Here is a 114,322-nt window from a genome sequence, read left to right on the forward strand (position 1 = left end):
TTGACGCCCTTCAGGTAGTCCTTGCCGAAGTCGTCATTCTGATAGAGCACACCGATCTTCGCGCCGGCCTTTTCCTTCAAGAGGTACTTGGCATAGATGCGGCCTTCGCTCTGGTAGCTGGGCAGCCAGCCCATGGTCCAGGGGAAGTTCTTCGGATCGGCCCATTTGGTGGCGCCAGTGGCCAGAAACAGTTGCGGCACCTTCTTGGCGTTGAGATATTTCTGGATCGCCGTATTGGACGGCGTGCCGAGCGCCGAGAACATCAAGAGCACTTCGTCGGACTCGACGAGCTTGCGGGTCTGCTCGACAGCCTTCGGTGGCGAATAGGCGTCATCGTAGGAGATGTAGTTGATCATGCGGCCGTTGATGCCGCCCTTGTCGTTGATCATCTTGAAATAGCCGGCCTGTGCCTTGCCGACGGCGCCATAGGCCGAGGCCGGTCCGCTATAGGGCACGATATTGCCGAGCTTGATTTCGGTGTCGCTGGCGCCGGTGTCGTATTTCTTTTGGGCGAGGACGTGGGTCGAGGAAATGGCGAGTAACATGGTCGCGGCCGAGAGCGACAATAGCCGCGCGGACGTGGCAGACATTTGAGTTCCTTCCCTTGCTTGCAAGGCGAGATTTTCTTGTTCTGCAGGCTCTTTTGCGCCTGCGAGATAGTCATACCGCGATTGCACAATGGCTCAAATGGAAAGCGACCAAAAACGCAATAAGGCCCGCGCTGTTTTTGACGCGGGCCTCACGTATTTTCCGTTATGTGGAATGAGGGCGATCAGCCGCCTACATCAGCGCTAATGACCTCGCCGAACAGCTCCCATTTATCGCCTTTGAAACGCATCAGCTGAAGCTGGCTGATCGGCGCAAAGTCGGTCGCAGATGTGTTGATCTTGATGCCGGGCAGCAGCACCTCGGTTCGGAAGTCCTTCAGGCTGGCCGCCTGCTTCATGACGTTTTCGCGGGTCAGGTTGTCACCGCACTTCTTGAGAACCTCAACCAGCGTCTGGGCGACCCCGTAACCGGTGACGATCAATCCATCGAGCTTGTTGCCTTCCGGAAAATCCTTGTCGAGGAAGGCGAGAAACTCCTTCATGCCGGGGTCGTTATTCCACTGGGTGTCCGCCACGTCCTTCAGATACGCAGCGGAAATAATGTCCTGCGAGTTTTCGAAGCCGGCCGGCTTCATCACGCTGCCGATCGAGTTGGACACGTTGTTGAGGAAGTGCATCGGTTTCCAGCCGATCTCGGCGGCCTTTTTGATAGCCTGCGCCGCAAATTTCGGCGTCGTGATGTTGACGAACACGTCGGCGTTCAACGACTTCAGCTTGACGATGTGATTGTCGATGGTCGGCTCGGAGGTCTCGTAGCTCTCCTCCACCACGATCATCGAAGCGGCCTTTGCGCCAAGGCCGTCCTTCAGACCTTTGAGGTAATCCTTGCCGTAGTCATCGTTCTGGTAAAGGACGGCAATCTTCGCGCCGGGCTTTTCCTTCAAAAGATATTTCGCATAGATCTGCGTCTCGCTCTGGTAGTTGGGCTGCCAGCCCATGGTCCAGGGGAAGTCCTTCGGGTCGTTCCACTTGGTGGCGCCGGTGGCCACGAACAATTGCGGCACCTTCTTGCTGTTCATGTATTTCTGGATTGCCGAGTTCGGCGGTGTGCCCAGCGAGTTGAACACCAGCAGAACTTCGTCCGATTCCACCAGCTTGCGCGCCTGCTCGACGGTCTTTGGCGGCGAATAGGCGTCGTCATAACTGATGAAGTTGATCTTGCGGCCGTTGATGCCGCCAGCAGCATTGATCTTCTTGAAGTAGGCTTCCTCGGTTTTTCCGATCACGCCATAGGCGGAGGCGGGTCCGCTATAGGGCATGATGTTGCCGATCTTGATTTCGGTATCCGAGGCGCCGGTGTCGTATTTTTTCTGGGCGAGCGCGCCGGTGGCGGACGCGGCGAGCAAAGCCAAGCCAGCCAAATAGGCGGCTGGAAACGTGGCCAAACGCAAGTGCATTGCGGGCATTTCTGATCTCCCTGATCAATTGTGATGTGTCATGTTTCTTGACGTGGAGCTCTGCGGCTCCTGACGACATTCAACACCCGCGCGGGATCGCCAGCAAGAAAAAGCCCCCGCGACGTGGTCGCGAGAGCGGTATAATTCGTGTTCGCTGATGCAGCAGAGCTGCAGGCGCTGCAGAGTTATTGCGTGACGGCGTCGGCGCTGAAGATCTCGCCGAAGCGCTCCCATTTGTCGCCCTTGAAGCGCTGCATCTGCAATTGCGAGATCGGCGCGAAATCGGTGGGCGAGGTATTGATGGTGATGCCCGGCAGCAGCGTGTCGGGGGTAAAGTCCTTCAGGTTGGCGGTCTGCTTCATGACATTCGCCCGGGTCAGGTCGTCGCCGCACATCTGCAGCACCTTGACCAGCGTCTGCGCAGCACCATAGCCATAGACCGTGCTCGAATCCGCTTTGTTGGCGTCCGGCATGTATTTGTCGAGGAACGCGTTCCACTTCTTCATGCCGGGATCGCCCTTCCATTGTGAATCGGTGCCGTCCTTGGTGTAGGAGGCCGACAGTACGCCCTGCGCATTGTCGAAGCCGGCGGGCTGCATCACCGCTCCCACGGAGACGCTGACATTGGCGAGGATCTGCAACGGCTTCCAGCCAAGCTCGGCGGTCTTCTTGATAGTCTGTGCCGCGAATTTTGGCGTCGTGAAGATCATCAGTACGTCGGGGTTCGCAGCTTTCAGCTTCACCACATGGGTGTCGATGGTCGGTTCGGCGATCTCGTAGCTATCCTCGATGGTGATCATCGATGCTGCCTTGTCGCCGAGGCCGTCCTTGAAGCCCTTCAGATAGTCCTTGCCGAAATCGTCGTTCTGGTAAAGCACGCCGATTTTCGCGTTCGGCTTCTCCTTCAGAAGATACTTCGCATAGATCTGTGCTTCGCTCTGATAGGAGGGTTGCCAGCCGATCGTCCAGGGGAAGTTCTTTGGATCGTTCCATTTGGTGGCGCCGGTGGCGACGAAGAGCTGCGGCACTTTCTTGCCGTTCAGATATTTCTGGATCGCGGTATTGGACGGCGTGCCGAGTGGATTGAACACCACCAGCACCTCGTCGGATTCGACCAGCCTTCGCACCTGCTCCACGGCTTTCGGCGGCGAATAGGCGTCGTCGTAACTGATGAAGTTGATCTTGCGTCCGTTGATGCCACCTTGTGCGTTGATCATGTTGAAATAGGCGGTCTCGGTCTTGCCGATCGTTCCATAGGCAGACGCGGGGCCGCTATAAGGGATGATGTTGCCGATCTTGATTTCAGTATCGGTGGCGCCGGTGTCGTATTTCTTCTGCGCGAGCGCGCCGGACACACTGGCGGCCAGAAGCGCCATAGCAGCAGGCAGTGCTGCAAGGCGCATGGATCGTGCGAGCATCATGGATCTCCGTGATCATTTCTTCCCAGGTCTTTGGTGGAGTTCTGCGACTCCTGTCCGCATTGAATACCCCTGATGCGCCAGTCACAAGAATAAGCCCCTGCGACCAAATCGCAGGGGCTCCGTTGTTCTAGTGGTGCAGTGCAAAGTGCTGCGGGTACTAGTCCGCCGCAGTCGTGTCGGCATTGATCACGTCGCCGAACAGCTCCCACTTGTCGCCCTTGAAGCGCATCATCCGCAACTGCGCGATCGGTGCATAGTCGGTGGCCGAGGTGGATATGGTGATGCCCGGCAGCAGCGTGTCTGGCGCGAAGTCTTTCAGGCTTGCCGCCTGCTTCATGACATTCTCGCGGGACAGGTTGTCGCCGCACATCTCCAGCACCTTCACCAGCGTCTGCGCGGCGCCATAACCGTAGACGAGGCTGTTGTCGGTGCGGTCGGCACCCGGCATGTATTTGTCGATGAAGGCGGACCATTTCTTCATGCCCGGGTCGTCCTTCCACTGGGAGTCCGCGCCGTCCTTGCGGTAGTCAGCCGACAGCACGCCCTGCGCATTGTCGAAGCCGGCGGGCTGCATCACTGCTCCGACGGAGACGCTGACATTGGTGACGAGCTGCAGCGGCTTCCAGCCGAGTTCACCGATCTTCTTGATGCCCTGGGCTGCGAATTTCGGCGTCACGAAATGGACGACGACATCGGGATTGAGCGACTTCACCTTCACGATGTGGGAATCGATGGTCGGCTCGGAGATCTCATAGCTCTCTTCCGTGACCAGCATCGTGGTAGCCTTGGCACCCAGCGCTTCTTTGAACGCCTTCTGGTAGTCCTTGCCGAAATCGTCGTTCTGATAGATCACCGCGACCTTGGCGTCCGGCTTCTCCTTCATCAGATATTTTGCGTAGATTTGTGCTTCGACCGCGTAACTCGGCTGCCAGCCCATCGTCCACGGGAAGTGCTTCGGATCGTTCCACTTGCTGGCGCCGGTGGCGACGAAAAGTTGTGGTACCTTCTTGGCATTCATGTATTTCTGGAACGCCGTATTCGACGGTGTACCAAGCGAATTGAAGATGAACAGTGCCTCGTCGCTTTCGACCAGCTTACGGGCCTGTTCGACCGCCTTCGGCGGCGAATAGGCGTCGTCATAGCTGATGAAGTTAACCTTGCGGCCGTTGATGCCGCCCTGGTCGTTGATCATCTTGAAATAGGCTGTTTCGGTCTTGCCGATCAGTCCGTAGGACGAGGCAGGGCCGCTATACGGCATAATGTTGCCGATCTTGATTTCGGTGTCAGTGGCGCCGGTGTCGTATTTCTTCTGGGCCAACGCGCTGCTGCTGGCTGCGACGCTGAGGGCCGCGGCAACCGACAAAGTCAGTGCGCGCGATCGGATCCAAGGCATTTCAGAACTCCCTAATTTTTATTCGTCTTGTTTTGCGGGCCTTTGCGGCTCCGGCCGGATTGAACACCGTTCGCGTGTATGCGGCAACAAAAAGCCCCTCGCGATGACACCGCGAAGGGCTGCTTTATTGGGCAATGGATATGCCGTTCCCCGGTATAATTCAGCGGCTGATCTCGCCCGAGATCACAGGGCCAAATAGCTCCCATTTGTCGCCCTTGAAGCGCATCATCTGCAACTGTTCGATCGGGTAGAAATCAGTCGCGGACGTGTTGAGCTTGACGCCCGGCAGCATCGTGTCCGGCGCGAAGTCCTTCAGGCTGGCGGCTTGCTTCATCACATTGGCACGGGTGAGATCGTCGCCGGCCTGCCTCAGCACTTGAACCATGGTCTGCGCCGCGCCATAGCCGTAGACTGCCGAGATGTCGTTGCGGCGGGCGTCCGGAGCGTATTTGGCCAGGAACGCATAGAAGCGCTGCATGCCGGGGTCGTTGTCCCATTGCGGATCCGAGCCGTCCTTGGCGTAATAGGCCGACAGGATGCCCTGCGAGATCTCCTGTCCGGCCGGCTTCAGCACGGAGCTGATCGATGCGCTGGCATAGCCCTGGATGTAGAGCGGCTTCCAGCCGAGTTCGGAGACCTTGCGGATACTCTGGACTGCCGACTTCGGTGTCGTGACGCTGATGAACGTATCGGCGCCGGAGGCTTTCAAATTGATGATGTGGCTATCGATGGTCGGCTCGGTGACCTCATAGCTTTCGGCGGCGATCAGCATGCCCCCAGCTTTGTCGCCGAGACCATCCTTCAGGCCCTTCAGCACGTCCTTGCCGAGGTCGTCGTTCTGATAGAGCACCGCGATCTTCGCGTCGGGCTTTTCGGTCAGCAGATATTTCGCATAGATGCGGCCCTCGCTCTCATAGGGCGGCTGCCATGCCATGGTCCACGGGAAAGCCTTGTAATTGCCAAAATAGGTCGCGCCGGCGGCGACGAACAGTTGCGGCACTTTCTTGATGTTGAGATATTTCTGGATCGCTGCATTGGACGGTGTGCCGAGCGGATTGAACACCACGAGCACCTCGTCGGATTCGACCAGCTTGCGTGCCTGCTCGACGGCCTTGGACGGATTATAGGCATCGTCATAGCTGATGAAATTGATCTTGCGGCCGTTGATGCCGCCCTGATCGTTGATCATACGGAAATAGGCGGCCTCGATGATGCCCGCGATGCCATAGGCCGAAGCCGGCCCGCTATAGGGCATGATGTTGCCGATCTTGATCTCGGTGTCGGATGCGCCGGGATCGTATTGTTTCTGCGCGAGAGCATGACCTGCGCAGGCGATGCTCAGTGCGGCGGCAAGCGAGATTGTTCGTGGTCGAAAGGCAGGCATCCCCGGTTGGTCCTCGTACAGCAGTCGCGAGGCGTTAATGGCATGTGCATCAACAAAAATCCCCGGCGATGTAAGCGCGAGGGGCACTTTCTGTGTGGCGGAAAGATGGTGGCGGTTCCTTCGCCCCGATTGTGGAAGAAGTCGGCGCGCTGCTGATGCAGTCATACCAACTCATACAAAAAAAAGCGGCCACCGAAGTGACCGCTTGTCTTGCCTCAATTGTCGGATCGAACTAACCGCCCGATCCGCCGATCACTGCGCGGACGGTATCGTCCGGGCCGAAGTCTTCTGCGCCATCCACATAGAGCAAGGCGCTGAGCTTCGAGCGCGCGCGATTGACGCGGCTCTTGATGGTGCCGACGGCGCAGCCGCAGATCGTGGCCGCGTCCTCATAGGAGAAGCCCGATGCGCCGACGAGAATAAGCGCTTCGCGCTGATCCTGCGGAAGCTTCTCAAGCGCCGCGCGAAACTCCTCAAATTCCAGATGGGCGTTTTGTGCCGGCTGGGTCTTCAGAGTCTTGGCATAGCTGCCATCCGCATCCTCCACCTCACGCCGCCGCTTGCGATAGTCCGACCGGAACAGGTTACGCAGAATGGTGAACAACCACGCAGGCAGATTCGAGCCAACCTGGAAGGAGTCGATATTGGCGAGCGCGCGCAACAGCGTTTCCTGTACGAGGTCATCGGCCCGGTCGCCGTTGCCGGAGAGCGAGATCGCGAAGGCGCGCAGGCTAGGCACCGACGCCAGAATGTCGTCGCGGAGTGAGTCTGTGAGAGGCATTATTCCCCTCCTTCATTTTTGCCAGGATCGCCAGCGATCTGGGCTTGAGCCTCAGCCCCGTCCAGCTTGCGGATCAGCTCCGCAAATCGGTCCGGCACGCCCTGTCGCACGACATCGTCGTACATCGCGCGCAACTGATGCCCGATCCGTGACTGGATTTCGGCGTTTAATCCGCCCTTCGGCTTCACATCTTTCATGACCCGTTCCACATTCCCCAGAAGATACGCCCCCTGGAATTGAGAAATTTTCTTGATTTTTGAAGCCTTTGCGGCGTCTGTTCGCGATCTTAATGCGGAGCGCGGCGGAAAGTTCCGACCTCGTGGAACTTTTGTCCGACTGGGACGTAGACACGCACATCGAAGGAACCGGTCGTATTCCGATACCCCTTTGATTTTGATTTAGAACAGGATGGAGTGGGGATGTCCCGATCACAGCTCGTAGCTGAACACTTGCCGCTATTGCGGCGCTATGCCCGAGCCCTCACGGGCAACCAGGCCTCAGGCGATGCCTATGTAGGCGCCATGCTGGAAGCGTTGCTGCAAGACCAGTCGCTGCTCGACGAACAACACGGCGCCCGCGCCGGCTTGTTTCGTCTGTTCACCCAGATTTGGAACTCTGTCGCCTTGAATGACAATCCGGATGTCGCGCCGCTGCAGGCTGCGTCCGAGAAGCGCATTTCCAACATTACCCCGCTGCCACGACAGGCCTTCCTGTTGCTGTCGCTCGAAGGCTTCTCGGAAGAGGAGGTCGCCTTCGTACTCGACGCTGATGTGGCGGAAGTGCGTTCGCTGGCCGACACGGCCGGCCGCGAAATGGCCGCCGAGATCGCCACCGACGTTCTGATCATCGAGGACGAGACCTTCATCGCGATGGATCTCGAAAGCCTCGTGAAGAATCTCGGTCATAACGTCATCGGCGTTGCCCGCACCCATGCGGATGCGGTGGCGCTCGCGAAGAACAAGAAGCCCGGCCTGATCCTCGCCGATATCCAGCTCGCCGATGGCAGCTCGGGTCTCGACGCGGTGAACGAGTTGCTGCGCATCTTCGAAGTGCCGGTGGTCTTCATCACCGCCTATCCGGAGCGTTTTCTAACCGGCGAACGTCCGGAGCCGGCCTTCCTGATCTCGAAGCCGTTCCAGCCCGCGATGGTCTCGGCCGTCGCCAGCCAGGCGCTGTTCTTTCAGCGCAACTCGAAGAATAAGACCGCTAGGGCGTCCTGATCTCATTTTATCGATGCGATTGCAGCGGCCGGGCCACGCCCGGCCGTTTTTGTTTGGGCGATGCGGCGCGGTAGATAATAACTGCCCAATAAGTCCGCTGTCCTTGCGCAAACTATCAGCGAGCGGCGGGAAGGGGTCGGCACTATTGTGTTGAAGCAGCGATCAATGCCGATATCATCCCCCGATAGGCGGCATATTGCCACGTCCCGCAGGGGTGTGGCCGGCTGCGTGACCCTTCTGGTCGAACCGGTGCGCATGAACTCAACTGCCGACGCTGAACCTCACATTTATCAAGCCAACGTGACACGTACCATCGCGGTCGACGTCAGCAAGGTATCGCTCACCTTCGATACGGCCGACGGCAAGGTCGAAGCGCTATCCAATGTTGATCTGCGAGTCAGTGGTGGGGAGTTTGTCTCCTTCATTGGTCCCTCCGGCTGCGGCAAGACCACGCTGCTGCGTGTGATCGCGGACCTGCAGCAACCAAGCTCTGGCAGCGTCACTGTCAATGGCATGAGCGCCGAGCAGGCGCGGCTCGGGCGCAATTACGGTTATGTATTTCAGGCGCCCGCATTGTTTCCCTGGCGCAGCATCGAGGCCAACCTCAAGCTGCCGCTGGAATTGATGGGCTTCTCGCCGACCGAACAGAAACAGCGCGCAGCGCGTTATCTGGAGCTGGTCAATCTCACCGGCTTCGAGCGGAAATTTCCCTGGCAGCTCTCGGGCGGCATGCAGCAGCGCGTCTCGATCGCGCGCGCGCTGTCGTTCGATCCGGAATTGCTCTTGATGGACGAGCCGTTCGGCGCACTGGACGAGATCGTCAGGGATCATCTCAACGAACAGTTGCTGCAATTGTGGGCCAAGACCCGCAAGACCGTGCTGTTCGTGACGCATTCGATTCCCGAAGCGGTGTTTCTTTCCACCAAGATCGTGGTGATGTCGCCGCGGCCGGGCCGTATCACTGATATTATCGACTGCAATTTCCGGCGCGAGCGCACGCTGGAAATCCGCGAGACACCGGAATTCATGGCCATCGCGCAGCGCGTGCGCACGGGGCTGCGGGCCGGGCACTCCTATGACGAGTAGTACGGTGGATACCATGCCGGTCACGCGTGAGGCATGGCGCACGCATCCGCTGGTAAAGCGTAGCACGCCGCTGGTGGCCATTGTCGCAGTGCTGATCGTCGTCTGGTACATCGGCGCCGTGCTGATGAACCTGTCGCTTGTGCGCGGCGGATTCGAGCGCGAGGAAGCGCCTTACACGACGATGGAATTGCTGGAAGGCACCATGAGCGCGGAGCGGCCGTTGCTGCCGGCGCCGCATCAGGTGGTCGGTGCTTTCATCGACGGCGTGTTCGGCTATGCGCCGACGGCGCCGCGTAGCCTCGTCTATCATTCCATGGTGACGCTGTCGGCGACGCTGCTCGGCTTCGCGCTCGGGGCACTGCTCGGCATCGTGCTGGCGCTCGCCATCGTGCACAGCCGCGTGCTGGAGCGCAGCCTGATGCCGTGGATCATCTGCTCGCAGATGGTGCCCATATTGGCGCTGGCGCCGATCTTCATTGTGGTGCTCGGTGCTATCGGCCTACAGGGCCTGCTGCCGAAATCGATCATTTCGGCCTATTTGAGTTTCTTCCCGATCACGATAGGCATGGTGAAGGGCTTTACCTCACCCGATCCGATGCAGATGGATCTGATGCGGACATGGTCGGCGACATCTAGGCAGGTGCTGTCGAAACTGCGCTGGCCTTCGGCGGTGCCCTATCTCTTTGCCAGCCTCAAGGTTGCCATGACCATTTCGCTCATCGGCGCCATCGTCGCGGAATTGCCGACCGGCGCGGAAGCCGGCATCGGCGCGCGCCTGCTAGCCGGCTCCTATTATGGCCAAACCATCCAGATCTGGTCTGCGCTGGTTGCCGCTGCTGTTTTGGCTTCTGGTTTGATCGCCATCGTCGGCTATGCCGAACGCAAGGTGGCGCAGCGGATGGGGGCGCGGTCATGAACCGTCGCCAGATCCGCCTAGGCTTCATCATGTCGGCGGTGTGCGTGCTGATCACGCTGATGTTGCCGCTGCCGCTGGCCGGCACGCCCGTCGCAGCACTGATGGCGCGGCCGCTGACCTTCCTGCTCACCGGCGTGATCGTGCTGGTCTTCGCTTTCGCTGCCGGCTTTCGCGGCCTTCCGGCCATCGTGATCGGCTTGGTCGGCGCAGGCATCACGGCGGACATGACGTTGACGCTGTTGCGCGATCCCTTGATTGCTGGCGATGCCGCGTCAGGCTTCTGGATGGTGGTGATCGGCGTCTGGCTGGCGTCATGGATCTCCGTCGTTGCGCTGGCCGGACTGAGGCCGCGCAGCAGTATATTCCGTAAGGCTATCGATCTTGCCATCCCGCTGCTGTTTGGTGCGGCCGTGTTCTATCTCTGGGAAGTTGTGGTGCGCGGGGCGGGCGTGCCGCCGGTGCTGCTGCCGTCGCCGAGCGCTGCCGCTACGAAATTCATGGCGTCGCTGCCGATATTGGGCGCGGATTTCGTGCAGACCTTCATCCGTGGTGTGCTGATCGGCTATGCCATCGGCTGCGGCGCCGGGCTTCTGGTGGCGATCCTCGCGCATCGCTTTGAATTTCTCGGCCGCGGGCTGCTACCCTTGGGTAACTTCTTCTCGGCACTGCCGCTGGTTGGCGTCGCGCCGATCATGGTCATGTGGTTCGGCTTTGACTGGCCATCGAAGGCTGCCGTGGTGGCGCTGGTAACGTTCTTCCCGATGCTGGTGAATGCGTTGGCCGGTCTGCAAGCTGCCGGCGATATCGAGCGTGACCTGATGCGCTCCTATGGCGCGAGCTATGCCCAGACTCTCATCAAGTTGTATCTTCCCGCTGCTCTACCTTTCATCTTCAATGCACTGAAGATCAATGCCACACTGGCCCTGATCGGTGCCATCGTCGCGGAATTCTTCGGCACGCCGACGCAAGGCATCGGCTTTCGAATTTCCACCGAAGCCGGGCGCATGGCGCTCGATATGGTGTGGGCGGAGATCGCGCTCGCCGCGATCGCGGGAATGACATTTTATGGACTTGTTGCGCTCGCCGAGCGCGTGACGACGTTTTGGCATCCATCGATGCGGACCTAGTTCGGCAGGTTCGCCAATTCTGGAGTTGAGCATGAAGAAGATCATGGCATTCGGCGCAGCGATGGCTCTCTCGCTCGGCTCCGCGCAAGCGGCGGACAAGGTCACCATCCAGCTCAAATGGGTCGCGCAGGCCCAGTTCGCCGGCTACTTCGTGGCCAAGGAGAAGGGCTTCTACAAGGACGCCGGGCTCGACGTGACGATCAAGCCGGGTGGCCCTGACGTGGCTCCGCCGCAGGTGATCGCTGGCGGCGGTGCCGATGTGGTGGTGGACTGGATGCCCTCGGCGCTGGCTTCGCGCGAGAAGGGCGTGCCGCTGGTCAATATCTCGCAGACCTTCAAGAAGTCCGGGCTCGAACTTACCTGCCGCGCCGAGACCGGCGTCAAGAAGCCGACCGATCTGAAGGGCAAGGTCACCGGCGTCTGGTATGGCGGCAACGAATATCCGTTCCTCTCCTGGATGTCGAAGCTGGGCTACAAGACCGATGGTTCGCCGGCCGGCGTCAAGATCATCAAGCAGGGCTTCAATGTCGATCCGCTGCTGCAGAAGCAGGCCGATTGCGTCTCCACCATGGCCTATAACGAATACTGGCAGGTGATCGACGGCGGCTACAAGCCGAGCCAGCTCACCGTGTTCAAATATGAGGATGAGGGCGTCGCCACGCTGGAGGATGGTCTCTGGGTGCTCGACAAGAACCTCAAGGATCCCGCCTTCGTCGCCAAGATGGCGAAGTTCGTGAAGGCGTCGATGAAGGGCTGGGACTATGCCAAGGCCAATCCCGACGAAGCCGTGAAGATCATCTTGGCTGGCGACTCCACGGGCGCCAAGACTGCCAAGGATCAGAAGCGCATGATGACCGAGGTCAGCAAGTTGCTCGGCGATGCCAACGGCAAGCTCGACGTCAAGGACTACGATCGCACGGTTGCGACGCTGATGTCTGGCGGTTCGGATCCCGTGATTACCAAGAAGCCGGAAGGTGCCTACAGCTTCGCGGTCTATGAGGCGATGAAGTAATTGCGCATCAGCGGCGCGCGAATAAAGGCTGCGCGCCGATTGACTTGGCGAGGTGATCGCCAAAGGCGTCGCTGATCGGCGGCAGCGTGCGGCCGGCTTTCTTGATGATGGTGATGGCCCGCGAGAAATCCGCGACATCGATCTGACGCGAGCGCAAATCCGGCTCCGCGCCGATCTCGCGGGCTGAGCCCGGCAGGATGGTGATGCCCAGGCCGGCGCGGACCATGGCGATGGCGGTCATCATATAGGTTGCCTCGCATGTCGGCTGCGCGACGTGTCCCGCCTTCAGGAAAGCGCTGTCGACGACCGCGCGGACGCTGGTCGCGGGGTCCATCAGCACCAGCGGATATTTCATCAGATCGTCGATGGTGACCTTGCGGATTCCGCCGATCGGATGCTTCGCCGGAAACACCACATGCATGCGGTCGCGCACTTCGAGCAACACGTCCACATCGTGGCCGGTGACGGTGCCGCCCATGATGCCGAGATCGACCTCTTCTGAACGGACGAGGTCAAGGACGCGGTTGGCGATCACGTCCTTCAGGACGAAAGATGCGCCGGGCTGCAACTCGCGAAACGACTTGATGGCCTCGGGCAGAGCACCCGCGGCGACCGAGGGAAGCGCCGCGATCCGGACCACGCCCCGGCGCTTGGCCGCGATATCGCGAGTATCCACGACGACGGCATCGAGATCCCTAATCATGCGCTGAAACACCGGCAGCAGTTCGCGGCCGACCCGCGTCAGTTCGACGGAGCGGGTGTTGCGATCGAACAGTTTCACCTCGAGGGTTTCTTCGAGGCGCTTGATCTGAACCGTTAGCGTCGGCTGCGCTAGATGCAGCAACTCCGCGGCGCGGGTGAAGCTCCCGGTTTGGGCGACGACGACGAAAGACCGGATCTGCCGGAGATTCACATCCATAGAGAATTTCTATCAATGGGATAGAATTAATTCAATTGAATAGAGGGAAGCTTCTGGCTTCAATGCCCGAAAGCGACATGCGCGTGATCGCCTGCTCAGGCCGTGGCGTGTCCGTCAAAAAGCGATCGGGAGATGGGCATGCGGCGATCGCGTTATTCGCAATGTGACTGCAGGCAAGTTTGATCCAGGGAGAACTGCTCGTGCGCACCATCAGGATCGGATCCGGTGCCGGCTATTCGGGGGACCGGATCGAACCGGCGATCGAACTCGCCGAAAGCGGCAACCTCGATTATCTCGTCTTCGAGTGCCTTGCCGAACGCACCATTGCGCTTGCCCAGCAGGAACGCCTGAAAGATCCGCAAGGCGGTTTCGACCCGTTGCTTGCCGACCGCATGAAGGCGGTGCTGTCCATCTGCAGGAAGAATGGCGTCAAGATCGTCACCAATATGGGGGCGGCGAATCCCGTCGCCGCGGCCCAGGCAACGCGTGAAATCGCGAGGGCGCTTGGTCTGACTGGCCTCAAGGTCGCAGCCGTGACCGGTGACGATGTGCTGGAGCAGGCTCGCGCGTCCGACGTCGCGCTGGACGAAGGCGGTTCCGTCAAAGCTCTCGGTAACCGCGTGATCTCAGCCAATGCCTATACGGGCGCAGCCCCCATCGCCGAAGCACTTGCCGGCGGCGCCGATGTCGTCATCACCGGCCGCGCGGCTGACCCGGCGCTGTTTCTCGGGCCGCTGGTGCATGAATTCGGCTGGGCGATGGATGACTGGGATTTGCTTGGCAAGGGCACCATGGTCGGCCATCTCCTGGAATGTGCCGGCCAGATCACCGGCGGCTATTTCGCCGATCCCGGCGTGAAGGACGTGCAGGGCCTCGCGCGGCTTGGCTTTCCCATCGGCGAGGTGCGTGAGGACGGCGATCTCGTCGTCACCAAGGTCGCGGGCTCGGGCGGCCAGATCACGCGCGCGACGGTGACGGAGCAGTTGCTCTACGAGATCCACGATCCGACCCGCTATTACCAGCCGGACGTGGTTGCCGATTTCTCGCAGGTGCGTGTCGAGGAGGTTGGTCCGGACCGCATCCACGTCACAGGTGGAAGCGGAGCGCCGAAGACGGGCTTGCTGAAGACGTCCGTCGGCTATCTCGACAGCTATATCGGCGAGGGCGAGATCTCCTATGCTGGTGCCAATGCCGTGGCGCGCGGGCGTCTGGCGCTTGAGATCGTGCGCGAACGCCTCGCGCTCACCGGCGTGAAGATGACGGAAAGCCGCTTCGACCTGATCGGCGTCAATGCGCTGCATGGTGACGCCTTGGCTGAGGGCCGTGATCCCTATGAAGTCCGCAGCCGCGTCGTCGGGCGTACCGACTCGCTCGCAGAGGCCGTGAAGATCGGCAATGAGGTCGAGACGCTCTACACCAACGGACCTGCCGGCGGCGGCGGGGCCTGGAAATCAGCCCGCGAAATCGTCGGCGTCGCTTCGGCCTTGCTGCCCGAAACTGTCGTGACGTCATCAGTCACATTCATGAAGGCGTGACCATGAAACTCCATGAGATCGCGCATTCACGCAGCGGCGATAAGGGCGACACGTCCAACATTTCCGTCATCGCTTTCGATATGGGTGACTTCGCGTTTCTGGCCGAGCATGTGACTGCCGATTGCGTCGCGGAGCATTTCGGCGACACCGTGACCGGCACCGTCACGCGCTATGAACTGCCGGCGCTTGGCGCGCTAAACTTCGTGCTGACGGGCGCGCTCGGTGGCGGTGTCGTGCGATCGCTCGCGCTGGATACGCACGGGAAATCATTCAGCTCTGCGCTGCTTGAATTCGATCTGCCGGACAAAGGAGCGTCATCCGGCTCACCATAATCTTCGTCACAACAGGACGACGATACTTTCATACCAAAAAACCAAAAACGGGAGGACTATTGATGAAGCGACGTACATTCCTGGCTGGCCTCGGTGCAACTGGCGTCAGCGCTGCAGTTTTTTCTCCGGCGATCGTTCGGGCCGCTGCGGATACTCCACTGAAGTTTGGTGTGCTGTCCGACATGACGGGTCTGTTCGCTGACAATGGCGGGCAGGGCTCGGTAGCGGCAGCGCAGCTCGCGATCGAGGAATGCGGCGGCAAGGTGCTCGGCAAGGCGATAGAGCTGATCCAGGCCGACCATCTCAACAAGCCCGATGTCGGCGGCAATATTGCGCGCCAGTGGTATGATCAGGAAGGTGTCGACGTCGTTCTCGACGTGCCGGTGTCGTCTGTTTGCATCGCCGTGCAGACCTTCGCCAAGGACCGCAACAAGATGTTTATCACGTCAGCCGGCGGTTCGGCGGATCTCAGCGGCAAGTTCTGTTCGCCGAACTTCATTCAGTGGACCTACAATACTTACGCGCTGGCCAATGTTGCCGGGAAGGCGATGCTTCAGCGCGGTGGCGACACATGGTTCTTCGTTGTTGCGGATTATGCCTTTGGTCAGGCGCTCGAGCGTGACGTGACGGAAGTTGCCGTGAAGGGCGGCGGCAAGGCGCTTGGCCGTGCGCCGCATCCGATCAACACGGCAGATTTCTCCTCGCAGCTTCTGACCGCCAAGTCGTCGGGCGCCAAGGTCATCGCCATCGCCAATGCCGGCAGCGACACGCAGAACGCCATCAAGCAGGCAGAAGAGTTCGGTTTGATGGGCGGTGATCAGAAGATGATTGCGCTCTTGATCGACGTGAATGACATCCGCAGCGTCGGATTGAAGAGCGCGCAAGGCCTGCTGGTGACGTCCGGCTTCTACTGGAACATGGACGACCGCACGCGTGCATTCTCCAAGCGCTACGCTGCCAAGATGGGCAAGCCGCCGAGCATGATGCAGGCCGGTGTCTATTCCTCGACGCTGAACTACATCAAGTCGGTGGAGGCCGCGAATACCAAGGATCCTGCCGCCGTGGTCAAGGATCTGCAGGGGCGTACCTTTGACGATGCCTTCCTGCGCAACGGTAAGCTGCGTCCGGACAATCTGATGGTCCACGACATGTACCTTGCCGAGGTCAAGAAGCCTGCCGAGGTCACCGATAGCTATGACGTATTCAGGATCCTCGCCACGGTGAAGGGCGAAGATGCGTTCTCGCCGCTCTCGGCGAGTGCATGCCCAATGGTGATGAGCAAGAAGTAGGCCGAGCAGATAACTCTATGAACCGAGCGTCGCGGGCAGGGAAATACCTTTGCCCGCGATTCTCTTGAAGGGTGAGAGAGCCTTACCTATCCCTCAAAAGAATGCGGGGTGCAGCTGGCATCACCACAGCTCCACCCCGCGTCGCCGGTCAATTGGGGCAGGGGACGACCGGCTTCCGGGAAGACGCGCGAGGGTGAAAAGCGTTCCCGCGGGCGTCAAATTATTTAACACACGGTTAAGTGATCGCCGTTCTTGAACCTAGAGCCTTGACGCACGTTTCTATCATGAGCGCCACGCAACGACGCGGCGCAGGGCAGGCGAGGCTCACATGTCAAAGGTATCCAGCTTGGTCTTGGGAATGGTCGCCGGAGCGACCATGTTCGGTGCCATCCAGTATGCTTCCGGCAACGATCTGCGGGGCACGTTGACCGATTCAGACAAGTCTGCGTCCAGCGGCGTCAACCGGGCTGCCAAGGGCGACCGGGCATCACTAATTACCACACAGAACGAGCAGAGCCAGACTCTCTCGTTCCGCATTCAGGGTCTGTCGGATACGTCCGTCCTTCTGCGGATGGGCGTCGCGCCCATTGTGGCTCCAACCAAGAATGAAGCCGTCAATATCCGGTCTCTCCCCATGAATGCCAAACCGCAGCGTGCGGCGGTGGGCTGCGAACCGCCTGTGAGTGTGCTCAGCGAGATGGCAAAGATGCTGCAGCCGGGTCGCTGCGTGACCTGATCTTCACGCTGACAATTTAAATCAATCGTCGGCGACCTCATCGGGGTCGCCGGTTTCATTCGTATCATCCTCTGCCGTTGCGCTGCTGCGATTGGCCATATAGCCGAGTGCGACGCCGGCCAGGGCTAGTAGCGGAATAACCTTCTTGAGGCCGAGCGTGCGCGCGATCTGGATGCCGGTCGCCACCAGCATCGGATCGATCAGCGGCGCATTCGCAGCAGCTCTGGCCGCTGCGCGCGCCGCAGCTGCTGCGCGTTCGCGAGCCTGCTTCTGCTTGGTCGCATAGACCTGTGCGAAGATCGCCGCGATGACCAAAAAGATGCCGGCGATGGTGAGGCAGGCCTCAATGACGCCGTAGCGCTGCATCACCGCGATAAAGGCCGCAACACACAGGAAGCACAGCGCCACGAAACCAGCAAACCCCGCCAGTGCCATGAGCGATGTCATGCGCAGGCTGTTGCCTGTGCTGTTCTTCAGATCGTCGATGATACCCTTCAGCATGGAAGCCCCCCGAACCCGAACTCTAAATACAAAGAAAACTGACGGCACCCTCGGGCACCGCCAGTCGTCACATCTCAATTCTGCGCATGTGCTCAGCGGCGCCAGGCCATCCCGATCAGTACGCCGAGGCCGAGCGCCAGTCCGACGGCGGCCAATGGGCGCTGGGTGATGCTGTCCTCCAGCGTTTCCTCCAGTGAATAGGCCGCGTCATGCGCAGCATCATAGGCCGCGCTGCCGCGCTCCCGCATGTCGGACATCATGTCTTCGGCGTCGGCACGGGCTTGCTTGACGCCGCGGCGGGCTTGTTTAGTAGCCTGGCCGGTAAAGGCATTAAGCGCGTCGGTGATCTGTTCGGTCAGGGCTGCAACATCGTTTTTCACGGCGGTGAGATCCTTCTGAAGGCGGCTATAGGTTGCTTTGTCGGTCAGTTTCTTGAGTTCATCCAGGCCATCGATATCCGCCATGCGAAGCTCCCCTGATACTGAAAATCCAATGCAGAAACGCCCGGTTGGACCGTAGGTTCCATCAGTAGAGCTGGATTAATCCGGCGGCAACTGCGGCGAATTGATCGGCATCAAATGCTCTTTCAAGATCAGCCCGACGATCAGGATCGGCGCCGCCAGGAAGCCGCCCATCGGGCCCCAGAGCCAGGTCCAGAACGCCAGCCCGATGAACACCGCCAGCGCGTTGAGTTGCAATTTGCGTCCAATGATCGTGGGCGTGATGAAGTGGCCTTCCATGAAGGTGAGGCCGACGAACAGCAGCGGCGCGATCATGCCTGCGGCGATCGTCTCGGACGAAATGATGCCGACCGCGACCAGGATGACGAACATGGCGACAGGGCCGATGATCGGGAAGAAGTTGAGCGTGGCTGCCAGCGCGCCGAGGCCGGCCGGGTTGGGCATACCGGTGGCCGCGCAGATCACGCCGGTGGCAATGCCGACTCCGAAATTGATCATAGTGACCATCAGCAGATATTCGCCAAGGCTGGTCTCTATGGCATTGAGAATGCGCAGCGTCCGCAGCCGCCATTCGTGATCGGCGAAGTTCATGACCAGCGCGCGGCGCAGATCTTTCCAGCTTGCGATGAACAGCACCAGCGTGGCGAAGAACAGCAGGAATTCGGTGAGGGTTGGCGACAGGAATTCGACGGTTGGCTGCACCCAGTCGATCTTGGGCAATTCGAACTTTGTTGTCGCAAGCGTTTCGGCACTGCCGAACATGCTCTGTATCTGGTGCCAGAGCGCCAGCGGTCGGTCAAAGACATGCAGCTTGTTCTTGAGCAGCGAACCTAATTCGGGGAGCCGCGTCGTCCATTCCATCAGCGGGGATGAAATAAGCCCTACGATGAAGGCAAGCCCGGCGCACACCAATATAACGATCAGGACTGCCGAGACGGATCGCGGAATGCGGCGCTTTTCGAGAAAGCTCGCTGCGGGCGACAGCATGGTGCCAATGATGAAGGCTGTCACGATTGGCAGGAAGAATGCCTTGGCGACATAGAGCACCGTAATCACGGTGATCACCAGCAGCGATACCAGTGTGAAAGCAACCACCTCGGCACGGCGGAACGCCGGCGGCTGCTCGATCTTGCTCTCGGGCACCGGCGTGCCTGCAGGCTTTTCGGGGAGCGCGCGTACTTCACTCATGAGCTGTCCCGACATGCCGCCACTTGTTCGCGCAGACAGCATCCGCGCGTCAGACCGCCGACATGCGATCGGGCTCTACAACACGACCATACCGCAAAAGTTCCATCGCGATTTCGTGATGGTTCCTTGGTTGACAAATCATTCGGTGAACAGCGGCTGGGAGGGAACCGCGAGGCTTCGGCGCAGTTGGTTGCGGTCATCACGACGATGACGCGTCGCCAAACGGGGCAGTCACATGTCACAGGCATCATCTGGAAACCGCACGCTTTCGCTGCGTCTCACAAGGGCGCTCGTTGCTACAGCCGCTCTGATCGTAGCTTCGCCATTCATCTCGAGCGCATCGGCGCAGGTAATGAACTATGGACCGGCTGCGCTAAGCGCGTTTCCACCGGACGACGACGTGATGGCTGCGCCGCGGGTGCGGGAGAACATGGATGTTGCTCTTCCCGAGCGTCTGCGCCGCGCTGAAGTCAGCTATATGACCCGCGAAGCGCCGGGCACGGTGATCATCGATACGGGCAATACCCAGCTCTATTATGTGCTCGGCAACAACCGCGCCATCCGCTATGGCGTCGGTGTTGGCCGCGAAGGATTCACCTGGTCCGGCACACAGACCGTCACACGCAAGGCGGAATGGCCGGATTGGCATCCGCCGCAGGAAATGATTGCGCGCCAGCCCTATCTGCCGCGCTTCATGGCTGGTGGCCCCGGCAACCCGCTCGGTGCCCGTGCGATGTATCTTGGCTCCAGCGCCTATCGCATCCATGGCACCAATGATCCGTCAACCATCGGCAAGTTCGTGTCGTCGGGTTGTATCCGCCTGACCAATGAAGATGTGCAGGACCTTTTCAGCCGCGTCAGCGTTGGGACCAAGGTTGTGGTGCTACCGAAGTCGGTTGCCCCACGCTATGAGGCGCGCGTGGCTCCAGCGCCGCGCAGCGTCACATCGATCTCGGTTCGCCCTGCCGACGCTCAGCAGGCTCCGGGCCGTCAGGCAATGAACCTTTCGGCGTCGTCGCTCTACTGAGAGTCGATCATTCCGCTTTGATACCGCGTTGGAGGCCCCATGGCCCGATTTCCAGGACAACGGATGGCTCTCGGCGCGGTTGCGGCGATTGTCATGCTCGGTGCCGCCCCAGCGCAGGCACAGGATTTCTTCTCGGCATTGTTCGGCGGGATAGCGCGTGGTCGCGGCCCGGATGTCTCGCTGCCTTTTGGCAATGAAGGTCCACCGGTGCAGGAGCAGCGCGCTCGTGCAGCAAGCGGCGGGCGTCAGGCTTTTTGCGTGCGCACGTGCGATGGGCGTTACTTCCCGATATCAGCGACCGACGGTCAGAGCCGCGCGGCGTCGTGCAATAATTTCTGTCCGGCGAGCGATACCAAGGTTGTTTACGGCAGCAGTATCGACACAGCTGCGACTGAGAGCGGTAAACCCTATTCCGAGCTGCCGAATGCATTCAAGTACCGGACCGAACTGGTGGCCGGTTGCACCTGCAACGGTAAGGACCAGATCGGTTTGGCACCGGTGAAGCTCGAGAACGATCCGACCTTGCGCAAGGGCGACATCGTCGCCGGTGCCGACGGATTGATGGTCACGGGCCGCGGCGCTGACAGACGCGGCGCATCGCTGAACATGTCGCCGGTGTCGCCGTCGCTGCAGGCGAAGTATGAGCGCATGCCGGTCGTGGCGCGGGAATAATCCGCGCCACGTGATCGATTGCGCTTAGGCCGCTCGGATCTTGCCGAGGAAGTCCGTCACCTGAGTGCCTAGCTGGCGTGTCTGCGTCGCCAGCGTCTCTGATGCCACCTTCACATCCTGAGCGGCTGCACCGGCCGCGTCCGCATCAGCGCTGACGCCGCTGATATTGTCGGACACGTTGCGGGTGCCATCGGCCGCCTGCTGGGTGCTGCGGGTGATTTCCTGCGTCGCCGCGCCCTGTTCTTCGACCGCAGCCGCAATCGCGGTGGCGACTTCATTCACTTCGCCGATAATGCCGCCGATCGACTTGATGGCTTCGATGGCCTCATTGGCGACCTTCTGGATATCCGCAATCTGTTCGGAAATATCCTCGGTCGCCTTCGCCGTCTGGCTGGCCAGCGACTTCACTTCGGAGGCAACGACCGCAAAGCCCCGGCCGGCTTCGCCCGCGCGCGCTGCTTCGATGGTGGCATTGAGTGCCAGCAGATTGGTTTGCGAGGCTATGTCGTTGATAAGGCCGACGACTTCGCCGATCCGGTTCGCTGTCTGGGCGAGACCCTGAACGGTATTGTCGGTCTGCTGTGCCTGGCTGACGGCGCGGCTGGCGATGCCGGCCGCATGCGATGCCTGGCGGCTGATGTCGTTGATCGAGGCACTCAGCTCCTCGGCCGCGGCGGCAACGTTCTGCACATTCACTGAGGCTTCGCCGGAAGCGCGCGCAGCATCCTGCACGCGGGCATTGGTCTGGCTGGACACAGCGGCCATGCCGTCGGATGTCGTGTTCATCTGGTCCGACGCACTGCCAAGGGCGCCCAGCGTGTCGCGCATCTGGATCTCGAACATACCGATATACTGTTCGACGGCCTGCTGGCGCTGGCTGGCATTGGCATTCCGATGGCGTTCCTGCGCCTCGATCTCGGCTTTTTCCATCGCCTGCTTCTTGAAGGTCTCCAGCGCACCGGCCAGCCCGCCGATTTCATCCCGGCGATCGCTATAGCCAGCATCGACGGTGAGATCGCCGCCGGCCACTTTCAGCATCGCGTCGCGGATCGTGAGCAGTGGCGTGGTCACACGGCGCGTGATGGTGATTATGGCGCCCACGGCCAACAGGATTGCGGTACCCAGCAGCACCAGTTGCAAAATCAGCGAGCGTTGCGCGACGGACCATTGCGCGATGCTGTGGTTCTTGGCCTCGTCCAGCGCGCGTTCGGCGACGACCACAGCCGTGCTCATCTTGTCCACGGTCAACGGTGTCCAGGCCGTCGCCGGCATTTCGGGTTTCTCGCCGGTTGCGACGGCCTGAATCAGACGGTCGCGCAGCGCCAGATATTGTGGGTCGAAATAGGACGCCTTCGCTGCAGCGAGGGCCGAGACAAGACCCTGTGGCAATTCAGTACCCGACGATGCGATGTCCAGGGCATTCCATCCAGTTTCGATACCGCCCGTCAGCTTCACATAGCTTCGCTGCAGTTCCGGCGAGATCTTGTTGACCGCGAGTGCGTTGGACACAATGACGGAGGCGTCGCCCGATGTGTTGCGCATCAGCCAGGCCATCTGCTTGATCGACAGCAACTGATCGATCACCGGATCGTTGTGGGTTACGGCGGCGGTGAGAGCGGAGGAGACTTTTTCGAGCATGGCCAGAACGGAATCGACATTGTCCTGGAATTCCTTGGCGAGGCCCGCGCGGCGCGAGGCCTTCGGCTTGCTCATCTGGTCCCAGGATTCGGTCTGCAACGCGATCAATGCCTGCATCAGCCGGTTAAACTCGGGCACCAGCGTCGCCTTGCCGGGGAAGTCGGCGGTGACCAGCAATTCTCCTGCCGCTTTCATTGCCGGCATTTCGGCGCCGCGGATACGGCGCAGATAAGCCTCAGTATCGGGCTGGATCACGACATCGGCGTTCAACGTGCGGAACGTCGTGGACCGGTCAGTGCGCAGATTGTGCATTGCCTTGAACACATGGCCGGATGCCTCGGCGATCGTCGACATGCGGCCGGCGACGTTGAGGCGCCCATATGATTCCCACGCGCTGAGAACGAGGAATGTGACGACACAGACCGCCATGATGGCGATCACGGACTTGAGCAATGCGGAAACGGTCAATCGATGAAGCACAATGAATCCCCCAAAAAATATTTCGGTATTTAAGGCTGCAATTGGTAAATATTCACGTTCATGCTCGTCTTGATGAATGCATATATGATAAATCTACTTGAGGTAGAAGATTGTCGTGCCCGGCGACGCTTCAACGAAAAAAGCCCCGACGATGCTGGGGCTTTTGATACTTGTCAGCGCTTGATGACGTGACTGATGAGGCCCTGCCTAGGCAGCCCGGATCTTGCCGAGGAAATCCGTCACCTGAGTGCCGAGCTGGCGCGTCTGCGTGGCTAGCATTTCGGAGGCTACCTTCACATCCTGCGCGGCAGCGCCAGCTGCGTCCGCATCGGCGCTAACGCCAGCGATGTTGTCCGACACATTGCGGGTGCCGTCGGCGGCCTGCTGCGTACTTCGGGTGATCTCTTGTGTCGCGGCGCCCTGTTCTTCGACGGCCGCGGCGATGGCAGTTGCTACTTCATTGACTTCGCCGATGATGCCGCCGATCGACTTGATGGCCTCGATGGCCTCATTGGCGACCTTCTGGATATCTGCGATCTGCTCCGAAATATCGTCGGTTGCCTTGGCGGTCTGGCTGGCCAGTGACTTCACTTCCGATGCGACGACCGCAAAGCCGCGTCCGGCCTCGCCAGCGCGCGCGGCTTCGATAGTGGCGTTGAGCGCCAGCAGGTTGGTCTGCGAGGCGATATCGTTGATCAATCCGACCACCTCGCCGATCCGGTTGGCGGTCTTGGCGAGGCCTTGGACGGTGCCGTCGGTTTCCTGCGCCTGATTGACGGCGCGACTGGCGATTCCCGCGGCGTGCGCGGCCTGCCGGCTGATATCGTTGATCGACGAGCTCAGCTGTTCGGCGGCGGAGGCGACATTCTGCACGTTCAGGGAGGCTTCGCCCGAGGCTTTTGCTGCGACCTGCACGCGGGCGTTGGTCTGGCTGGACACGACCGCCATGCCATCCGATGTGGTGTTCATCTGATCGGACGCGTTACCGAGCGCGTTGAGCGCATCGCGCATCTGGACCTCGAAGGTCCCGATGTGCTGTTCGATGGCCTGCTGCCGCTGGGTCGCGTCGGCGTTGCGGTTACGCTCCTGTTGTTCGATCTGTGCTTTCTCCTTGGCCTGTTGCTTGAAGGTCTCCAGAGCGCCGGCGAGCGCGCCGATTTCGTCCTTCCGTTCGGAATAGCCGGCATCGACGACGAGATCGCCTGCGGCGACTTTCAGCATCGCATCGCGGATGGTGTGCAGTGGGGTGATGACGCGGCGGGTGACGGCAACCATGCTGCCGAATGCTACGCCGAGCGCGGCAGCGAGCAGCGCCAGTTGCAGGATCAACGCGTGCTGCGCGGCAGTCCACTGCGTCAAGGTGTGGCTTTTTGCTTCATTCAGCGCTCGTTCAGCGACTGTAACCGCACTGGCCATGCGATCAACGGTGATTGGAGTCCATTCGCTCGCGGTGATTTCGGGCTTTTCACCGCTCACTAGCGCATTCATGACGCGGTCACGAAGGGCCATATATTGCGGGTCGAAATAAGCCACCTTCGCAGCAGCCATGGTTGCAGCCAGGTTGGGCGGCAGCTGCATTCCAGACGCGGACAATTCCAGGGCATTCCAGGCGGCGTCGATGCCGCCAACAAACTTGGTGTAGGCGAGCTTATTCTCAGGTGTGGCGCGCCCGACAGCAAGGCCGTTCGCGACGAGGAGGGATCCTTCGCCGGCGGTGTTGCGCAACAGCCAAGCCGCCTGTTTGATCGACAGTAATTGATCGATCATGGGATCGTTGTGGTTCACCGCGGCGGCGAGCTGGGCCGACACTTTCTCCAGTGTTTCAAGCAGCGCCTGCGTGGTCTCCATATACTCCTTGCCGAGGGCTGCACGGCGCGACGCCTTCGGCTTGCTCATCGCGTCCCAGGATTCGGTTTGCAGAGCGGTCAGCTTGTCGATCAGCTGGACCAGCGTCGGGTGCAGCGTCTTTTGATCGGCGAATTCGATGGTGGCAATGAGGTCAGCCGCTGCTCGCATCGCCGGCATCTCGGAATCGCGAATGGAGCGGAGATATTTTTCTCCGTCCGGCTGAATGACTGTCTCGTTGTTCAGGTTCCGGTTCGTCGATGCGCGGTCGGTGCGCAGATTATGCATCGCCTTGAAGGCATTCGCGGAGGCGTCCGCAATTACCGAGATGCGGCTGGCTGAACGTAGCCGCCCGTAGGAGTCCCAGGCTGTCGTTGCCAGAACGGCGACCACGCAGAGCGCCATGACCACGATGACAGATTGAAGCAATGCGGAAACGGTCAATCGATTGAACATCATGAATCCCCCAAATATTTGATTTAGTAAGGCTTCAAATGGTAAATATTTCCGATTGCACCCGTATTGTGAGCCAAGCTTGAAGTGCGACTACTTTAGGTGGTTGGTGCGTAGGCGTTCTTACCGCATGGCAAAGGACGAGGCCTGGCGATGGCCACGGCTGCTATTTATTTCCATTGAGTCTGGGGGATGCACATATGTTCGTCGGCGTCTTGGTCACTTTTCTCGTCGTTATTCTCATTCTGTACTTGATCAATCTGTTGCCGATCGAGGGCCGCGCCAAGCAGATCTGCCGCGTCGTTGTGATCGTTCTCGGCGTGATCTCGCTGCTGAAATACACCGCGGTGTTCTAGCGAGACGAACTAACAAAAAAGCCCCGGCGGTCTGCCGGGGCTTTTGATATTTGTCAGCTCTCGTTGGTGAATCGCGCGAGGCTTGTTCAAGCCGCGCGGATCTTGCCGAGGAAGTCCGTCACTTGCGCCCCCAGCTTGCGCGTTTGCTCAGACAGCGTTTCCGACGCGGTCTTGACGTCCTGTGCCGCCGCGCCCGTCGCATCCGCATCGGTCCTGACGCCGCTGATATTCTCCGACACGTTCTTGGTGCCAGTCGCCGCTTGCTGGGTGCTGCGCGTGATTTCCAGCGTGGCAGCGCCCTGTTCTTCAACGGCGGCCGCGATCGCGGTGGCGACCTCGTTGACCTCGGCGATCACGCCGCCGATACCTTGAATGGCCTGGATCGCCTCGTTGGCGACCTTCTGGATGTCTGCGATCTGTTCGGAGATGTCGTCGGTGGCCTTGGCCGTCTGGCTGGCCAGCGACTTCACTTCGGAGGCGACGACGGCAAAACCGCGGCCTGCTTCGCCGGCGCGGGCGGCTTCGATAGTTGCGTTGAGCGCCAGCAGATTGGTCTGCGAGGCGATGTCGCTGATGAGGCCTACCACTTCGCCGATCCGGTTCGCCGTCGTGGCGAGGCCTTGGACGGTGGTGTCGGTCTGCCGGGCCTGGCTGACGGCGCGGTTGGCGATGCCGGCGGCGTGGGTGGCCTGCCGGCTGATGTCGTTTATCGAGGCGCTCAGTTCTTCCGAGGCGGAGGCAACGTTCTGAACGTTCATCGACGCTTCGCCGGATGCCTGTGCTGCGACCTGAATGCGGGCATTGGTGCGGCTGGAGACGGTCTGCATGCCGTCGGAGGTCGTGTTCATTTGCTCCGAGGCGCTGGCGAGGGCGGTGAGGGCGTCCTGCATTTGGAATTCAAACGTCGCGATATGTCGCTCGACGGCCTGCTGGCGGTTGGCCGCGTCGGCATTGCGGGTGTGCTCCTGCCGTTCGATTGCAGCCTTCTCCATGGCCTGACGTTTGAAGGTTTCGAGTGCGCCGGCCAGTGCACCGATTTCGTCCTGCCGGTCGGAATAGACGGCTTCGACCGCAAGATCGCCGCCGGCCACCTGCAACATAGCATCGCGAATGGTATGCAGAGGCGTAATCACGCGACGGCTGACCAGCAGCATACCGCCGATGGCCAGCACGACTGCCATCGTCAACAGGATCAGCTGCACGATCAAGGAACGCTCCGCGACCGAGATCTGGATCAGGGTCTGGGTCTTGGCTTCATCCAGCGCGCGTTCGGCGACGGTGACGGCAGTGCCCATGCGGTCGACCGAGAACGGGCTCCAGTTAGTCGATGTCATGGCTGGCTTCTCGCCGGCAGCAAGGGCGGCCACAAGGGCATCGCGCATCGTCAGATAGTCAGGATCGAACAGCGCCTTCTTCGACGCGTCTAGCGTGGCTGTCAGCTCCGGCGAAAGTTTCGTGCCAGATGTTGCCGCCTCCAGCCCGTTCCATGCCGACTCGATGCGGCCGACATATTTTGCATAGTTCTTCGCTGCCTCTGGAGCGATCTTTCCGACCGCAAGCGCACTGGACACCATCGTCGATGCATCGCCGGACGCCACGCGTAACTGCCAAGCCATCTGCTTGATCATCAGTAACTGATCGACCGCGGCGTCGCTGTGATTGACGGCGGCCGCGAGTGCGGTGGAGATACCTTCGAGCTTCGGTAGCAGCGCCTCGTTGTTGGTGTCGTATTCCTTAGCGAGACCCGCGCGCCGCTCGGCCTTCGGCTTTGCCATGGCATCCCAAGACTCGGCCTGCAGCGAGATCAGCGACTGCATCAGCCGGTTGAATTCGGGAAGTAGCGTGTCCTTGCCGTCGAAGTCTGCCCGGACGAGGAGGTCGGCGGCCGTGCGCATGGCCGGGACTTCGGCGTCGCGCAGGCTGCGAATGTATTTCGCATAGTCCGGGGCAACTGCGGCATCGGCACTCAGTGAGCGAAAAGCGGCCGCCCGCTCGGCACGCAGATTGTGCATTGCCTTGAAGACATGGCCAGAGGCATCCGCAATCAGCGAGATGCGGTTGGCGGCACGCAAGCGCCCCCACGAGTCCCATGCGTCAGCCGCAAGAACGATGACGACACATCCCGCCATTACCAGAATGACAGACTGCAAAAGCTTAGAAACGCTCAGGTGATTCAGCATGGGTCTCTCCGACGCAGGTGGACAATTTGTCGCAGGAAGAGGTAAATGTTTACTTCTAGCGGCGCGCGATGGAAGTTTGGCTGAGTGCATCCCATGGTAGCAATCAGTTGCCCGTCTTCTGTTCCCGGCATGGAACTCATCGGCCGTGGGCACGTTGGGTCTGCATTGGCGGCGCGCAACCAAAGACGATTGCCGAGGCCGCTATCACTTCATCGCATTGGGGGACATGCCTATGCTCGTCGGCGTCTTGATCACTTTTCTGGTCGTCATTCTCATTCTGTACTTGATCAATCTGTTGCCGATCGACGGCCGCGCGAAGCAGATTTGCCGCGTCGTCGTGATCATTCTCGGTGTGATCTCGCTGCTGAAATACATCGCGGTTTTCTAGCGAGATGAACTAACAAAAAAGCCCCGGCGGTTTGCCGGGGCTTTTTTTCTTGCAGCCGATGCGATCGACATTCTCTCATTCGTCATGCCGGGCTTCTCCCGGCCATGACGACAGAGACAAAGAGTGTATCAAGCCAGCGCCTTCGCCTCGCGGCGGCGCGCCGTGAGGATGTATTCAGTATAGCCGTTCGGCTGCGTGCGTCCCTCGAAGATCAGGTCGCAGGCAGCCTTGAAGGCGACGCCGTCGAACGAGGGCGCCATGTTCTGATACAGCGCGTCGCCCTTGTTTTGCTCGTCCACCACCACAGCCATGCGCTTCAGCGATTCCATCACCTGATCCTTGGTGATGACGCCCTGATGCAGCCAGTTGGCGAGGTGCTGCGCGGAGATGCGCAAGGTCGCGCGGTCTTCCATCAGGCCGACGCCGTGGATGTCCGGCACCTTTGAGCAGCCGACGCCCTGGTCGATCCAGCGTACGACATAGCCGAGGATGCCCTGGCAGTTGTTGTCGATCTCCTGCTTAACGTCATCGGGCGCCCAGTTCGATTGCGACACCGGAATAGTAAGGATGTCGGTGAGCTTGCCGCGGGGGCCGCCCTTGGCGAGATCCTTCTGGCGCGTCGCGACATCGATCTGATGATAGTGCAACGCGTGCAGCGTCGCGGCCGTCGGCGAGGGCACCCATGCGGTGGTGGCGCCAGCTTGGGGATGGCCGAGCTTCTGCACCAGCATGTCCGCCATCTTGTCGGGCGCGGCCCACATGCCCTTGCCGATCTGGGCATGGCCCGGCAGGCCATCGATCAGACCGACATCCACGTTCCATTCTTCATAAGCCTTGATCCACGGCGTCGCCTTCATGTCGTTCTTGCGGATCATCGGACCCGCTTCCATCGACGTGTGGATCTCGTCGCCGGTGCGGTCGAGGAAGCCGGTGTTGATGAACATGATGCGCTTGGATGCATTCTGGATGCAGGCCTTGAGGTTCACCGTGGTGCGGCGTTCCTCATCCATGATGCCGACCTTCATGGTGTTCTCGGGCAGCGACAGCAGCTTCTCGACGCGTGCGAAGATTTCGCAGGTCAGCGCCACTTCATCGGGGCCGTGCATCTTCGGCTTGACGATATAGATCGAGCCGGTGCGGCTGTTGCGGATTGGACCCTTGCTCTTGAGGTCGTGGATTGCGATCAGGCCGGCAACGGCGGCATCAAGCAGGCCTTCCGGAATTTCTTCGCCGGCGCTGTCGAGCACCGCATCCGTAAACATGTGATGACCGACATTGCGCATCAGCATCAGGCTGCGGCCATGCAGGGTCAGGTTCTTGCCGTCGATCGTCTTGTAGGCACGGTCTTCATTGAGTGCGCGCTTCAGCGTCTTGCCGCCCTTTTCGAAATCGGCCGAGAGCGTGCCGTTCATCAGGCCCAGCGTGTTGCGATAGACCAGCACCTTGTCGTCGGCGTCCACGGTGGCGACACTGTCTTCCATGTCGAGAATGGTCGAGACGGCCGACTCCATGATCATGTCGGCAACACCGGCGGAGTCGTCCTTGCCAATGGTGTTGGTTCGATCGATCTTCACTTCGATATGCAGGCCGTTATTGACCAGCAGGATCGAGGTCGGGGTGGCGAGCTCGCCGAGATAGCCAGCGAGCTGGGATTCGTTCTTCAGCGCGGTGAGGTTGCCGCTCTTGAGCTTGGCCGAGAGCTGCCCCGCAACGATGCTGTAGGCCGTGACATCGGTGTGGCTGCCGGTAGCGAGCGGCGCGGCCTGATCGAGGAATGCTTTTGCCTTGGCGATGACTTTGTCGCCGCGTGCCTTGTTGTAGCCTTTGCCACCTTCAGACGGATCATGCGGGATTGCATCGGTGCCGTAGAAGGCATCGTAGAGACTGCCCCAGCGCGCATTTGCGGCATTCAGCGCGTAGCGCGCATTGGTGAGCGGCACCACGAGCTGCGGGCCGCAGATCTGGCCGATCTCGATATCGACATTGGCAGTCTCGACCGGCTTGGTCGCAGGCTCCGGGAGGAGGTAGCCGATTTCCTTGAGGAACGCCGTATAGGCGTTCATGTCGAAGGCGCCCTTGTTGGCCAGATGCCAGGCATCAATCTTGGCCTGCAACGTATCGCGCACCTTGAGCAGTTCGCGGTTCTTTGGGCCCAGGTCCTTGATGAGAGCGGCGACGCCGGCCCAGAACGCATCCGGCTGGATGCCGGTCCCGGGGGCGGCTTCCTTGGCGATGAAGTCGAACAGGACGGGGGCGATCTGCAGTCCGTGGGCGTCGATGCGTTTCATGGTGTCTTTCTCGCGAGAAGCGGCAATTCTGCTCTAATTTCAGGGAGTATATGCATAAACGGCGCCAAACCGCGGCGCCCATGGGACCTTTTAGCGCCAAACGCTACCCGGTGAGAAGTCCCCTAAAGGGATCAGTGACCCGGTGGCCGGGCCGCGGCCTGCGCATGATCAGGCGAGAGGCGCTCCAGCACCACCTTGATCACGATGGTGAGCAGCGCCACCGCAGTCAGCACCGTCGCCGCGGCGAAGGCGCCTGCGACATTGTAGTCCTGATACAGAAGTTCAATTTGCAGCGGCAGCGTTGTGGTCTGGCCGCGGATGTTGCCGGAGACGACGGAGACGGCGCCAAATTCGCCCATCACGCGTGCATTGCACAGGATCGCGCCATAGAGCACCGCCCAGCGAACGTTGGGCAGCGTTACGCGTAGGAAGGTCGCAAAGCCGGAAGCGCCGAGTGTGACGGCGGCCTCTTCCTCATCCGTGCCCTGCACCTGCATGAGCGGGATCAACTCACGCGCCACGAAGGGCGCGGTGACGAACATGCTGGCGAGCACGATCGCCGGCAGTGCGAACATCACCTTGATGCCCATGGCTTCGATCAGCGGGCCGAACAGGCCTTGCGAGCCGTAGACGAAGATATAGGCGACGCCGGCGACGATCGGCGAGATGGAATAGGGCAGTTCGATCAGCGAAATGAGGAGCGTGCGGCCTGGGAAGACGAACTTGGTCACCGTCCACGCCGCGGCGAGACCGAATACGATATTGATCGGCACGGCGATCAGCGCGGTGACGACAGTCAGGAAGATCGCATGCTGCGTGCCGGGCTCGGTGAGGCTGTTGAAAAACGTGCCGATGCCTTGCGACAGCGCTGAACTGAAGATCAAAGCCAGCGGTGCGATCAGGAACAGCAATGTGAGGATCGCGACGATGCCAAGTACCACGCGACGCGTCACCGGGCCGGCACCGACGGGCGTCACCATCCATTCGGTATGGGCGCGTTCACTCGTCGGATGCGACATCACACATCTCCCCGGCCGAGATAGCGCAGGTTCCAGGCCTGCACCGCGTTGGTGACAATCAGCATCGCGAAAGCCATCGCCAGCATCACCACGGCAATCGCGGCGGCAGCCTGGTAGTTGTATTCCTCGAGCCGAATATAGGTCAGCAGGGCAACGATCTCGGTCTTCATCGGCTGGTTGCCGGCGATGAAAATCACCGCGCCGAATTCGCCGAGGCTGCGCGCGAAGGACAGCGAGCAGCCGGCGAGGAACGCCGGAAAGATCGCGGGGAAGATCACGCGCCAGAGAATTTGCAGATCGTTGGCGCCGAGCGAGCGGCCCGCTTCCTCGACATCGGAGCCGAGATCCTCGATCACCGGCTGCACCGTGCGCACCACAAAGGGAATGCTGGTAAAAGCCATCGCGATGGCGATGCCGAGCGGTGCGTAGGCGACCTGGATGCCAAGTGCATCGAGCGGTGCGCCGAACCAGCCTTTCTTGGAAAACAGCGCCGTCAGCGCGAGGCCGGCCACGGCGGTCGGCAGCGCGAAGGGCACGTCGACCAGCGCGTCGAGAATGCGCTTGCCGGGAAATTGATAGCGCGCCAGCACCCAGGCGAGCAGCAGGCCGTAGATGGCGTTGAATGCGGTGGCCGCCAGCGCCATCGTCACGGTGACGCGGATGGCCGACAGCGTGCGCGGTGACGACAGTATGTCCCATAATTGTGCAAGCCCGACGTCCGAGGCTTTCAGGATCAGCGCGCAGAGCGGCAACAGCACGATTGCTCCGAGATAAAAGAGCGTAATGCCGAGCGAGAGCCCGAAACCTGGAATGACGCTACGTCTCAAGGGAAGGTCCGTGTGTGAAGCCGCTGGGCCTCTCTTAGACGATTTGCGCGGAAAGGGAATGCGGGGAGGTCGTCTAATGCAGGCGCCCGTCCTCTCCCATGTCATGGCCGGGCTTGTCCCGGCCATCCACGTCTTTAGTCCATTTGCAGCCAAGACGTGGATGCCCGGGTCAAGCCCGGGCATGACGGAGTTTGTGGTTCACTTCCCGCCGAACAGCGTGTCCAGCTTTGCGCCGGGATTGAGGTGTTCGGCATTCAGCTTGTCCCAGCCGCCGAATTCGTCCTCGACGCGGTACAGCTTCACTTCCGGGAATTTGTCTTTGTATTTTGTCATCACGGTCTTGTCGGTGACGCGGTTATAGCCCTTGGCTTCGATGTCCTGGCCTTCCGGCGAATACAGGAATTCGAGATAGGCGGTCGCGAGTGCCTTGGTGCCGTGCTTGTCGGCATATTTGTCGACGACGGTCACCGGGAATTCGGCGAGCACGCTGGTCGGTGGCACCACCACTTCATACTTGTCCTTGCCGGCGAGGTCGCGGATCGACGAGGTCTCAGCCTCGAAGGTGATCAGCACATCGCCGGTCCCGCGCTCGACGAAGGTTGTGGTGGCGGCGCGGCCACCGGTGTCAAACACCGGGACATTGGCAAACAGCTTCTTGATGAAGTCATCAGCCTTGTCGGCACCATACTTGTTCTTCGCGAATGCATAGGCAGCCAGATAGGTGTAGCGCGCATTGCCTGAAGTCTTCGGATTCGGGAAAATCACCTGCACGCCCGGCTTCACCAGATCGTCCCAATCCTTGATGCCTTTTGGATTGCCGGCGCGCACCAGGAAGGCCGGTAGTGAGTAGTAAGGCGAGGAATTATTCGGCAGTCGCTTGGCCCAATCGGCCGGAATGAGCTTGCCGCGATCATACAGCACCTGCACGTCAGTGACCTGGTTGAAGGTCACCACATCGGCCTCGAGGCCTTCGAGGATCGAGCGCGCCTGGCGCGACGAGCCGTTATGCGATTGGTTGATGGTGACGTCTTGGCCGGTCTTCGCCTTCCACTGCTTGGCAAAAGCAACGTTGATCTCGGCATAGAGCTCGCGCGAGATGTCGTAGGAGACATTGAGCAGAGTGTTCGGCGTTTGTGCCTGCGCGGGTGCAGTCGCGAGAATGCCGAGCCCGGCGGCGAGAGCGATAATGAAACGGTTCACGTGAAGTCCCCTGTGAGTGAGTGCGATCGGATGGCCGGGAGCGGCGGCTGCGGCGTTTTGCCCGGTAAACGGTCCGGAATTTGCTGCGCAACGGGGGCGGGCACGGGTGCGATTTTGCGCAACTCCTGCATCGGCCGACCGTTATTGAGAAGAAGCATCTACGACGCTTGGTGTTTGAGGACAAAAATTCTATAGTTAGAACGCCTCGAAGAAGATAAAATCTTCTCTTTGCGCCTCGTTATCGAGAGATATATAGAATATAATTCCAGTCAACCCCCGAATTTCGGGGCAGCGGAGTATGTATGCGGTTTCTGCCTGTCTTCCTCGATTTGCAGACCGGGCCGATCATTCTTGTCGGCCAGGGCGAACTCGTGCGCGCCAAGCTGAGGCTGCTGCTGGCGGCCGGTGCGCGGATTCGCTGGTACGCAACGGACGGCAATCGTGACACGTCCGGGCTCGATGCCGATGGCGTGGCGCGCATTGAACATGTCGAGGGCGATCCGGTGACCGCCGATCTTTCGGGGACCATCGCTGTGCTCTGCGCCGGCGCCGGCGAACTCGGCCATGCGGTGGCTGCGCGCGCCAAAGCGAGCGGCGTGCCCGTCAATGTGATGGATGAGCTCGCGCACTCCACTTTCATCTTTCCGGCCATCGTCGATCGCGGCGATGTGGTCGTCGCCGTCGGAACCGGCGGTGCGTCGCCGGTGGTGGCGCGGCGTGTGCGCGAAAAGATCGAGGCGATGCTGCCGGCGCGGATCGGCGATCTCGCGGGCTTCATCGGGCGCTGGCGCAGACCGATTAACGACAAGATCGCCGAGGCGCCGTTACGTCGCAGGTTCTGGGAGCGCATCGTCGACGGTCCGATCGGCGCGCTGGTGCTGGCGGGGCGAGGTACCGAGGCCGAGAAGGCGCTGACGGAAATCGCCGATCTCTCGATCTATGCAGGTGCAGCGCAGGCCGGCGTTGTCGAAGGTCACGTCACGCTGGTGGGAGCTGGGCCGGGCGATCCGGATCTCCTGACCATCAAGGCGTTGCGCGCGCTGCAGGACGCCGACGTTGTATTTTACGACGAACTGGTGTCACCCGAAGTGCTCGACCGCATCCGCCGGGATGCATCGCGTATTCCGGTGGGTCGCCGGGTCGGCAAGCCTGGCATCGGTCAGGATGCGATCCACAAATTGCTGATCGAAGCCGCGAAAGTTGGGCAACGCGCCGTGCGCTTGAAGGGCGGTGATCCCTTCATTTTCGGGCGCGGTGGCGAGGAGATCGAAGCGCTGCGCGAAGCGGGTGTTGCTTACTCCGTTATTCCCGGCATCACCGCAGGTCTTGGCGCTGCGGCTATGTTCGAGGCGCCGCTGACCTATCGCCGCGAAGCGCTGCGCATCACCTTCCTGACGGCGCACAAGGAAAAGGACGCCGACAAGGTCGACTGGTCGACGCTCACCGACGAGAAGATGACAGTCGTTGTTTATATGGGTATGACCGCTGCCCCCACGATCCGCGCTGGATTGCTCGCTGCCGGGCGCTCGCCACAAACGCCGGTTGGCGTGTTTGCGCGCGTGACGCGTCCGGACGCCCAAGCGGCGGTGGGTATGCTCGACGATCTCCCGGCGCTGGTCGACCAGATCGATGGCGGTCCGGCGGTTCTCATCATCGGCGATGTCGTGGCGCATTCCGCGCCGTGGCGCGCCGCTCAGATCAACAAGCTCGTTTCAGATTTATTGGTGGCTGCCGAATGACCTCTCCGCTGCAACAGAAAATCAAGATCACCGGCCCGTCGGTGGTGACCGCCAATCGCACATGGGACGGCGTGGTGATTTATCGCGATGCCCATAAAGGCTGGACCACCGACCTCGCGCAGGCTGCCATCGTGCGCACTGCCGATGATGCGCGTGCGCTGCTTGCTGAATCCACAGCCGATGATGTTGGCGCCATCGGTCCCTATATCGCGCCGGTCGCCGTGAACGACAACGGCACCGTCGAGCCGGGCAACCTCCGTGAACAGATTCGCCGCAAGGGCGTCACCATTGACCTTCCGGCTTCGGCTTAAGGCACCTGAATTATGTATGCTTATGATGAAATCGATCGCACGCTGATCAACGAGCGTGTCTCGGAATTCCGCGATCAGGTGAAGCGCCGTCTCGCAGGTGAACTCACCGAAGATGAGTTCAAGATGCTGCGGTTGATGAACGGCGTCTATCTTCAGCTTCACGCCTATATGTTCCGCGTCGCCATTCCCTATGGCACGCTGTCATCGCCGCAACTGCGCAAGATGGCGCATGTGGCGCGACGCTATGACCGCGGCTATGGCCACTTCACCACACGGCAGAACATCCAGTTCAATTGGATCAAGCTCGCCGATCTGCCGGATGCGCTGGAAGATCTCGCTTCGGTCGGCATCCACGCGATGCAGACATCGGGCAATTGCACACGCAATGTCACCACCGATCAATGGGCAGGTGTCGCGCCGGGCGAGGTCGAGGATCCGCGCATCTGGGCGGAATTGCTGCGGCAGTATTCGACCATGCATCCGGAATTCTCGTTCCTGCCACGCAAGTTCAAGATTGCAATCACTGCGTCGGCCCATGATCGCGCGGCGATCAAGGTGCATGACATCGGTTTGCGAATTCACAAGAACGAGGCCGGCGAGACTGGCTTCGAAGTGTTGGTCGGCGGTGGCCTCGGTCGCACGCCATTCATCGGCAAGGTGATCAAGCCGTTCGTGCACGGCCGCGACATTCTGAGCTACGTCGAGTCCATCCTGCGCGTCTACAACCAGTATGGCCGCCGCGACAATATCTACAAGGCGCGCATCAAGATTCTGGTTCATGAGCTGGGCATCGAGAAATTCGCCGCCGAAGTTGAGGATGAGTGGCTGGCGACGCGCGAGAGTGCGCTGACGCTGGACAACGAGGTTGTCGAGGATATCCGCTCGCGCTTTAGCTATCCGCACTATCAGAAGCTCTCCGACACGCCGGACGAGTTAACGGCCGCGTCGGCCGATCCGCATTTTGCGCGCTGGCTCAAGAACTCGGTCGCGCCGCATCAGCAGACCGGCTACGCCATCGTGACATTGTCGTTGAAGCCGGTGGGTGGCCCGCCCGGCGATGCCACGGCCGACCAGATGGATGCGGTCGCCGATCTTGCCGACAAATACTCGTTCGGCGAAATCCGCGTGGGCCATGAGCAGAACCTCGCGCTGCCGAATGTCGCCAAACGCGACCTGCCGGCGCTGTGGCGGCAACTCGACAAGCTCGGTCTTGCGACGCCGAACGTCAATCTGGTCACCGACATCATCGCATGCCCTGGCCTGGACTACTGCTCGCTGGCCAATACGCGATCGATCCCGATCGCGCAGGAACTGACGCGGCGTTTCGCCAATCACGATCTCGCGGAGCTGATCGGTCGGCTGCATATCAACATCTCCGGCTGCATCAATGCCTGCGGCCATCACCATGTCGGCCATATCGGTATTCTCGGCGTCGAGAAGAACGGCGAGGAATTCTTCCAGATCACAATCGGTGGCCGTGCCGACGAGCATGCCGTGGTCGGCACCCTGATCGGACCGGCGGTGCCTTTTGCCGAGGTCGCCGACGTCATTGAGGATATCGTCGAAGCCTATTTGGCACTGCGTGCCCGGCCGGACGAATTGTTTGTCCAGACTGTCGAACGCCTCGGCGTCGAGCCGTTCAAGGAGCGCGTTTATGCCACTCGTTAAGCAAGGCAAGATCGTTGCCGACGGTTATATTCAAGTGGCCGACGATGCGGAGATTCCGGTCGACGGGGCGGCGTTGATTCCGGCCGCGCGTTTTCTTGCCGATCTAGAGGCGCTGCTGAAGCGCAACGGCCCGACCGGCGTGATCTGGCCGAACAACCGCGATCCGGAAGAGCTGGTGCCTTATCTCGACAAACTCGCGGTGGTCGCGCTGGTCTTCCCGACGTTCCGTGACGGCCGTGCCTACAGCCAGGCGCGCCTGTTGCGTGAACGTTACAAGTTCAAGGGTGAATTGCGGGCAACCGGCCAGGTGTTGCGCGACCAGTTCGTCATCATGCTGCGCGCCGGTTTCGATTCATTCGAGGTGAAGAAGGATGCCGATGCGGAAGCCTTCGCCGCCACGGTGAAGCGCTACACGGTGTTCTATCAGCCCACCGGCGATGGCCGCATCACGGCGCTGCATCAGCGCATGCAGTTACGCCATGCCGAGAACGCGCGCTAATTCGCCGCATGCTGACGGCTTTCGCGACGCTGGTTGATGACAAATGACCAGCGCGCGATACGGTATCCGTGCGAAGGCATATTCATAGCACATTGCTGCCGTCATGCCGCCAACATTGGAATCTGGTTTCGTTGACTTGGCGGTGCTTCTTCAAGATTTTGCCCCCACCTCATGACGATCGTGTCGTGAGGTTGGATGGAGATCAAAATGGTCCGTCGTATTCTTCCCGTCATCGTAGGTCTCTTAATTGCAACATCGGCGCATGCGGCAGACATTTCGCTGCTCAACGTGTCATATGACCCGACGCGCGAGCTGTATGTCGATTTCAACAAATCGTTCGCTGCTGCGTATCAGAAAGAAACCGGAAAAAGCGTCGAGATCAAGCAGTCGCATGGTGGATCGGGGGCGCAGGCGCGCTCTGTGATCGATGGTCTGCAAGCCGATGTGGTCACCCTCGCGCTCGCTTACGATATCGACGCAATCGCCAATAAGGGCCTGCTGGCCAAGGACTGGCAGAAGCGCCTGGCGCAGAATTCGTCGCCCTATACGTCGACCATCGTGTTCCTGGTGCGCAAGGGTAACCCCAAGGCCATCAAGGACTGGGATGATCTGATCAAGAGCGGCGTCAGCGTCATTACACCGAATCCGAAGACTTCTGGCGGTGCGCGCTGGAACTACCTCGGTGCCTGGGGTTATGCTCTGAAGAAATATGGATCGAAGGACAAGGCAAGGGAATTCGTCGGTAACATCTTCAAGAACGTTCCGGTTCTCGACACCGGCGCGCGTGGCTCGACCATCACCTTCGTTCAGCGTGGCGTCGGCGATGTCTTGCTGGCCTGGGAAAACGAGGCGTATCTGGCAATCCAGGAATTCGGCAAGGACAAGTTCGAGATCGTAGCGCCGTCGCTTTCAATTCTAGCCGAACCGCCGGTTGCCGTCGTTGATACCGTCACTGATAAAAAGGGTACCAAAGCTGCTGCCGAGGCCTATCTGAAATACTGGTACACCAAGGAAGGTCAGGAGATCGCCGCGCGCAATTTCTACCGTCCGCGTGACGCCGATATTGCCAAGAAGTACGAGGCTTCCTTTGCCAAGGTGGATCTGTTTACGATCGACGATGTGTTCGGAGGCTGGACCAAGGCGCAGAGCGAGCACTTTACCGACGGCGGCGTGTTCGACAAGATCTACAAGAACTGATCGTTCGCAACGAAACACCCAGACCGGTACGCCAGTCTGGGGCTTTTACCAAAGCAAGGGGACATTGTGAGCGCGGCACCTAAACGAAGTGCGTTGCCGGGGTTCGGTCTGAGCATGGGCCTGACCCTGACATGGCTGTCGCTTTTGATTCTGATCCCGTTGGCCGGGTTGTTCGTCAAGACAGCGGATCTCAGTCTCTCGCAGTTCATCGATACCGTTACCAGCAACCGCACACTGCATGCGCTCAGGATTTCGTTCGGATTGGCCTTCGCGGCTGCCCTGGTCAATCTGGTCGCTGGCCTGATTATCGTTTGGGCGCTGGTGCGCTACCGGTTCCCCGGTCGCCGGCTGTTCGATGCCATTGTCGATATTCCGTTCGCCCTGCCCACTGCAGTGGCAGGCATCGCGCTGACGACGTTGTTCGCGCAGAACGGATGGCTGGGCGCGCCGCTGGCGTCGCTCGGCATCAAGGTAGCGTTTACGCCGCTCGGAATTTTCCTGGCGATGGTCTTCATTGGCATTCCGTTCGTGGTGCGGACCGTGCAACCGGTGCTGATCGATCTCGATGTCGAGATCGAAGAGGCCGCAGCCTGTCTCGGTGCCTCCCGTTGGCAAACCATCACCCGCGTCATCATTCCCAGCCTCACGCCGGCCATTCTCACCGGCTTCGCGCTGGCGTTCGCCCGCGCCGTTGGCGAATATGGCTCCGTGATCTTCATCGCCGGCAACCTTCCAAATGTGTCGGAGATTGCGCCGCTCTTGATCGTCATCCGGCTGTCGGAATTCCGCTATGCCGATGCGACGGCGATCGCGGTGGTCATGTTGGTCTTTTCATTCCTGATCATCTTCGTGCTCAATCGGCTGCAGCGCTGGGCGCAGACGCGCGCGCTGGCCGTGAGTTGACCTGACATGACCATTACAATTATCAATTCGCCAGTCACCGTGGAGCGCGCCCAGTCCGTGGCACGACAGGACCTGCATACCGAGCCATGGCTCGTGCGCGGCATCATTATCGGTGTCGCAGTGATGTTCCTGACAGTGTTCGTGGTCCTGCCGTTGATTTTGGTATTCTCGGAGGCATTGTCCAAGGGCGTTGGGTTCTATCTGTCGGCCTTGGCAGATTCCGAGGCGCTCTCGGCCATCTGGCTGACGCTGATCACAGCAGTGATCTCGGTCAGCCTCAATCTGGTATTCGGCGTTGCCGCCGCTTGGGCGGTGGCCAAATTCGAATTCAGGGGCAAGACCTTGCTGGTCACCCTGATCGATCTGCCGTTCTCGGTCAGCCCCGTTATCTCCGGTCTGGTATTCGTGCTGCTGTTTGGTGCGCAGGGTTTCTTTGGGCCATGGCTGATGTCGCATGGCATCAACATTCTGTTTGCCGTGCCGGCGATCGTGCTGGCGACCACCTTCGTCACCTTCCCGTTCGTCGCCCGGGAATTGATCCCGCTGATGCAGGAGCAGGGGTCGCAGGAGGAAGAGGCGGCGATCTCGCTGGGGGCGAGTGGTTGGCGTACCTTCATTGTGGTGACGCTCCCCAACATCAAATGGGGCCTGCTCTACGGCGTACTGTTGTGTAATGCGCGCGCCATGGGTGAGTTTGGCGCAGTTTCGGTGGTGTCGGGCCACATTCGTGGCGAGACCAACACCATGCCGCTGCTGGTGGAAATCCTGTATAATGAATATCAACTGGTGGCTTCGTTCGCGATCGCGTCACTGCTGGCTCTGCTGGCGCTCTTGACGCTGATCGCAAAGACCATCCTCGAAGGCCAGATCGAAGAAGGACAGCTGCCCCGTGACGATTGAAGTTCGGAATATCGTAAAGCAGTACGGTGCCTTCAAGGCGCTGGATAATGTCGACCTCAGGGTTGCTGATGGTGAGTTGCTCGCGCTGCTCGGGCCGTCCGGCTCCGGCAAGACTTCACTACTGCGAATCATCGCAGGGCTCGACTGGCCGGATTCCGGAGAAGTCTCGTTCGATGGCGAGAACGCATTGGCACGGGGCGCAGGCGAGCGCCACGTCGGTTTCGTGTTCCAGCACTATGCGTTGTTCCGCCATATGAGCGTGTTCGAGAATGTGGCCTTCGGCCTGCGCGTGCAGCCGCGCGCCGTGCGCAAGAGCGAAGCGCAGATCCGCGCGCGGGTGAAGGAACTTCTCGATCTCGTGCAGCTCGACTGGCTCGCCAATCGCTATCCCAGCCAGCTCTCCGGCGGCCAGCGGCAGCGTATCGCGCTGGCGCGCGCGCTCGCCATCGAGCCGCGCATTCTGCTGCTCGACGAGCCGTTCGGTGCGCTCGATGCCAAGGTCCGCAAGGAGTTGCGGCAGTGGCTGCGCACGTTGCACGAGGAAATCCACGTCACCTCGATCTTCGTCACGCATGACCAGGAGGAGGCGCTCGAAGTCGCCAACCGCGTCGTGGTGATGGACAAGGGCAAGATCGAACAGATCGGCACGCCTGGCGACGTTTACGATAACCCGGCGACGGCTTTCGTGCACTCATTCATAGGCGAGTCGATCGTGCTCCCGGTCGATGTAAGCGACGGCCAGGTGAAGCTCGGCCATCGCCCGCTCAACATCGATGCGGGCAGTGCAAGCGGCCCGTCGAAATTGTTTATTCGTCGTCACGACATGCAGATCGGTCCGCTCGGCGAGGGAGCCCTCGAAGGCACCGTGCGCCGCGTCCGCACCTTCGGCCCGATCCAGCGCGCCGACATCGCGTTGTCCGGCGATGATACGCTGGTGGAGATCGATGCCCCGCGCGACCGTCCGCTCACCACGGGCGATGCGATCAGCCTGCAGCCGCGGCGCTACCGGATCTTTGCCGGGCAGGAGTGACTGGCGCTTTCTAAAATCCCGTCCGTTCACCTTTCAGCCACGGTTGGTGTGCAACAACGGCCCCTTGATTTGGGGGGATTGCCGATGAAGCGGGTGGCTCTGGCCAGTCTGGGATTTCTGTTGCTGGCAGGGTGCGCGGGGACCGTCGATACGGTGCCGGACCAGCCCACCATGTATCTCAGCATGGCCAATGGCGGCGCCAAGCTCGATCCGGTGGCCGCAGCCTCGATGATCTCGCTGTATCGGCAGAACAATGGCCTCGGTCCGGTAGTGGTCGATCCCGCATTGATGGCGCTAGCGGAAGACCAGTCCACCGCCATGGCGAAACGAAACAAGCTCGATCACGACGTCAAGGCGCCGCTGGCTAAGCGTCTGAATGCCGGCGGTTATCCGGCGACCCTGGCGGTCGAGAACGTCTCGGCCGGCTATCACACCATGGCTGAAGCTTTCTCTGGCTGGCGGGACTCGCCGCCGCACCGAGCCAATATGCTGAAGTCCGGTGTCACAAAACTGGGCATCGCGGCGATCTATGCTCCCAACACCAAATACAAGGTGTTCTGGACCATGATCCTGGCGTCGACGGATTCCAAATAAGCCTTCCCAGATAGCCGAAGCGTGATGGTGCTCTGCACCATCCATGATTGACGCCGCCGCAAGGGGGCGCCACGGTATGGTTCCCGTCGCCGACAGGATCGAGTGGTCTCATGGATATGTCCGATCAGCCTCAATCCAGCGCTGCCAGCAAACCCGCCGAAGCCAAGCGCGTCCTGGTGCTGCAAGGGGGCGGCGCGCTTGGCTCCTATCAGGCCGGCGCCTATGAGGCGCTATGTCATCATGATTTCGAGCCGGAATGGGTGGCTGGCATCTCCATCGGTGCCATCAACGCGGCGATCATCGCCGGCAATGAGCGCGACAAGCGGATCGGCAAGCTCAAGGAATTCTGGGAGATGGCGGCATCGCCGGTCCCTTGGAGCCCGATGCTGACAGATGACCGCGCACGCTCTTATTTCTACGAGGCAGGCGCCGCTGTCATTGCTACATTCGGCGTGCCAGGTTTTTTCGTGCCGCGGATTCCGCCCGCACCGCTGTGGCCGCCCGGCAGTCCGCAGTCGCAGAGCTATTACGACACCGCGCCGCTGAAGGCGACGTTGGAGCGGCTGGTCGACTTTGACCGTCTCAACGATTGCAAGACCCGGCTAAGCGTTGGCGCCGTGAGCGTGACCACCGGCAATTTCACTTATTTCGACAACATGCTCTTCAAGAAAGATCGCAAAAGGATCGAGCCCGAGCACATCATGGCCTCCGGCGCGTTGCCGCCGGGGTTTCCCTCGATCGTCATCGATGGCGAGCATTTCTGGGATGGCGGCATCGCCTCAAACACACCGCTAGATTTCGTGCTGGATGACGTCACCAGCGATCTGCTGATCTTCCAGGTAGATCTGTTCAGCGCGCGCGGGCCATTGCCGCAATCGATCCTGGAAGCGCAGGAACGCGAAAAGGACATTCGCTATTCCAGCCGTACCCGCATGAATACGGACAAGAACAAGAAGATCCACAACATCCGCAAGGCGCTGCGTGATCTGATTGGTAAATTGCCGGCAGAACTGAAGCAGGATCCCGGAGTGGCCCTGCTGTCGGAAGCCGCGAAGGAAAATACCGTCACGGTGGTGCATCTGATCTATACGAGCAAGAATTACGAGTCGTCGTCGAAGGACTACAATTTCTCGCGCATCGGGATGGTGGAGCACTGGGGCGCCGGCGAGCGCGATGTGTTCCTCTCGATGCGCCACAAGGACTGGTTCGAGCGGCCGCAATCCGACGAATCGATGGTGACGCATGCGCTCACCGCCGACGACTACAATGACCTCCCGCAGCATTTGACGTCCAACAGGAGCAAGTAATGGCTAATCTCACAGGCAAGACCGCCGTCGTCACCGGATCGACCAGCGGCATCGGCCTCGCTTATGCGCGCGCTTTCGCAAGCGCTGGCGCCAATATCGTCATCAACGGCATGGGCGCCCCTGCTGACATCGAGAAGGAACGCGCGGCGATCGAGAGCGATTTCAAGGTGAAGGCGATCCATTCCCCAGCCGACATGACCAAGCCGGCTGAAATTGCCGAAATGATCGCGCTCGGCGAGAAGACCTATGGATCGGTCGATATTCTCGTCAACAATGCGGGCATCCAGTTTGTGTCTCCGATCGAGGAATTCCCGATTGAGAAGTGGGATGCAATCATCGCTATCAATCTCTCGTCGGCCTTTCATGGCATCCGCGCCGCCGTGCCCGGCATGAAAAAGCGCGGCTGGGGCCGCATCATCAACACCGCCTCGGCGCATTCACTGGTCGCCTCGCCGTTCAAGTCGGCCTATGTCTCTGCCAAGCACGGCATTGCCGGCCTGACCAAGACCGTTGCGCTGGAAGTCGCGACCCACAAGATCACCTGCAACTGTATCTCACCCGGCTATGTCTGGACGCCGCTGGTTGAGAAACAGATCCCCGACACCATGAAGGCGCGCGGACTGACCAAAGAGCAGGTCATCAACGACGTCCTGCTCGAAGCCCAGCCGACCAAGGAATTTGTGACCTCCGAACAGGTTGCGGCATTGGCCCTGTTCCTGTGCGGTGATGATGCCGCGCAGATCACTGGAACAAACCTGTCGATCGATGGTGGCTGGACGGCAGAGTAAATTTGCTTCCTGACCTCCTCCTGCCTTGCAGGGGGAGGTTGTCAGGCGGCGCGCTTCCCGAAGGCGAGCACGTGCAGCCCGAGGCGCTGCCGCACAATCCAGAACAACAAGATCGTCTCGAATGTCAGCGCGATCGAGGTTGCTGCTGCCGCACCGTGGCCACCGAATTTCGGCACGAGCACGAGGCACAGCACCAGATTCATGACGAAGGCCGACGCGTAGGCGACGGCGCAAATGTGCTGGTGGCCGAGCATGTTGAGCAGCCGCTCGACCGGACCGATTGCGGCCCGCACCACGAGGCCGATGGCTGCGATGAACATGATGTCGTAACCGCCCATGAATTGCGGACCGAACAGCCAGAGCAGCGGCTTGCCCAAAGCGAGCAGGATCAGCGTCGCCGCGAGCGACGGCCAGAACGTCCACTTGATCGCGTGGGTGACGTAAGCGGCGAGTCGATCCTTGTCGCCGGCCGCGTGATATTCGGTGAAGCGATGCGCTGTTGTCGCCGACATCGCGTAATGAATGAACGACACAAGCGCCAGGGTCTTCACAACAGCGAAATACACGCCGACCTCGTCGGATGAGACGAACTGCTGCAGCACCAGCACATCGGTGTAGGACAGCAGCAGATAGAAGCTCTCAACCAGCAGGATCGGCAACGACACTGCGAGCCAGTCGCGATAGTCATAGGCTTTCGGGCCGGGTTCGATATGCGCTGCGAGCCGGCGATTGAGCACGATCATCTGGCCGATCATCGCGACCCAGACGGCCGCGACGCTGGCTAGCATCGCGATGGTCGCACCAAGCTTAAAGCCCAGTGCGAAGGCGCCGGCGGTGAAGCCGATGATGAGCGCCTGGCGGATGATAAATTGCGGCATCAGGCCGAGGCGCATCCAGTCATGGGAGCGCGCGATGCCATCCTGCGTGTTGGCGACGACGAAGGCCGGCAGTGTCAGGCAGCCGAGATAGAGCGGCACGACGGTCTCGGCGTCGATCCAGGGCGAGATGAGTTTGACGAGGCCGGCTAGCAGCAGCGAGACGATCACCGAGACGATGCCGGTCATCCAGCGGCTGCCGGAGAGAAAGCCGCGCAACCGCGCGTGGTCGCCGCTGGCGCGATATTCCGGGATGATCTTCTGGGCTGAAGCGGCGATGCCGAAATCCATCATCGAGCCGAGCAGCAGGACCCAGGTCCAGACATAGACATAGATGCCGTAATCCGACGTGCCCATCCAGCGCGCCAGCAGGATCTGCGAGAAATAAGCGAGGCCGGCGGAAATCACACGAATGAGGAAGATGGTGCCAGCTAGGCGGCGTGTCAGCGAGGCTTCGCCTGAGCCGGTGAACAGCGCGCGCAGCCTGGCCTTGAGGCCGGTGGGCGCGGTTGCGGGTGCGGAGTTTGCGTCCATCACGGCCACGACAAGGTCCTCAGCCGCAGGCGCGCGGCGGTGGTCTGGCGTAGCAAGCAGTCGTTAACATCCGGTTGGACGGAGATGTGCGGTTGCGCGCAACAGGTTAAACGCGAGTGGTATCAGGGCAGGTTGACGTTGAACTCATACGCCCGGTCGCTGCCGACCAGCGTCAGTTTCAGCGCGGCGCCGTCGGTCGTGGCACCGGGCGGCACGCCATCGAGTTCGAAGCTGAAGCGCTTCACGCCCGGCGGGCTCTTGGCCTCGAGTTTGGGGATGGGCAGCGCCCATTCCGGCGTCGGGCCCTCGACGAACAGGTTGGGTTCGCTGCCCTCTGGCGCAACGACGTCGACGAACACATTCTTGCCCTCGCGCTTGAGGTCGCGCACCGTCAGCGGACCGGCGTCGCCCATGGTCGCCGGCTTCGGCACGGTATCGAGCGCCGCGGTCAGCGCGCCGTCTTCAGTGCTGGCCACGCTGGTAAAAGCGAGTTCGGCATTGGCGTCGACCGGAATGCATAGCTTGTCGCAGACCGCGTAATTGATTGCCGCACGGAGAATCACTGGCTTGCCGGGGTCCTTGGCGATCACCCGCATCGGCAGCACCACCTGTTTCACATAGCCCAGCGACAGGCCGCCGGCGCCATCCTCGAATTTTTTCGGCGCGGGCCACAGGATGGTGACGGTATCCAGGTTCTCCGATTTGGAGAAATCGAAGCGGGGCGGGACCCCGGAATCACCGGGGTTCCGCCAATAGGTATGCCAGCCGGGCTGAAGCTGGATCGCGATACCCCCCAGCATCACCGGCCCGCTACGCGAGCCTGCCACAAGCCTGATCTGCGAATGACTGTCTATCTGCCAAGGTGAGGTGTCCTCCGCCTGCGCGCTGCAGGTGAGGAGCAGGCCCGCGGCGCAGACAGCGACAATGTGATGCGGAACAGATGCGGTCATCGGGCGTCCTTACAGGGTGGGCCTGTCATAAAGCCAAACCTGTCTTAAGCTATTGAACTGCTTGTGATCCGGTTTTCGTATGCGTTGCGGAAGGCTGATTGACAGAACCCAGACCCAATATCAGGATAGGCAACGAAATGAGAGCGGTTTGCTGATGGAACCCACTCGCAAGCGCCCGCGGAAAAGCCGCACGAAATCCAGTGTCGGCGACACCGGCAACTACCTCGATGGGCAGTTGCTGATTGCGATGCCTGTGATGGAAGACGAGCGCTTCGCCCGTTCGGTGATTTACGTCTGCGCGCATTCGTCGGAAGGTGCCATGGGCATCATCGTCAATCGGCCTGCAGGGAGCATCGATTTTCCGGAATTGCTGGTTCAACTGGACATTATTGAAAAGTCCGACAGCATCAAGCTCCCGGAAAGCGCCGAAAGCATGAAAGTGCTGAAGGGTGGCCCGGTCGAGACGGGCCGCGGTTTCGTGCTGCATTCCAGCGATTTCTTCATCAAGGATGCGACGCTGCCGATCGACGATGGCGTCTGCCTCACGGCGACCGTGGATATCCTGCGCGCCATCGCCAATGGCGGTGGACCCAAGCACGCGATTCTCGCGCTGGGCTATGCCGGCTGGGCGCCGGGCCAGTTGGAAGACGAAATCCAGGGCAATGGTTGGCTGCATTGCGCGGCTGATGAGGATCTCATCTTCGGCGGCGATGTCGAGGAGAAGTATCTTCGCGCGCTGCAGAAGATCGGGATCGCCCCGGGGATGTTGTCGGCCGAGGCCGGGCACGCCTGACGTCAGGAGCCGGTGGAGCGCAACGGACACGCCACGTTGGTGGAGCCCAGTTGGGCACCTTCGATCTCCACGCAGGGCTGCGTCGCATCGATCATCAGGTCATAGGCAGACAGTGCTTCTGCGCGGAACGGCCGACCTTTGATGTGCATCTCCCACACGCCGCCGGGCAATGGCTCCTTCAAACCCGCTCGGATGCGATTGTCGTATTTGCCGGCAGGCAGGATCGGCAAAGCGAGATCGGCAATCGTGTAGAAGCGGGATCCAGCAGGCAGGAGTGGTGCGACGAAAGCCAGCGGCTTGTCGAGTAACAGATAGGTCGCGGGTTGCGAAAGCCGCGAGGAAATCATTGGCGCGTAGGGATTTGACCATGGTCGTCGCCACCAGTCGGTTGGCTGCGACCATGCAGCGGTGATCGCTGCAATGATGAAGATCGAGCGGCTTGCGTGTTGGCTGACAGGATGCGTGGGGATGGTCGAGCGAAATGCCGTGACAATGCGTACCAGCAACAACACGATTAGTGGCCCGGTCAGCAATTCCAGTGCGACGGCATAGCGCTGGATCGAGAACAAGATCAGCCAGACCGCATAAGACGTGACAAAGAAGATCAGGAGTTGCAAGTCACGCCGCGAAAAAATAGCGCGCGCATACTTTATTTGAGCAATGAAGGCGATCGGAAGCAACACGCATAGCATCGCAAAGCGTGCGTCGCGAAACGGTAGCTCTGAGCTGCGGAAATTTCCGACGAGCCAATGAAATGGATAGGCTAGGCCATCCAGAATTCCCTTCGGAATGAATTGGCGATCAAGCAGCGTAATTTCTCGCATCTCCGGCGAGGGAAACAGACTATTCAACAGCGGAAAGAACGGATTGCCGAATTCACGCCACAGCATCAGGCTCCAGACGCCGCCCGTCATGATCGTGCCGATCGCGCCGCCGATGGTGAGGCAGGTTACGGCCATCAGAGGGCGTGCCGCGGCAAGTGCGGCGCCTGCCAGACCAATTGCGAAGACGATGTTGGTGAGTTTGAAGCCGAGCGCGAGGCCGACCAGAAGTCCTGCGACGATGTAACGTATCGGTCGTGGTTCATCGGCAGCCAGCATCAGCGCTAGCCCGGCGATAATCGGGATCGCAGTGAGAATGTCGGAAAAACTGGTGCCGACTTCTGACAGCGTCATCGGCCCCAGCGCAGCCAGCAACAATGCAGCGACAACCGTCATCGTATTGGCTGCGTGCCCGAGCACGATCCGTGACAGCCAGTAGACCAGCGCGAGATTGAGCCCATGCACCGCGCCCATGGTCATCCCGGCAATAACCGGCGGCAGCGCGTGACGGAGATAGTACCAGGGGAAGTAGATGATCGGGTTGAAGTGGGTCTGGAAGCCCGGTGGGATTACATCGTGATCGTAACGGCCATTGAGCAATGCCCAGACGTTGTATTCGTGATAATTCTGCCAATCCCAATTGGCGTCCTCGCCGGCCCATCCGGCATAGACCGCGCCGATCGCCATCGCGCCCGCCACGACCAAAAACAGCCGAAGCCGGTCATGGGGACGTGGGGCCGCAACCGCGGCGTCCGCCAGAAATGGCAGTTCATGGGTGGAAATTGACGTCACGATGAGCGATGCAACCACAAATGAATATGGTGTTTGCCTACCAAGTGAATCTTGCCGAATTGCTAAATGCGAATCGCGCAATCTCTCCTTGCAGAGGGCAAGAGGTCGCAGCTGCGCAGGTATGGTTTACGAGTGGTATCCGGCTCGAGTCAGCTCGCCGCTTCCAATCGCTCTTCCGTCAGCATGCGCATCGCGGCATCCGCATCCATCGGCTCGCCGAAAGCGAAGCCTTGGGCATATTCGCAGCCGAGCTGATACATCTCCACCGCATCCGAATCTGTCTCGACGCCTTCGGCGACGACGTCCATGCCGAGATCGTGGGCCATCGCGATGATGGATTTGAGGATCACCGGGCGGGTGCCGCGCGAGGTGGTGCGGACGAAGGACTGGTCGATCTTCAGCGTGTCGAACGGGAAGCGCTGCAGATAGGATAGCGACGAGTGGCCGGTGCCGAAATCGTCGAGCGAAAGACCGGTGCCGAGTTCGCGGATCCGGTGCAGCATCTGCGCTGCATGTTCCGGATTTTCCATCACCAGTGATTCCGTGAGTTCGAGCTTCAGCGTGCCGCGCGCGACGGACGAGCGTGACAGCACGGTGCGGATGTCATGCAGGAGGTCGTGGCGCAGCAGCTGCCGCGAGGAGACGTTGACGCTGGCGAAGATCGGCTCGCGCGAGCGCATCGCGCGCTGCCAGATCGCGAGCTGGCGTGCGGTCTGATCCATCACGAACATGCCGAGATCGATGATCAGGCCGATCTCTTCGGCGATGGCGATGAATTCCGACGGCGACATGCGGCCGAGCTTCGGGTGATCCCAACGCGCCAGCGCTTCGAAGCCGGCGATGGAGCGATCTTCCAGCCGAACGATGGGCTGGTACAGGATGGTGATTTCCTGGCGCTCAATGGCGCGCCGCAGTTCGGATTCGAGCGTCAGGCGATCTGTTTTGCGGGCGCGCATGGCCGGTTTGTAGACGTCGATGCGGTCGCCGCCGATGCGCTTGGAGTGATACATCGCAAGCTCGGCGTCCTTGATGAGCTCGTCGGTGAGGGGCACCGCGGGGTCAGAAAGCGCCAAGCCGATCGATGCGGTCAGGAAGATCTCGCGGTCGTTGAAGGCAATCGGTGCGCGGATGGTCTTGCGGATGGTTTCGGCGAAGGCGGTGATCTTGGCGGCGTCCTGCTCGGACATCAGGATCAGGCCGAACTGGTCGCCGGCGAGGCGGGCCAGCGTGTCTTGCGGCTTCAGGATGCGGGTGAGGCGACGGGCCAGCGTCAGAAGGATCGAGTCGCCGACGGCGATGCCGACGGAATCGTTGACCTGTTTGAAGCGATCGAGGTCGATCACCATGATGGTCGGCCGCATGGTGGGCACGGTCTTGGAGAAATTCGCCACGGCGTTGAGGCGGTCGATGAACAGCTTGCGGTTCGGCAGGCCGGTGAGATTGTCGTGCACCGAGTCGTGCAGCATGCGTTCTTCGGCGTTCTTGATCTCGGTGACGTCGGTGAGGGTGCCGACCACGCGTGACACTTCGCCGTCGGAGCCAACTACCGGGCGTGCTTTCAGCGCGAACCACATGAAGTGACCGTCGGGCGTGCGCAGGCGGAAGTCCTGCACGAGGCGGCCGCGACGCTGGTCGAGCACGCTGTCCAGCGCCGCCCGGAAGCGGTCCTGATCGAGCGGGTGGAGCACTTCGAGCCAGCTTGCGGCAGGGCCTTCCAGCGTGCCGCGTTTGAGGCCGAGGAGCGCTTCGGTCTCAGGGCTGGTGAACACCTTGTCGGCCGAGACGTCCCAGTCCCAGATCAGATCGCCGGAGCCGGTCAGCGCCAGCGCGCGGCGCTCGACGTCCGACACGATGCCATTGGTGGCGCCGCCACCTGCGAAAGCATGCTGCATGACCGTGAAGCCGATCAGCATCACGATCAGCACGAGCCCGCCGAGCAGCGCGGGCCCGACGATGTCATTAGTGACGCTGCCGGCGACGGTCATGCCAGCGGCAACGACCCAGACCACAAGCAGGAACCAGGTCGGAATCAGCAACACCGCGCGGTCGAAGCCATGGGTGGAGAGATAGACGATCAGCGCAAAGCCGGCGAAGGCGATGAGCACCAGCGAGATGCGCGCGATGCCCGAGGCGACCGCAGGATCGAACAGCGCCAGACCTACGAGAGAGCCAAGGAAAGTCAGCCAGCCCAGCGTGATGTGCGAGTAGCGGACATGCCATCGACTGAGATTGAGATAAGCAAACAGGAACACCAGCAGCGTCGCCGCCAGGATCGCTTCCCCCGAGGCGCGCCAGACGCGCTCGGCGCCTTGGGACATGTCGAGCACCTTGCCCCAGAAGCCGAAGTCGACACCGATATAGACCAGCACAGCCCAGGCCAGCGCCGCGGCGGCCGGGAACATGATGCTGCCCTTCACGACGAACAGGATCGTCAGCACCAGCGCCAGCAGGCCGGAGATGCCGATGACGATGCCTTGGTACAGTGTGAAGGAGTTGACCTTGTCCTTGTAGGCTTCCGGCTCCCACAGATAGAGCTGCGGCAGCTTGTTGGTGCGCAGTTCGGCGACGAAGGTGATGACGGCGCCGGGGTCGAGGGTGACGCGGAAGATATCGGCGGTGGCCGAGTCCTGACGTTCCGGACGGTCGCCGGTCGACGGTGTGATGGTCGCAATGCGCGACAGGCCAAGATCGGGCCACAAGAGGCCCGACGACACGATGCGATAATGCGGTGCGACGATCAGACGATCGAGCTGGTCGTCGGTGTTGTTGGCGAGCGCGAACACCACCCAGTTCTGACCGGCTTCGCGGCCACGCACCTCGATGCGGCGAACGATGCCGTCGGTGCCGGGTGCGGTGGAGACCTGGATGCGATCGGTGTCGCTATGTTGATATTCGAGGATGCCGGTGAGATCGATCGCGGGCGCGTCACCGCGGACGCTGACAGCGTCAACAGCCTGTGCCGGTGCTGCGGCAACAACAGTCATCAGGCCGAGCGCGAGCGGCGCGAGCCACCTGATCAAACGCAATGTCATTCTCCGCGATCAACAAAACATCGACCCTGCGTCACGCAGAAGCAGGGCCATTTCCCGACGCGCGATAAATGACATGAAAGCGAGATAAATCAAAGGGTTTCCGGCTGTTCTCCAGCCCTAAACGACCAACACAATTTTGCCAATATGTGCGCTGGTTTCCATGCGTTTGTGCGCGTCTGCAGCCTTTTCCAGCGGGAAAGTGCTGTCCATCAGGGGCTTAACCTTGCCGGCCTTGAGCAGCGGCAGGACATTGGCCTCGATCGCCCTGACCATGGCGGCCTTGTCGGCATTGGTGCGGGGCCGCAGAGTCGAGCCGGTATAGTGCAGCCGCTTCACCATGATCTTGGCAGCGTTGATGGTGGCTTTCGGGCCGTTCAGCACCGCAATCTGCACGATGCGCCCATCGACGGCGGCGGCATCGAAGTTTTTCTCCACATAATCCGCGCCCACCATATCGAGGATCAGCTCGACGCCGGTCTTGGTGATTTCCTTGACGCGTTCGACGAAGTCCTCGGTCTTGTAGTTGATGGCGTGATCGGCGCCGAGCTTGAGGCAGGCATCGACCTTGTCCTGCGAGCCGACGGTGACGATCACCTTGGAACCTAGCGCCTTGGCGAGCTGGATCGCCATGGTGCCGATGCCCGAGGAGCCGCCATGGATCAGCACGGTCTCGCCGGGCTGCAAGCCGCCACGTTCGAACACGTTGTGCCAGACGGTCATCAGGGTTTCGGCGGTGGCGCCGGCCTCGGTCATCGAGAAGCCTTCGGGGACCGTCATCGCCTGCGCATCCTGGGCGATGCAATATTGCGCGTAGCCGCCGCCGGCGACCAGCGACATCACCTTGTCACCGAGCTTGTGTTTGGTGGCGCCTTCGCCGAGGGCGACGACTTCACCGGAGATTTCGAGGCCGGGCAGATCGCTGGCGCCGGGCGGCGGCGGATAGGCGCCAGAGCGCTGTGCGACGTCCGGACGATTGACGCCGGCGGCTGCGACCTTCACCAGGATTTCGCCGGGACCCGGCTTCGGAACGGGGCGCGTTTCGGGAATCAGCACCTCGGGGCCGCCCGGTTTGCTGATACCAACGACGGTCATTTGCGTGGGCAGCTTTTCCATGATTTGTCCTTGCGGCGTGCGGGATGTCGGCTGGCCATCTGATTAAACAGCCGGATCAATGCTGGCAACATCCGGTGCATATTCGAATTTGAGACGGGGAGGTCCCCAAATGGCGATCGACGACGACGACAAACCGAAAAAGAAGCTCAGCCACGAGATCGGGCAGGACCTCTCGCTGCTATCAGTGGAAGAACTCGCCGATCGGATCGCGCTGCTCAATGGTGAGATCACGCGGCTGCAATCGAGCATGACCTTGAAGCGCGCGACGCGCGATGCGGCGGATCGCTTTTTCAAGTCGTGACGGGCTATTGAACGGCGCTTTCCGGCTTCTGCCGTCATTGAGAGGTCAAGGAAAGCTGCCCTGCAGCTTTCCTCTTAGCGAACCGACGTGGCAATCCGGAAGCCATACGCGAAGAAAGACCGGATTGTTTCGCTCCGCTCGCAATGACGGACGAGAGGCCTGCAAAATACCGCCGACGCTTCCTTCAATCACGATCCCGACATTGTCTCATTCCGAGACATATTGCGACGCTTAGCATGGCAAACGGATCGTGAAGAAAGCCCGCGCATTTACGCGCAATTAAGCTTTCTCGCATATTACTTAAATTGTCCTTGTTTGGACACCGAGTGGCTCCTGTCCACTCTGTTTGACGCCTCCCTGTTATCAACTTTAAAGCCGCCGGAAACGGCGGCTCTTTTTTTGGTACTCATGTCTTCTTTTGGGGCGTCCGCGATCGTTCAATCGCGTTGGAAACCATAAATACTTCTTTAATTTTACGCCGCTGGACTCTCACGCACGCACGCGTAATGATTTGTTCATCATAAGCCCGCCGTTCAGAGCTGGCTGCGAAACCATTTGCGTGAGGCGTTAACTATGTCGGATCGTTTGCACAGCGAACCCGCTCTCGTTCAGTTCAGCGAGCGGCTGACCAATTCTGCTGCCTTCGGCGCCTTGTTTCGCGAGGGGATGGATCTGGTCGAAGAGACCGCAGCCTATCTCGACGGCGTCGGCCGTAGCGAGGCCAAGGCACTGGATCGCTCCGTCAGCCTGACTTACGCCACCGAAAGCATGCGCCTCACCACCCGCCTCATGCAGCTTGCCTCATGGCTGCTGCTGCACCGTGCGGTGAAGGAAGGCGAGATGACGCTGACCCAGGCCAATCGTGAAAAGACCAAGGTCAAGCTCAGCGCCGCCGATCCGAGTCCGGAAGAAATGCTGCTCAAGCTGCCGGAGCAGCTGCAGATACTGATCGCGCGTTCGATGGTGCTGCAGACCAAGGTTCGTCGGCTCGACGTTTCGATCCACGCCGCGACCACCACGCACGCCCCGATCGGCAATCCGCTGGTGCCGCAGCTCAATCGCCTGAAGGCCGCATTCGAGCGCTGATCGCGCGTCCCTCGCATTCCCTGAACGCTGTTCCTCGCTCGCGGCTCATGCGCTAAACATGAGGCGGTTGAAGCGGGGGCATTGGCGATGGCAGACGATATCAGGGCATTGACCGGCGTGCGCGGCGTCGCCGCCGCTGTCATCGTCGTGTATCATTTCGGTGACGTGCAGCTCGCAACCGGCGGCACCGGCTCGTTCTTCCGCATTCCCTACGGCTATCTGCTGGTCGACCTGTTCTTCATGCTGTCAGGCTACGTGATGGCGCTGACCTATCGCGACGCGTTCCTGCATCTGACCGGAAAGGCGTTCGCAACCTTCATGCTGAAACGGGTCGCGCGGCTGTACCCAGCCTATTTCATCATCGGGCTGTTCTATGTCGCCAAGATCGCAGCCGGTCTGTCCGGCGAGAAGCTGGAGATGTATTCGGCCTGGGACTGGACCGGCAACCTGCTGATGATGACCGGCTGGGGTCTCTACATTTTCCCGATCATCGGCGTGGCCTGGGCGGCGAGCGCCGAAATGGGCTCCTATCTGCTGCTGCCGATCCTGATGCCCTTCACTCAGCGCGGCAGCAAGTGGATCGCGGGTCTCGCGGTGATCGTGGCGTTGCTCGGCATCTATGCCGTCAGCATCAGCGGCCGCGGTTCGGGTGGGCCGCTCGATGTCGTCAACGGCAATTCGCTCTATCCGCTGCTGCGCGCGGTGGGAGGCTTCACGCTGGGCCTCACGATCTTTCGCTTTGGGGATGTGGTCGATCGACTGTCGGCGGGCGTGCAGGACATTTTGGTGGTCGCGCTGCCGCTCGTCATCATCGCGGTCGGTCTCGCCGATGCCAGCGATCGCTTGATGTATCTGCTGTACATCCCGCTGGTCGCGGTGCTCTCGCGTGATGGCCGGATGGCGCAACTGCTGTTCGGCAACGCGCTGGTCTACCGGCTTGGCATCATCTCGTATTCGATCTATCTGATCCATCCGCTGTTCGTCAGTTTCGCTATCAGGACCTGGCGGCATTTAGGCCAGACCGAGGCTGTCTATATCGCCGCGTCGCTGGTCTGTTTCGCCATCATCTGGGCGCTCGCGGAAGTCAGCTATCGCTTCATTGAGATGCCCGGGCGCAACTGGATCACGCAGCGGTTCATCCCGCGGAGAAGCGACGTCCCAGCGAAGGCATAAGCCCGCCGGAGATGCTGCGAACGGTGCGGCGCGATGCCGCAGACGGCGACGATCCGTTCGTTCAGATATCACTGTCATGCTGCTCCGAAATGTGAGCGATGCCACTGCCCAAAGGGCTTCATCTTCCGCAAAGTACTGCTGCCATAGGGTTTCCCGACAGGAAGCCAGAGCGTTGGCCCGAGAGCAATGCGAGTTTTGAAGACAGGTCGCGCCGGCTATCTTCGCATTGCTGCGGTGACTCCATGTCGCACGAGGCAATCGCAGCGGTGTGGCATTGAAGCGCGGCCACACGAAAATCCGCGCCGATCCAAGTAGGAATCTGATGTCTTTGTCTCCTCGTCTGTTCGGTATCATCGGTGTATTGGCGTTTCCGGCGGCTGCGGCCGCGGCTGATCCGGGGGTGATGCTGCCATCGGTGCCCTTCGTGCCGTCGGCCTCCGGTGGCTGGACCGTGACCGTCGGGATCGGCGGCGAGATGCAGCCATCCTATGAAGGCGCGGGAAGCTCCGAACTTGCGCCAAAGCCGATCATCTCGATCCGACGGGCGGGGACGCCGGCGCGCTTCAAGAGCATGCGCGACAATGCGAGCTTCGCTCTGATCGATGTCGGTGGCTTTCGCGCCGGTCCGGTCGGCAACTATAAAGCAGCGCGCAAGGCCGCCGATCACAGTGAGCTGCGCGGTCTGAGGGACGTTGATTTCGCGGTCGAACTCGGTGGTTTCGCCGAATATTACGCCTTCGACTGGCTGCGCCTACGCTCCGAACTGCGCCGCGGTCTCGGTGGCCACGAAGGCATCGTCGCGGATTTCTCGGCCGACGTGATTGTGCCGCTCAACGAGCGGATGACCTTTGCTGCTGGCCCGCGCTACCGGGTGACGGATGCGAAATATGCGGAGACTTACTTCAGCGTCAACAATATCGAGGCGCTTGCGTCAGGTTTGCCAGTCTACGACGCCAAGGGCGGCTCGAGTTCGGTCGGCGCGGGCGCGCAATTGCGCTACAAGCTCGATCCGCAATGGGAAGTGCGCGGCTATGTCGAATATGACAAGCTGCTCGGCAGCATCGCCGACAGTCCGTTGGTGAAATTCCGCGGGTCGACCAATCAGGTCACCTATGGCCTTGGCGTCGCTTATTCGTTCGATGTCGGCGTGCGGTAGCTCGTACGATAGCACAGCGTGCCAATACGGCGCACGCTAGCTCGTGTTTCTAGCGCTCGCCGATCAGATAGTATGACAGCATCGTATCCAGCTCCTGTTCCAGCTCCCCATTGGCGAAGGCGTCTGGACGGAATGCGATCGCCGCATCGAGCGCCGAGCCGACCATTCTCGGAATGAAGAAACTTCCGGCTTCGCGATTGAAGCCAGGGCGTAATTCATCGGCATGGCTGTCGAACATGCCGCGCAAAAGCCCTTGCCGCTGCGGGAAGCGGTCGAATGGCCATTGAACAGGGGGGCGGCCGGAGGCGGTTTCCATCAAGACCTTCAGCAGCGGCAGCACGCGGGCATGCTGGCCGATCGCGGTGTTCAGACCGGAACGGACGAACCCACGCAGATCCAGCCCTTCGAATCCTGAAATGGTCTGCCAGATATTTTCGGACATTTGGGCTTCCGTCCGGCCATGGAGGGCCCCGAACAGCGCGTCCCGGTTTGGAAAATACTGATAGAGCGATCCGATGCTGACCCCGGCGCGCTCCGCAATCCGGTTCGTGGTGGCCCGGTCGTATCCTTCATCCACAAGCACGAGGGCAGCGGCGTCCAGAATGATTCCCACGGTCGCAACGGAGCGCGCCTGGCGCGGCTTCTTGCGGTGGTGCCCGGTCTTGGTCGGCATGGTCTCGTTGCGCCCCCGCGCAAGGTGATGTGGCGCACCTTATTGGGAGGGCAACGGAGGCGGTTTTAAGGTACCGCCGTGGCAATGTCGGCCAGCAACGAAAAACGCCCCTGCTGGCTGCAGAGGCGTTTTGAAAGGCAATCGGATGAGCCTGAAAGGCCGATCTTCCTTGTGAAGATCAATCTTCCTTCTTGAGGAAGCCCGAGAACTTCTTCTGGAAGCGCGACACGCGGCCGCCGCGGTCGAGCAGCTGGGTGGTGCCGCCGGTCCAGGCCGGATGCGAACGCGGATCGATATCCAGGTTCAGCTTGTCGCCTTCCTTGCCCCAGGTCGAGCGGGTCTGATACTCGGTACCATCGGTCATAACGACCGTAATGTTATGATAATCCGGGTGAATTTCGGCTTTCATGACGGTTCCTTCGGCGCGCTGGCGCCTGAATCTCTGTGATTGCGATGGCGGATTTGGGCGCTCTATATCGCAGGAACAGGCGGGAGACAAGGACTCCCGTGACGGATCACGGCCCTTCCGGTCATTGCCCCCGGGCAATTTGCCCCGTTGGGAATTGACCTAGGTCATTTGCCTCCCGGCTCGCGTCGGCCTATCTCAGGGCAACGACAAGAACGGTTATAAATCATGAGTGCAGTCGAACGGCTTGAGATCCCCCGCGCGGCCAAGCCGCCGCTTCCGGAGCCGGATCCCGTGCTGACGGAGCCGTCGCTGGCGGACGCCGTCGTGGATCCCCCGGTGCAACCCAGCCGCGCCAAATTGCGCCCGCTATTGGCGCTGGCGCCCTATGTGGCGCGGTACCGCGGACGCGCGCTTCTGGCGCTGGTGTCACTGACCGTTGCGGCCGTGACCACGCTCGTCGTGCCGATTGCGGCACGGCGGATGATCGACTTCGGTTTCAGCCCCGAAGGCATCGCGATGATCAACAACTATTTCAGCGTGATGATCGCTGTGGTGGTTGTGCTCGCGCTGGCCAGCGCCGCCCGTTACTACCTCGTCATGACCATCGGCGAGCGCATCGTCGCCGATCTGCGCCGCGATGTGTTCCAGCATCTCACCGCGCTGTCGCCGTCGTTCTTCGATACGTCGCGCTCCGGCGAACTGGTGTCGCGGCTCACGGCCGATACTACGCAGATCAAGTCAGCGGTCGGCGCGTCCGTATCCATCGCGTTGCGCAACCTCGTGCTGTTTCTCGGCGCCGCCGCCATGATGGTCGTTTCTAGCCCGAAGCTCTCCGGCTTCGTGCTCGCGGCGATCCCGCTGATCGTGATCCCGCTGGTAGCCTTCGGGCGCTGGGTGCGGCGTCTGTCGCGCAACGCGCAGGATACGCTGGCGGAAGCCTCGGCCTATGCCGGCGAACTCGTGGGTTCGATCCGTACCGTGCAGGCCTATACCAACGAGCAGTTGGCGAATGCGCGCTTCGGCAAGGAGGTCGAGCAGGCCTATGACGCCGCACGTGGCTCGACCCGTGCGCGCGCTGTGCTGACCGCGGTTATCATCTTTATCGTGTTCTCCAGTGTCGTGGGCATTCTCTGGGTCGGCTCGCATGATGTGTTGACGGGCGCACTGACACCGGGACGGCTCGGCCAGTTCGTGCTCTATGCGGCCTTTGCCGCGTCCAGCCTCGGCCAGCTCAGCGAAGTCTGGGGCGAAATCTCGGCGGCGTCGGGCGCGGCCGAGCGCCTGTTCGAAATTCTGAACGTCAAATCCGCCGTGGTGGCCCCGGCATCGCCGCGGGCATTGCCGCAGCCCGCACGCGGCGACGTCGTGTTCGATAATGTCTCCTTTGCCTATCCGACCCGGCCGGACATCCTGTCGGCCGCTGGCGTGTCGCTATCGGTGAAGGCTGGCGAAAAGGTCGCCATCGTTGGCCCGTCCGGCGCCGGCAAGAGCACGCTCTTTCATCTGCTGCTGCGCTTTTACGATCCCAAGGGCGGCGCCATTTCGGTCGATGGCGTGCCGATCCGCGACGCCGATCCGCGCGAACTGCGCAAGCGCATCGCATTGGTGCCGCAAGACTCCGTCGTTTTTGCAACAACCGCCCGCGAGAACATCCGCTTCGGTCGTCCCGATGCGACGGACGCTGAAGTCGAACACGCCGCATCGCTGGCGCATGCCACCGAATTCATCCGCCGCCTGCCTGATGGATTCGAGGCGCAACTCGGCGAACGGGGCGTCACGCTCTCGGGCGGCCAGCGTCAGCGCATTGCGATTGCACGCGCCATCCTGCGTGACGCACCTTTGCTGCTGCTCGATGAAGCGACATCTGCGCTGGACGCCGAATCCGAGACGCTGGTGCAGACCGCACTGGAAGAGCTGATGAAACACCGCACCACACTGGTGATTGCCCATCGCCTCGCCACCGTGCTGTCCTGCGATCGCATTCTCGTCATGGATCATGGCCGCATCGTCGAGCAGGGCACGCACGCCTCGCTTGTCGCCGCCAACGGCCTCTATGCGCGGCTGGCGCGGCTGCAGTTCGGGGTGTGAGTGTCGACGATGGGAGGCTTGCTACGGCTTCCATTCCATCAGGTCGACGGCACGGCCTGACGTGTTCACCTCGTCGCCGGTTTTGACAAAGCCGTTACGCATATAGAATTTGATTGCGCGGATATTGTCGGCATTGACCTTCAGCGTCACGCCGGTGGGTGATAGTCGTTTGGTTTCGTCGACCAGCGCGCGGCTGACATCGGATCCCCATTGAGCGGGGCTGACCACCAACTGATCAAGATAACCCGTGCCGTCGATGGTGACGAAGCCGACCAGTGCGCCGTCCTGCTCCGCAACCACGATCTGCGCTACGGGTACCAGTTCGGTGCGCCATCGGTTGCGCCACCAGTCTACGCGGGCGTCGAAATTGATCGAGGGATAGGCCTGTCGCCATGTCTCCAGCCACAGGGCGATAGATGAGTCTTCATCGCTCTCGCGATAGGGACGCAACTTGAATGGCTCAGACATGCCCTCAGCGCTCGGTGAGCTTGAGTTCGATGCGGCGGTTGCGCTTGTAGGCTTCCTCGGTCTGCGCCGTATCCAGCGGCTGGTTTTCGGCGAAGCCGGCGGCGACGAGGCGCTGTGCGGGGACGCCGAGTGAGATCAGATATTGCACCACCGAAATCGCACGCGCCGACGACAGTTCCCAGTTCGACTTGAACAGGGGGCTGTTGAGGATCGGCCGCGAGTCGGTATGGCCGTCAACGCGCATCACCCAGGCGATTTCCGACGGGATCTGCTTGTCGAGTTCGATCAACGCGCTGGCGACCTTGTCGAGTTCGGCGCGGCCTTCCGGCAACAATAATGCCTGACCAGCGTCGAAGAACACTTCTGACTGAAACACGAAACGGTCGCCCACCACCCGAATGTCCGGCCGGTTGCCGAGAATGGCGCGCAGGCGTCCGAAGAATTCGGAGCGATAGCGCGACAGCTCCTGAACGCGCTGCGCGAGCGCGACGTTGAGGCGCTGGCCAAGATCGACGATGCGGCCCTGCGATTCCTTGTCTCGTTTTTCGGACGCTTCCAGTGCTTCTTCGAGTGCCGCAAGCTGGCGGCGCAGCGCCGAGATCTGCTGGTTCAGCACCTCGACCTGCGCCAGCGCGCGGGCCGAAAGCTGCTTCTCGGAATCCAGCGCCTTGTTGAGCTCGGTGTTACGGCCTGCGGCATCGGAACCGGCACCGGCGAGACCGTCATACAGTCCCTTGATCCGGTCGCGCTCCGATTCCGCGGCGGACAGCCCGGCGCGCATCTGAGATAGCTGCTCGTCGAGATTGAGCTTGCCGAGCTTCTCCAGCGACAGCAGATCGTTCAGCTGAGCCAGCTTAGCGGTGAGTTGCTCCAGCGCCTTGTCCTTGCCGGTGACTTCCTGGGACAGATAGAATTGCACGACGAGGAAGATCGACAGCAGGAAGACGATCGCGAGTACCAGCGTCGACAGCGCATCGACGAAGCCCGGCCAGTAGTTGAATTCGGAAGAGCCGCGGCGATTGCGTGCCAATGCCATGGATCAGTTCTTCTCAGGTTGGCGAGCGATGTGTTCCAGCAGCTTCTTGATCTCGCGGCTCTGCTCGCCCTGACCGTCGGCCCATTCGCGGATCATCTCCTGCTCCGTGCGCATATGCGCGACGAGGCTCTGGATTGCATCGGCGAGATTGGCCATGGCGGTCGTGGTGCCACGGTTGTTGCTGCCGTCCTCGATGGAGCGGCGCAGACGCTCGATGGCATCCTGCAGTTCTGGCGAGGTTCCCGAGGTTGCAATGGGTGCCGTCTCGCCGGAATATTCCTTCACGGTGGAAGCGAGCCAGTCCTCCAGGTCCGTATAGAACCGGTTCTGCGCTTGGCTGGATTGCAGGTCGAGGAAGCCGAGGATCAACGATCCTGCGAGGCCGAACAGCGATGACGAAAACGAGATGCCCATGCCGGCGAGCGGCGCGGCGAGGCCCTCCTTCAGCGTGTCGAACAATGAACCGGCATCACCGCCGACCTTGAGGCCCTCGATCACCTTGCCGACCGACCCCACCGTTTCGATCAGGCCCCAGAAGGTGCCGAGCAGCCCGAGAAAGACGAGGAGGCCGGTCATATAGCGCGAGATGTCGCGGGATTCGTCGAGGCGCGTCGCTATCGAATCGAGCAGATGCCGCATGGTCTGCTGCGAGATGGTCATACGGCCGGTACGCTCGCCGCCGAGGATCGCAGCCATCGGCGCCAGCAGGGTCGGGCGTCGGTCCAGCGCTAGGCCAGGATCGGAAATCCGAAAGCTGTTGACCCACGAGACTTCCGGATAGAGCCGGATCACCTGCCGGAACGACAGGATAATGCCGATCGCCAATACCGCGCCGATCAGCGCGTTGAGCCCGGGATTGGCAAAGAAAGCGAGAACGATCTGCTTGTAGAGCACAGTCATGATCAGACCGCAGAGCACCAGAAACACCAGCATTCGGACCAGGAAGATCCGGGGCGATGAGAGCTTGGTCAGTTCGATTTCCATCGCGGAGCGGGAGGAGGAGCCAGGCGCCATGTGCTGATCATCTGCATGCGAGGAAAGGTTCGACGCGCAATATGGCACAGCCCCGCGACAAAAAAAGATCGGATACCGCCGGAATCAGCGATGTCACCGGGAACTTCCAGTTGAAACCCGGCTCGATCTGCCGCGTATTTGGAAAAGATCTTTTTGTTGAGCCGTTTAAGGGACCCTGCATGACGTCTCTATACTTGCAAGCGCTGGTGTTGATTGCGGTATCGCTTTCGGTTCTGATGTCACTTGCCTGGGTGGTGCAGCAGCGGACCGGCAACTCCGGCTGGGTCGACACGATCTGGACATTCTCGCTCGGCATCGTTGGCGCCGGCAGCGCGCTGTGGCCGGTGGCTGGCGCATTGCCAAACGCCAGGCAGTGGCTGGTGGCGGCGCTCGTGGCGATCTGGTCAGTGCGACTCGGCTCGCATATAGCGGTGCGCACCGCAGGCATATCGGACGATCCGCGCTATGCCGCCTTCGCCAAGGAATGGGGCGTGAGCTCGCCGCGGAAGATGTTCGTCTTCTTGCAAAACCAGGGCTTCGGATCGATCCCGCTGGTGTTTGCTATTTTTGTGGCGTCACGTTTCCCGTCCGACGCTCTTCGATTGCAGGACTATCTCGGTGTGATGATCTTGTTTGCTGGCATTGCCGGTGAGGCGCTGGCCGACAAGCAGCTCAAGACCTTCCGCACCGATCTCGCCAACACGGGCAAGGTCTGCGATATCGGGTTGTGGCGCTGGTCGCGGCATCCGAATTACTTCTTCGAATGGTTAGGCTGGATCGCTTACCCGGTAATAGCGCTTTCGCTTGATTATCCTCCAAATTATCCTTGGGGCTTTGCGACGCTGCTGGCGCCGATCTTCATGTACTGGATCTTGCGCCATGTCACCGGCGTGCCGCCGCTGGAGGACCAGATGCTAAAGTCGCGCGGCGATCGCTATCGCGACTATCAGGCGCGGACCAGCGTGTTCTTTCCATTGCCGCCACGAGAACTTCCGAACGCTGGGGGAGCGACGTCATGAGCTTTGTGTCCAGGGTCATTGGCGCGGCGGAGCGCGTACCGCTGCCTGACATAGTTATCAAGACAGGCATTCAGCGGCTCTGCGCGCGCACCGCGACGAAGCTTGCTGAGAGCGACGCGCAGACGGATGCGGCCTTCGCGCGCGAAATGGCCGCGCGCGCCGTTGCCGAACATACCGATGCAGCCAATGCCCAGCATTATGAAGTGCCTGCGGCATTCTTTGCGCTCGTGCTCGGGCCCAATCGCAAATACTCGTCATGCTTCTATAAGGAACCGGAATCGACATTGCAGGAAGCGGAGGAAGAGGCACTAAGGCAGACCGCCGAGCATGCGGAGCTTGTTGATGGACAGTCGATCCTCGAACTGGGGTGCGGCTGGGGCTCGCTGTCGCTGTGGATGGCGCTGCAGTTTCCCAACGCGCGGATCACGGCGGTGTCGAACTCCACCTCACAGCGCGCCTATATCGAGAGTGAGGCGGCGTCGCGCGGCCTCGCCAATCTACGCGTTATCACACAGGACATGAATGACTTTCAGCCGGAACAGGCATTCGACCGCATCGTCTCGGTGGAGATGTTCGAGCATATGATGAACTGGCGTGAGCTGATGACACGCGTACGGTTATGGCTGGCACCTCAGGGCCGCTTCTTCATGCATATATTCACGCATCGCTCCGGCACCTATCTGTTCGACCGTGCGGACAAAGAGGACTGGATCGCGCAGCACTTCTTCACCGGCGGCGTAATGCCGAGCCATCAGCTCATCCGGCAATATGCAGATATTTTCGCGGTCGAGAAGGAATGGGCGTGGAGCGGTATGCATTACGCGCGCACGGCAAACGACTGGCTCGACAATTTCGATTCTCACCGCGACGACATCGAACGCATCCTGCGCCCGGTCTATGGATGTGACACTGTGCTGTGGATGCGACGCTGGCGCTGGTTCTTCCTCGCGACGGCAGGCTTGTTTGGCTATGCAGATGGAAGCGAATGGGGCGTCAGTCACTACCGGATGGCCTCCGTTAACTAAACATGTGCCGGTTCCATCCGATTCACGTTCGCGTGAGCCTCGAAAGGCCCCATGACTTCAATACGATAGGCCGTGTGGCAATGCGCCGCCTCGATATGCATTGCGCCGCAGCACCGCGGTTTTTATTCTAGGCTATCAAAGAAGTTCGATAAATCCGGCTACGCGCATGAAGACCACAGAGGTCCAGCGTATCCGTTGATGCATGTTCGAATTCGCAACTTGGGATATCAAAGTAAATGACGATGTTGAACGCACGCTCTGCAGGCTTCGCGCTTCTGCTGGCGGGACTCGCGCCCGTGCTCGCAGGATGCAACGAACCCAAGGACGCGGTGGCGTCAGCGCCGCCGCAGGTGAGCGAGCCTGAAGTCAGCATTATTTCAGTCACGCAACAGCGACGTGCGCTGGTTCGCGAATTGCCCGGACGTATCGCGCCGACGCGCGTTGCCGATGTGCGCTCGCGTGTGTCGGGCATTATCATCGAGCGCGCGTTTCATCAGGGCACCGAGGTGAAGGCGGGTGACACGCTGTATCGCATCGATCCGAAGCCGTTCGAGGTGGAACTGCAGTCCGCAAAGGCGTCGCTTCACAAGGCGGAAGCTGCCTATGACCTCGCGTCGATGCAGGCCAAGCGCGTGTCGGGTCTTGCACTGCAGAAAGCAGTCTCCGAAGCGGAAGCCGAGAAGGCAGTCGGTGCGCAGCGTCAGGCTGAAGCCGAGATTGCATCCAAGAAAGCCGACGTCGCGCGTGCGCGCCTCAATCTGGACTATGCAACCATCCGCGCGCCGATCGACGGCATTGTCGGAGCCGCTCTCGTGACCGAAGGTGCGCTGCTTGCGCAGAACGACAATACGAATCTCGCCACCATTCAGCAGCTCGATCCGATCTATGCCGATTTCACGCAGTCAGTGTCCGAACTGAATAACTTGCGGCGCTCCTTCGAGACCGGCGATCTCGAGCGGATCGCACCCGGCGCTGCCAAGGTGCGGCTCATGCTTGACGATGGTACGCTCTACTCGCTGCCCGGCAAGCTGTTGTTTTCCGAAGCCAAGGTAGACACTTTTACAGGTCAGGTGACGCTGCGCGGTGAATTCCCGAACCCGAAGCGAGAGCTGTTACCGGGCATGTATGTCCGTGTGCAGATCGAGCAGGGTATCGACACCGATGCCATCGCGGTTCCGCAGCAGGCTGTCCAGCGCAATGGCGGTGGCGGCGCCGAAGTTTTCGTCGTCAAGGATGACGGTCATGTTGCGGTCCAGATGGTACGAACGGGTGCCGTGCAGGACGGTCAGTGGTTCGTGACCGAGGGCCTGAAGGGTGGCGAGCGCGTCGTGGTCGAGGGCTTCCAGAAATTTGCTGCAGGCGACAAGGTCAAGGCGACCCCCTGGACCGATGCGAATGCCACTGCGGGCCTTCCGCCCGAGGGGCAGAAAACCACTCAAGCGCGTCCCTGAGTAAATCGACATGGCTAGTTTTTTCATCGACAGGCCGATTTTCGCCTGGGTCGTCGCGCTTTTCATTTGTCTTTTCGGCGCCATCGCGATTCCGCAGCTGCCGATTGCGCAGTATCCGATCATCGCGCCGCCATCGATTTCGATCTCGACCAGCTATCCGGGCGCGTCGCCGGAGAATCTCTACAACAGCGTGACGCGGCTGATTGAAGAGGAGCTCAACGGCGCCGCGGGTATCCTGAACTTCGAATCGACGAGCGACTCGCTGGGTGCCGTCGAAATCATCGCGAACTTCCAGCCCGGCACCGATACCAGCCAGGCGTCGGTCGAAGTGCAGAACCGCCTGAAGCGTGTGGAAGCGCGTCTGCCGCGTGCCGTGATCCAGCAGGGCATCCTGGTCGAGGAAGCCTCTGCCGCGGTGCTGAATATCATCACGCTGCGCTCCACCGATAACAGCCTGGATGAAGTCGGCCTCGGCGACTTCATGATCCGCAACATCCTTGGCGAAATTCGTCGTATCCCCGGTGTCGGCCGTGCCTCGCTGTATTCCACCGAGCGCTCGCTGCGCGTCTGGGTCGATCCCGCCAAACTGGTTGGCTACAATCTGACCTCCGACGACGTGAACAAGGCCATCACCGCACAGAACGCCCAGGTCGCCTCCGGCAGCGTCGGTGCCGAGCCGTCGACAGCGACCACCAAGACGTCATCGCTGGTGCTCGTCAAAGGCCAGCTCTCAACGCCGGAAGAATTTGGCGCCATCGTGCTACGCGCCAATTCCGACGGCTCGACCGTGCGGCTGCGCGATGTCGCCCGTATCGAGATCGGCGGCCTCAGTTACCAGTTCACCACGCGCCTGAACGGCCAGCCGACGGCCGGCCTGTCGGTGCTGATGTCCCCGAAGGGCAACGCACTGGCGACGGCCTCCGCCATCGAAGCCAAGATGAAGGAGCTGTCGAACTTCTTCCCTGCCAACATCGCTTACGATATTCCGTACAATGTCACGCCGGTGGTCAAAGCATCGATCATGAAGGTGGTGATGACGCTGATCGAGGCGGTTGTCCTCGTCTTCATCGTGATGTTCATCTTCCTGCAGAATTTCCGCTACACGCTGATCCCGACCATCGTCGTGCCCATCGCGCTGCTCGGCACCTGCACGATGCTGTTGTTGGCCGGCTATTCGATCAACATGCTGACCATGTTCGGCATGGTGCTGGCCGTCGGCATCCTCGTCGACGATGCCATCGTCGTGGTCGAGAACGTCGAGCGCATCATGAGCGAGGAAGGGCTTCCGCCGAAGGAAGCCACCAAGAAGGCGATGGGCCAGATCTCCGGCGCCATCGTCGGTGTCACGCTGGTGATGATCGGCGTGTTCGTGCCGATGGCGTTCTTCCCCGGCTCGGTGGGCATCATCTATCGCCAGTTCTCGGTCACCATGGTTGCCTCGATCGCGTTCTCCGCGCTGCTGGCGCTGTCGCTGACGCCGGCGCTTTGCGCAACCTTCCTGAAGCCGATCAATGAAGGACACGGCCATGCCAAAAAGGGCGTGTTCGGCTGGTTCAATCGCAAGCTCGACGCCACCCGCGGTGGCTATTCAAGGACAGTGGGCTGGTCGATCCAGCGCACCGGACGTTTGCTGATCGTCTATGTCGCGTTGCTGGTGGGACTGACCTGGGGCTTCATGCGGATGCCCGGCGGCTTTCTGCCGATCGACGATCAGGGCTTCATCACCACTGACGTGCAGACGCCGTCGGACTCGTCGTTCGCCCGCACTGAAAGTGCCATCGAAAAGGTCGAGGAATATCTGAAGAAGCGTTCCGGCATCGAGAGCGTCGTGTTCCTCACCGGCTTCAGCTTCCTCGGGCAGGGCATGAACACCGCGCAGGCCTTTATCACCCTGAAGGACTGGGCTGAACGCCCACCCGGCGATTCCGCCGCGGCGCTTGTCAACGATATCAATCGGGAATTGTCGTCGATCCGCGACGCCAAGATCTCTGCTTTGCAGCCGCCGCCGATCGATAACCTCGGCAACTCATCAGGCTTCAGCTTCCGCCTGCAGGATCGTGGCCAGAAGGGTTTTGTTGCCCTCAATGCCGCGTCCGACAAGTTGATTGCGGACGCCAATGCCAGCCCGGTGTTGCAGAAGGTGTTCGTCGAAGGCCTGCCGCCGGCACCATTGGTCAATCTGATGATCGACCGCGAAAAGGCCGGCGCCTTCGGCGTCACCTTCGAGGACATCAACAGCACGATTTCGACCAATCTCGGCTCGAACTACATCAACGACTTCCCGAACCGCGGCCGTATGCAGCGCGTCGTGGTCCAGTCCGAAGCCGCCAATCGGATGAACGCCGCCGACATCCTGAACTACAATGTCAAGAACAGCCGCGGGCAGCTGGTGCCGTTCTCGTCCTTTGCCACTGTGGAATGGGCGAAGGGTCCGACCCAGATCGCCGGCTTCAACTTCTATCCGGCGGTGCGAATCTCGGGCGAAGCACGGCCCGGTTTCACCTCTGGCGACGCCATCAAGGAGATGGAGCGTCTGGCTGGCTTGTTGCCGCGCGGTTTCGGCTTCGAGTGGACCGGTCAGTCGCTGCAGGAGAAGCTATCGGGCTCGCAGGCGCCGTTCCTGCTCGCGCTGTCGGCGCTGGTGGTGTTCCTGGTGCTCGCAGCGCTTTATGAGAGCTGGACGATCCCGGTGGCCGTGCTGATGACGGTGCCGCTCGGCATCGTCGGCGCTGTGCTGGCAGCGAATTTGCGCGGCCTGCCGAACGACGTGTACTTCACGGTCGGTCTGATTACGATCATCGGTCTCGCGGCCAAGAATGCGATTCTGATTATCGAATTCGCCAAGGACCTGCGCGCGCAGGGCAAGTCGCTGGTGGATGCCACGATGGAAGCCTGCTTCCTGCGCTTCCGGCCGATTGTGATGACCGGTCTCGCCTTTATCTGCGGTGTGTTGCCGATGGTCGTTGCATCGGGCGCCGGCGGTGCCAGCCAGCAGGCGCTTGGTACGTCGGTGACCGGCGGCATGATCGCGGTGGTGATCCTGGCGCTGCTGATGGTGCCGGTGTTCTTTGTGTCGGTGCAGCGGCTGTTCTCGCCGGACAAGGCGCCGAAGACGGAAGACGCAAAGCAGGACGAGCCGACCGCATCGCCATCCGTGTCGCACACGTGATGGTCAGCCCGCACTCGTCATTCCGGGGCGCACGTAGGGCGGCGTAGCCGTCCGGAGTGTGAACCCGGAATCCCAAGATGGTTTCAAGCTCTGCGACTCCGATGTCGAGATTCCGGGTTCGCGTCCGGCAAGAGCCGGCCGCGAACCCGGAATGACAGTCTGGGGTTACTTCGTCAGCGGCCGCAGGATCTTCGTCAGAGCGCCGTGGACGAACTCGTTGCCGGCAACGACGTTGCCGGTCGTCAGCACATCACCGCCATTGATATCGCCAACAGTACCGCCGGCTTCCTTGATCAGGATCAGGCCGGCAGCGATATCCCAAGGCTGCAAGTTGCGCTCCCAATAGCCATCGAGGCGACCGGCTGCGACGAAGGCCAGATCGAGCGAGGCCGCGCCGAAGCGGCGCAGGCCGGCGACCTTCGGCTGCAACGCGGCCATTTCGTTGCGTGACAATTCGAAGTCGCCGCGGCCGATATGCGGCAGGCCGCAGGCGATGACGCATTCGTTGAGCTGCTTGCGGCCGGCGACGCGCAGGCGGGTGTCGTTGAGGAACGCGCCCGAGCCCTTCTCGGCCATATAGAGCTCGTCATTGGCTGGATTGTAGATCAGGCCGGCAATCACCTGACCTTCGCGCGCCAGACCGATCGAGACTGCGAATTGCGGGATGCCGTGCAGGAAGTTGGTGGTGCCATCGAGCGGATCGACAATCCAGGTATGACTCTTGTCAGTACCCTCGCGGTTGCCGCCTTCTTCGCCGAGGAAGCCATAGCCCGGGCGGGCCTTGTTGAGGTCCGTATAGAGCATCTCCTCGGCCCGCTTGTCGGCGAGGCTGACGAAATTGGCGGGTCCCTTCATCGAGACTTGCAGGTTCTCGATCTCGCCGAGGTCGCGCTTCAGGCTGCGGCCGGCGCGGCGCGCGGCTTTCACCATCACGTTCATAAGGGCTGAATTGATCATGCGTTCGTCTCACGACGACCTGACGGCAGGTCTAATTGGGGGTTGCTGGGGCGATGGGTGCCCTGCGGGCGGCATCCCGTCAAGGCAAGATCGCTTCAGGGGTCATTTCTGGGTCGTGCCCAGCCACTTCTTGGCGGCTTCCTGGGCCTTGGTTTTTTCCTCGGGGGTGGCCTGGGCCAGAAGCTCGTCGAGCATCAGGTCGCCCTTTCCGGCGGTTTTGGCGACGATGTGCCATTTCAGACCTTCCAGCCGGTCGTCTGTATTGGTGCGGAGCGCCAGCACCCGGGCGAGGCGGTTCTGGGCGATCGGGCTGTTCTGTTTGGAGGCCTTACGAAGCAGGGCGAGGGCCGCAGCCTCGTTCTTGGGGGTTCCCGTGCCGTTATAGAGCGCAATGGCATATTCGACCTCGGCGTCGACATTGTCGGCTAGCGACGCCGCCTGGAGCAGACGAACCGCCTTGTCGATGCTTTTCTCGACCCCGGTGCCTTCCTTGTAGAACGTCGCCAGCGCGTATTGCGCTTCGGGGTTACCGGCATCGGCGGCGACGCGGAGCAATTCGGCCGAGCGCTTGACGTCCTGCGGCAGCGTCTGCCCGTCGAGATAGAGCAGCGCCAGATTGTAGGCGGCCTTCGGATTACCGAGCTTGGCGGAGGATGCCAGCAGTTTCACGGCCTCATCGCGTTTGCCGACATTGCCGCGATCCGACAGTCGCAGCATCGCCAGCGCGAACATGGCCTCGCGGTCGCCGCGTTCCGACGCGCGCTGATACCATTCTGCAGCTTTCGCATAGTCGCGTTTGACGCCCAGTGCATTGGCATAGAGTTCACCAAGCATGGTCATCGCCTTCGGGTCGTTGTTCTCCTGTGCGCGCTTGTTCGCGAGGTCGAAGGCGGTCTTGTACTGGCCGCGCTGATAGGCGCCATAGACCAGGTCGGCATTGGGGTCGGTTGGTGCAGCTTCTGCAGGCTGCGCGGGCTTTTCAGCAGGCGGCGCAGGAGCTTTCTTCGCTGCTGTCGGCGCTTTCGCTGGTGCCGGCGCCTTTTTTGGCGCTGCCTTGCTTGCAGCCGGTGGCGGCGTCTGCACCCCCGGCGGTGTCAGCGAAATCTGCGCGGTCGCGCTGGCTGCCCAGGTCAGGCAGCCGGCAAGTACAGTGAGGGAACGCAGAATTTTCATTCCGGCGTTATTCCTGTTCGACCTTGGACTGCCCCGAGACGAGCGTCGCGTATCCCTGCTGGATTGCCTTCTCTGCGTCCATCAAGGCTGCAGCAGCACCGCGCGCGTCGTTCCAGATGATGTCACCGACCAGCACGAAGTCAGCGCCGGCAGCTGCGAATTCCCTGGCCTCATCGAGCGTAGCGGCGAAGCCCACGCAAGGCGGTTCGAACAATTCGGCCCACCACTGCAGGCGTTCAGTGATCGCTTCGGTCGATGGGCGCTGGCCCTTGGTGTCGGGTTCGCCGAACAACACGTAGTCGGCACCGGCTTCGCCTGCAGCCATCGCATTATGGCGTGTCGATAGTCCGCCGCAGCCTGCAATGCGATCGGGCTTCAGCGAGGGCAGTGCATCCTGCAAGGGAGCAAGACCGGGCAGATGCGCGCCATCGGCGCCGCCGCGTGCGACGAGCTCGACATTGCCTTCGACCAGCATCGCGGCGCCGCTGGTCTGGATGACAGGCGCCAGCGCCTTGATGCGCGTGATCATGGTGCGCTGGTCGGTCGTCGCCAGTCGCACCAGCACTGCAGCGATATCTGCTCTCTCAAGAAGCGCAGGCAGGTTCGCCGCCAGCACTGACGGATCCTCGACGACGGGCGTCGCGAGATAGAGGCGCGGCATCGGTGGTGGCGGGACGGGTTTGGAAGCCAAGATTATAGCGCCTTCTGTTCTTGATCAGTCGTCCACTCGCCCTTGCTGGCGAGTGAATTCATGTGTGCACGATGGGTGAAGGCCTGCTGACCGGCGGGCACATTGTTGGCTTTGCCGGACCATGCCTTTTGCGGCGCTGCCTGAAGCGCGCGGCCATAGGAGAATGTCAGTGGCCAGGGCAGGCCACCGATTCTGTTCATGGCGTCGAGATGCGCAGTTGCATCTTCGTCGGATTGGCCGCCGGAGAGGAATGCGATGCCGGGCACGGATGCGGGCACGCAGTTCTTCAGCATGCGCACGGTCTTCTCGGCCACTTCAGCCACACCAGCCTGCGTCTTCGACTTCTTGCCCGAGACGGCCATGTTCGGCTTCAGGATCATGCCTTCCAGCGCGACGCGTTGGACCCGCAATTCCTGGAACGTCTTGTTGAGTACGCGCTGCGTCACCTCGACGCAGCGGTCGATGTCGTGATCGCCATCCATCAGCACTTCGGGCTCGACGATCGGGACGATCTGTGCGGCCTGGCATAGCGCGGCATAGCGGGCGAGCGCATGCGCGTTGACGGAGATTGCGGTCATCGAGGGAATGCCGGCACCGATATCGATCACCGCGCGCCACTTCGCGAAGCGCGCGCCGCGTGCGTAATATTTGGCAAGACGCTCGGCGAGCTTGTCGAGGCCTGCTGTGACCAGCTCACCGGGACAGTTCGGCAGTGCCTGCGTGCCCTCATCGACCTTGATGCCGGGAATGGCGCCGGCTTCCTCGATCAGCCGCACCAGCGGCGTGCCATCCTTGGCGTTTTGCCAGATGGTCTCGTCGTAGAGGATCACGCCGGAAATGTAGCTGCTCATCGCCTCGCGCGAGCGAAACAGCATTTCACGATAGTCGCGGCGGCTGTCCTCGGTCGACTCGACGCTGATCGCATCGAAGCGCTTCTTGATCGTGCCTGACGATTCATCTGCGGCAAGCAAGCCCTTGCCCGGCGCGGTCATGGCGCGGGCGATTTTGTTGAGTTCGGCGAGATTCATGGGCATGTCCTGAGCGGGCTAGTCCTGCAGGTCAATCTAGACCGTTCTCGGGCAAAATCCGAGCATCTGGCCGGCCAATGGGCTCGTCCGCATCCGATTCCGGCAAAAATTCAGCCTGCCATAGGCTGTATGGCAGGCTGAATGGCAGTCAATTGGCCGTTTGGGCTCAGGCGATCTTCGCGTTCAGCTCGCCCGATGCGTAACGCTTGGCCATTTCGGCCGTGGCTAGCACCTTTTTGATCTTGCTGGCCTGGCCGGCGGTATTGAATTCCTGCAGGCGCTGCTTGCAGAGCTTCACCATCGCTTCCATCGCCGGCTTCAGATATTTGCGCGGATCGAATTCGCTGGGGTTCTCACTCAGCACCTTACGAATCTGGCCGGTCATGGCCATGCGGTTGTCGGTGTCGATGTTGATCTTGCGCACGCCGTGCTTGATGCCGCGCTGGATCTCGGCCACCGGCACGCCCCAGGTCGGCTTCATCTGGCCGCCGAACTTGTTGATGATGTCCTGCAGGTCCTGCGGGACCGAGGACGAGCCGTGCATCACTAGATGGGTGTTCGGCAGCTTGCGGTGGATTTCCTCGATCACGTTCATGGCGAGGATATCGCCGTCCGGCTTGCGGGTGAACTTGTAGGCGCCGTGCGAGGTGCCCATGGCGATCGCCAGCGCGTCGACCTGGGTTTCCTTGACGAACTTCACGGCCTCGTCGGGATTGGTCAGCAACTGGTCATGGCTGAGCTGGCCCTCGGCGCCGTGGCCGTCTTCGGCTTCGCCCATGCCGCTCTCCAGCGAGCCGAGCACGCCGAGCTCGCCTTCCACCGAGATGCCGCCGAGATGCGCCATGTCGGTCACAGTCTTGGTCACGCCGACATTGTAGTCCCAGTCCGCCGCCGTCTTGCCGTCTGCCTTCAGCGAACCATCCATCATCACCGAGGTGAAACCGGCCTGGATTGCGGTCATGCAGGTTGCAGCTTCGTTGCCGTGATCGAGATGCACGCAGACGGGAATGTGCGGATAGATTTCGGTGACCGCGTCCATCATGTGCTTGAGCATGATGTCATTGGCGTAGGAGCGGGCGCCGCGGGAGGCCTGGATGATCACCGGCGCATCGACGGAGTTGGCCGCGTCCATGATCGCCAGCGCCTGTTCCATATTGTTGATATTGAAGGCCGGCACTCCGTAATCGTGTTCTGCCGCGTGATCGAGCAGTTGACGCAACGTAATACGGGCCATGCAGGAAGCTCCTTGTAAATTGGGACAGGCGCAAACGCCGCGCCGAGGGATATATGGCTCTTAGCGCGAGGAGACGGCGAATCCAAGACGCCATCAGTCGCGCATACAGCCGACGTTAATCGCCACGATGGCCCAGCGTTCCAGCTAATGGAATTCCTGAAACGTTAGTGCTCCCGCGCGTCGAGCAACGCAATTTGTTGCTCGACGGCTGCGAGCCGCTCCTCAAAATCACCGGCCGCCGAACGCATCATGACCAGTATCGCAGCGCCACCGCGGCGTTGCTTGCGAACCAAGGTCTCAATGCGTTCAAAGTGAGTTTCGGTCTCCAGCTTAAAGTGACCGATGTCGGTCCTAACCAAAGTGATATCGCCCTGAATTTTCTTCAGGATCTCGAACATTGCTGTTTGCACATTCTCGCTCATGGAAAGAACATACCATAAACATTGCGGTGCCTACAATTCCTGCGAGCAAAAATGTGTCGCTGCTACTTCTTCAACACTTCCACACCCGGCAGCGGCTTGCCTTCCATCCATTCGAGGAAAGCGCCGCCAGCCGTCGAGATGTAGGAGAAGTCATCGGCGACGCCGGCGTGATTGAGCGCAGCCACCGTGTCGCCGCCGCCGGCTACTGAAATCAGTTTCTTAGCCTTGGTGCGCGCCGCTGCGTGTTTGGCGCCGGCAACCGTGCCGCGGTCGAACGGAGTCATTTCAAACGCTCCGACCGGGCCATTCCAGACTAGCGTGGCGGCATCGTCGATCGCTGCGTTGATGCGTTCGATCGACTGCGGACCGACGTCGAGGATCATGCCCTCATCTGGGATCGCATCGAGGCCGTAGGCGTGAGACGGTGTGTTGGCGGCGAAGTGGAATGCGACGATGGCGTCCACCGGCAGGATGATGGCGCAACCGGAAGCTTCGGCCTTGTCGATGATCCGCAGCGCAGTGGCCGCCAGATCCTTTTCGCACAGCGACTTGCCGACCTTGACGCCCTGCGCATGCAGGAAGGTGTTGGCCATGCCGCCGCCGATGACAAGCGCATCGACCTTGGTGACGAGATTTTCGAGGAGATCGATCTTCGACGAGACCTTGGCGCCGCCGACGATGGCGATCACCGGCTTGGTCGGCGCGTCCAGCGCCTTGCCGAGGGCGTCCAACTCGGCCTGCATGGTGCGGCCGGCATAGGCGGGTAACTTGTGGCCGAGGCCTTCGGTGGAGGCGTGGGCGCGATGTGCAGCCGAGAATGCATCGTTGACCCAGATATCGCCAAGCTTGGCGAGTTCGGCGACGAAAGCCGGATCGTTCTTCTCCTCAGCGGAATGGAAGCGCGTGTTCTCAAGGCAGAGAATGTCGCCGTCCTTCATGGCGCCAACGGCCTTGGCGGCGACGTCGCCGACGCTGTCATCGGCAAAGGCGACCGGCTTCTTGATCACATCGGCAAGTGCCGCAGCAACGGGCTTTAGTGAGTTCTTGTCGTCGCGGCCCTTGGGGCGGCCAAAATGCGCGAGCAGGATGACCTTGCCGCCCTTGTTGGAAATTTCGGTGATGGTCGTCGCGATACGTTCGAGACGCGTTGCGTCGGTAACCTTGCCACCATCCATGGGCACGTTGAGATCGACGCGCACGAGAACGCGTTTGCCCTTCACATCGACGTCGTCGAGGGTGCGGAAAGAATTGGTCATGATGTTGTGTCCCCAAACGCAGGTCAGCGCACAGCGGCGCGCCGCGAAGCGGGGACCGCTATAGTCGTTGGCTCCCGGACGCGGCGTCTTTAGCTGCGCCCGGGATAACAGTCGTGTCTTAGAGCAGCTTGCCCATCGCGACGGCGGTGTCGGCCATGCGGTTGGAGAAGCCCCACTCGTTGTCGTACCAGGAGAGTACCCGCACCAGCGTGCCGTTCTGCACCTTGGTCTGGTCGAAGGCGAAGGTCGACGAATGCGGATCGTGATTGAAGTCGATCGACACGTTCGGATGGCTGGTGGTGCCAAGCACGCCCTTCAGCTCGCCGGCAGCAGCCTTCTTGATGGCTTCGTTGATCTCTTCCTTGGTGGTGCTCCTCTTGGCGATGATCTTGAGATCGACCACGGAGACGTTCGGGGTCGGCACGCGGATCGAAACGCCGTCGAGCTTGCCGGCCAGTTCGGGCATCACGAGGCCGATGGCCTTCGCAGCGCCGGTCGAGGTCGGGATCATCGACATCGCAGCGGCGCGGCCGCGATAGAGATCGCTATGCAGCGTGTCCAGCGTCGGCTGGTCGCCGGTGTAAGCGTGGATCGTGGTCATGAAGCCGGTTTCGATACCGACGGTCTCGTTCAGCACCTTGGCGACAGGCGCCAGGCAGTTCGTGGTGCACGAACCGTTGGAAACGACCAGATGCTCCTTGGTCAGGGTCTTGTGGTTGACGCCGTAGACGATCGTGGCATCAGCACCATCGGACGGAGCCGAAACCAGCACGCGCTTGGCGCCTGCGGTCAGATGCGACGTCGCCTTCGCCTTGGCGCTGAAGATGCCGGTGCATTCGAGCGCGATATCGATGCCGAGATCCTTCCACGGCAGCGTGTTCGGATCGCGCACCGCAGTGACCTTGATCTTGTTGCCGTTGCCGAGCTGGATGCTGTCGCCATCGACGGTGACGTCGCCGGGGAAGCGGCCATGCACGCTGTCGAAGCGCAACAGGTGGGCGTTGGTTTCAACCGGACCCAGATCGTTGATGGCGACGACTTCGATGTCGGTGCGCTTGGACTCGTAGATCGCCCGCAGGACGTTGCGGCCGATGCGGCCAAAACCGTTGATCGAAACCCGGACTGCCATTCAACTTCTCCCTTTTATTAGGCTCAAACCTCGCGTGAGGGCCTTCATATAGTGACGTGTGACGGGCGTTTCATGCCCTGAATGGAACGCTGGTGCAATGTGTCAAATTTACCAGCGTTCCGATAGAGTTAAGCCGCGTTGTGCTTGCTGGTTGCAGCCTCGACCACGGCCTCGGCCGTGATGCCGAACAGCTTATAAAGCTCCTTGGCCGGCGCGCTCGAGCCGAAACCCTTCATGCCGATGAAGGTGCCATCGTGTCCGATCACGGCATCCCAGCCGAACCGGACCGCGGCTTCGACGGCGATCTTGATCGGCGCGTCGCCGATGATGGCCTTCTGGCGCTCTTCAGGCTGCTCCAGCAGTAGTTCGAGCGAGGGGACGGATACGACCCGCGTCGCGATGCCCTTGTCGGCCAGTTGCTTCTGCGCAGCGACTGCGATCTCGACTTCCGAACCCGAGGCGAAGATCGACACCGCGGCTTTGCCCTTGGCCGCGATCAGCTCATAGCCGCCAGCGGCGCAGAGATTGTCGTCGTGATGGGTGGTGCGCACCGGCGTCAGGTTCTGGCGCGACAGGGCCAGCATGGTTGGGCCGTTGGTCTTCTCCATGGCGAGCTGCCAGCATTCGGCGGTCTCGACGGTGTCCGCGGGGCGGAACACGCGCATGTTCGGCATCGCGCGCATCGCCGCCAGATGCTCTACCGGCTGATGGGTCGGGCCGTCTTCGCCGAGGCCGATCGAGTCGTGGGTCATGATGTAGATGACCGGAATCTGCGCCAGCGCCGAGATGCGCATCGACGGCCGGGCATAGTCGGTGAAGCACATGAAGGTCGCGCCGGCCGGGATGAAGCCGCCATGCAGCGCGATGCCGTTCATGGCTGCGGCCATACCCATTTCGCGGATGCCGTAGTGAATGTAGCGGCCCTTGAATTCGCCGGGCTTCACCTCAACGGCGTGCTTGGTGCGGGTGTTGTTCGACGGCGTGAGATCCGCGGAGCCGATCACCATTTCCGGCACGACCTGGACCAGCGCTTCGAGCGCGAGTTCGCTCGCCTTACGGGTCGCGACGGTCTGCGGCTCGGCGATCAGCTTCTTCTTCAGCGTGAGGATCGCGTCCGCCATAGCGGCCGGCCGAACGTGATCGTTGCGGCGGGTGAATTCGCTGCGCTTGTCGTCCGGAAGGGCATCGAAACGTTTCTGCCAGTCCGCGTGCGCCGATGCGCCCTGCTTGCCGACATTGCGCCAAGCCTGCAGGATATCATCGGGCACTTCGAACGGGCCGTAGTTCCAGTCCAGGGCCTTCTTGGCGCCTGCGAGTTCTTCCGCGCCGAGCGGTTCGCCGTGGGCCTTCGAGGTACCGGCGCGGGTTGGTGCGCCGAAGCCGATAGTGGTCTTGCAGGCGATCATCGATGGACGGTCGGAGGCTTGGGCACGCTTGATGGCTGCAGCGATGGCACTCTGATCGTGGCCATCGACATGCTCGGAATTCCAGCCATGGGCCTTGAAGCGCGCAACCTGGTCGACACTATCGGCGAGCGTCAGCGGACCGTCGATCGAAATGCCGTTGTCGTCATAGAGGAAGATCAGCTTCGACAGCTTGAGATGACCGGCCATGGCCAGCGCTTCGTGGCTGACACCTTCCATCAGGTCGCCATCGGAGCACAGCACGTAAGTGTAGTGATCGACGATGTCGCCGTATTCGGCGGCCAGCATGCGCTCGGCGAGCGCGAAGCCAACGGAGGTGGCGATGCCCTGGCCGAGCGGGCCGGTCGTGGTCTCGACGCCTGAGGTATGGAAATTCTCGGGATGGCCGGGGGTCTTCGAATGCAGCTGGCGGAAGTTCTTCAGCTGATCGAGGGTCATCTCCTTGTTGCCCGTCAGATAGAGCAGGGCATAGAGCAGCATCGAGCCGTGGCCGGCCGAGAGGATGAAGCGATCGCGATCCGGCCACTTCGGATCGGCTGCATCAAATTTGAGGAACTGCGTAAACAGCACGGTGGCGACGTCGGCGGCGCCCATCGGCAGCCCAGGGTGACCGGATTTGGCCTTTTCCACGCCGTCCATGGCGAGGGCACGAATCGCGTTGGCCATTTTCGAGTGATCAACCTGCGCCATGTCGGTTTCCGTCTAACTTGAAGGGAATGGAATATTTTGCGTCCGCGAGAGGGGCGGTCTGCAGCGAGATGTTGGGATCGCTTAGGAGAAACTGGTGGATAGCATCTGGGTTCCTGGGAGTCCAAGGTCTCCCGGACAGTTCTGGTCTGTGGATATCTACCGGCGGTTTTTGTCGGCTTTGCGGTGCATAGCTTTTAAGCTTTGTTGCGTCCGGCTCGCTTGCAACCTAAGTTTCAGGGCCTAAAGGCTTGCGGAGCCGTGGTTTTTGAGCTCCGGTCGCATCACACCCAAGGTCCCGCGTAACCCAGTATGATCGAACGCCCCGCCCATCTCACAGCCTCCGATCCCGCCAATGGTGGTGCGGCCGAGATCGACGCTGCCACGCGGCGGTTGATGGCGGCGCTGGATGCTCTGGAAAGTGCGGTCGAGCGCCGCCGTGAGGCGGATCGCGACGAGGATGAGCTGGCCACCCGTATTCAGGCGCTCGGCGCCGACCGGTCCCGGCTGGCGGATGAGCTCGATGGCACGCTGGTGAAATCGCGCCGGCTGGAGCGCGCCAACCGCGACATCGCCGACAAGCTCGATACCGCCATCGGCACCATTCGCGCGGTGCTGGCGACTGACAACGCGCATGAGTAAAGCGAGATGAGCCACGTCAACGTCACCATCAATGGCCGGCAATACCGCATGGCCTGTGAGGAGGGGCAGGAAACCCGCCTGCTGCGGCTGGCGGAAAGTCTTGAATCCCGCGTCGAAAACCTGCGTGGCAAATTCGGTGAGATCGGGGATGCGCGGTTGACGGTGATGGCGGCGCTGACCATTGCCGACGAACTGGTCGATGCCAATCAGCAGATCCGTGCCCTGCAGGAAGAACTCGCCGCATTGCGCGATGTGCGCGTGGTCGCCGCGGATCGCGCGCGGGCGACGCAGACGGCGGTTGCCGCGGCCCTGAATGCTGCGGCAGAGCGGATCGAGAAGACCACGCAGGTGCTCAACCGCACCATCGGCGGCGGCGTTGCTATTGGATAACGCAGGCTTTGATGCCAAGCGGGCACTGGCGCATCCGTCTCATAACCCCTACATTGCTCAGGCGAGGCTGCGTCGCGCGTCAGGAGCCATATATCCCCGGGGCCTTATCGATCCTTCAGGGAACTGTCCCTGACCAGGTCCGTGGACCTGGTCACATGGTGCCCACCTACTTTCGTAGGTGCTCCGGGATCGAGTGCTTCAACGGCCATCGTGGCTTCGCACTTTTACTTTTCTGATGGCTCCGGCCGTTTGCGGGCTTTCGCCGTGCATCTTAACCTCACGCGACAAAGATGAGGGTGAAGGGCGTCCCGTGCTTTCATAGGCCCGGCGGGCAGAATATCGTGCGGCATGTCCGACACGCCGCCCACTCCGACAAAGATTGAGCTCCGCATCGCCGCGCTGGCACGCCGCACGGCGCTGAGCGAGGCCGAACGGTCGGCAGCCGCACAAGCCATCGCAGCGCGTGGGCTGCCTTTCCCGGTCAGGGCCGGCGACATCGTCGCCGGCTATTCTCCCATCCGCAGCGAAATCGATCCGATCCCGTTGATGCAGCATCTCGCCGCCCAGGGTGCGCGACTGGCGCTGCCGGTGATCATCGCCCGTGATGAGCCCCTGATGTTCCGGCTCTGGAGCCCGAACGACGCGCTGGTACGCGGTTCACTAGGCATTCCGGAACCAGCACCGGAAGCGCCGCCACTGATCCCCGATATCCTGCTGGTACCACTCGCGGCCTTCGACCGCGCCGGCCACCGCATTGGCTATGGCGCGGGGCATTACGACCGCACTTTCGCGCAACTGCACGCCATCAAGCCCTTTATCTCCATAGGCGTGGCCTTCGACACCCAGGAAATCGGGGCCATTCCCATGCAGCCACACGACGTGGCGCTGGATTATGTGCTAACCGAAACCCGGACGATCGATTTTCGGAGCATCTGACTTGCGTATTCTCTTCATCGGCGACGTGGTCGGCAAAACCGGCCGCGTGGTGATCCTCGAAAAACTGCCCGGCCTGATCCGCGACTGGAAGCTCGATCTTGTCATCATTAATGGCGAGAACGCCGCCGGCGGCTTCGGTATCACCGAGACGATCTATAATGATCTTGTCGACGCCGGCGCCGATGCGGTGACCCTCGGCAATCACGCCTGGAATCAGAAAGAGGCGCTGGTGTTCATCGAACGCGCGCCGCGCCTGATCCGTCCGTTGAATTTCCCACGCCATACGCCGGGCCGCGGTGCTGCGCTGATCGACGCCAAGAACGGTGCGCGTGCGCTGGTGATCAACGCCATGGGGCGTGTCTTCATGGAGCCACTCAACGATCCGTTCAGCGCTGTCGGCAAGGAAATCGATGCTTGTCCGCTGGTTGAAGCCGCGGACGCCATCGTGGTGGATTTCCACGGCGAAGCCTCAAGCGAAAAGCAGGGTATGGGCTACTTCTGCGATGGCCGCGTGAGCCTCGTCGTCGGCACGCATACGCATGTGCCGACCGCTGATCATCAGATCCTCGCAGGCGGCACCGCCTACATGACCGATGCCGGCATGACCGGCGACTATGATTCCGTGATCGGTATGCAGAAAGAAGAGCCTGTCAGACGCTTCACGACCGGCATTCCCTCCGGCCGTTTCGAGCCCGCCTTCGGCCCTGCGACCTTGTCGGGCGTTGCGGTCGAAACCGATGACAAGACCGGCCTCGCCTCACGCATCGCGCCGGTGCGGCTCGGTGGCCGGCTGTCGCAGGCCGTGCCCGAGTTCTGGCTGAACTAGTTCGGCCTACTGCTCCGTCTGCTTGCGTAAATCCGCGACGTCGCTTGCCGTGATCTGCGATCCCTTGCTGCCGAAGCGCGCGGTCACGTAATTCGCGACAGCCGCGATCTCCGTATCTGAATGGCTCTTGCCGAAGGCTGGCATCGACAGCGCGCCTTGCGGCGTATGCCGCTTGGTGCCGGAGATCACGATCTGCGCCACGTTCGTCGCGCCAGGATCGTTAACGGCCCACGCGCCAGTCAGCGTGGCCATGGGCGAGAGTGCGCTCTCGCCTGTCCAGCCATGGCAGCTCACGCAGGCGCCCTGGAAGACCGTCTTGCCAAGCGCGTTCGCCGTCATGCCGTCCCTATGCGAGGGCGGTGCGGGTGGCGCGAGTTTCGCGGGCAGATCAGGTGAGGGCACCGCCGGCACCGTGCGCAGGAATGCGACCATCGCCTTGATATCCGTCGGCGCCATCTTGCTGAAACTGTGGTCCACCGCTTCGCCCATCGGCCCCGACGCGGTGCCGTGACCCTTGGCATGCCCGATCGACAGATAGGAAACGACATCGTCGTCGCTCCAGCTGCCAAGGCCTGTCGTCTTGTCCGAGGTGATATTGAAGGCCCGCCATCCGGCGGTCAGGGCGCCAGCGAATTTCTTACGGTTGTCGAGCGCGAAGCCGAGATTGCGCGGCGTGTGGCATTCGCCGCAATGCGCCACCGCCTCGACGAGATAGGCGCCCCTGTTCCATTCCGGGCTTTGCGACGTATCGGGTTCGAAGCGCGTATCGGGATTGAAAAGCGCCGACCAGAATGTCATTGCCCAGCGCTGATTGAACGGAAAGGCCAGCGTATTCTCAGGCGGCGCTGCGCGCACCGGTGCGAGGCTGAACAGATAGGCCTTGACCGCGAGCGTGTCCGCATCGGTCATATAGGTGTAGGACGTATAGGGCATTGCCGGATAGAGCCGGGCGCCGTCGTGGCGCTTGCCGCTTCGAACGGCGTCGAGAAACTGCTGGTCGGTGTAGTTGCCGATGCCTGTCTCTTCGTCCGGTGTGATGTTGGTCGAATACAGCGTGCCAAACGGCAGTTTGAATGCGAAGCCGCCGGCATATTCCTTGCCGCCGGGCGCAGTGTGGCAGACCATGCAATCCGCCGCACGCGCGAGATATTCACCGCGCTCGATCGGGCTGGCGCTGGTCATGTTGGCGGGAACGCCGGTCGGATTGGCGCCCTTGTAGTCGGCCAGCGCTACCTTCGGCCCACCCGAGAAGGCCATCGGTCCGGGGCCGCGCACATAGAGCGCAGCGCCGGCTGCAGCCACGACACCGATCACAATGACGCTGCCGAGAATGCGACGTGCGGCGGGCGTCATGACTTCTTCCTCTCGGCGATCGCATCACGGTCGATCGGCATCCTGCGCAACGCAACGCCAGTCGCGGCATAGATCGCATTGCGCAGTGCCGGCGGGCCACCGATCACGCCGCACTCGCCTATGCCGCCGGGCGCTTCGCCGCTCTTGATGAGGTGGACATTGATTTTCGGCATCTGGTCGATCCGAAGCATGCGATAGTCGTGGAAATTGGACTGCTGCACACGTCCCTTCTCGATGGTGATGTCGCCATAGAGCGCGGCGGTGAGGCCGAACACGATGCCGCCTTCGATCTGCGCCACGATGGTGTCGGGATTGACAGCGATGCCGGTGTCGATCGCCACGTTGACCTGACGCAGACGGATCTCGCCCTGAGAATCCACCTCCGCTTCGACCACAGTCGCGATCGAAGTATCGAAGGTGGGCTGTATGCTCACGCCGCGTCCGACGCGCGCTGGCAGCGGCTGACCCCAGTTGGCCTTCTCCGCCGCGAGATTGAGGGCCGCCAGCATCCGCGGCGCCTTGCCGAGCAATTCACGCCGGAACGCGACGGGATCCTTGCCAGCCTTGCGAGCGAGCTCATCCATGAAGCTCTCGATCGCGAACACGTTGTTGTTCGGGCCGACGCCGCGCCAGAAGCCCGTCGGCACCGCCGGCGGTTCGACACGGACATATTCACACTGGAAATGCGGGAAGTCGTAGGGCTGGTCCGCAGCACTATCGATGGCGTCGATGTCGATGCCCTTCTGGAACGCAGGCGGCAGCCAACGCGCGATCACGGCCGAGCCTGCGATCTTGTACTTGAAGCCGACCACTTTGCCGTTGGACAGTGTCGCCGAAATGTTGTCGCGATAGACGGGGCGATAAATGTCGTGCTGGATGTCCTCTTCGCGGGTCCACACCACCTTGACCGGTCCATTGACCTGTTTGGCGATGCGCACCGCCGCCACGACCATGTCGGGCTCAAGCCTGCGGCCGAAGCCGCCGCCAATCATGTGCTGATTTACTGTGACCTTGTCGATCGGCAGGCCCGCGGCCTTGGCGGCTTCGGATTGCACCCGCGACATGATCTGCGTGCCCGTCCAGACCTCGCAGGAATCACCCTTGAAGTGCACCGTGCAATTCAAGGGCTCCATGGTCGCGTGCGCAAGGAACGGCATCTCGTAGGACGCGTCGATCCGTTCGCCGGTCGCGAGACCCTTAGCGATGTCGCCGACGGATTTGGCGATTACGCCGTCCGTCTCGCTGGCCGTGCGCAAATGCGCCCAGATGTCCTTCGAACTGATCTTCGCGTTGGGCCCTTCGTCCCAGGTGATGTCGAGTGCTTCGAGCCCAGACTTGGCGGCCCACATGTGGTCGCCGACCACGGCCACGAGGTCGTCGAGCACCACGATCTGCCGCACGCCCGGAATCTTCTTCGCCGCGCGGTCATCGACCTTGGCGAGTTTGCCGCCGAACACCGGGCACTGTGCCAGCGTCGCGAATGTCATGCCCGGCACCATCGCGTCGATACCGTAGATCGTCTTGCCGTTGACCTTGTCCGGTGTGTCGAAGCGCTTCAGCGGCTTGCCGATCACCGAGAAGTCTTTCGGGTCCTTGAGCGCGACGTCCTTCGGCGGTGTGAGTTTGCCGGCGGCGTCGCACAACTCGCCATAGGACAGTTTGCGCCCGCTGGCCGTATGCATCACTTGCCCATTCGACGCCGTGCAGCTCGCAGGTTCGACCTGCCACTGTTCGGCTGCGGCTTGCACCAGCATCGCACGCGCGGTTGCACCGGCATTGCGCAGCGGTTTCCAGAATGCGCGCACCGAAGTCGATCCGCCGGTCGCCTGGATGATGAAAATTGGATTGCCGTAGAGCTTGTCGCTGGGCGGCGCATGTTGCAGCGTGATCTGCGCATAGTCGGCGTCGAGCTCTTCGGCGAGGATCATAGCGATGGCGGTATAGATGCCTTGCCCCATCTCGACTTGCGGCATCACCAGTGTCGTCTTGCCGGTAGTGTCGATGCGGATGAACGCGTTGGGGGCGAATTTGCCCTCCGTCGTATCGGGAGGTTGCGTCGGCTCATTGGCCGCGCGGACCGGAAGCTGGAAGGCGAACATAAAGCCGCCGGCAAAGGCGCCAGCGAGCAAATTGCGCCGTGACAGGCCAGAAGGCTTGTTTGCAGGACTGGCCGCAACAAGCATGTTGTCTGCAATTTTCATGGCCGACTCCTAGGTTTGCCGTTCGGAGGCAGCATGCTTGATGGCTTCACGCACCCGGACATAGGTGCCGCAGCGACAGATATTTCCGGCCATGGCGGCATCGATGTCGGAATCGTCGGGGGTCGGCGTAGAAGCGAGGAGCGCCGCCGCTGACATGATCTGTCCGGATTGGCAGTAGCCGCATTGAATGACTTCGAGATCGAGCCAGGCTTTCTGCACCTTGGCGCCGACCGGTGTGGCGCCGACACCTTCGATTGTGGTGATGGCGCGTCCGCTCACCGCACTGACCGGCAGCAGATAGGAGCGCACGGCCTTGCCGTCGACATGCACGGTGCATGCTCCGCATAGCGCAACGCCGCAGCCGAATTTCGTGCCGGTCATGCCGAGAATGTCGCGCAACACCCAGAGCAGGGGCATGTCGTCAGGCGCGTCGAAGGACTTCTGCTCGCCGTTGATATTGAGATTTGCCACAGTGAGACCCCCGATTGCTCGACTCGATGATGCAATGGCGAATGGTTCGTCATCGACCAACGACGGTACTATAGGCGTACGGTCATCATTTCAAAAGCAGCAATAAGATGCAGCAGGACTATACATTGGTTTGTATGTCGTGCGAGCGTGTCTATCGGATAAATCGCGGTAAAATCTGCGCGACATTATCCGACGCCCTCTTCTTGGGCGTCGGATGACTTTTATTCAAAAGAATATTGCGGTTGCGTTAGGCTCGGCCTGCCGGAAAAACGGCACGCCATCTGCCGGCTGTGGGGCTAGTACCGCTCCGGCACATACATTTCAGCTGGCACCGGCGTGCGGTGATAGTCGGGATTGCGCACGCGTGCAGGCAGGACCACGGGCGGATGCTCGACCTCCTGATAGGGAACCTGTTCGAGCAGATGCGCGATGCAGTTCAGGCGCGCCTTCTTCTTGTCGACGGCCTGCACCACATGCCACGGGGCTTCCGGAATATGCGTATGCTCGAGCATCGCTTCCTTGGCCTTGGTGTATTGCTCCCACCGGGTGCGCGCCTCGACATCCATAGGGCTGAGCTTCCACTGTTTGAGCGGGTCGGCGATACGCATCGAGAAGCGCAAGTGCTGCGCTTCGTCTGTGATCGAGAACCAGTATTTGATCAGGATGATGCCCGAGCGCACCAGCATGCGTTCGAATTCCGGCACCGAGCGGAAGAATTCCTCCACGTCATCCTCGGTGCAGAAACCCATCACGCGCTCGACGCCGGCGCGGTTGTACCAACTGCGATCGAACAGCACGATCTCACCGCCGGCGGGGAGGTGCGAGACGTAACGCTGGAAGTACCACTGGGTGCGCTCGCGCTCATTCGGCGCGGGGAGTGCGGCAACGCGGCAGACGCGCGGATTGAGCCGCTGGGTGATGCGCTTGATGACGCCGCCCTTGCCAGCGGAATCGCGACCCTCGAAGATCACCACGACCTTGAGCTTGTTCTGCTGCACCCAGCTCTGCAACTTCACCAACTCGCCCTGCAGGCGGAACAGTTCCTTGAAATAGAGGCGTCGCTCGATGGTCTCCGCCGGGCTGTGGTCGGACATTTCGTTGGTCAGGGCGTCGAGACGATCGTCATCGATCTCGAGCTCGAGTTCTTCGTCGAAGCCGTCCAGCATCTCTGCACGAATGCGGTCGTGGATTGCTTGCGCGTCGTCGAGGGAATGTTCGGTCATGGCAGCTCCGCTTGTATCGAATGGGTCCACGGTTATGGACCGATGCAAATGTCAGCGGTGTGACACGGCCCCCCATGCCCGGAGCGAATGGGCAAATGGCTCCAATGGGTCTCGCCGCCGCTGTCCATGCAGGACGGGGTACCGCAAGCCGAAATTCAACTACGCGTGATTGGCGCTACCTTGAGAGCCAAGCGTGCGCATCTGAGGTCGCGGGGCTCGTTGACCAAGGAAAAATGTGATGAATAAATTCATTCTGTTGGGCGCCGCTTTACTGATCGCCGGCACTTCGAGCTCGACCGCGCAGGCCAAAGACGGGCATAGCGCTGCCAGCAAGCATCGACGGATCATGTCCTCTCACGCGCGGTATGAGGGAAGCGCCCCCGTAACGGTCTATCGCGGATTTGGGGCCGGCCCCGGTTCATATGGATACAGCGCGCCATATGGATATGGCGGCGGTTCATACGGCGGAGATGACAATGCGGAGGGCCGAACGAGCGGCGGCTAGGACGCCTTGGCAGTTTCGGCTGCTAGCCCACTCGCAGACGGAATAGGCGGCGCTGCGCCAGGTCTCAGGTGGCAGCGCAGCGCCGTTTACAAACCCAAATCATAATTTGTACGCCGTGCGGAAGCCGCCCCAATGGCGTCCCTGTATGCGCACAGGCACGTCTATCTCGCGCATCATCACGGTCTGACCGTTGCCCATGTCGCGGGCATAACTCTGGATCAGGTAGGAACGTGTATTGCGACCGGCGGCCAATCCAGCCGGATCGTTGAAGATGCGGCGGTTGCGGCAGTTGGCCGTATTCCAGGCGACATCACCCGGGCGCTGCGGCTTGGAATAGATGCTGTTATGTACCGGTAGATAGCCGTTGCGGTCGATCATGGCGCAGAACGCCATGCGGCTGTCCTTGGCGAGAAATGCATCCTGGAATTCGGGGAGTGCGCGGTCGGCCCAGCCGAGAATCTTTGTCCGGTACTGCACCGGACTGGAGCCAGGGATTTCGACGTAGTTGTCGTCGAACATGTCGTCGATGCTGATAGCGCCGGATGCAATACCGTCGGCAAAGATCTTGTTGAGCGCGGCGCCGGCATCAATGGCGCGGGTGACGAATTCGGTGTTTTCGTCATGAATAGCCCATAGCCGGTCTTCGATCCGGCTGATGAGATGGTTGTCGGGCGCGACGAACAGTGCCTGTGCGCCGGCGGGGGAATGTTCGGCAATGCGGAGGCGGCAGGGGCCGACCTCGCTGAGTTCAGCAGCAACGATGTCGTGCAACGGAAGCCGGTTCGCGTCTGGTCCGCCGATGAGGATCCCGTCCATCGAGATTTCATAGACCGGTGCGCGGATCTGGCCGCCGCGCGCCTGAAGATCGACATTGAGGTGACATGGCAGCTTTTCGCGTCGGCGCTCGTCTTCGCGCTCGCTCTGTTTCAGCAGTACCGCGCAGCGGGACTTCAGCCGTGAGGCAAACATCGTCACGGCCTGGCCGGCCTGCGCGACATGCTCGCCATGGGCAGCCGCTTCCTTCGCAGCGCTATCGATTTCCGCGGCGCTGTCGCCGACCGAGACGATGAACTGCGAGGCGGTGGTGGCATTGTGCGACATCTCGCTGGTCGTCGCGTTCTGCTCGGCGACTGCGCCATTCACATTGGCAAACACCGGGCGGATCGCGTCGATGGCGGTGGAGATGCGATGCACCGCATCGACCGAACTCGCAGCGTCGCGCTGCAGGGTGTCGATCTTCTTCCTGATCTCTTCGGTGGCGTTCTGGGTTTGCACCGCCAGCGCCTTGACCTCGGTGGCGACGACCGAGAAGCCGCGGCCTGCAGCGCCTGCGCGTGCCGCCTCGATGGTCGCGTTCAGCGCCAGCATCGTTGTCTGCCGGGCGATCTGCGCGATCAGCTCCAACACATTGCTGATTGCAGCGGAGGAGTCGCGCAGCCGGTCCACGTTGGCGCTGGCTTCATGGGCGGCGGCGCCGGCCTCGTCCGCAAGCCGGCTGGCATCGCGCACCTGGGCGCCGATACCTTCGGCCGAGTGGGTGAATTTATCGGCCGCCTGCGCGAAGGTCGTGGCGGTGGATTGCGCGGCACTGCTGCGGTCGGCCAGCACATCGGTGCGGGCGCGGATGGCGGAGAGGGTGGTGGCGGTCGATTCGGCGCCGCCGGCGACGGAGGTCGCGGCACGCTCAAGCTGGCGGATAAGCGCGCCCAGCTCGAGTTCCAGCAACTCCAGGATGTCCCCAGCGGTATCTGGTTCAGGGTGCCGCGGTGCTACAGAAGGCGCTGTGTTTTCAGCAATCATCACCACTTCAGCCGCTTCCGGCTGCCGCTTGCGGAACAGTCCAAACGCCATCGGTGACCCCAATGAATACAATCTATGCGGGTAACCTTGCACCTCGGCGTGAAGTGATGGTTAAGGTCGGTTGCGGTATTGCGAAGATTGGCCGGATTCGGCTGCAAATTTTTGATTTTGCCGATTTCGCGGCCTATAACCCCGCGCCGCAGCCCTAAATACCCTGACGCTTCAAGAGAGACCGCATGGCCGGACATTCCCAATTCAAGAACATCATGCACCGCAAGGGCCGGCAGGATGCCCAGAAGTCCAAGCTGTTCAGCAAGCTGGCGCGCGAAATCACCGTCGCTGCCAAGATGGGGACGCCCGACCCGTCGATGAATGCCCGGTTGCGCTCCGCCGTGATCGCCGCCCGGCAAGAAAACATGCCGCGCGACAATATCGAGCGCGCCATCAAGAAGGCGATCGGCAGCGACGGCGAGAACTACGATGAAATCCGCTACGAGGGCTACGGCCCCGGTGGCGTCGCCGTCATCGTCGAGGCGCTGACCGACAACCGCAATCGCGCCGCTTCCGACATCCGTTCTTACTTCACCAAATCCGGCGGCAATTTGGGCGAAACCGGCTCAGTTTCCTTCATGTTCGACCATGTCGGCGTGATCGAATATGACGCCGACAAGGCCTCTGCTGACGACATGCTCGAAGCTGCCATTGAAGCCGGCGCGGATGACGTGGTGTCGGGCGAGGGCGGCCACGAGGTCTACGCGTCGCAGGAGACGTTCCGCGAGGTTGCCAAGGGACTGGAAGGCAAGTTCGGCGAAGCCCGCAAGGCCGCGGTGATCTGGAAGCCGCAGAACACGCTCTCGGTCGATGACGAGACCGGCGAGAAGCTGATCAAGCTGATGGACCTGTTGAACGAGCATGACGACGTGCAGAACGTCTATGCCAACTTTGAGGTGTCGGACGCGCTGATGGCCAAGATGGGCGGCTGAGCAGGGGCTCAGCTTCCCACTCTATTCTCTTGGGATGGTGGCGCGTTTCTATTTCGTTCCGGTCCGACCGGCGTTATCCCTGTGGGATGACACACCCTGCGATTCGCCCTCCTGTCCGCATCATCGGCATCGATCCGGGCCTGCGCCGCACCGGCTGGGGCGTGATCGAAATCGACGGCAACCGGCTGACCTATATCGGCTGCGGTTCGGTGGAACCGCCGGACAATCTGCCGCTGGCGAGCCGGCTGCTCGGCATTCATGAAGGGCTCGCCAAGGTGCTCGGCGACTTCCAGCCGGCCGAAGCTGCGGTCGAACAGACCTTCGTCAACAAGGACGGCGTCGCCACGCTGAAGCTCGGCCAGGCGCGCGGTATCGCCATGATGACGCCGGCGATGTTCGGCATTGCCGTCGCCGAATACGCGCCCAATCAGGTGAAGAAGACCGTGGTCGGCGCGGGCCATGCCGACAAGAACCAGATCCAGGTGATGCTGAAGATTCTGCTGCCGAAGGCCGAGCCGAAATCCGCCGATGCCGCCGATGCACTGGCGATCGCCATCACCCATGCGCATCACCGTCAGAGCACGGCACTGCGCCTCAAGGTCGTCGGCGCGTGATTGGCAAGCTCAAAGGCCTGATCGACAGCTACGGCGAGGACTATGTGATCCTCGACGTACAGGGCGTGGGCTATCAGGTGCATTGTTCTGCACGCACGCTGCAGGCACTGCCGCAGGCGGGCGAAGCTGCGGTGCTCGCCATCGAAACATATGTCCGCGAAGACCAGATCAAACTGTTCGGATTCCGCAGCGATATGGAGCGCGAATGGTTTCGCCTGCTGCAGACTGTGCAGGGCGTCGGCGCCAAGGTCGCGCTCGCCGTGCTCAGTACGCTGCCGCCGGCCGATCTCGCCAATGCCATCGCGCTGCGTGACAAGACGGCCGTGGCGCGCACGCCGGGCGTCGGTCCTAAAGTGGCCGAGCGCATCGTCAGCGAATTGAAGGACAAGGCGCCGGCCTTTGCGTCCGTCGATCCGGTGGTCGCGCAACTCGCCGGCGCGATGGACGACAACCGCGCACCAGGCGCTGTCAGGGATGCGATCTCCGCGCTGGTCAATCTCGGCTATGGCCAGCCACAGGCGGCGGCCGCCGTCGCAGCCGCGTCGCGCAGCGCAGGCGAGGGTGCGGAAACGGCGCAACTGATCAAGCTCGGGCTGAAGGAATTGGCGAAGTGAGCCTTGCCAGAATCGCCCGTGTGATCGGCATTGTCGCGATCTTCGGTATTGTCGGTTCGCTATCCGTGGCTGTGCTCGTGTCGTTGCTTGTGGTCGGTCTGGGTGCGTCGATCCTGCAATTGATCTTCTCTGTTGCCGATCTCGATGGTTTCAGATCGCTTGTCTCGATTGCACTGTGGCTGCTGGCATTTGTTGCTGCATTGGCGGCGCTGCTGCCGTCGCTCGGTGCCGGCGTCGTCTTCGCGCTGTCGGCCGTCTATGCCGGGCAAAACGCGATCTGGATGGCGTGGCTTGCTGCGGCCGTCGGCATTGCCGGCTTCATCGGGTTTGGAATGTTCGTTCAGCCCTCGGAATCGTCGGCGGTGATTTTGCCCGGCGTTCGATCGCTCACGCAGGCGCTGTCGCTGTCCGCATTGCTCGCGGGCATTGCCGTGATTCCAGCCAGCCTGTGCTGGTGGTTCGCGCGGCCGTTGCACCGTGGTAACGTCGCGTCATGAATACGCCGCCCGATCGCATGGTTACCCCTGAGCGCCGCTCTGACGATGTCGGCGACACCACGCTGCGCCCGCAGTCGCTGTCCGATTTCGTCGGTCAGGCACAGGCGCGCGCGAATTTGCAGATCTTCATCGATGCTGCCCGCAAGCGCGGCGAGGCACTGGATCACACATTATTTGTGGGCCCGCCCGGCCTCGGCAAGACCACGCTGGCGCAGATCGTGGCGCGCGAACTCGGTGTCGGATTTCGCGCGACATCCGGTCCCGTCATCGCCAAGGCCGGCGATCTCGCGGCATTGCTGACCAATCTCGAAGAGCGCGATGTGCTATTCATCGACGAGATCCACCGACTCAGCCCTGCAGTAGAGGAAGTGCTCTATCCGGCGATGGAGGACTTCCAGCTCGATCTCATCATCGGCGAAGGCCCTGCCGCACGCTCGGTGAAAATCGAGCTATCAAAATTCACGCTGGTCGGCGCGACCACCCGTGCGGGTCTCCTGACCAATCCGCTGCGTGATCGTTTCGGCATTCCGCTGCGGCTGAATTTTTACACGATCGATGAGCTCGAAAAGATCGTCACCCGCGGTGCCCGCGTGCTGGACATCGGCATGACCCCTGAAGGCTCTAACGAGATTGCGCGCCGTGCGCGCGGCACGCCGCGCATCGCCGGGCGTCTGTTGCGCCGTGTGCGTGACTTTGCCTCCGCTGCGGATGCGTCAGCGATCGATCGCAAAATCGCCGACCACGCGCTGTCCGCATTGGAAGTTGACAGTGCGGGTCTCGATGCGATGGATCGCCGCTATCTCACCACCATCGCCATGAACTATGCCGGTGGTCCCGTCGGTGTCGAAACCATGGCGGCCGCGCTGTCCGAGCCGCGCGATGCCATCGAAGACATTATCGAGCCCTATCTGATCCAGTGCGGCTATCTGCAGCGCACCCCGCGTGGGCGTCTGCTCACCTCGCATGCGTTCAAGCATCTGGGACTGAATGAGCCGAAACGGGATGAGAGCCAGATCGGATTGTTCGGAGCGAGCGACGAGGAGTAATCCGCGATGACCGAAAAGATCATCGGCGTGGTCGCCGCGCTGATCCGTGACGATAGAGGGCGCATGCTGGTGGTGCGCAAGCGCGGCACCGAGGCCTTCATGCAGCCGGGTGGCAAGCGCGATGCTGGTGAAGACGATCTGGCCGCGCTGGAGCGCGAGATCAGCGAAGAGCTCGGCTGCGGGATGGTGCCGGGCTCGGCGCAGGCGCTCGGCCAGTTCAACAGCGTCGCCGCGAATGAACCGGGATGGCGGGTGCAGGCCAGTGTTTATGCGGTGAAGGTGGACGGAGCGATCGCGCCCCAGGCCGAGATCGCCGAAGCGATTTGGATCAATCCAACTGCGCCTGAGGCTATTGTCCTGGCGCCATTGACGCGTGATCACGTGCTGCCACTCGCAGCTCACGGTTTTTCGTTATGACGCGTTCTACGACCTTCCATCTCGACGGTGCCATCGCCGACGGCCTGCATCGCATGCAGGTGCGGGTTTATTGCGAGGACGCCGAACGCGCCCGATTCTAAAGACCGGACTATTGCAAATCTTTCGCTTGGGTTCGGTAACCTCAGATAACAGGCTTGCCCAATATTGGCGGCCGCTAGGCCTGAACCGTCGATGCGGCGATCTCGTCCAGTACTTCGGTCAATCGGTCTACGGCCCAATCCACCTGTGACCCGTCGATAATCAAGGGGGGTGCAAAGCGTATCGTGTTTCGGTGAGTATCTTTGGTCAGCACTCCCGCCTGAAGCAAGCGGCTGATCACCGTACCGGCGCTAGCCATGTTGCGGTGTAACTCGACCCCCGCAAACAAACCGCGACCGCGCACCTCGCGAATGATCGGATTTTTGATCGCAGAGAGCCGAGTGAGGAGATGCGTGCCGACAGTCGCGGCACGTTCAATCAATCGCTCGTCGATCAGTGTGTCGAGGGCAGCTAATCCAACCGCTGATGCAATCGGGTTGCCTCCGAACGTGCTGCCGTGGTCACCGGGAGTGAAAACCTGCATGACCTCGCGACGGGCGAGGAAAAGCGAAACCGGCAACATCCCGCCGCCGAGCGCCTTGCCGAGCATCAGACCGTCGGGTGTTACCCCTTCATGCTGACACGCGAGCAGACGTCCGGTGCGTCCCAGACCGCTCTGGATCTCGTCGCACAGCAGCAGCACGTTGTTCGCCTTGCAAATGCGCGCGGCCTTAGCGAGATATCCAGGGGGCGGCACATTGATCCCGCCTTCGCCTTGAATTGGTTCGACCAGAAAGGCCGCGGTGTCAGGGGTAATGGCCGCGGCGAGCGCCGGCGCATCGCCGAACGGCACGCGCGTGAAGCCGGGCGGGAACGGCCCGAAGCCGTCGCGATATTGGGCTTGCGAAGAAAAGCCGACGATCGAGATGGTACGGCCGTGGAAATTTCCCTCCGCGACGATGATTTCAGCCCGGTCGGTCGGCACACCCTTGACCTTGTAGGCCCATTTACGTGCCGCCTTGAGCGCCGTCTCGACGGCTTCCGCGCCGCTGTTCATCGGCAACGCGGCGTCCATACCGGTAAGTGCACAGGCCTTCGCGAGAAAAGGCCCCAACCGATCACTGAAATAAGCGCGCGAGATCGTATCCAGGCGCTGTGCCTGTTCTGTCAGCGCTTTGACGAGGCGCGGATGGCAATGGCCGAAGCTTGCCGCCGAATATGCGCCCATCATGTCGATGTAGCGTCTGCCAGCGTCGTCCCACACGTAGACACCAGCCCCGCGGACGATCGTGACCGGCAACGGTGCATAGTTTCCTGCGCCAAAACGGGCTTCGAGACCGGCGAAATCAGTCATGACAAGCGCTCCTGCCGCGTTCCTCCCTCGCGTCGGTTCGGCATGCCATCCCGACCGTTGGTGAGGGCGCACAAGCACAACTACATCGTGAGATCACCGCTCGTGGCGCGCGCTCTCCCGATTGGGCGCGCGTAAGGCGATGCGCACCTCAATTCTGATGTAGGAAGGCCGACGCAGAAAAAACAGGTGCGAGGGCTCACGACAGGCACCGCCACCTCTCCCGTTCTGCTATAATTCGTTCATGACGATCGGGATTACCGGGCCCGAACGGAAGACACCAGGGCGCAACGCCGTGGTCGGGGTGATTGTGACTGCGATCTTCTCCGGAATTTGCCTGATCCTTTTCGCGATTGTCGGCGAGTTCCTGGTCGACTGGATGTGGTTCTCCGCGGTCGGCTTTTCGCAGGTTTTTTGGACATCGATCGGCGCGAAAGCCGCAGTCTTTTCCGTCGTCTTTGCGGCAACTGCCATCATCGTGTGGGCGAACGCCCGGGTGGCATTTTTTCTTGCCCGACGGCGGCGAGGCCGGCTTCCCGTTGGCTTCGACTGGAAACTCGCGGCCACTGCGGTGCCGCCCGATCCGTTCGAGTTCATACGCGATCGGTTGCCATGGCGCCTCGCCATCGCTGGCGGCGCCGGACTCCTCGCTCTGCTTGTCGCATGGGGGGAGGTCGGCAACTGGAACATCATTCTGCAGTTCCTCTATCACGTGCCATATGGCGCGAACGATCCGCTGTATGACAAGGATATTGGTTTCTATCTGTTTTCTCTGCCCGCCTATATCGCCATCAGGAATTGGGTAGTGCTAACGCTGTTCATGAGCGCGCTTTTCGCCGCAGTGATCTATTGGATGCATGGGCAGATCGAATACCAGGTCCAGCGGTGGTCGATATCACCGATAGCGGTTGCTCACGGCTCGGCGCTGCTTGGCTTGCTCTTTGCGGTGAAGGCATGGTCCTACGGGCTCGACCGCTATCTGCTGCTCTACGGAGACAATGGCGTAGTGGTTGGCGCGAGCTACACCGATGTCCAGGTGCAACTGCCCGTTCTCCGGTTACTGATCGGGCTTTCGATCGTCGCGGCATGCGCCGCGTGGGCGAACCTGTGGGCGCGCACTTACCGGCTCCCCACTGCCGCGATGTTGCTCGTCTTCGGCGGCGCTTTCCTGCTGTCCGGTGTGATCCCGACATTGTTTCAGCGCTTCTATGTGAAACCGAACGAACTGGAACTGGAACGGCCCTACATCGAACGCAGCATCCGCCTGACCAGGGAAGCCTATAATCTCGACCGGATCGCCGCCAAGCCCTTTCCTGCCGAACAGGACCTTACCTTCACGACACTCGAAGCCAACAAGGCGACCATCGAGAACATCAGATTGTGGGACGGGCAGCCGCTGGCGGATACCTACGCCCAGCTGCAGGAGATACGCACCTACTACAAATTAAGCGACCTGGATGTCGACCGCTACTGGCTTCGCGGCACCTACCAGAGCGTGATGCTGTCGGCACGCGAGCTCAGATCCTCACTGCTGCCGCCGAACGCCCAGACATGGGTCAACCTCCACCTGCTGTTCACCCACGGCAATGGAGCGGTGATGAGCCCGGTAATGCACAAGAGCGCTGAAGGGCTCCCGCTGCTTTACCTGCGGGATATTCCTCCCGTTGCGGATGGCGGCCCCGAAATCCGCGAACCGCGCATTTATTATGGACAAGAGGAGAGCAACTACGTTGTCGTCAGGACGACTACGCCGGAATTCGACTATCCGAAGGGGAGTGAAAACGTATACGCGGCCTACGATGGTTCCGGTGGCATACCGCTGACGGGGATGGTGCGAAAAATCATCTTCGCTCACCACTTCAACGATATGAACCTGCTGCTCTCCAGCTACATCACCGACGACAGCCGGATCATGATCCGGCGCAATATTGGGGAACGGCTACGCACGATCGCCCCGTTCCTCAGCCTCGACCACGATCCCTATCTGGTCGTCAGCGAGGGGCGGATGTTCTGGATCCAGGACGCCTATACAACCAGCGACTATTTTCCCTCAGCTCAGCCTGCGCCAGGCCGCAATCTGAACTACATCCGCAATTCCGTGAAGGCCGTCGTCGACGCCTATAACGGCAGTGTCGACTTTTATCTGATGGACCAGGCGGACCCGATCGCGGCCACCTACCAGCGAATCTTTCCGGGGCTATTCAAGCCGTTTGCAGCTATGCCGTCCGATCTGCAAAAGCACATTCGCTATCCAGAGGACCTCTTCCTGATTCAGGCGCAGCTTTACCAGACCTATCACATGGCATCTGCCGACGTTTTCTATAACCGAGAGGATCTTTGGCAGTTTCCGCGCCAGCCAGCCGGCGACGGCGTCGCGCCGATGGTTCCTTACTACATCGTGATGCGGCTGCCCGGAGAAACCCAGGCCGAGTTCTTTATCATGATCCCCATGGTGCCCAGCCGACGCGACAACATGATCGCATGGCTGGCAGCGCGCTGCGACGCTCCAGACTATGGAAAATTAATCGTCTACGAATTTCCCAAGGAGAAGCTCGTCTACGGACCGTTCCAGATCGAGGCGCGCATTCATCAGAACACGGAGATCTCCCAGCAAATATCGTTGTGGAACCAGATGGGTTCACGGGTGATCCGCGGAAACCTGCTGGTGATCCCGATCGAAAATTCGATCCTGTACGTGTCGCCGCTGTACCTGCGTGCGGTCCACGGACACTTGCCCGAGCTCAAGCGCGTGATCGCCGCCTACGGCGAGCATGTCGTCATGAAAGAGACGCTTGCCGAGGCCTTGTCCGCGCTTTTCATCGAAACTAACGCGTCGCCGGCATCGCTGGGTGCTGCAACGGAAATGCCACGTGCGAGCCCTGCGGAAAACAGGGCGCAGGAGGCGCTTGATCGCTATAACGAGGCAATGAAGCTGTTGAGGTCTGGGGATTGGGCAGGCTTCGGCCTGCAGATCGACGCGATGCGCGGTCTTTTGGAGAAAATGAGCCGGGAATCGGCCGGACACTGACCAACGCCGGCTAATTGTCATTCGGCAAAGAGATGCGCGTCCCGCAACCAAGATTCCAGGTGCATCCCAAGCAAGGTTCAAGCCCAAAGCGATTGGCACTTGCTGAGGAAGGTGCCTCTGTGCAAGACGGTTACTCTCCGAAGTGTGATAAGAGGAATCTCCCCGTGTCAGCCTCTCTTGATGGCGAAATTCGCGACGGTCGTCATCATATGCGGGTCCGCGTTTATTTCGAAGATACTGACGCCGGCCAGATTGTTTATCACGCAAACTTTCTGCGTTTCATGGAACGCGGCAGAACGAATTACTTGCGTTTGCTCGGAACGAGTCAACAAGAGCTGCTGAAAGAAGCGCGAGAGGATACGCCCGGCTTTGCCTTCGTTGTTCGTTCGATGAAAATTGATTTTCTAAAACCGGCAGTCCTGGACGATCTGCTTGACGTCGTCACGGTTCCACAAGAGGTGAGGGGCGCTTCGATCCTGCTCGGGCAGGAAGTGCGCCGCGGCGATGAGTTGCTGCTTGAGGCCAAGGTCAAGGTGGCCTTCGTGTCCGGCGGCCGCGCCAAGCCGATTCCGAAGGCGCTGCGGATCGCCATGAAGGCCGATCAGATTTAGCAATCGCCCCATAGGTGAAACGGCATCGACTCCGCATGCGGCAAGGCTACAATCTTGGCATATCGCAAAGCCGAGGGTCCCATGTCGCGTCCACCGTTTCCGCCCTTCACCCGAGAGACCGCCGCCCAGAAGGCCCGCATGGCCGAGGATGCCTGGAATTCACGCGATCCGGTGAAAGTGTCGCTCGCCTATACCGAGGACTCGACCTGGCGCAATCGCGGCGAGTTCTTTCAGGGGCGCCCGGCGATCGTCGAATTCCTCACCCGTAAATGGGCAAAGGAGCACGAATATCGGCTGATCAAGGATTTGTGGGCGTTCGACGGCAATCACATTGCCGTGCGCTTTCAATATGAATGGCATAACGACGCGGGCAACTGGCATCGCTCCTATGGCAATGAGCAATGGGAGTTTGACGAGGCCGGCCTGATGCGCCGCCGCGAGGCGAGCATCAACGATGTGGCCATTGCTGAGAAGGATCGCCGTTTCCTGTGGCCGGCGCCGGGGCCGCGTCCGGCCGATGTGCCGGGTCTCGGCACCGACCCGTTCTAACTAAAGCGAACCGCTATCGACCACGAATTCGACGCGCTCGGCGACGAAGCGCGAATGCGTAGCGCTGAGCGGCGTGCCGTCGGCATCCACATCGATGGAATCGACAATCAAGATCGGACGCCCGAGTGCGACACCAAGCCGTGTCGCATCGGTCGCGTCGATGATCCCCGCGGTGACCTTCGTCGAGGCGCGGCGATAGTCCTTGATGCCGTAATGCGCCAGGGCCTTAGTCATCGAGCGCACGCGCTCATAGACCTTGCCGAAATCGGGAAAGCGTTCGGCCGACAGCCAGTTGGTGCCGACGCAGATCGGCGTCTTGTCCGCCAACCGCAAGGCTTCAATGCGGATCAGCGGAGCGCCGGCTTTGAGGCCAAGCTGCCTTGCGAGATCGCGTGTTGCCACATCGTCCCAGGCTCCGATCAATTGCGCTTGCGGCTCGCGCCCGCCGGCACCGGCAATTTCCGAGAAGCGCGTGCGTGATCGCAGGGGATATGCAAGCTTTGGCGATTCCACATAGGTGCCGCTGCCGCGCTCGGCGCGCACCAGGCCGCGTTCGGCCAGGGTCGCGAGGGCGCGGCGCACGGTGTGGCGATTGACGCGGTAGATGTCAGCCAGTTCAGTCTCGCCGGGCAGCTTTTCGCCAGCACCATAGCGGCCATCTGCAATGCCGCGCTCGATGCCGTCGGCCACATGCCGCCAAAGTGCCACGCCTGTTGGCTTGTCCTGAATGGTCACAAAATCGGTCCCGGAATGATGTCGACCACGCATTAGCGAAAAATCGTGCCGCTGTCACGAAACGGTCATTGCCTCCGCCTATAAAGTTGTCTAGTAAATCATACAACTTGTTGAGCGACGGTGACATGACTTCATCCTCCCTGAACCACCAGCAGGCCCGACGCCGTGAGGCGATGGGGGTGCTTGGGCACTGCGCCACGGCGGATATCGCCGGTTATCTCGATGCAGTGGCTGTTCCCGCCCATGAACAACTGCGTCAGCCGGAGAACGGCCTAGTGATGCTGCGCGGCCGGATCGGCGGCGATGGCGCGCCATTCAATCTCGGCGAAGCGACCGTGTCGCGTGCCGCTGTACGGCTTGCCAGCGGTGAGGTCGGCTTCGGCTACACACTGGGCCGTGACGGCGCGAAGGCGCACCTGATCGCGCTCTGCGATGCACTCATCCAGACCAGTGAATTTTCAGATGCTGTCGAGAGCAAGGTGCTGACGCCGCTGCGTGCGCGCGTCGTCGCCGATGTCAAGCGGAAGGCCGCAGAGACCGCAGCGACCAAAGTCGATTTCTACACGCTCGTGCGCGGGGAGGGCTGATCATGACGACAGTTGCGGAAATGCCGGCCGGTTTCGCGGATAAGGTCCTCGCAGCGCAATCGACCTTCCGTTCGGTGATGGATGCGATGGCGCGTCCCGGCACCGTGCAGCGGATTCAGGCTGTTTCGGGCGTACCTGCGCCGATGATGCGCGGCGCGGCCGCTATCGCGCTCACGCTGTTCGATCAGGACACGCCGGTGTGGCTCGATAGCAAGTTGGCGGCGACGATGGATGTTGCCAAGTGGATCAAGTTTCACACCAGCGCGCCGGTCATCGCCGATCCCGCCGTGTGTGCCTTCGCCGTGGTGGCTGATGCTGCCGCGCTGCCGTCCTTCGAGCACTTCGCCTTCGGCACCGGCGAATATCCGGATCGCTCCACCACGATCATTCTGCAGGTGGCGAGCCTGACTGAAGGCCCTGCCTATGAGCTGCGCGGCCCCGGTATCGATGGTGCCACAATCCTGCGTGCTGCGATCGGCGTGCCGGATCTGCTAGATCGCCTTGCGCTGAATGCCTCGCTGTTTCCCCGCGGCATCGACCTCGTGCTGGTGTCCGGCGAATCCATTGTCGCGCTACCGCGTACCACGCGTCTTGTCGCGAAGGAGGGCTGAGCATGTATGTCGCCGTCAAGGGTGGCGAACGCGCCATCGAGAATGCGCATCGTCTGCTCGCTCATGAACGCCGCGGCGATCGCGACGTGCCGGAAATATCGCTGGCGCAGATCTCCAATCAGCTCGGTCTCGCCGTCGATCGCGTGATGACCGAAGGCTCGCTCTATGACCGCGAGCTCGCGGCGCTGGCCATCAAGCAGGCACGCGGTGACATGATCGAGGCGATCTTCCTGCTGCGCGCCTTCCGCGCGACGCTGCCGCGGTTCGGTTCGAGTGAGCCCGTCGATACGTCGCAGATGCAGGTGCGTCGCCGCGTCTCCTCGACCTTCAAGGACATGCCGGGCGGCCAGGTGCTTGGCCCGACCTTCGACTATACGCATCGTTTGCTCGATCCGGTGCTGACCGGCGAATCCTCGCCCGAGCAGCCGGCCATGACCGATGTAGAGCCGGGTGTGATGCCGCGCGTCACCGATATTCTTGGCCGCGACGGCCTGATCGAAGCCTCGCCCGCAGAAGATCCCGAAAAGCCTGTCGGCGATCTCACGCGCGACGCGCTGAGCTTCCCGGCAGACCGTGATCTGCGCTTGCAGAATCTCGCGCGGGCCGATGAAGGCTTTCTTCTGTCGCTCGGCTATTCATCGCAGCGCGGCTATGGCCGCAACCATCCTTTCGCAGGTGAAATCCGCCTCGGCGAGGTCGAGGTTGAATTCATGGCCGAGGATGTTGGCTTCGCGGTGCCGCTGGGATCGATCACGCTGACCGAATGCCAGATGGTCAATCAGTTCAAGGGCTCGGATACCGAGGCGCCGTGTTTCACGCGCGGCTATGGCCTCGCTTTCGGCCAGAGCGAACGCAAGGTGATGTCGATGGCACTGGTCGACCGCACGCTGCGCGCGCGCGAGCTTGGCGAGGACATCAAGGCGCCAGCACAGGACGAGGAATTCGTCATGTCGCATTCCGACAATGTGCAGGCGACCGGCTTCGTCGAGCATCTGAAGCTGCCGCATTACGTCGACTTCCAGTCCGAGCTCGGCCTACTCCGCAAGCTGCGCAAGGAATTCGCCGACGCCAACGAGACGCCAGTTGCTCTTCAGGAGGCCGCGGAATGAACGCGCCGACATATAATTTCGCTTATCTCGACGAGCAGACCAAGCGGATGATCCGCCGCGCCATTCTCAAGGCCATTGCGATCCCCGGCTATCAGGTGCCGTTCGCCAGCCGGGAAATGCCGATGCCTTACGGTTGGGGCACCGGCGGCGTGCAGGTCACGGCGGCGATCCTCGGCCCCATCGACAAGCTCAAGGTGATCGATCAGGGCTCCGACGATACGACCAATGCGATCTCGATCCGCAAGTTCTTCGAGAAAACTGCCGGCGTTGCGGTGACCACGAGCACGGGCGATGCGACGGTGATCCAGACCCGGCACCGCATTCCCGAAGCGACGCTGCAGGCGCATCAGGTGCTGGTCTATCAGGTGCCGATCCCGGAGCCGCTACGCTATCTCGAGCCGCGCGAGACCGAAACGCGGCGCATGCATGCGCTCGCCGAATACGGGCTGATGCATGTGAAGCTCTATGAGGATATCGCGCGCTTCGGCCATATCGCGACGTCCTATGCCTATCCGGTGAAGGTCAATGCGCGCTATGTGATGGATCCGTCGCCGACGCCGAAATTCGACAATCCGAAGATGGACAATTGCGTGGCGCTGCAGCTGTTCGGCGCCGGCCGCGAGAAGCGGATCTATGCGATCCCGCCTTACACATCGGTTGTGTCGCTGGATTTCGAGGATCATCCATTCGAGCCCTACAAGCACAAGGCCTGCTGCGCGCTGTGCAACGCCGGGGATTCCTATCTCGACGAGATCGTCACCGACAACAAGGGCAGCCGGATGTTCGTCTGCTCCGACACCGATTATTGCGAAACGCGGCAATCACAGGGGCATCGCGGCAGCGAAAATGCTGCGCCCTATGCGGAGAGCGCAAATGCTTGATGTGACAGCGAATTCAACTCAACGCGCTGCGCCGGTGCCGGCCAGCGACGAGCCATTGCTAGTTGCGGCAAACCTGGGAAAATCTTATGGCCGTCTTGCGGCATGTCGCGACGTGTCGTTCGAACTCTATTCCGGCGAAGTGCTGGCCATCGTCGGCGAGTCCGGGTCCGGCAAATCGACACTGCTGCAGATTCTCTCCGCCCAGTTAGCGCCGACCGCCGGCAGCGTCTCCTACCGGATGCGCGACGGCGTGACCCGCGATCTCGCGGCGATGGGCGAAGCCGAGCGCCGCTTCCTGTTTCGCACCGACTGGGGCTTCGTGCATCAGGATCCTGCGATGGGTTTGCGCATGGCGGTCTCGGCCGGCGCCAACGTCGGCGAGCGGCTGATGGCCGTGGGCCAGAACCACTACGGCAAGATTCGTGATACCGCGACCTCGTGGCTCGAGCGCGTGGAAATTTCGCCCGAGCGTATCGACGATGCACCGCGGACCTATTCGGGCGGCATGCGGCAGCGGCTGCAGATCGCGCGCAACCTCGTCACCGAACCGCGTCTGGTCTTCATGGACGAGCCGACCGGTGGCCTCGATGTCTCTGTGCAGGCGCGTTTGCTGGACATGATGCGCACGCTGGTCAGCGAGCTTGGCCTCTCGGCCATCGTCGTGACGCATGATCTCGCGGTGGCGCGGCTGCTGTCGCATCGCGTGATGGTGATGCAGGGTGGACGCGTAATTGAGACCGGACTGACCGATCAGGTGCTCGACGACCCCCGCGAGCCCTATACGCAACTGCTCGTTTCCTCGATCCTGCCGGCGTGAGGTCAACATGATTCCGATGATCGATATCCGCAACGCCGAAAAGACCTTCGTGATGCACCTGCAGGACGGCATCCGCCTGCCTGTGGTGCGCAACGTGTCGTTCCATGTCGCGCCTGGCGAATGCGTCGTGCTGTCCGGCCCCTCCGGCGCCGGCAAATCGTCGATCCTGAAGATGATCTTCGGCAATTATCGTTGTGACGGCGGCACCATCGGAGTGCGCCACAACGGTGATGTCATCGATATCGCCACCGCCGAGCCGCGGCAGATGCTGAATGTGCGCCGCGACACCGTCGGCTATGTCAGCCAGTTTCTGCGCGCGGTGCCGCGTGTGGCCGCCATCGATGTTGTGGCCGAGCCGCTGCTCGCTGCCGGCGCAACGCGCGAGGAGGCCCGTGCGCGGGCCGGTGCGTTGCTTAAGCGCCTCAACATTCCCGAGCGGCTGTGGAAGCTGCCGCCCTCGACTTTTTCCGGCGGTGAGCAGCAGCGCGTCAATATCGCGCGTGGCTTTATCTCCGATCTGCCAATCCTGTTGCTGGACGAACCGACTGCGTCGCTCGATGCCGCCAACCGAGCCGTGGTCGTCGAGCTGGTCGCCGAGAAAAAACGTGCCGGCGTCGCCATGGTTGCCATTGTGCATGACGACGAAGTGCGGCACTTGATCGCCGACCGGCTGGTGGATGTCACGTCATTTGCCGCTGCTGCTGCCTGAGAAAGAGAACCATGACCGCATCACCGACCGAAACCGTCATCGGCAACGCCAGGATCGTTCTCGCTGACCGCGTGATTGACAAGGGCTGGATCGCCTTCGCTGGTGGACGTATCGCCGAATTCGGCGAGGGTGATGCGCCACGCGGTAGCCAGGATGCGCACGGCGACCTGATCATGCCGGGTCTTGTCGAACTGCACACCGATCACCTCGAAGCGCATTTCATGCCGCGGCCCAAGGTGTTCTGGGATCCCATCGCCGCAGTGGTCTCCTATGACGGCCAGCTGGCCACGTCGGGCATCACCACGGTGCTCGACTCGGTGCGGGTCGGCTGCGAGGACTCAAGCCAGGGCATCGACAGCTATGCCGGCGTGCTGGTGGATTCCATTGCATCTGCCGGCGAAGCCAGTCTCCTGCGGGTCGATCACTTCCTGCATCTGCGCTGTGAGATTCCGATGCCAACCGTGGTCGAGGAAGCGAAGGCGCTATTGGCGAAGCCGAACGTTCGGCTGATGTCGCTGATGGACCACACGCCGGGGCAGCGCCAGTTCCGCGACGAGGAGAAGCTGCGCACTTACTATCGCGGCAAAGGTGGCAAGAGCGATGCCGAGCTCGATGTGATGTTCGCCCAGCGCCTGGCCTGCCAGCAGCAATATGCGGCCGGCAATATGCGGGCGATCGTGGCGCTGGCCCACGGGCGCAACATTCCGCTGGCGAGCCATGACGACACGACGGAAGACAACGTAACCGAAGCTGTTGGAGATAAGGTCTCGGTGGCCGAATTCCCGACGACGCTGGAAGCGGCCCAAGGCCTGCATAAGGCCGGCATCGGCATCCTGATGGGTGCGCCAAATGTCGTCCGCAACGGTTCGCATTCGGGCAATATCGCGGCGATCGATCTCGCCCGAGAAGGCATGCTGGATATCCTGTCGTCGGACTATGTGCCGTCGAGCCTTCTGATGGGAGCCCTGCAACTCTCGAGCAAGGTGCCCTCAATCGATCTCGCGAGCGCGATCCGCACGGTGACCAAGCGACCGGCGGAAGCCGTCGGCCTTAGGGACCGCGGTGAGATCGCAGTCGGCAAGCGTGCCGACGTGATCCGCGTCCATGTCGCCCATGACGTGCCGGTGGTGCGCAGCGTCTGGCGCGAGGGAAACCGCGTGGCATGACCGACACCGCGGCGATATCCGAGCCTGTTGCGCGCAAGGTCGGCCCCGGCCGATTGGTGCTTGTGGTCGGTCCGTCGGGTGCCGGCAAGGATACGCTGATCGGTCTGGCGCAGGCCGCCTGCGCGGATGACAACAAGGTGGTGTTCGCGCGCCGCGTGGTGACGCGCGAGGCGTCGGAGTTCGAGAATAATGCGCAGGTCACGCCGGAGGCGTTCCGTCAGGCACAGGCCAGCGGCGCTTTCGCCGTCCACTGGGAAGCGCATGGTCTTTCTTATGCACTTCCGCGCTCGATCGATGATGCGCTTCGCGCCGGTCGCAATGTCGTTGCCAATATCTCACGGACGGTTATCCCGGCGCTACGTGCCGCTTATGAAGATGTCGTCGTGGTGTCGATCACGGCGCCGCCGGAAGTGCTTGCGGCGCGACTTGCGGCACGGGGACGCTCAACCGATGGGCCGATCGGCGATCGGCTCAAGCGCAGCGTCGAGACGACAGGCGCCGACGTCACGATCAATAATATCGGCATCGCGGAAGATCATGCGGATGACCTGATACGGGTCATCAGAGGTCAATAGATACGGCGGAGGAGAGTGCGGCCATGTCGGTGATCGAAACCATCGAGCAGCTCGAAGAGATCTACGGCCGCCTCGATGACATCGGCGAAGCCTCCACCGCCAAGGTCGCGGACTGCGTAACGGCGCAGTACCGGCGGCTGATCGAGGTCTCACCCTTCGCCGCTCTGGCGACCACCGGGCCGGAGGGGCTGGATTGCTCACCGCGCGGCGACAGACCGGGCTTCGTCCGCATCCATGACGAGCGCACTTTGATGATGCCGGACCGCCGCGGCAACAATCGCGTGGACTCCCTGCGCAACATCGTGCGCGACCCCAACATCGCGCTGCTGTTCCTGATCCCCGGTGCCGGCACCACGCTCCGCATCAACGGGACGGCGCATCTCTCGACGGACCCGGACCTGCTGGCGTCATTCGCGGTGGAGGAGAAGGCGCCGCGCACGGTGATCGTGATGACGGTCGGGGAGATCTATTTCCAGTGCGCCCGCGCCATCGTGCGGTCCGATCTCTGGGATCCCGACAAGCGCATCGATCCGAAGACCCTGCCGACGCCCGGCGAGATCCTGGCCGAGATGAGCGAACGCCGGGTTGGCGGTCCGGAATATGACCGGCAATGGCCGGAGAGGGCGCGCCAGACCATGTGGTGAGGGGCGAATCTGCGGGTGATTTTGCGGTGCGTTTCCGTCACCTTCGGCGAATCCGTAGGCCCTTTGTTTCAAGTATTTTGCGCTTGCGAGGGTCCCGAAACCCTGCCGTACAAGTCGAATCGGGGTTTGGTGGTCAAAAAACATCATTTTTCCCGGCAAAATCTGTGAAAATTTCATTGAGCACGGGTTTTTTCCCGTAATTCCTCATAGTGTCTGTCTCACCGAATCACGGCAAACCAAAAGGTGCAAAATGGCAGACCAAATGACGAAGTCGCAGCTCATCGAGAAAATCGCTGAGACCACTGAGCTCTCGAAGAAGGACGTCAAGGGCGTCATCGAGACCATGGCGACCCTGGGCTACAAAGAGCTGAAGAAGAGCGGCGTGTTCCTCGTTCCCGGCTTCGCCAAGTTCGTCGTCATCAAGAAGCCCGCCACCAAGGCACGCAAGGGCACCAACCCCTTCACCGGCGAAGCCATGACCTTCAAGGCCAAGCCGGCCCGCAAGATCGTGCGCGCCCGCCCGGTCAAGGCTGCGAAGGACGCGGTCTAAGCGGACCCTCGGCGCGGTTGCCCATGAGGTGACCGCAGCCGACCTGAATTGAGAATGGCGCGGCACTCCCGAGGGAATGTCGCGCCATTTTCGTTTTGGGGAGTGCCTGACCTCTCTCCGCTTGCGGGGAGAGGTCGACTGCAACGCGCGAAGCGCGTGGAAGTCAGGTGAGGGGCTCTCCATTCGCTCTGCGCCTGCGGAGGCTCCCCCTCATCCGTCGTCGCTTCGCGACGCCACCTTCTCCCCGCAGGCGGGGAGAAGGCAGTCAGCGCGGCTCTACTCGTTCAGCCGCTTCTTGTAGGCGACGGGGTCCATGTCCCGGATATCGACGCTGAGGCTCTTGGTCTGCGGCAGCAGCCTGGCCATCGCGGCACGCAGTGCTTCGCTCACCGCCACTTTCTGCTCGGGCGTGCGGCCTTCCAGCATGAACACCGTGACGTGACAGAAGCCGTCGCGTTCCCTGGCAAGCAGATAGTCCACATAGGCCATCGCGCGGACCTTGACGTCCCGCGCCTGCATCACGCCGGTGGCGGCTGCTGCATCATGCAGGGCCTGCATCAGGCTGGTGGCGTCGAACAGGCCGCCATGGCCGTCGGTGGAGTGTTCGATGACGAGATGGGGCATGAGACGATAATTCCTGCTGCGTGTTCAATCTCGGACCTCATGGTGAGGAGGCGCCACTTGGCGCCGTCTCGAACCATGAGTGTGGGGCTCCTCATCCTTCGAGACGCGGCTAAGTGGCCGCTCCTCAGGATGAGGGGGACAGCGTTCAAAGGAGCAGCGGCTTTACCGAGTCGGCGGCATCGCGCAGCAGCGGCAGGAAGCGGTCGATCATTTCGCCGGTGGAGACACGGTCGACATGGGCGCCCATATTGATGGCGGCGACGATCGCGCCGTCATAGCGCCGCACCGGCACCGAGATCGAGCGGAAGCCGGGCTCGGCCTCGCGGTCGACCAGCGAGTAGCCTTTTTCGCGGTCGGTGATGATGGTGGCCTTCAGCAGTTCCTTGTCGGTCACCGTAAAGGGCGTCATCGCCACGAGATCCATGGCGTCCAGCGTTGCGGTGAGGTCATCGTTGGAATACTTGCCGAGCATGGCGCGGCCCACCGACGAGCAGAAGGCGGGCAGCCGGTAGCCGAGATCGATACCGGCGGAGAACACGCGTGCCGGGCTGGCGCGGGCGACGAAGATCACCTCATGGCCCTCGAGCACAGCGAGTGAAGAAATCTCTTGCGCGTCGCTGGAGATGCTGTCGAGCACCGGCTGCAGGATGGTGACGACCTGATTGGACGTCATGTAAGAACCAGCCAGCGCCAGGACGCGCGGCGATAGCGCGAACAGCTTGCCGTCGCTGGTCACATAGCCTTTGCGTTCCAGCGTAAACAGGATGCGACGCGCAGTGGCACGCGGCAGATCGGCGGCCTTGGCAACGTCGCTCAGCGTCATCGGGCGCGAATGTGCGCCGAACAGTTCGAAGACACGCAAGCCCCGATCGAGGCTTTCGATGAAGTCGGTATTGCCGCGTTCGTCGTCGGGACGCTTGATTTTGGGCATGAGCCGCTGGTCCGCCCTATTTGCCTGCTTCGAACTTCTTCAGATCGAATGAGAGATCGGCAGCCTGTTCGGGTGTCGGCGACAGCGCTACAGTGATCAGGCGGCGCGCGATCATCTGGTCGCCGGGCCGGTTGATACTGTCGACGGCGGTGAGCTTGCCGTCGCGATAGTAAAACACCGAGAACTTGCCATCATCCATCGACCCGCGGATCACCGCGCTGTCGGTCGGCGCGGAGAGGCCGACGATCTGCAGCTTGGCGTCATATTGATCCGACCAGAAACGCGGCACCGCGTCATAGGCTTCCGGCTTGCCGGCGATCATCGCGCCCACGGCCTTACCTTGATCGGTGGCGTTCTGCACGGCTTCCAGCCTGACGCGGCGGCCGGCAAAGCCGTTGTGGTGATTGCTGACGTCGCCGGCGGCATAGACGTTCGGCGCGCTGGTCAGGCCATGTGCGTCGACATCAATGCCATTGGTGCAGGTGATATCGGCCTGCGCGGCCAGCTCGTCATTGGCGATGCCGCCGATGCCGGCGACGATCAGGTCAGCGCGCACTCGCAGGCCGCTGGAGCAGACGACCTCATGCACGGTGCTGTTGCCTTCGATGGCAACGACGGATTCGTTGAAGCGGATGTCGAGGCCATGGGAGCGGTGGCTATCCAGAAGGAATTGCGAGATCAGCGGCGATACCGCGCGCTCCAACAGGCGCGACTGCGCCTCGATCAGCGTCACCTTCTTGCCGGCCTTGGCAGCAGTCGATGCCACTTCGAGGCCGATGAAGCCGCCGCCGACGATGACGACATCGTTGGCTGCTTCGAGCCGGGGCTTGAGATGCAGCGCGTCATCGAGGGTGCGCAGATAGACGATGCCGTCGCGCTCATGGCCGGGCACGCTGAGCCGTCGCGCGCGCGAGCCGGTGGCGATGACAAGCTGATCGAAAGGCAGGCTGTCGCCGCCGTCCAGTGCGATCCGGCCGGCCGCGCGATCGAGTCCGATGGCGCGATGGCCCAGCACCAGTTCGATGCCCTGGGTCTTGAAATAGTCCTCGCCGCGGAGGAAAAGACTGTTGTGCGCAACGTCGCCGGAGAGAAATGCCTTGGACAGCGGCGGTCGCTGATAGGGCAGATGGATCTCATCGGCGACGATGCGGATCGGCGCCTGATAGCCCTTCTCGCGCGCGCTGATGCCGGCCTGAACGCCCGCGTAAGAGGCGCCAATGATCACGAGGCCGCTCACGAGCGCGCTCCATGGGTCCGATCCGCACGCGAATTCAAAGTCTTCGACATCATCAACTCCTGAATTGCGTCCGTATATTGAACAAGTGTTCGCTCCGCGCAAGGTGATGCTTTGAGCGTGGATTGCTGCATTTGCTCACTAACGCATCAATTCATGCTGCAAAATTTCGCTTGCTTAGAATTAGTCCAACGATAATATTCGCACGTTCGTTCGTCTATTGAACATTTTGGCGGAGCGGCGGGATGTACCTGGTTGCGAAATTCATCATTGCGGGGGCAATCGCCGTTGGTGCCACGGTACTGCCGGCTGTGGCGCAGCAATCTGACCAGGGCGCCCCTCAGGTCGTCCTGACGGGCGGCAAGATCCTCACCCTCGACGGCCAATCGACGATCGCGCAAGCGCTGGCCGTCCGCGACGGCAAGATTCTCGCGGTCGGCAGCGACGCTGCCATCAAGCCGCTTGCGGGTCCGCAGACCCGGGTCATCGACCTCGCCGGCAAGTCGGTGGTCCCCGGCCTAATCGACACCCACGCCCATTTCAAAGCGGCCGGGCTCGGCGACTATGTGGTCAATCTCGGCGGCGCCAAAGACGTAGCCGGCGCGCTCGAGCTCATCAAAGCGTTCGTTGCGAAGAAACAGCCCGGCGCATGGATTACGACCGGCGGCTGGCATCCGCCGTCGCAGCTCGCGGAAAAGCGCTACCTGACCCGCCAGGAGCTCGACAGCGTTTCCCCGAACAATCCAGTCTATCTGCGGACCGTCGGTCACTTTGCGATGGCCAATTCGCTGGCGTTGCAGAAGGCGGGCATCGGCAAGAGCACGCCTGATCCAGCCGGCGGCTCTTTCGAGCGCGACGCAAGCGGCGACATCAATGGCGTGCTGGTCGAGACGGCGATCCCGCTGGTCGAGAACATCGTGCCGCCCTACACTGAAGACGAGGAGTTGCGGCAATATCGTCTCGCCGAGGCCGCGCTCAACCGCCTCGGTATCACCAGCGTCGTCGAGGGGGCGACAAGCGCGCGCGACACGCAGATCCTGCAAAAGCTCGCGCTGGCAGGCGATGCGACAGTGCGGGTCGGAACGATGTTTCGACCGGAGCCGCCCGCGGACTCCGCCGGTTGGGACGCCATCATGAGCGGCAACGGCGCCACGTCGGGCTTCGGCGACGATTGGCTGAAGCTCGGCGGCATCAAGATTTTCTATGACGGCGGCATGACCCTGAAGACGGCCATGATGCGCGAGGCCTACCCGGACTCGCATGACGATTATCATGGGATCGCGCAGGTCACGCCCGAGCGGCTGAAGCAGCTGGTGTCGATCGCCAATAATCGCGGCTGGCGGGTCGGCGTTCATGTCGTCGGCGACCTCGGCGTCGATCAGGTGCTGGACGCGTTCGAAGCCGCCGACAAGGAAAAGTCGATCAAGGATCGCCGCTTCGTTTTGATCCATGCCAGCCTGATCCGCCCTGAACAGATGGAGCGGGCGCGCCGCGTCGGGGCGCGGATCGATTTCCAGAACGCCTTCATGTGGGACAAGGCGGCGACGGTAGCGCGTTTCCTAGGCAGGCCGACAGCGGATCGTGCGATCCCGACGCGCACCCTGATAGAGAAAATGGGACTGGACAATCTCGGCGCCGGCACCGATTTTCCGGTCAATCCGCTGAACCCGTTCCTCACGATGTATATCATGGTGACGCGGAAGGACCCTGCCGGCCAGGTCTACGGCGCGTCCGAAGCGATCGGGCGCGAGCAGGCGCTTCGTCTCTATACCAGCGCGGCATCGCGCTACATGTTTGAGGAAACGCGGAAGGGGACGCTGGAGGCCGGCAAGCTGGCCGATCTCGTGGTGCTCTCCGCCGACTTCATGACGGTGCCGGACGACCAGATCAAGGACATCACTGCCGATATGACGATGGTCGGCGGCAAGATCGTATTTCAGCGTTAAAAGGCGCATCGCCAGAGTTAAAAAGGAAATCTTGCCATGATGAGCCAAGAGCAGAACGACCTGATCACCCGCATCGGGCCGAAAGCGCCCGCGGGCAAGCTGATGCGCCAATACTGGCAGCCGGCGGCGCTGGTCGATGAGCTCGAAGGGGATCGTCCGATCCGTCCGGTCAAATTGCTCGGCGAAGATTTTGTCCTCTTCCGCGACGAGCAGGGCCGCTATGGCCTGCTCGACCGCGACTGCCCGCATCGCGGTGCCGACCTGGCTTTCGGCCGGCTCGAGGGCGGCGGCGTGCGCTGCGCGTTCCATGGCTGGCTGTTCGACGTCGAGGGCAAGTGCCTGGAGACGCCGGCCGAACCGAAGACTTCGAAACTCTGCGCCGGCATCAAGCAGCGCGCATATCCCGTGGTCGAGAAGGGCGGAATCCTCTGGGCCTATCTGGGCGAGGGCGAGCCGCCGGCATTCCCGGAAATCGACTGCTTCGCCGCACCCGGCCAGTACACCTTCGCCTTCAAGGGCCTGTTCGAATGCAACTGGCTGCAGGCGCTGGAAGTCGGCATCGACCCCGCGCACGCCTCGTTCCTGCACCGCTTCTTCGAGGACGAGGACGTCAAGGCGTCCTACGGCAAGCAGTTCCGCGGCGCATCCGCCGGCACCGAACTGCCGATGACCAAGATCCTGCGCGAATATGATCGCCCGATCATCAATGTCGAAAGCACCGAATACGGTCTTCGTTTAATCGCACTTCGCGAGCTCGACGAGGAGCGTACCCATGTGCGCGTCACCAACCAGCTATTCCCGCATGGCTTCGTGATTCCGATGAGCACGGAAATGACGATCACCCAGTGGCATGTGCCGGTCGATGACGAGAATTGCTATTGGTATGCGATCTTCACCAGCTACACCCAGCCGGTCGACAAGAAGAAGATGACCGACCAGCGGCTCGAACTTTACGAGTTGCCGAACTACACCTCGCGCAAGAACAAGACCAACGACTACGGCTTCAATCCGCACGAGCAGAAGCACGAGACCTATACGGGCATGGGCGCCGACATCAACGTTCACGACCAGTGGGCGGTGGAGTCGATGGGCAAGATCCAGGATCGTACCCGCGAGCATCTTGGCTCTAGCGACAAGGCGATCATCGCCTATCGCAAGCTGCTGCGTGCGGAGATCGAGAAGGTTGCCGGCGGCCAGAAGCCGATGATGTCGCTCGATGCGGACACCGCGCGCAGCATTCAGGGCCCGGGCACCATGGACGGCATCGGGCCGACCAAGGGTTGGGAAACCTACTGGATGGAAGTCGACGTCGCCCGTCGTCGCGGCGCGCCATGGATGGCAGCCGCTCCGGCCGATCAGACCGAGCCGGGGTCCAATGTCATCCACCTGCCGGCGGCAGAGTGAATATCGATCAGAACAGCCGCGGGAGAGTGCGTTGAGTTTCGTTGAACGTCACGGTTTGTGGTCCGCGGAGCAGAAGGAAGCAGCCGTCCGGCTGCGCAGCATGGTCGAA

108 protein-coding genes and 1 other RNA gene (2 of these 109 running past the window's edge) are annotated in these 114,322 nt (G+C 61.3%); 62 read left to right on the top strand and 47 right to left on the bottom strand.

Annotated features, from left to right (window positions below):
- From AB8A38_RS26535 to AB8A38_RS26565, 7 genes are all read right to left on the bottom strand, one after another.
- Positions 1-590: the 5' portion of an ABC transporter substrate-binding protein gene (locus AB8A38_RS26535; RefSeq protein ID WP_439087944.1), read on the bottom strand. Its footprint begins 652 nt before the window's first position; only the first 590 of its 1,242 coding nucleotides appear in the window; the start codon lies at positions 588-590; the stop codon falls past the left edge of the window.
- Positions 591-772: 182 nt separating this feature from the next.
- Complete coding sequence (locus tag AB8A38_RS26540) at positions 773-2,014, bottom strand: ABC transporter substrate-binding protein (protein WP_315843310.1); 1,242 nt, start codon at positions 2,012-2,014, stop codon at positions 773-775.
- Positions 2,015-2,190: 176 nt separating this feature from the next.
- Positions 2,191-3,426, bottom strand: coding sequence for an ABC transporter substrate-binding protein (locus tag AB8A38_RS26545; protein ID WP_439087945.1), 1,236 nt, complete (start codon positions 3,424-3,426; stop codon positions 2,191-2,193).
- A gap of 157 nt (positions 3,427-3,583) precedes the next feature.
- Positions 3,584-4,819 carry an ABC transporter substrate-binding protein gene (locus AB8A38_RS26550; protein WP_315843308.1) on the bottom strand — a complete coding sequence of 412 codons (1,236 nt, stop codon included), beginning with the start codon at positions 4,817-4,819 and terminating at the stop codon, positions 3,584-3,586.
- Between the two features lie 160 nt (positions 4,820-4,979).
- A complete protein-coding gene (locus AB8A38_RS26555) occupies positions 4,980-6,203 on the bottom strand; it encodes an ABC transporter substrate-binding protein (protein WP_315843307.1) in 1,224 nt (407 codons plus the stop codon).
- Between the two features lie 232 nt (positions 6,204-6,435).
- Positions 6,436-6,984 (bottom strand): sigma-70 family RNA polymerase sigma factor, encoded by a 549-nt coding sequence (locus tag AB8A38_RS26560; protein WP_068735058.1) that lies wholly within the window; start codon positions 6,982-6,984, stop codon positions 6,436-6,438.
- A complete protein-coding gene (locus tag AB8A38_RS26565; protein WP_068735402.1) occupies positions 6,984-7,181 on the bottom strand; it encodes a NepR family anti-sigma factor in 198 nt (65 codons plus the stop codon). The genes AB8A38_RS26560 and AB8A38_RS26565 overlap by 1 nt, the downstream gene beginning before the upstream one ends.
- A gap of 222 nt (positions 7,182-7,403) precedes the next feature.
- On the opposite strand from AB8A38_RS26565, the gene AB8A38_RS26570 reads away from it, so the two are divergent.
- The 5 genes from AB8A38_RS26570 to AB8A38_RS26590 all read left to right on the top strand — a co-directional run bounded on the left by AB8A38_RS26570 (position 7,404) and on the right by AB8A38_RS26590 (position 12,345).
- Positions 7,404-8,204: a response regulator gene (locus AB8A38_RS26570; protein ID WP_315843306.1), complete on the top strand. Its 801-nt coding sequence runs from the start codon at positions 7,404-7,406 to the stop codon at positions 8,202-8,204.
- Between the two features lie 300 nt (positions 8,205-8,504).
- On the top strand, positions 8,505-9,290 hold the full coding sequence (locus AB8A38_RS26575) for an ABC transporter ATP-binding protein (RefSeq protein WP_439087946.1): 786 nt from the start codon (positions 8,505-8,507) through the stop codon (positions 9,288-9,290).
- 13 nt (positions 9,291-9,303) lie between these two features.
- Positions 9,304-10,206: an ABC transporter permease gene (locus AB8A38_RS26580; protein WP_439088613.1), complete on the top strand. Its 903-nt coding sequence runs from the start codon at positions 9,304-9,306 to the stop codon at positions 10,204-10,206.
- The gene (locus tag AB8A38_RS26585) at positions 10,203-11,333 is read left to right on the top strand and encodes an ABC transporter permease (RefSeq protein WP_439087947.1); all 1,131 of its coding nucleotides are present in this window, start codon (positions 10,203-10,205) and stop codon (positions 11,331-11,333) included. The genes AB8A38_RS26580 and AB8A38_RS26585 overlap by 4 nt, the downstream gene beginning before the upstream one ends.
- A 31-nt stretch (positions 11,334-11,364) precedes the next feature.
- The gene (locus AB8A38_RS26590; protein WP_439087948.1) at positions 11,365-12,345 is read left to right on the top strand and encodes an ABC transporter substrate-binding protein; all 981 of its coding nucleotides are present in this window, start codon (positions 11,365-11,367) and stop codon (positions 12,343-12,345) included.
- 7 nt (positions 12,346-12,352) lie between these two features.
- On the opposite strand, the gene AB8A38_RS26595 is transcribed toward AB8A38_RS26590, so the two are convergent.
- Entirely contained in the window at positions 12,353-13,264 is a 912-nt protein-coding gene (locus tag AB8A38_RS26595) for a LysR family transcriptional regulator (RefSeq protein WP_439087949.1), read from the bottom strand.
- Positions 13,265-13,464: 200 nt separating this feature from the next.
- On the opposite strand from AB8A38_RS26595, the gene AB8A38_RS26600 reads away from it, so the two are divergent.
- The 4 genes from AB8A38_RS26600 to AB8A38_RS26615 all read left to right on the top strand — a co-directional run bounded on the left by AB8A38_RS26600 (position 13,465) and on the right by AB8A38_RS26615 (position 17,156).
- Entirely contained in the window at positions 13,465-14,799 is a 1,335-nt protein-coding gene (locus AB8A38_RS26600; protein WP_439087950.1) for an acyclic terpene utilization AtuA family protein, read from the top strand.
- 2 nt (positions 14,800-14,801) lie between these two features.
- Complete coding sequence (locus AB8A38_RS26605; protein ID WP_439087951.1) at positions 14,802-15,131, top strand: AtuA-related protein; 330 nt, start codon at positions 14,802-14,804, stop codon at positions 15,129-15,131.
- A 62-nt stretch (positions 15,132-15,193) separates the two neighbouring features.
- On the top strand, positions 15,194-16,420 hold the full coding sequence (locus AB8A38_RS26610) for an ABC transporter substrate-binding protein (protein ID WP_439087952.1): 1,227 nt from the start codon (positions 15,194-15,196) through the stop codon (positions 16,418-16,420).
- 376 nt (positions 16,421-16,796) lie between these two features.
- Positions 16,797-17,156: a hypothetical protein gene (locus tag AB8A38_RS26615; RefSeq protein ID WP_439087953.1), complete on the top strand. Its 360-nt coding sequence runs from the start codon at positions 16,797-16,799 to the stop codon at positions 17,154-17,156.
- Between the two features lie 21 nt (positions 17,157-17,177).
- On the opposite strand, the gene AB8A38_RS26620 is transcribed toward AB8A38_RS26615, so the two are convergent.
- The 3 genes from AB8A38_RS26620 to AB8A38_RS26630 form a co-directional block, all read right to left on the bottom strand.
- Positions 17,178-17,657: a hypothetical protein gene (locus AB8A38_RS26620; protein WP_439087954.1), complete on the bottom strand. Its 480-nt coding sequence runs from the start codon at positions 17,655-17,657 to the stop codon at positions 17,178-17,180.
- A 92-nt stretch (positions 17,658-17,749) separates the two neighbouring features.
- A complete protein-coding gene (locus AB8A38_RS26625; RefSeq protein ID WP_175368300.1) occupies positions 17,750-18,121 on the bottom strand; it encodes a DUF883 family protein in 372 nt (123 codons plus the stop codon).
- 75 nt (positions 18,122-18,196) lie between these two features.
- Positions 18,197-19,306 carry an AI-2E family transporter gene (locus AB8A38_RS26630; RefSeq protein WP_315843297.1) on the bottom strand — a complete coding sequence of 370 codons (1,110 nt, stop codon included), beginning with the start codon at positions 19,304-19,306 and terminating at the stop codon, positions 18,197-18,199.
- A 235-nt stretch (positions 19,307-19,541) separates the two neighbouring features.
- Here AB8A38_RS26630 and AB8A38_RS26635 point away from each other — a divergent pair, with 235 nt between their 5' ends.
- Entirely contained in the window at positions 19,542-20,333 is a 792-nt protein-coding gene (locus tag AB8A38_RS26635; RefSeq protein WP_315843296.1) for a L,D-transpeptidase, read from the top strand.
- A 39-nt stretch (positions 20,334-20,372) separates the two neighbouring features.
- Positions 20,373-21,005 (top strand): DUF2865 domain-containing protein, encoded by a 633-nt coding sequence (locus tag AB8A38_RS26640; protein WP_439087955.1) that lies wholly within the window; start codon positions 20,373-20,375, stop codon positions 21,003-21,005.
- Positions 21,006-21,029: 24 nt separating this feature from the next.
- On the opposite strand, the gene AB8A38_RS26645 is transcribed toward AB8A38_RS26640, so the two are convergent.
- Both AB8A38_RS26645 and AB8A38_RS26650 read right to left on the bottom strand, forming a co-directional pair.
- The gene (locus AB8A38_RS26645; RefSeq protein ID WP_439087956.1) at positions 21,030-23,123 is read right to left on the bottom strand and encodes a methyl-accepting chemotaxis protein; all 2,094 of its coding nucleotides are present in this window, start codon (positions 23,121-23,123) and stop codon (positions 21,030-21,032) included.
- 207 nt (positions 23,124-23,330) lie between these two features.
- Positions 23,331-25,424: a methyl-accepting chemotaxis protein gene (locus AB8A38_RS26650; RefSeq protein WP_439087957.1), complete on the bottom strand. Its 2,094-nt coding sequence runs from the start codon at positions 25,422-25,424 to the stop codon at positions 23,331-23,333.
- 197 nt (positions 25,425-25,621) lie between these two features.
- Here AB8A38_RS26650 and AB8A38_RS26655 point away from each other — a divergent pair, with 197 nt between their 5' ends.
- Entirely contained in the window at positions 25,622-25,777 is a 156-nt protein-coding gene (locus AB8A38_RS26655) for a Thivi_2564 family membrane protein (RefSeq protein WP_439087958.1), read from the top strand.
- An 86-nt stretch (positions 25,778-25,863) separates the two neighbouring features.
- Here the strand turns inward: AB8A38_RS26655 and AB8A38_RS26660 are convergent, their stop codons facing one another.
- On the bottom strand, positions 25,864-27,957 hold the full coding sequence (locus tag AB8A38_RS26660) for a methyl-accepting chemotaxis protein (protein ID WP_439087959.1): 2,094 nt from the start codon (positions 27,955-27,957) through the stop codon (positions 25,864-25,866).
- Positions 27,958-28,189: 232 nt separating this feature from the next.
- Here AB8A38_RS26660 and AB8A38_RS26665 point away from each other — a divergent pair, with 232 nt between their 5' ends.
- The gene (locus AB8A38_RS26665) at positions 28,190-28,345 is read left to right on the top strand and encodes a Thivi_2564 family membrane protein (RefSeq protein ID WP_086937086.1); all 156 of its coding nucleotides are present in this window, start codon (positions 28,190-28,192) and stop codon (positions 28,343-28,345) included.
- 128 nt (positions 28,346-28,473) lie between these two features.
- Here AB8A38_RS26665 and AB8A38_RS26670 read toward each other — a convergent pair whose 3' ends face one another.
- The 4 genes from AB8A38_RS26670 to cysP form a co-directional block, all read right to left on the bottom strand.
- Positions 28,474-30,633 carry a malate synthase G gene (locus AB8A38_RS26670; RefSeq protein ID WP_439087960.1) on the bottom strand — a complete coding sequence of 720 codons (2,160 nt, stop codon included), beginning with the start codon at positions 30,631-30,633 and terminating at the stop codon, positions 28,474-28,476.
- A gap of 131 nt (positions 30,634-30,764) precedes the next feature.
- Positions 30,765-31,652 carry a sulfate ABC transporter permease subunit CysW gene (cysW, locus tag AB8A38_RS26675; protein WP_315843290.1) on the bottom strand — a complete coding sequence of 296 codons (888 nt, stop codon included), beginning with the start codon at positions 31,650-31,652 and terminating at the stop codon, positions 30,765-30,767.
- Positions 31,652-32,479, bottom strand: coding sequence for a sulfate ABC transporter permease subunit CysT (gene cysT, locus AB8A38_RS26680; protein WP_089265424.1), 828 nt, complete (start codon positions 32,477-32,479; stop codon positions 31,652-31,654). The genes cysW (AB8A38_RS26675) and cysT (AB8A38_RS26680) overlap by 1 nt, the downstream gene beginning before the upstream one ends.
- Positions 32,480-32,677: 198 nt before the next feature.
- On the bottom strand, positions 32,678-33,679 hold the full coding sequence (gene cysP / locus AB8A38_RS26685; RefSeq protein WP_439087961.1) for a thiosulfate ABC transporter substrate-binding protein CysP: 1,002 nt from the start codon (positions 33,677-33,679) through the stop codon (positions 32,678-32,680).
- A gap of 302 nt (positions 33,680-33,981) precedes the next feature.
- Here cysP and cysG point away from each other — a divergent pair, with 302 nt between their 5' ends.
- The 11 genes from cysG (at position 33,982) to AB8A38_RS26740 (ending at position 44,615) form a co-directional block, all read left to right on the top strand.
- Positions 33,982-35,418: a siroheme synthase CysG gene (gene cysG / locus AB8A38_RS26690; protein WP_315843288.1), complete on the top strand. Its 1,437-nt coding sequence runs from the start codon at positions 33,982-33,984 to the stop codon at positions 35,416-35,418.
- A complete protein-coding gene (locus AB8A38_RS26695) occupies positions 35,415-35,729 on the top strand; it encodes a DUF2849 domain-containing protein (protein ID WP_068735099.1) in 315 nt (104 codons plus the stop codon). Before cysG ends, AB8A38_RS26695 begins: the two co-directional genes overlap by 4 nt.
- A 12-nt stretch (positions 35,730-35,741) precedes the next feature.
- Entirely contained in the window at positions 35,742-37,397 is a 1,656-nt protein-coding gene (locus tag AB8A38_RS26700) for a nitrite/sulfite reductase (protein ID WP_439087962.1), read from the top strand.
- On the top strand, positions 37,384-37,896 hold the full coding sequence (locus tag AB8A38_RS26705) for a DUF934 domain-containing protein (RefSeq protein WP_315843286.1): 513 nt from the start codon (positions 37,384-37,386) through the stop codon (positions 37,894-37,896). The genes AB8A38_RS26700 and AB8A38_RS26705 overlap by 14 nt, the downstream gene beginning before the upstream one ends.
- 207 nt (positions 37,897-38,103) lie before the next feature.
- Entirely contained in the window at positions 38,104-39,093 is a 990-nt protein-coding gene (locus AB8A38_RS26710; RefSeq protein ID WP_439087963.1) for a sulfate ABC transporter substrate-binding protein, read from the top strand.
- Positions 39,094-39,159: 66 nt separating this feature from the next.
- Entirely contained in the window at positions 39,160-39,996 is an 837-nt protein-coding gene (gene cysT, locus AB8A38_RS26715) for a sulfate ABC transporter permease subunit CysT (protein WP_439087964.1), read from the top strand.
- 6 nt (positions 39,997-40,002) lie between these two features.
- Positions 40,003-40,896: a sulfate ABC transporter permease subunit CysW gene (gene cysW, locus AB8A38_RS26720; RefSeq protein WP_089265417.1), complete on the top strand. Its 894-nt coding sequence runs from the start codon at positions 40,003-40,005 to the stop codon at positions 40,894-40,896.
- Entirely contained in the window at positions 40,886-41,926 is a 1,041-nt protein-coding gene (locus tag AB8A38_RS26725; protein ID WP_116662616.1) for a sulfate/molybdate ABC transporter ATP-binding protein, read from the top strand. The genes cysW (AB8A38_RS26720) and AB8A38_RS26725 overlap by 11 nt, the downstream gene beginning before the upstream one ends.
- An 84-nt stretch (positions 41,927-42,010) precedes the next feature.
- A complete protein-coding gene (locus AB8A38_RS26730) occupies positions 42,011-42,520 on the top strand; it encodes a CAP domain-containing protein (RefSeq protein ID WP_231079717.1) in 510 nt (169 codons plus the stop codon).
- A 110-nt stretch (positions 42,521-42,630) separates the two neighbouring features.
- Positions 42,631-43,827: a DUF3734 domain-containing protein gene (locus AB8A38_RS26735; protein WP_315843284.1), complete on the top strand. Its 1,197-nt coding sequence runs from the start codon at positions 42,631-42,633 to the stop codon at positions 43,825-43,827.
- Positions 43,827-44,615 (top strand): 3-hydroxybutyrate dehydrogenase, encoded by a 789-nt coding sequence (locus tag AB8A38_RS26740; RefSeq protein WP_089265413.1) that lies wholly within the window; start codon positions 43,827-43,829, stop codon positions 44,613-44,615. The genes AB8A38_RS26735 and AB8A38_RS26740 overlap by 1 nt, the downstream gene beginning before the upstream one ends.
- A 41-nt stretch (positions 44,616-44,656) precedes the next feature.
- Here the strand turns inward: AB8A38_RS26740 and AB8A38_RS26745 are convergent, their stop codons facing one another.
- Both AB8A38_RS26745 and AB8A38_RS26750 read right to left on the bottom strand, forming a co-directional pair.
- Positions 44,657-46,033 carry a flippase gene (locus AB8A38_RS26745; RefSeq protein ID WP_439087965.1) on the bottom strand — a complete coding sequence of 459 codons (1,377 nt, stop codon included), beginning with the start codon at positions 46,031-46,033 and terminating at the stop codon, positions 44,657-44,659.
- A 113-nt stretch (positions 46,034-46,146) separates the two neighbouring features.
- Positions 46,147-46,974: a protein-disulfide reductase DsbD domain-containing protein gene (locus AB8A38_RS26750; protein WP_184511499.1), complete on the bottom strand. Its 828-nt coding sequence runs from the start codon at positions 46,972-46,974 to the stop codon at positions 46,147-46,149.
- A 154-nt stretch (positions 46,975-47,128) separates the two neighbouring features.
- On the opposite strand from AB8A38_RS26750, the gene AB8A38_RS26755 reads away from it, so the two are divergent.
- On the top strand, positions 47,129-47,767 hold the full coding sequence (locus AB8A38_RS26755; protein ID WP_439087966.1) for a YqgE/AlgH family protein: 639 nt from the start codon (positions 47,129-47,131) through the stop codon (positions 47,765-47,767).
- A 2-nt stretch (positions 47,768-47,769) separates the two neighbouring features.
- Here the strand turns inward: AB8A38_RS26755 and AB8A38_RS26760 are convergent, their stop codons facing one another.
- From AB8A38_RS26760 to AB8A38_RS26770, 3 genes are all read right to left on the bottom strand, one after another.
- A complete protein-coding gene (locus AB8A38_RS26760; RefSeq protein ID WP_439087967.1) occupies positions 47,770-49,380 on the bottom strand; it encodes a hypothetical protein in 1,611 nt (536 codons plus the stop codon).
- Between the two features lie 149 nt (positions 49,381-49,529).
- On the bottom strand, positions 49,530-52,406 hold the full coding sequence (locus tag AB8A38_RS26765; protein WP_439087968.1) for an EAL domain-containing protein: 2,877 nt from the start codon (positions 52,404-52,406) through the stop codon (positions 49,530-49,532).
- Between the two features lie 123 nt (positions 52,407-52,529).
- A complete protein-coding gene (locus AB8A38_RS26770) occupies positions 52,530-53,525 on the bottom strand; it encodes an NAD(P)H-quinone oxidoreductase (RefSeq protein WP_120291731.1) in 996 nt (331 codons plus the stop codon).
- 109 nt (positions 53,526-53,634) lie between these two features.
- Here AB8A38_RS26770 and AB8A38_RS26775 point away from each other — a divergent pair, with 109 nt between their 5' ends.
- From AB8A38_RS26775 to AB8A38_RS26790, 4 genes are all read left to right on the top strand, one after another.
- A complete protein-coding gene (locus AB8A38_RS26775; protein WP_315843279.1) occupies positions 53,635-53,826 on the top strand; it encodes a DUF1192 domain-containing protein in 192 nt (63 codons plus the stop codon).
- A gap of 573 nt (positions 53,827-54,399) precedes the next feature.
- Positions 54,400-54,912 (top strand): protease adaptor protein RcdA, encoded by a 513-nt coding sequence (gene rcdA, locus AB8A38_RS26780; RefSeq protein ID WP_068735127.1) that lies wholly within the window; start codon positions 54,400-54,402, stop codon positions 54,910-54,912.
- An 87-nt stretch (positions 54,913-54,999) separates the two neighbouring features.
- Entirely contained in the window at positions 55,000-56,085 is a 1,086-nt protein-coding gene (locus AB8A38_RS26785) for an acyltransferase family protein (RefSeq protein ID WP_439087969.1), read from the top strand.
- A gap of 322 nt (positions 56,086-56,407) precedes the next feature.
- Positions 56,408-57,241 (top strand): MipA/OmpV family protein, encoded by an 834-nt coding sequence (locus AB8A38_RS26790; protein ID WP_315843277.1) that lies wholly within the window; start codon positions 56,408-56,410, stop codon positions 57,239-57,241.
- A 49-nt stretch (positions 57,242-57,290) separates the two neighbouring features.
- Here AB8A38_RS26790 and AB8A38_RS26795 read toward each other — a convergent pair whose 3' ends face one another.
- Together AB8A38_RS26795 and rpmE are read right to left on the bottom strand one after the other, a co-directional pair.
- Positions 57,291-57,914 (bottom strand): TetR/AcrR family transcriptional regulator, encoded by a 624-nt coding sequence (locus tag AB8A38_RS26795; protein WP_439087970.1) that lies wholly within the window; start codon positions 57,912-57,914, stop codon positions 57,291-57,293.
- 178 nt (positions 57,915-58,092) lie between these two features.
- Complete coding sequence (rpmE, locus tag AB8A38_RS26800) at positions 58,093-58,323, bottom strand: 50S ribosomal protein L31 (RefSeq protein WP_089265403.1); 231 nt, start codon at positions 58,321-58,323, stop codon at positions 58,093-58,095.
- Positions 58,324-58,548: 225 nt separating this feature from the next.
- Here rpmE and AB8A38_RS26805 point away from each other — a divergent pair, with 225 nt between their 5' ends.
- Entirely contained in the window at positions 58,549-60,411 is a 1,863-nt protein-coding gene (locus AB8A38_RS26805) for an ABC transporter ATP-binding protein/permease (RefSeq protein WP_439087971.1), read from the top strand.
- A 21-nt stretch (positions 60,412-60,432) separates the two neighbouring features.
- Here AB8A38_RS26805 and AB8A38_RS26810 read toward each other — a convergent pair whose 3' ends face one another.
- The 3 genes from AB8A38_RS26810 to AB8A38_RS26820 are packed head-to-tail and all read right to left on the bottom strand — an operon-like array spanning position 60,433 to position 62,929.
- The gene (locus AB8A38_RS26810; RefSeq protein ID WP_439087972.1) at positions 60,433-60,879 is read right to left on the bottom strand and encodes a GNAT family N-acetyltransferase; all 447 of its coding nucleotides are present in this window, start codon (positions 60,877-60,879) and stop codon (positions 60,433-60,435) included.
- 4 nt (positions 60,880-60,883) lie between these two features.
- Positions 60,884-61,915 (bottom strand): peptidoglycan -binding protein, encoded by a 1,032-nt coding sequence (locus tag AB8A38_RS26815; protein WP_439087973.1) that lies wholly within the window; start codon positions 61,913-61,915, stop codon positions 60,884-60,886.
- 3 nt (positions 61,916-61,918) lie between these two features.
- A complete protein-coding gene (locus tag AB8A38_RS26820) occupies positions 61,919-62,929 on the bottom strand; it encodes a flagellar motor protein MotA (protein WP_439087974.1) in 1,011 nt (336 codons plus the stop codon).
- A gap of 179 nt (positions 62,930-63,108) precedes the next feature.
- Between AB8A38_RS26820 and AB8A38_RS26825 the strand changes: the two genes are divergently transcribed.
- From AB8A38_RS26825 to AB8A38_RS26840, 4 genes are all read left to right on the top strand, one after another.
- Positions 63,109-63,948, top strand: coding sequence for a DUF1295 domain-containing protein (locus AB8A38_RS26825; RefSeq protein WP_439087975.1), 840 nt, complete (start codon positions 63,109-63,111; stop codon positions 63,946-63,948).
- The gene (locus AB8A38_RS26830; protein ID WP_439087976.1) at positions 63,945-64,973 is read left to right on the top strand and encodes an SAM-dependent methyltransferase; all 1,029 of its coding nucleotides are present in this window, start codon (positions 63,945-63,947) and stop codon (positions 64,971-64,973) included. The genes AB8A38_RS26825 and AB8A38_RS26830 overlap by 4 nt, the downstream gene beginning before the upstream one ends.
- A gap of 236 nt (positions 64,974-65,209) precedes the next feature.
- The gene (locus AB8A38_RS26835; RefSeq protein ID WP_439087977.1) at positions 65,210-66,424 is read left to right on the top strand and encodes an efflux RND transporter periplasmic adaptor subunit; all 1,215 of its coding nucleotides are present in this window, start codon (positions 65,210-65,212) and stop codon (positions 66,422-66,424) included.
- Positions 66,425-66,434: 10 nt separating this feature from the next.
- The gene (locus AB8A38_RS26840; RefSeq protein ID WP_439087978.1) at positions 66,435-69,593 is read left to right on the top strand and encodes a multidrug efflux RND transporter permease subunit; all 3,159 of its coding nucleotides are present in this window, start codon (positions 66,435-66,437) and stop codon (positions 69,591-69,593) included.
- A gap of 165 nt (positions 69,594-69,758) precedes the next feature.
- On the opposite strand, the gene AB8A38_RS26845 is transcribed toward AB8A38_RS26840, so the two are convergent.
- The 9 genes from AB8A38_RS26845 to tkt all read right to left on the bottom strand — a co-directional run bounded on the left by AB8A38_RS26845 (position 69,759) and on the right by tkt (position 79,597).
- Positions 69,759-70,550: an inositol monophosphatase family protein gene (locus tag AB8A38_RS26845; protein ID WP_089265396.1), complete on the bottom strand. Its 792-nt coding sequence runs from the start codon at positions 70,548-70,550 to the stop codon at positions 69,759-69,761.
- 102 nt (positions 70,551-70,652) lie between these two features.
- Positions 70,653-71,723 carry a tetratricopeptide repeat protein gene (locus tag AB8A38_RS26850; RefSeq protein ID WP_439087979.1) on the bottom strand — a complete coding sequence of 357 codons (1,071 nt, stop codon included), beginning with the start codon at positions 71,721-71,723 and terminating at the stop codon, positions 70,653-70,655.
- Between the two features lie 7 nt (positions 71,724-71,730).
- The gene (locus AB8A38_RS26855) at positions 71,731-72,414 is read right to left on the bottom strand and encodes a thiamine phosphate synthase (protein ID WP_439087980.1); all 684 of its coding nucleotides are present in this window, start codon (positions 72,412-72,414) and stop codon (positions 71,731-71,733) included.
- Between the two features lie 2 nt (positions 72,415-72,416).
- Positions 72,417-73,442, bottom strand: coding sequence for a class I fructose-bisphosphate aldolase (locus tag AB8A38_RS26860; RefSeq protein ID WP_120291711.1), 1,026 nt, complete (start codon positions 73,440-73,442; stop codon positions 72,417-72,419).
- Between the two features lie 166 nt (positions 73,443-73,608).
- Complete coding sequence (gene fba, locus AB8A38_RS26865) at positions 73,609-74,676, bottom strand: class II fructose-bisphosphate aldolase (protein ID WP_439087981.1); 1,068 nt, start codon at positions 74,674-74,676, stop codon at positions 73,609-73,611.
- 164 nt (positions 74,677-74,840) lie between these two features.
- On the bottom strand, positions 74,841-75,098 hold the full coding sequence (locus AB8A38_RS26870) for a hypothetical protein (protein WP_439087982.1): 258 nt from the start codon (positions 75,096-75,098) through the stop codon (positions 74,841-74,843).
- 62 nt (positions 75,099-75,160) lie between these two features.
- The gene (locus AB8A38_RS26875) at positions 75,161-76,354 is read right to left on the bottom strand and encodes a phosphoglycerate kinase (RefSeq protein ID WP_439087983.1); all 1,194 of its coding nucleotides are present in this window, start codon (positions 76,352-76,354) and stop codon (positions 75,161-75,163) included.
- Positions 76,355-76,472: 118 nt separating this feature from the next.
- Positions 76,473-77,483: a type I glyceraldehyde-3-phosphate dehydrogenase gene (gap, locus tag AB8A38_RS26880; RefSeq protein WP_092144873.1), complete on the bottom strand. Its 1,011-nt coding sequence runs from the start codon at positions 77,481-77,483 to the stop codon at positions 76,473-76,475.
- 128 nt (positions 77,484-77,611) lie between these two features.
- Positions 77,612-79,597 (bottom strand): transketolase, encoded by a 1,986-nt coding sequence (gene tkt, locus AB8A38_RS26885; RefSeq protein ID WP_439087984.1) that lies wholly within the window; start codon positions 79,595-79,597, stop codon positions 77,612-77,614.
- Between the two features lie 309 nt (positions 79,598-79,906).
- On the opposite strand from tkt, the gene AB8A38_RS26890 reads away from it, so the two are divergent.
- The 5 genes from AB8A38_RS26890 (at position 79,907) to AB8A38_RS26910 (ending at position 82,388) form a co-directional block, all read left to right on the top strand.
- Complete coding sequence (locus AB8A38_RS26890) at positions 79,907-80,236, top strand: DUF4164 domain-containing protein (RefSeq protein ID WP_439087985.1); 330 nt, start codon at positions 79,907-79,909, stop codon at positions 80,234-80,236.
- 6 nt (positions 80,237-80,242) lie between these two features.
- Positions 80,243-80,626: a cell division protein ZapA gene (locus AB8A38_RS26895; RefSeq protein ID WP_068735170.1), complete on the top strand. Its 384-nt coding sequence runs from the start codon at positions 80,243-80,245 to the stop codon at positions 80,624-80,626.
- A 61-nt stretch (positions 80,627-80,687) separates the two neighbouring features.
- A non-coding RNA gene (ssrS, locus tag AB8A38_RS26900) (6S RNA) lies at positions 80,688-80,847 on the top strand.
- A 127-nt stretch (positions 80,848-80,974) separates the two neighbouring features.
- A complete protein-coding gene (locus AB8A38_RS26905) occupies positions 80,975-81,562 on the top strand; it encodes a 5-formyltetrahydrofolate cyclo-ligase (RefSeq protein ID WP_439087986.1) in 588 nt (195 codons plus the stop codon).
- A 1-nt stretch (position 81,563) separates the two neighbouring features.
- Positions 81,564-82,388, top strand: coding sequence for a TIGR00282 family metallophosphoesterase (locus tag AB8A38_RS26910; RefSeq protein WP_092144867.1), 825 nt, complete (start codon positions 81,564-81,566; stop codon positions 82,386-82,388).
- A 6-nt stretch (positions 82,389-82,394) separates the two neighbouring features.
- Here AB8A38_RS26910 and AB8A38_RS26915 read toward each other — a convergent pair whose 3' ends face one another.
- From AB8A38_RS26915 to AB8A38_RS26935, 5 genes are all read right to left on the bottom strand, one after another.
- The gene (locus AB8A38_RS26915) at positions 82,395-83,741 is read right to left on the bottom strand and encodes a c-type cytochrome (protein ID WP_439087987.1); all 1,347 of its coding nucleotides are present in this window, start codon (positions 83,739-83,741) and stop codon (positions 82,395-82,397) included.
- Complete coding sequence (locus AB8A38_RS26920) at positions 83,738-85,942, bottom strand: molybdopterin cofactor-binding domain-containing protein (RefSeq protein ID WP_439087988.1); 2,205 nt, start codon at positions 85,940-85,942, stop codon at positions 83,738-83,740. Before AB8A38_RS26920 ends, AB8A38_RS26915 begins: the two co-directional genes overlap by 4 nt.
- Before the next feature lie 9 nt (positions 85,943-85,951).
- Positions 85,952-86,413: a (2Fe-2S)-binding protein gene (locus AB8A38_RS26925; protein WP_439087989.1), complete on the bottom strand. Its 462-nt coding sequence runs from the start codon at positions 86,411-86,413 to the stop codon at positions 85,952-85,954.
- Between the two features lie 296 nt (positions 86,414-86,709).
- Positions 86,710-87,636 (bottom strand): polyphosphate kinase 2, encoded by a 927-nt coding sequence (gene ppk2 / locus AB8A38_RS26930; protein ID WP_439087990.1) that lies wholly within the window; start codon positions 87,634-87,636, stop codon positions 86,710-86,712.
- A gap of 604 nt (positions 87,637-88,240) precedes the next feature.
- Positions 88,241-89,941, bottom strand: coding sequence for a methyl-accepting chemotaxis protein (locus AB8A38_RS26935; RefSeq protein ID WP_410001878.1), 1,701 nt, complete (start codon positions 89,939-89,941; stop codon positions 88,241-88,243).
- Positions 89,942-90,003: 62 nt separating this feature from the next.
- Here AB8A38_RS26935 and AB8A38_RS26940 point away from each other — a divergent pair, with 62 nt between their 5' ends.
- The 7 genes from AB8A38_RS26940 to AB8A38_RS26970 all read left to right on the top strand — a co-directional run bounded on the left by AB8A38_RS26940 (position 90,004) and on the right by AB8A38_RS26970 (position 94,112).
- Positions 90,004-90,150 (top strand): hypothetical protein, encoded by a 147-nt coding sequence (locus AB8A38_RS26940; RefSeq protein ID WP_315843256.1) that lies wholly within the window; start codon positions 90,004-90,006, stop codon positions 90,148-90,150.
- A gap of 27 nt (positions 90,151-90,177) precedes the next feature.
- Positions 90,178-90,924 carry a YebC/PmpR family DNA-binding transcriptional regulator gene (locus tag AB8A38_RS26945; protein WP_068735184.1) on the top strand — a complete coding sequence of 249 codons (747 nt, stop codon included), beginning with the start codon at positions 90,178-90,180 and terminating at the stop codon, positions 90,922-90,924.
- 86 nt (positions 90,925-91,010) lie between these two features.
- Entirely contained in the window at positions 91,011-91,538 is a 528-nt protein-coding gene (ruvC, locus tag AB8A38_RS26950) for a crossover junction endodeoxyribonuclease RuvC (RefSeq protein WP_439087991.1), read from the top strand.
- Positions 91,535-92,152: a Holliday junction branch migration protein RuvA gene (ruvA, locus tag AB8A38_RS26955; RefSeq protein WP_089265378.1), complete on the top strand. Its 618-nt coding sequence runs from the start codon at positions 91,535-91,537 to the stop codon at positions 92,150-92,152. The genes ruvC and ruvA overlap by 4 nt, the downstream gene beginning before the upstream one ends.
- Positions 92,149-92,649 carry a hypothetical protein gene (locus tag AB8A38_RS26960; RefSeq protein ID WP_439087992.1) on the top strand — a complete coding sequence of 167 codons (501 nt, stop codon included), beginning with the start codon at positions 92,149-92,151 and terminating at the stop codon, positions 92,647-92,649. Before ruvA ends, AB8A38_RS26960 begins: the two co-directional genes overlap by 4 nt.
- Positions 92,646-93,695, top strand: coding sequence for a Holliday junction branch migration DNA helicase RuvB (gene ruvB / locus AB8A38_RS26965; protein WP_315843253.1), 1,050 nt, complete (start codon positions 92,646-92,648; stop codon positions 93,693-93,695). The genes AB8A38_RS26960 and ruvB overlap by 4 nt, the downstream gene beginning before the upstream one ends.
- Before the next feature lie 6 nt (positions 93,696-93,701).
- Entirely contained in the window at positions 93,702-94,112 is a 411-nt protein-coding gene (locus AB8A38_RS26970; RefSeq protein ID WP_439087993.1) for an NUDIX hydrolase, read from the top strand.
- Between the two features lie 175 nt (positions 94,113-94,287).
- On the opposite strand, the gene rocD is transcribed toward AB8A38_RS26970, so the two are convergent.
- On the bottom strand, positions 94,288-95,505 hold the full coding sequence (gene rocD, locus AB8A38_RS26975) for an ornithine--oxo-acid transaminase (protein ID WP_439087994.1): 1,218 nt from the start codon (positions 95,503-95,505) through the stop codon (positions 94,288-94,290).
- 241 nt (positions 95,506-95,746) lie between these two features.
- Here rocD and AB8A38_RS26980 point away from each other — a divergent pair, with 241 nt between their 5' ends.
- The 3 genes from AB8A38_RS26980 (at position 95,747) to AB8A38_RS26990 (ending at position 99,690) form a co-directional block, all read left to right on the top strand.
- Positions 95,747-98,530, top strand: a complete 2,784-nt coding sequence (locus AB8A38_RS26980) for a UPF0182 family membrane protein (protein ID WP_439087995.1) — start codon at positions 95,747-95,749, stop codon at positions 98,528-98,530.
- A 164-nt stretch (positions 98,531-98,694) separates the two neighbouring features.
- The gene (ybgC, locus tag AB8A38_RS26985) at positions 98,695-99,141 is read left to right on the top strand and encodes a tol-pal system-associated acyl-CoA thioesterase (protein WP_439087996.1); all 447 of its coding nucleotides are present in this window, start codon (positions 98,695-98,697) and stop codon (positions 99,139-99,141) included.
- 81 nt (positions 99,142-99,222) lie between these two features.
- Positions 99,223-99,690 (top strand): nuclear transport factor 2 family protein, encoded by a 468-nt coding sequence (locus AB8A38_RS26990; protein WP_093756782.1) that lies wholly within the window; start codon positions 99,223-99,225, stop codon positions 99,688-99,690.
- On the opposite strand, the gene phnF is transcribed toward AB8A38_RS26990, so the two are convergent.
- Positions 99,691-100,425 carry a phosphonate metabolism transcriptional regulator PhnF gene (gene phnF / locus AB8A38_RS26995; RefSeq protein WP_068735417.1) on the bottom strand — a complete coding sequence of 245 codons (735 nt, stop codon included), beginning with the start codon at positions 100,423-100,425 and terminating at the stop codon, positions 99,691-99,693.
- A gap of 125 nt (positions 100,426-100,550) precedes the next feature.
- Between phnF and phnG the strand changes: the two genes are divergently transcribed.
- The 10 genes from phnG to AB8A38_RS27045 all read left to right on the top strand — a co-directional run bounded on the left by phnG (position 100,551) and on the right by AB8A38_RS27045 (position 108,074).
- Positions 100,551-101,012: a phosphonate C-P lyase system protein PhnG gene (phnG, locus tag AB8A38_RS27000; protein ID WP_439087997.1), complete on the top strand. Its 462-nt coding sequence runs from the start codon at positions 100,551-100,553 to the stop codon at positions 101,010-101,012.
- Between the two features lie 2 nt (positions 101,013-101,014).
- Positions 101,015-101,623, top strand: coding sequence for a phosphonate C-P lyase system protein PhnH (phnH, locus tag AB8A38_RS27005; RefSeq protein ID WP_175368339.1), 609 nt, complete (start codon positions 101,015-101,017; stop codon positions 101,621-101,623).
- 2 nt (positions 101,624-101,625) lie between these two features.
- On the top strand, positions 101,626-102,732 hold the full coding sequence (locus AB8A38_RS27010; RefSeq protein ID WP_439087998.1) for a carbon-phosphorus lyase complex subunit PhnI: 1,107 nt from the start codon (positions 101,626-101,628) through the stop codon (positions 102,730-102,732).
- Complete coding sequence (locus AB8A38_RS27015; protein WP_439087999.1) at positions 102,729-103,613, top strand: alpha-D-ribose 1-methylphosphonate 5-phosphate C-P-lyase PhnJ; 885 nt, start codon at positions 102,729-102,731, stop codon at positions 103,611-103,613. Before AB8A38_RS27010 ends, AB8A38_RS27015 begins: the two co-directional genes overlap by 4 nt.
- Positions 103,606-104,430, top strand: coding sequence for a phosphonate C-P lyase system protein PhnK (gene phnK, locus AB8A38_RS27020; protein ID WP_439088000.1), 825 nt, complete (start codon positions 103,606-103,608; stop codon positions 104,428-104,430). The genes AB8A38_RS27015 and phnK overlap by 8 nt, the downstream gene beginning before the upstream one ends.
- A gap of 7 nt (positions 104,431-104,437) precedes the next feature.
- On the top strand, positions 104,438-105,139 hold the full coding sequence (gene phnL / locus AB8A38_RS27025; protein ID WP_439088001.1) for a phosphonate C-P lyase system protein PhnL: 702 nt from the start codon (positions 104,438-104,440) through the stop codon (positions 105,137-105,139).
- A gap of 11 nt (positions 105,140-105,150) precedes the next feature.
- Positions 105,151-106,305 carry an alpha-D-ribose 1-methylphosphonate 5-triphosphate diphosphatase gene (locus AB8A38_RS27030; RefSeq protein WP_439088002.1) on the top strand — a complete coding sequence of 385 codons (1,155 nt, stop codon included), beginning with the start codon at positions 105,151-105,153 and terminating at the stop codon, positions 106,303-106,305.
- Positions 106,302-106,880: a phosphonate metabolism protein/1,5-bisphosphokinase (PRPP-forming) PhnN gene (phnN, locus tag AB8A38_RS27035; protein ID WP_439088003.1), complete on the top strand. Its 579-nt coding sequence runs from the start codon at positions 106,302-106,304 to the stop codon at positions 106,878-106,880. Before AB8A38_RS27030 ends, phnN begins: the two co-directional genes overlap by 4 nt.
- A 23-nt stretch (positions 106,881-106,903) precedes the next feature.
- Positions 106,904-107,524 carry a pyridoxamine 5'-phosphate oxidase family protein gene (locus AB8A38_RS27040; protein ID WP_439088004.1) on the top strand — a complete coding sequence of 207 codons (621 nt, stop codon included), beginning with the start codon at positions 106,904-106,906 and terminating at the stop codon, positions 107,522-107,524.
- Between the two features lie 250 nt (positions 107,525-107,774).
- Positions 107,775-108,074 (top strand): HU family DNA-binding protein, encoded by a 300-nt coding sequence (locus AB8A38_RS27045; protein ID WP_068735221.1) that lies wholly within the window; start codon positions 107,775-107,777, stop codon positions 108,072-108,074.
- 276 nt (positions 108,075-108,350) lie between these two features.
- On the opposite strand, the gene AB8A38_RS27050 is transcribed toward AB8A38_RS27045, so the two are convergent.
- The 3 genes from AB8A38_RS27050 to AB8A38_RS27060 form a co-directional block, all read right to left on the bottom strand.
- The gene (locus AB8A38_RS27050) at positions 108,351-108,698 is read right to left on the bottom strand and encodes a 5-carboxymethyl-2-hydroxymuconate Delta-isomerase (RefSeq protein WP_439088005.1); all 348 of its coding nucleotides are present in this window, start codon (positions 108,696-108,698) and stop codon (positions 108,351-108,353) included.
- A 145-nt stretch (positions 108,699-108,843) separates the two neighbouring features.
- Positions 108,844-109,629, bottom strand: coding sequence for an IclR family transcriptional regulator domain-containing protein (locus tag AB8A38_RS27055; RefSeq protein ID WP_439088006.1), 786 nt, complete (start codon positions 109,627-109,629; stop codon positions 108,844-108,846).
- A 16-nt stretch (positions 109,630-109,645) separates the two neighbouring features.
- Entirely contained in the window at positions 109,646-110,866 is a 1,221-nt protein-coding gene (locus tag AB8A38_RS27060) for an NAD(P)/FAD-dependent oxidoreductase (RefSeq protein WP_439088007.1), read from the bottom strand.
- Between the two features lie 242 nt (positions 110,867-111,108).
- Here AB8A38_RS27060 and AB8A38_RS27065 point away from each other — a divergent pair, with 242 nt between their 5' ends.
- The 3 genes in view from AB8A38_RS27065 to AB8A38_RS27075 are tightly spaced (at most 36 nt apart) and all read left to right on the top strand, a layout consistent with a single transcriptional unit that may run on beyond the window.
- Positions 111,109-112,809, top strand: a complete 1,701-nt coding sequence (locus AB8A38_RS27065) for an amidohydrolase (RefSeq protein WP_439088008.1) — start codon at positions 111,109-111,111, stop codon at positions 112,807-112,809.
- A 36-nt stretch (positions 112,810-112,845) separates the two neighbouring features.
- On the top strand, positions 112,846-114,213 hold the full coding sequence (locus AB8A38_RS27070) for an aromatic ring-hydroxylating dioxygenase subunit alpha (RefSeq protein WP_439088009.1): 1,368 nt from the start codon (positions 112,846-112,848) through the stop codon (positions 114,211-114,213).
- 31 nt (positions 114,214-114,244) lie between these two features.
- On the top strand, positions 114,245-114,322 hold the beginning of the coding sequence (locus AB8A38_RS27075) for a glutamine synthetase family protein (protein WP_439088010.1). It continues 1,359 nt past the right edge of the window; only the first 78 of its 1,437 coding nucleotides appear in the window; it begins with the start codon at positions 114,245-114,247; its stop codon lies off the right edge, out of view.

Source organism: Tardiphaga sp. 839_C3_N1_4 (assembly GCF_051811045.1).
Taxonomy (GTDB): Bacteria; Pseudomonadota; Alphaproteobacteria; order Rhizobiales; family Xanthobacteraceae; genus Tardiphaga.

Bases quoted from the DNA above. Each gene is read 5' to 3' on its own strand.
- cysG (WP_315843288.1), top strand. From the start codon at position 33,982: ATGCGGTTTCTGCCTGTCTTCCTCGATTTGCAGACCGGGCCGATCATT.
- AB8A38_RS26635 (WP_315843296.1), top strand. From the start codon at position 19,542: ATGTCACAGGCATCATCTGGAAACCGCACGCTTTCGCTGCGTCTCACA.
- AB8A38_RS26805 (WP_439087971.1), top strand. From the start codon at position 58,549: ATGAGTGCAGTCGAACGGCTTGAGATCCCCCGCGCGGCCAAGCCGCCG.
- AB8A38_RS26700 (WP_439087962.1), top strand. From the start codon at position 35,742: ATGTATGCTTATGATGAAATCGATCGCACGCTGATCAACGAGCGTGTC.
- AB8A38_RS26870 (WP_439087982.1), bottom strand. From the start codon at position 75,098: ATGAGCGAGAATGTGCAAACAGCAATGTTCGAGATCCTGAAGAAAATT.
- AB8A38_RS26815 (WP_439087973.1), bottom strand. From the start codon at position 61,915: ATGGCATTGGCACGCAATCGCCGCGGCTCTTCCGAATTCAACTACTGG.
- AB8A38_RS26890 (WP_439087985.1), top strand. From the start codon at position 79,907: ATGATCGAACGCCCCGCCCATCTCACAGCCTCCGATCCCGCCAATGGT.
- rcdA (WP_068735127.1), top strand. From the start codon at position 54,400: ATGTCGGATCGTTTGCACAGCGAACCCGCTCTCGTTCAGTTCAGCGAG.
- AB8A38_RS27070 (WP_439088009.1), top strand. From the start codon at position 112,846: ATGATGAGCCAAGAGCAGAACGACCTGATCACCCGCATCGGGCCGAAA.
- gap (WP_092144873.1), bottom strand. From the start codon at position 77,483: ATGGCAGTCCGGGTTTCGATCAACGGTTTTGGCCGCATCGGCCGCAAC.
- AB8A38_RS26565 (WP_068735402.1), bottom strand. From the start codon at position 7,181: ATGAAAGATGTGAAGCCGAAGGGCGGATTAAACGCCGAAATCCAGTCA.
- AB8A38_RS26895 (WP_068735170.1), top strand. From the start codon at position 80,243: ATGAGCCACGTCAACGTCACCATCAATGGCCGGCAATACCGCATGGCC.
- phnH (WP_175368339.1), top strand. From the start codon at position 101,015: ATGACGACAGTTGCGGAAATGCCGGCCGGTTTCGCGGATAAGGTCCTC.
- AB8A38_RS26710 (WP_439087963.1), top strand. From the start codon at position 38,104: ATGGTCCGTCGTATTCTTCCCGTCATCGTAGGTCTCTTAATTGCAACA.
- ppk2 (WP_439087990.1), bottom strand. From the start codon at position 87,636: ATGACCGAACATTCCCTCGACGACGCGCAAGCAATCCACGACCGCATT.
- AB8A38_RS26830 (WP_439087976.1), top strand. From the start codon at position 63,945: ATGAGCTTTGTGTCCAGGGTCATTGGCGCGGCGGAGCGCGTACCGCTG.
- AB8A38_RS26630 (WP_315843297.1), bottom strand. From the start codon at position 19,306: ATGAGTGAAGTACGCGCGCTCCCCGAAAAGCCTGCAGGCACGCCGGTG.
- AB8A38_RS26825 (WP_439087975.1), top strand. From the start codon at position 63,109: ATGACGTCTCTATACTTGCAAGCGCTGGTGTTGATTGCGGTATCGCTT.
- AB8A38_RS26810 (WP_439087972.1), bottom strand. From the start codon at position 60,879: ATGTCTGAGCCATTCAAGTTGCGTCCCTATCGCGAGAGCGATGAAGAC.
- AB8A38_RS26840 (WP_439087978.1), top strand. From the start codon at position 66,435: ATGGCTAGTTTTTTCATCGACAGGCCGATTTTCGCCTGGGTCGTCGCG.
- AB8A38_RS26795 (WP_439087970.1), bottom strand. From the start codon at position 57,914: ATGCCGACCAAGACCGGGCACCACCGCAAGAAGCCGCGCCAGGCGCGC.
- AB8A38_RS27055 (WP_439088006.1), bottom strand. From the start codon at position 109,629: ATGCCCAAAATCAAGCGTCCCGACGACGAACGCGGCAATACCGACTTC.
- AB8A38_RS26625 (WP_175368300.1), bottom strand. From the start codon at position 18,121: ATGGCGGATATCGATGGCCTGGATGAACTCAAGAAACTGACCGACAAA.
- AB8A38_RS26615 (WP_439087953.1), top strand. From the start codon at position 16,797: ATGTTCGGTGCCATCCAGTATGCTTCCGGCAACGATCTGCGGGGCACG.
- AB8A38_RS26935 (WP_410001878.1), bottom strand. From the start codon at position 89,941: ATGATTGCTGAAAACACAGCGCCTTCTGTAGCACCGCGGCACCCTGAA.
- AB8A38_RS27065 (WP_439088008.1), top strand. From the start codon at position 111,109: ATGTACCTGGTTGCGAAATTCATCATTGCGGGGGCAATCGCCGTTGGT.
- AB8A38_RS26705 (WP_315843286.1), top strand. From the start codon at position 37,384: ATGCCACTCGTTAAGCAAGGCAAGATCGTTGCCGACGGTTATATTCAA.
- AB8A38_RS26595 (WP_439087949.1), bottom strand. From the start codon at position 13,264: ATGGATGTGAATCTCCGGCAGATCCGGTCTTTCGTCGTCGTCGCCCAA.
- AB8A38_RS26905 (WP_439087986.1), top strand. From the start codon at position 80,975: ATGTCCGACACGCCGCCCACTCCGACAAAGATTGAGCTCCGCATCGCC.
- AB8A38_RS26585 (WP_439087947.1), top strand. From the start codon at position 10,203: ATGAACCGTCGCCAGATCCGCCTAGGCTTCATCATGTCGGCGGTGTGC.
- AB8A38_RS26990 (WP_093756782.1), top strand. From the start codon at position 99,223: ATGTCGCGTCCACCGTTTCCGCCCTTCACCCGAGAGACCGCCGCCCAG.
- AB8A38_RS26695 (WP_068735099.1), top strand. From the start codon at position 35,415: ATGACCTCTCCGCTGCAACAGAAAATCAAGATCACCGGCCCGTCGGTG.
- AB8A38_RS26640 (WP_439087955.1), top strand. From the start codon at position 20,373: ATGGCCCGATTTCCAGGACAACGGATGGCTCTCGGCGCGGTTGCGGCG.
- AB8A38_RS26555 (WP_315843307.1), bottom strand. From the start codon at position 6,203: ATGCCTGCCTTTCGACCACGAACAATCTCGCTTGCCGCCGCACTGAGC.
- AB8A38_RS26540 (WP_315843310.1), bottom strand. From the start codon at position 2,014: ATGCCCGCAATGCACTTGCGTTTGGCCACGTTTCCAGCCGCCTATTTG.
- AB8A38_RS26655 (WP_439087958.1), top strand. From the start codon at position 25,622: ATGTTCGTCGGCGTCTTGGTCACTTTTCTCGTCGTTATTCTCATTCTG.
- AB8A38_RS26790 (WP_315843277.1), top strand. From the start codon at position 56,408: ATGTCTTTGTCTCCTCGTCTGTTCGGTATCATCGGTGTATTGGCGTTT.
- cysW (WP_089265417.1), top strand. From the start codon at position 40,003: ATGACCATTACAATTATCAATTCGCCAGTCACCGTGGAGCGCGCCCAG.
- AB8A38_RS26850 (WP_439087979.1), bottom strand. From the start codon at position 71,723: ATGAAAATTCTGCGTTCCCTCACTGTACTTGCCGGCTGCCTGACCTGG.
- AB8A38_RS26590 (WP_439087948.1), top strand. From the start codon at position 11,365: ATGAAGAAGATCATGGCATTCGGCGCAGCGATGGCTCTCTCGCTCGGC.
- AB8A38_RS26610 (WP_439087952.1), top strand. From the start codon at position 15,194: ATGAAGCGACGTACATTCCTGGCTGGCCTCGGTGCAACTGGCGTCAGC.
- AB8A38_RS26755 (WP_439087966.1), top strand. From the start codon at position 47,129: ATGGAACCCACTCGCAAGCGCCCGCGGAAAAGCCGCACGAAATCCAGT.
- AB8A38_RS26875 (WP_439087983.1), bottom strand. From the start codon at position 76,354: ATGACCAATTCTTTCCGCACCCTCGACGACGTCGATGTGAAGGGCAAA.
- phnL (WP_439088001.1), top strand. From the start codon at position 104,438: ATGATTCCGATGATCGATATCCGCAACGCCGAAAAGACCTTCGTGATG.
- tkt (WP_439087984.1), bottom strand. From the start codon at position 79,597: ATGGCGCAGGTTGATCACTCGAAAATGGCCAACGCGATTCGTGCCCTC.
- AB8A38_RS26775 (WP_315843279.1), top strand. From the start codon at position 53,635: ATGGCGATCGACGACGACGACAAACCGAAAAAGAAGCTCAGCCACGAG.
- AB8A38_RS26915 (WP_439087987.1), bottom strand. From the start codon at position 83,741: ATGACGCCCGCCGCACGTCGCATTCTCGGCAGCGTCATTGTGATCGGT.
- AB8A38_RS27015 (WP_439087999.1), top strand. From the start codon at position 102,729: ATGAACGCGCCGACATATAATTTCGCTTATCTCGACGAGCAGACCAAG.
- phnG (WP_439087997.1), top strand. From the start codon at position 100,551: ATGACTTCATCCTCCCTGAACCACCAGCAGGCCCGACGCCGTGAGGCG.
- AB8A38_RS27030 (WP_439088002.1), top strand. From the start codon at position 105,151: ATGACCGCATCACCGACCGAAACCGTCATCGGCAACGCCAGGATCGTT.
- rpmE (WP_089265403.1), bottom strand. From the start codon at position 58,323: ATGAAAGCCGAAATTCACCCGGATTATCATAACATTACGGTCGTTATG.
- AB8A38_RS26735 (WP_315843284.1), top strand. From the start codon at position 42,631: ATGGATATGTCCGATCAGCCTCAATCCAGCGCTGCCAGCAAACCCGCC.
- AB8A38_RS26835 (WP_439087977.1), top strand. From the start codon at position 65,210: ATGACGATGTTGAACGCACGCTCTGCAGGCTTCGCGCTTCTGCTGGCG.
- AB8A38_RS26650 (WP_439087957.1), bottom strand. From the start codon at position 25,424: ATGTTCAATCGATTGACCGTTTCCGCATTGCTTCAATCTGTCATCGTG.
- AB8A38_RS26970 (WP_439087993.1), top strand. From the start codon at position 93,702: ATGACCGAAAAGATCATCGGCGTGGTCGCCGCGCTGATCCGTGACGAT.
- AB8A38_RS26820 (WP_439087974.1), bottom strand. From the start codon at position 62,929: ATGGCGCCTGGCTCCTCCTCCCGCTCCGCGATGGAAATCGAACTGACC.
- AB8A38_RS26665 (WP_086937086.1), top strand. From the start codon at position 28,190: ATGCTCGTCGGCGTCTTGATCACTTTTCTGGTCGTCATTCTCATTCTG.
- AB8A38_RS26750 (WP_184511499.1), bottom strand. From the start codon at position 46,974: ATGACCGCATCTGTTCCGCATCACATTGTCGCTGTCTGCGCCGCGGGC.
- AB8A38_RS26920 (WP_439087988.1), bottom strand. From the start codon at position 85,942: ATGAAAATTGCAGACAACATGCTTGTTGCGGCCAGTCCTGCAAACAAG.
- AB8A38_RS26580 (WP_439088613.1), top strand. From the start codon at position 9,304: ATGCCGGTCACGCGTGAGGCATGGCGCACGCATCCGCTGGTAAAGCGT.
- AB8A38_RS27050 (WP_439088005.1), bottom strand. From the start codon at position 108,698: ATGCCCCATCTCGTCATCGAACACTCCACCGACGGCCATGGCGGCCTG.
- fba (WP_439087981.1), bottom strand. From the start codon at position 74,676: ATGGCCCGTATTACGTTGCGTCAACTGCTCGATCACGCGGCAGAACAC.
- AB8A38_RS26670 (WP_439087960.1), bottom strand. From the start codon at position 30,633: ATGAAACGCATCGACGCCCACGGACTGCAGATCGCCCCCGTCCTGTTC.
- phnK (WP_439088000.1), top strand. From the start codon at position 103,606: ATGCTTGATGTGACAGCGAATTCAACTCAACGCGCTGCGCCGGTGCCG.
- ruvC (WP_439087991.1), top strand. From the start codon at position 91,011: ATGACACACCCTGCGATTCGCCCTCCTGTCCGCATCATCGGCATCGAT.
- rocD (WP_439087994.1), bottom strand. From the start codon at position 95,505: ATGACTGATTTCGCCGGTCTCGAAGCCCGTTTTGGCGCAGGAAACTAT.
- ruvB (WP_315843253.1), top strand. From the start codon at position 92,646: ATGAATACGCCGCCCGATCGCATGGTTACCCCTGAGCGCCGCTCTGAC.
- AB8A38_RS26550 (WP_315843308.1), bottom strand. From the start codon at position 4,819: ATGCCTTGGATCCGATCGCGCGCACTGACTTTGTCGGTTGCCGCGGCC.
- AB8A38_RS26785 (WP_439087969.1), top strand. From the start codon at position 55,000: ATGGCAGACGATATCAGGGCATTGACCGGCGTGCGCGGCGTCGCCGCC.
- AB8A38_RS26560 (WP_068735058.1), bottom strand. From the start codon at position 6,984: ATGCCTCTCACAGACTCACTCCGCGACGACATTCTGGCGTCGGTGCCT.
- cysW (WP_315843290.1), bottom strand. From the start codon at position 31,652: ATGTCGCATCCGACGAGTGAACGCGCCCATACCGAATGGATGGTGACG.
- AB8A38_RS26860 (WP_120291711.1), bottom strand. From the start codon at position 73,442: ATGAATCTCGCCGAACTCAACAAAATCGCCCGCGCCATGACCGCGCCG.
- AB8A38_RS26620 (WP_439087954.1), bottom strand. From the start codon at position 17,657: ATGCTGAAGGGTATCATCGACGATCTGAAGAACAGCACAGGCAACAGC.
- AB8A38_RS26545 (WP_439087945.1), bottom strand. From the start codon at position 3,426: ATGATGCTCGCACGATCCATGCGCCTTGCAGCACTGCCTGCTGCTATG.
- AB8A38_RS27040 (WP_439088004.1), top strand. From the start codon at position 106,904: ATGTCGGTGATCGAAACCATCGAGCAGCTCGAAGAGATCTACGGCCGC.
- AB8A38_RS26980 (WP_439087995.1), top strand. From the start codon at position 95,747: ATGACGATCGGGATTACCGGGCCCGAACGGAAGACACCAGGGCGCAAC.
- AB8A38_RS26730 (WP_231079717.1), top strand. From the start codon at position 42,011: ATGAAGCGGGTGGCTCTGGCCAGTCTGGGATTTCTGTTGCTGGCAGGG.
- phnN (WP_439088003.1), top strand. From the start codon at position 106,302: ATGACCGACACCGCGGCGATATCCGAGCCTGTTGCGCGCAAGGTCGGC.
- AB8A38_RS26605 (WP_439087951.1), top strand. From the start codon at position 14,802: ATGAAACTCCATGAGATCGCGCATTCACGCAGCGGCGATAAGGGCGAC.
- AB8A38_RS26845 (WP_089265396.1), bottom strand. From the start codon at position 70,550: ATGATCAATTCAGCCCTTATGAACGTGATGGTGAAAGCCGCGCGCCGC.
- AB8A38_RS26570 (WP_315843306.1), top strand. From the start codon at position 7,404: ATGTCCCGATCACAGCTCGTAGCTGAACACTTGCCGCTATTGCGGCGC.
- AB8A38_RS26770 (WP_120291731.1), bottom strand. From the start codon at position 53,525: ATGGAAAAGCTGCCCACGCAAATGACCGTCGTTGGTATCAGCAAACCG.
- AB8A38_RS26660 (WP_439087959.1), bottom strand. From the start codon at position 27,957: ATGCTGAATCACCTGAGCGTTTCTAAGCTTTTGCAGTCTGTCATTCTG.
- AB8A38_RS27045 (WP_068735221.1), top strand. From the start codon at position 107,775: ATGGCAGACCAAATGACGAAGTCGCAGCTCATCGAGAAAATCGCTGAG.
- AB8A38_RS26940 (WP_315843256.1), top strand. From the start codon at position 90,004: ATGAATACAATCTATGCGGGTAACCTTGCACCTCGGCGTGAAGTGATG.
- AB8A38_RS27010 (WP_439087998.1), top strand. From the start codon at position 101,626: ATGTATGTCGCCGTCAAGGGTGGCGAACGCGCCATCGAGAATGCGCAT.
- AB8A38_RS26740 (WP_089265413.1), top strand. From the start codon at position 43,827: ATGGCTAATCTCACAGGCAAGACCGCCGTCGTCACCGGATCGACCAGC.
- AB8A38_RS26945 (WP_068735184.1), top strand. From the start codon at position 90,178: ATGGCCGGACATTCCCAATTCAAGAACATCATGCACCGCAAGGGCCGG.